The organism is Pseudomonas sp. VS40 (assembly GCF_018587885.1).
Taxonomy (GTDB): domain Bacteria; phylum Pseudomonadota; class Gammaproteobacteria; order Pseudomonadales; family Pseudomonadaceae; genus Aquipseudomonas; species Aquipseudomonas pergaminensis.
Genome location: NZ_JAGYWD010000014.1, coordinates 1 through 113,480 on the forward strand (window position 1 = coordinate 1; position 113,480 = coordinate 113,480).

A 113,480-nucleotide genomic window follows, 5' to 3' on the forward strand; every position below is an offset into this window, starting at 1 on the left:
TTGACGACCATAGAGCATTGGAACCACCTGATCCCATCCCGAACTCAGCAGTGAAACGATGCATCGCCGATGGTAGTGTGGGGTTTCCCCATGTGAGAGTAGGTCATCGTCAAGATTAAATTCCAGAACCCCATTTGCGAAAGCAGATGGGGTTTTGTTTTGGGCGGTCGAAAAGTACGTAGAAAATCATTGCCGTGCACTGCTGGTCAACATCGTCATCGATAACAGACCACTGAAGCGCCATTTCTCCTAAAATCCCTTCTTGTAGCATCCCGGCTAGCGCAAGCTCATCCCCTACAATTGTCCTCATAAAAGCGACTGTTGAATCTGCCGTTGGGCAAATGGATACAAAGTGTTTCCGTATTTTTGGTATGGTGCAGCACATTTTCACAGGGACTGATCTTTCATCCGCAGGACGCGTCGTCGACCTTCTTCAACGAGATGCTGTAGAAATGCCTGAACCTATACCGATCAAGGATCACGAAAAAGAAAACCGCCTTGTCAACAAGCGCCTGCTTGCCTGCGCGTTGTTGGTTATTGGCATCACCTGCGCCCTGGTAGGGCGCATGTACTTCCTGCAGGTCGTGCAGTTCGACTACCACTCCACAATTTCCGAGAACAACCGCGTCCACGTACTGCCTATTACGCCGACGCGTGGGTTGATCTATGACCGCAACGGCGTCGTACTGGCTGACAACCGCCCCAGCTACAACCTGACCATCACCCGTGAACGCACCACCGACCTCAAGGGCGAGTTGGACGCCATCGTCAGTTTGTTGCACTTGCCTGCCGAAGACCGTGCTGTATTCGACAAGGCGCTGAAGCAAGCTCGGCACCCCTTCGTTCCTGTGACATTGTTTTATGAGCTGACCGAAGAGCAGATCGCGCTGCTGGCCGTGAACGAGTTTCGCCTACCGGGTGTGGACGTAGAACCGCAATTCGTTCGTCACTACCCCCTAGGCGCTCACTTTGCCCATTCCATCGGTTATGTAGGGCGGATCAACGAGAAAGAATCCAAAGCCCTCGACTCGGTGGAGTACCGTGGCACCCAGTCCATCGGCAAGACCGGGATCGAGCGCTTCTACGAGTCCGAATTGCACGGTCACGTAGGCTATGAAGAGGTCGAGACCAATGCCCAGGGCCGCGTACTGCGCGTGCTCAAGCACACCGACCCGATTCCGGGAAAGAACATTGTCCTGAGCCTCGACGTTCACCTCCAGGAAGCTGCAGAGGAGGCCTTGGGTGATCGACGCGGTTCGGTGGTTGCTCTCGACCCGCAGACCGGTGAAGTGCTGGCCATGGTCAGCAAGCCAAGCTTCGATCCGAACCTGTTCGTCACCGGTATCAGCTTCAAGGAATACGCCGCTCTGCATGACTCCATCGACCGGCCGTTGTTCAACCGCGTCCTCCGGGGGCTCTACGCGCCAGGCTCGACCATCAAGCCAGAAGTCGCCATCGCGGGCCTGGACAGTGGCGTCGTCACCGCCCAGACCCGCGTGTTCGACCCGGGTTACTACCAACTGCCGGACTTCGATCACAAATACCGCAACTGGAACCACAGCGGCGACGGCTGGGTAGACATGGACGCCGCCATCATGCGCTCCAACGACACCTACTTTTACGACCTAGCCCACAAACTCGGCATCGATCGCCTGCACGACTACCTGGCTGAGTTCGGCCTGGGTCAGAAAGTGTCGCTGGATATGTTCGAAGAGTCAGCCGGCCTGATGCCCTCCCAGGCCTGGAAGCGCGCTACTCGCCGGCAACCCTGGTTCCCGGGTGAAACCGTGATCCTCGGCATCGGCCAGGGCTATATGCAGGTCACACCGCTGCAATTGGCCCAAGCCACAGCGCTGATCGCCAACAAGGGCGTGTGGAATCGGCCCCACTTGGCCAAGACCATCAATGGCGTGCCCCCCGTGGATGAAAACCCGATGCCCAACGTAGTCCTCAAGGACCCGCGTGATTGGGAGCAGGTCAACCACGGCATGCAGCTGGTGATGCACGACCCACGCGGCATTGCCCGCGCTGCCGCACAAGGCGCGCAATACCGCATCGCCGGCAAGAGTGGTACGGCACAAGTCGTTGCGATCAAGCAGGGCGAGCGTTACAACCGTGAAAAGACCCTGGAACGCCACCGCGACAACGCCTTGTTCGTCGGTTTCGCTCCGGCCGAACATCCGAAGATCGTGATTTCGGTGATGATCGAAAACGGCGAGGCCGGCGGTCGTGTTGCAGGACCGGTAGTGCGTCAGATCATGGACGCCTGGTTGCTCGACCAAGAAGGCCACCTGAAGCCGCAGTACGCGACGCCGGCTAAAGCACCCGGAGACCCGAAGGTCTAATCAGTTTTTCCACTCGTCCCACTGCTCTACGCCTTCATAGGCAAGCCAGGGCACCGCATGGGATGTCCAGATATGTGCGGTGGGCCTGACGGCTGGATCATCATCCAGCGTCGCCACCCGCACAATGACGTGAGGTTGGTGCCCACGCTCTGCCATCAGGTGCGAGCCGCAGCGCGAACAGAAATGCCTGAGCTTGCCTGGCGACGATTCGAATGACGCCAGCAGTGCTTCGCCCTGAGTCCAGCGAAAGTGCTCACGCATCACGCCCGCCGTCGCCACAAATGCTGCCGCATGCACTTTGCGACAGCTGTCGCAGTGGCAGTGGCTGATGGGCATGTCGAGGCAGTCCACTTGGTAGCGCACGCCTTTACAGAAGCAACTTCCATTCAACGGGTCAGTCATAACGTATAGCCGGTTCAAGGATGGGGTCATCATGATTGCTTACAACCCAAGGTTGCGCATTGTTTGATGTCGCCTACTGTCAATGGAGGAGGTGACTTATGCACGTATTAGATCGCATCGAACGAAAAGTCCTGCTCAACGCTTCACGTAAACAGGTGTGGGAAGCCCTCACCGATGCCGAGCAATTCGGCAGTTGGTTTGGTATTGCCCTCGGAGGCAAAACCTTCGTTGCCGGGCAAACCCTTGAGGCGCCGATCACTTATCCTGGTTACGAGCATGTGATCTGGAAGGCCAGAATCGAACGCATCCTGCCGCAAACACTGTTCTCGTTCTGGTGGCACCCTTTCGCGGTGGAGGAGGGCGTCGACTACGACCAGGAAACCCCGACACTGGTGGAATTCACCATCGAGGACCGGGCACCGGGCATTCTGCTGCGGGTGGTCGAGTCGGGGTTTGACGCAGTGCCTGAGGCGCGGCGGCAGAAAGCCTTCAAGATGAATTCCCGTGGCTGGGACGAGCAGATGGGCAACATCGAAACTTACCTGAGCCAAGCCCGTCAAGCTTGACCGCAACGGGCATCAAACCTGATGCCCGCCTCGCTCTACGAACTCAGCCTTCGTGAGCGGTGGTGATTTCCAGGGTGTCGGTGAACGTCACCAGTACACCTTGCCCGACCTTAAGGTCTTTGAGGCCGGCGCGAATCTCCGGTTTCTCCACATTCAGCACTTTCGTCGCACCGGCCGGATTCTCCAGGGTGACCTGGTTTTTCTTCAGGTCGATATGGGTGATCTTCAATTGCACCTGCACTTGGCGGAAGGCTGCACCGCCCGGGTTAGGGTTGTCGGCGGTGGCGCGGACTACACCGGTTTTTTTCGCTGGCGTCCGGTGCGCTTTTGTCGACGTCGGTGTCCAGCACGGCAGCAACCGAGTGGGTGGTCAGCACCACAGCGCGGCGCGTCGGCGTTCAAACCGATGGAGGGCGAGCAATACGAAGCGGGGGTGAAGTACCAGCCGAACGACAGTTCGTTGCTGACCCTGTCGGTGTACCAGATCAAGCAAAAGAACGTGCTGACCGGCGATATCGAGTACCCGGAATATCAGCTGCAGGAAGGCGAGGCGCGCTCACGCGGCGTCGAGTTTGAAGGCAAGACACGGATCGGCCAGTTCGAAGTGATTGGCGCGGTGGCTTACATAGACTCGTTCTACACCAAGAGCAATTACGGGGATAAGGGCAACCGCCACGAATCCCAGGCTCCCAGGACCGCCAGTGGCTGGGTCGATTACCACTTTGCCAGCTATGCCCTGGCAGGTCTGACCCTTGGCGGCGGCGCCCGTTACACCGGCAAGAAGTACGGCGACTCGGGCAACACCTTCAAAACACCATCGTTCGTGGTGTACGACACCACCCTCAGCTACGACCTGGGCCGTGTCAGCCCCACCCTCAATGGCGCGGAAGCGAACCTGAACGTGCAGAACCTGTTTGATCGCGAGTACGTGTCGTCCTGCAACTATGCCTTTGGTTGCTACTGCGGGCAGGAGCGTACGGCGTCGCTGTAAGTATCCTACGATTGGTGACGCCAAGCGGGTGGCGGCGAAGGCGGCCACCCGCGGGTGATCAGAAGTCCACAGTCGCCGACAGCTTGGCGACACGTGGATCGCCCTGGCTGAGGAAACCGCCCTGGGCCGATTCCCAGTACTTCTCGTTGGCGACGTTCTCCACGGTGGCACCGAGGGTGACATCACGCTGAGCCACCTTGAAGTTGTAGCGTGCGCCCACGTCGAAGCGGTTCCACGCGGGCAGGCTCAGGTTGTTGGCGGCGTCGGCGTACTGGCCACCGGTGCGCAGCATGCGGCCGTTGAGCGTCACGCCCTGCAGGCCGGGCACATCCCAATCCACGCCAGCATTGAACTGGAACGAAGGCACACCGATCGCGCGGTTGCCGTCGTTGGCACCGTTTTGCGTGTCTTTGAGCTCGGTCTTCATGACGGTCACACCGCCCAGCAAGCGCAGGCCGCTGACCGGCTCGCCGAAGACATTCAGCTCCACACCTTTATTGATCTGCAGGCCCTCCCGCACGTAGCGCGCTGTCGTAGCATCAATGACCTGAACGTAACCGGCTCCAGGCTGTTCGATGCGGTACACACCCAACGTCGCCCCATAGGTGCCCATGTCGACTTTTACGCCGGCTTCGATCTGCTTGGAGCGCGCAGGTGCAAACGCCTGGCCGCCACCGATGATCGTGCGGTTTCCCGAGTTGACGGGAGACGTCGGGCCTTGCGCGAGGCCTTCGATGCGGTTGGCGTAGAAGGACACATGTTCCCACGGCTTGAACACCAGGCCGTAGACGGGTGTGGTGATCGACTCGTCATAGTTGGAGGTGCGGGTGCCACTCATGTAGTTGTACCCCTGCACCACCATCTGCTGGCGGCGCGCGCCGAGCGTGATCAGCAGGCGGTCATCGAAGACGCCGAGGGTATCGGACACCGCCGCGCTGCGCACAAAAGTCTTGGCGGTAATCGTGGGGTCGCTGAAGTCAGTGCCCGGTGTATTGCGTGGGTTGTTCAAGGTGGGTGGCGCACCGGTCACCGGGTCGTAGATATTGGTTGGGGTCGCTGTCGACGAGGCGTTGAACACATAAGCGTTGCGTGCCTGGGTCCAGATACCGGCCAGGCCGAAATTGAGACGGTGGCTGACAGCGCCAGTCTGGAACTTGCCGTTCAGCCCGCCCATCAAGCTGCGGTTGTCTTCTTCGTGGGCAATGGTCGAGCGGCTCGCCAGGGCATTGCCAAGGTTATCGGTCAGCGTCACCGACGAGTACTGCCCCATTTCACGTGTGTGCTTGGCCCCGCCTGCCGCATAAACCGTCCAGTTGTCGTTCAAGTCGTACTCGGCGCGCAGCATGCCCAGGGTGTCTTCAAGGTTGGTGTTGCTCCAGCTCGGCGCATAGTTGGTGTCAGCCGACGGTGCATCCGGGACATGGGTGGCCGTGCCCAGGAACACCGAGTTGCGCCCGCCGTTGATGCGTTGCTTCTGATACACAAAGTCACTGGACAGACGCAACGCATCGCCGCGGTAGTCCAGGCCAACCGCAAACAGTTTAGAGCGCTGGTTTTCATCATCGATGCCGGTATCGCCTTCGCGCTGGGACAGGTTCACCCGCGCGCCAAAACGGTTGTCTTCACCGAATCGCTGGCCGATGTCCAAGTGCTCGCCCACTCGGCCATCGCTGCTGATATCGGTGCTGAAGCGACGCAGCGGGACATCGTCGGCGCGCTTGGGCTGCAGGTTCACGCCACCGCCGATCCCCGAACCGCCCGGTGTTACGCCGTTGATAAAGGCATTGGGCCCCTTGAACACTTCGACGCGCTCCAGGGCGTCAGTGGAGATGATCTGGCGTGGCAGGATGCCGTACAGGCCGTTGAAGGAAATGTCGTCACCATTGAGCGGCAGGCCACGGATCATGAAGGTCTGCGCCTGGTTGGCAAACCCTGACGCCTGGCGCACGGACGAATCATTGAGCAGCACATCACCGACAGTCTCGGCCTGCTGGTCGCGAATCAACTTCTCGGTGTAGGAGGCCATGCTGAACGGCACATCCATGATGTCCTGGTTACCCAGCACACCCAACTGACCGCCGCGTGCCACTTGGCCACCGGCGTATACCGGGGGCAGAGCGCTTGGAGCGGGCGCTTCGGCGTTGATACGGGTGGCGCCCAGTTCCAGTGTGTTGCCATCCTGACGGCTGTTCGCATCCTGCGGGGTGGCGGGTGTTGCGGCGTGGGCCGTGAGGCTCAGGGAGCAGCAAAGGGCGAGCAGGGTGGGGCGAAAAGGCACAGCGAAGGAGGCACGGATGGGCATGGTCGATCCTGACGGTGAACCGTCATGTGAGGAAAAGGGCAACAGCATTGCGCGTCCTCACTGCGCGGATACGACTCCGGCGCGAATGATAGTAATTATTATTAACGCCTTGCAACAAATTTATGAGATTCAGGTCTGCGCGCGCGGATGCCGAGTAGAATCACGCCCTGAAAGCGATTCCTGAGGTGCGGTACGGTGGATTTACAGCAGGGTTTTGTCCTGACCCGGCATTGGCGAGATACCCCGGCAGGTACGGAGGTCAGCTTCTGGCTGGCCACCGACCAGGGCCCGAGGTTTATCCGCCTACCCGTGCAGACTTCAGTGATGTTCATCCCCGAGGCCCATCGCAAGCCGTTGGATTGGCTGCTCAAGGGCGAGCGCGACATCGAATTGCGCCCGTTGCAGTTGTGCGATTTCCATCACCGTCCCGTGCTGGGCCTGTACACGCGCCAGCACCGCCAGGCGATGGACGTGGAAAAACGCCTGCGCGCTGCCGGGGTTGATGTCTACGAAGGCGACGTGCGCCCACCTGAGCGCTACATGATGGAGCGCTTCATCACCGCACCCGTGTGGTTTGGCGGCACGCCCGACGCCAGCGGCGTGCTCTGCGACGCGCAGATGAAGCCCGCGCCAGACTACCGCCCGCCGCTGAAACTGGTGTCCCTCGACATCGAGACCACCGCCCAGGGCGACCTCTATTCCATCGCCCTGGAAGGTTGCGGCGAGCGCCAGGTGTACATGCTCGGCCCGCCGAACAAAACCGACGCCGTGGATTTCAAGCTCGACTACTGCGACACCCGCGCCCAACTGCTCGAGCGCCTCAACGCGTGGCTCGCCCAGCACGACCCCGACGCGATCATCGGCTGGAACGTGGTGCAATTCGACCTGCGCGTCCTCCACGAACATGCCCAGCGCCTCAATGTGCCGCTCATGCTTGGCCGGGGCGAAGAACCCATGGCCTGGCGCGAACACGGCAGCCGCAACCATTACTTCGCCGCTGCGGCGGGGCGGCTGATCATCGACGGTATCGAAGCCCTGCGCTCGGCCACCTGGAGCTTCGAATCCTTCAGCCTGGAAAACGTCGCACAGACCTTGTTGGGCGAGGGCAAGGACATCTCCACGCCGTACCAGCGCATGGACGAAATCAACCGCATGTTCGCCGAGGACAAGCCCGCGCTGGCGCGCTACAACCTCAAGGACTGCGAGCTGGTCACGCGGATTTTCGCCAAGACCGAACTGCTCAAGTTCCTGCTGGAGCGGGCCAGCGTCACTGGCTTGCCGGCCGACCGCAACGGCGGCTCCGTCGCCGCGTTCACCCATTTGTACATGCCACTGATGCACCGCCAGGGCTTCGTCGCGCCGAACCTGGGTGACAAACCGCCCCAGGCCAGCCCCGGTGGCTTTGTCATGGACTCACGTCCCGGCCTCTACGAATCCGTGCTGGTGCTCGATTACAAAAGCCTTTACCCGTCGATCATCCGCAGCTTCCTGATCGACCCGGTGGGCCTGATCGAAGGCCTCAAGCACCCTGACGACAGCGAGTCGGTGGAAGGCTTTCGCGGCGCACGTTTCTCTCGCACACGGCATTGCCTGCCTTCTATCGTCGCGCGGGTTTCCGAAGGCCGCGAAGTGGCCAAGCGTGAGCACAACGCACCGCTGTCCCAGGCCCTGAAAATTATTATGAACGCCTTCTACGGCGTGCTCGGTTCGAGCGGCTGCCGCTTCTTCGATACGCGGTTGGCCTCGTCGATTACGATGCGCGGCCACCAGATCATGCGCCAGACCCGCGAACTGGTTGAAGCCCAAGGCTATGAGGTGATCTACGGTGACACCGACTCCACCTTTGTCTGGCTTGGCAGCGCACATTCCCAGGAGGACGCCAGCCGCATCGGCCGAGGGTTGGTGCAGCACGTCAATCACTGGTGGCGCGAGCATCTGCACACCGCGTTCGGGCTGCAAAGCGCCCTGGAGTTGCAGTACGAAACCCACTTCACCCGCTTTCTCATGCCGACCATCCGTGGTGCGGAAGAGGGCAGCAAGAAGCGCTACGCCGGCCTGGTGGTGCGCAGCGATGGCAGCGAGGAAATGGTCTACAAAGGCCTGGAAACCGTGCGCAGCGACTGGTCGCCCCTGGCTCGCCGGTTCCAGCAGGAACTCTACCAGCGCATCTTCCATCGCCAGCCCCACCAGGACTACATCCGCGACTACGTGCGCCGTACCCTCAGCGGCGAGTTCGATGAGTTGCTGATCTACCGCAAACGCCTGCGCCGCCGACTGGACGACTACGAACGCAACGTGCCGCCCCATGTGCGCGCCGCGCGCCTGGCCGATGAGTACAACGATCGCCTGAACCGCCCGCGCCAATACCAGCGCGGCGGCTGGATCAGCTACGTGATCAGCGTCAACGGCCCGGAACCCTTGGAAGTGCGGCAGGCGCCCATCGACTACGACCACTACGTCACCCGGCAATTGCAGCCGGTCGCCGATGCGATCCTGCCGTTCGTGAATGACGATTTCAGCACCCTGGTCGGTGGGCAAATGGGCCTGTTTTAAAACGCTTGATTCGTCAGGGCGCGAGCCTGCACTCTCTGTCTCTGATGACCACCCAGACGGCGCAGCCCCTCATGACCCAACTTACCCTGACCGGCACGACGGTCGAACTCCTGCCCCTGCAAAGGGAACACAAGGCCGCCTTGCTCGAGGCCGCGGCCGATGGCGAACTGTGGAACCTCAAGGTCACCAACGTACCGGGCCCGGACACTGTTGATAAATACATCGACACCGCCCTGGCGGGGCGCGACGCCGGCAGCGTGATCCCCTTCACCCTGGTGCGCCGCGATACCGGCCAAGTGGTCGGCAGCACGCGGTTCTGGAAGGTCGACCGGGTCAATCGCAAGCTGGAGATCGGCCATACCTGGCTGGCGCTGTCCACGCAGAAAAGCGGCATCAATACCGAAGCCAAGCTGCTGTTGCTGACCTACGCTTTCGAAGTGCTCGACTGCGTGCGCGTGCAATTCACCACCGACGAACTCAACGAAAAATCCCGCGCGGCGATCCTGCGGCTCGGCGCCGTGCAGGAAGGCATCGTGCGCCACGAACGCATCATGCCCGATGGCCGCAAGCGCAACTCGGTGCGCTTCAGCATCATCGATTCGGAATGGCCGCAAGTGAAGGCCACCTTGCAGGCCAAACTGCAACGCTAGGAGGAAAAGCCCATGTACACGCTCTATGGCATCGACGAATCCGGCTCCTGCATGATCGAAATTGCCCTGCAGCGCTGTGGGGTGCCGTGGCGACGGGTAGACGCAGCCTCCTGGGCGGAGGGCGAGGGCAGTGACGAATTGGCCCGCATCAACCCGCTCAAACAGGTGCCCACCCTAGTGACCCCGGACGGCCAGGTGCTGACGGAAAGCGCTGCGATCCTGATCCACCTGGGCCTGGAATTTCCCGCCTCCCAGCTCTTGGGCGGCAACCGCGCGCAGATCATTCGCGGGCTGGTGTACATCGCCGCCAATTGCTACTCGGCCATCGGCATCATCGACTACCCGCAACGCTGGCTCGGTAACGTCAACGAAACCGTGCAGGCGCAGCTTGTCACTGGCACCCGCCGCTACCTGCACCAGGCCTGGGTGGTGTTTGCCGATCAGTTTGCCGACCAGTTGTTTGCCGCCAACAATACGCCTAACGCGCTGGGCTTGATGGCGGCTGCAGTGTCGCGCTGGGACGAGGCACGGGAGGCGTTGAACGGCCTGGCGCCGGGCTTTTCCCAGTCACTGGCGCACGTGGATGCCGACCCCCTTGTGGCACCCGTATTTGCTCGGCATTGGCCGCAGTGGAAGGTCTCATGATGTTTCCGCAATCAGTGGAAACAATGACACTCGCGGCCACCAAACCCTTGCGTAGCGGGCGTCCTGACCTACGCTTTCTTAAAGTGGTGTAGGAATCATCCTTGAATTTGACTGTCGCAGACATGAAACTCAAGAACCCTGCATGGAATTCAAAGGAGGTGCGCATGCTCATCCGGTCGCTGACCCTGGCTACCTTGATGGCTTTTACGGGGCCGCTGTTGGCTGCTGATGATATCAACCCGCTCAAGCAGGACTTGGGCAAGGCCCGGCCGCTGGTGGTGGTGGAGCTTGATTCCGGCAACGACACCTTGGCGACTCTCAAGAAACAGTTGGACGAGCCTGCGACCAAGCAGTCCTTTGAAGAACGCAGCATGGTGTTCTACACCGTGAAGTTCGGCAGCATCGGTGCTGAAGGCGAGAAATTCGCCAAGGACCCCAAGGACAGCAGGAAACTCACCCCGCCGGAAACCAACGCGCTGATCCGTGCCCTCAAGCTGGGCGCCGGCAGCGGCACCAAAGTGATCCTGGTGGGCAAGGACGGCGAGAAAAAACTCGAGAAGACCGTACCGCCGGATACCCTCGACCTGAAGGCGTTTTTCAGCGCCATTGACCAGATGCCAATGGCCGAGAAAGAAGCCGCTGCACCGGCCGAGCCTGAACCCGCTGCCGCACCAGCGGAGAAGCAGGGTGCCAAGGCTGGCGCCAAACCTGGCAAGCCCGCCAAGCATGCAGCGCAGCCATTGGATGACTGACCCTGTACGGGAGCCGGGCAGCCGGCTCCCGTAGCAGAAACTTGCAGTAACAGCTCTGCGAAGAATATGATAACCGTTATCATTTACGCCTTATTCTTCGCGCGCGGCCTCCATGTCTTCGACTCCTGCGGTAAGCCCCACTGAACTGGCCACCTTGTACCGCCAGCAACACCGTTGGTTGCAGCAATGGCTGTGGCGTCGCTTGAACTGCCCGCAGAGCGCCGCCGACCTGGCCCAGGACACATTCCTGCGGCTGCTGGCGAAGAACCAGCCCCTTGAAATCCACGCGCCGCGCAGCTTCCTGGCGAAAGTGGCGCAAAGCGTGCTGTCCAACCACTTCCGTCGGCAGAAACTCGAAAAAGCCTACTTGCAGGCCTTGGCCCTGTTGCCGGAAGACGCCGCGCCCAACGCCGAAACCCAGTGGATCCTCCTCGAAACCCTGATGGCCCTCGATGAAGTGCTCAGCCGCCTGGCCTTGCCCGTGCGCCAGGCGTTCCTGTGGTCGCAGCTCGATGGCCTGAGCCACGGCGAGATCGCCGAGCGCCTCGGTACCAGCATCACCACGGTCAAACGCTACATCGTCAAGGCGGGTGCACAATGCATCTTGCTGGACAGCCAGCGGTCATGAATCCGGTGCCGTTATCGATCGAGGTCGCCGAGCAAGCGATGCACTGGCAACTGGAGCTGCAGGTGCCGAACGTCAGCGAGCAGACCCGCGCCGAATGGCAGCGCTGGCGTGAGCAGGACCCGGCCCATGAACAGGCCTGGCAACATTCCCAGCGATTTTTCCAGCGTTTGCAGGATGTGCGCACACCGACCCATCAAGCCTTGGCCCGCGCGACGCTGTTGCCGGCGTTGTCACGTCGCCAGGTCGTCAAGCACCTCGCCGTGTTGCTGGCGTCAGGCACCGCCGCTTGGAGCATCAAAGACGCGGCGCTGCTGCAACACTGGACCAGCGACTTCAGCACCACCGTCGGCGAGCAGTGGCGCATCGGTTTGGCGGACAACACCCAAGTGCAGCTCAATACCGACACCGCCATCGACGTCAAATACACCGCGGATGTACGCCAGATCCATGTGCTGCGTGGTGAAATCCTGGTGGACCCCAACCCCACGGATATCCGCCCGCTGTGGGTGAAAACCGCCGAAGGCCTGACCCGTGCGGTCAGTGGTCGCTTCAGTGTGCGCCAGCGCGATGGCTTTACCCAATTGGGCGCAGACCAGGGCGCGCTGTCGGCACAGATCCCGTCGCGCAGCCTGCTGCTGCAGGCGGGCGAACTCATCAGTTTTGATGCCCACACCTTGCTCGCCCGGCGCCCGCAACGGGACGGTGAACTGGCGTGGAGCCGTGGAATGATCGTCGCTCAGGGCATGCGCCTGGAGGACTTCCTCGAAGAGCTGAGCCGCTACCGTCGCGGGCGCCTGGCGTGTGATCCCGCGGTGCGCGGCTTGCGCGTATCCGGCACCTATCCGCTGTCCGACACCGACCGGATTATCGCGGCGCTGGCGCAAACCCTGAAGCTGGACGTGCAGCATTTCACCCGTTTCTGGGTCGCCCTCAAGCCGCGCCAGAAGCTTGTGTGAATTTATTTCGCGCTTGGGTGGTCCGTTTGCGAATCTCACGAGACTTATATCCCCAGACACTACCTTCACTGGGGAATAGGGCATGCAGCCGCACACACCGAAGAAAAACATACGCTTGAAGACATCATTGGCCCTTGCCGTAATGCAGGGCATTGCCAGCGTCACTGTGGTCACGCCGCTGTTGCTGGCGTCGGCCTGGGTGCACGCAGCACCGCAAGTGGAATTCGACATCCCGCCAGGTTCGCTGGCGGAGGCGCTCAACCAGTTCGGCCAGGCCAGCCAGATCCTGCTGTCCTATCCGGCCGCGCTCACCGACGGCCAGACCAGCCCAGGCCTGCGCGGGCGGCATGACCTGGATACCGGCCTGGCGATCCTGCTCAGTACCAGCAACTTGCAAGCCGTGCATGGCAGCGGCAACACTTACTCACTGGCGCGGCGCCCGAGCGATGGCGCATTGCAGCTGGGCACCGTGTCCATTTCGGGCAAGGCACCCGGCTCGACCACCGAGGGCACTGGCTCTTACACCACGCAGTCCTCCAGCAGTTCGACGCGCCTGAACCTGACGCCTCGGGAAACCCCGCAGTCGCTCACCGTAATGACCCGCCAGCGCCTGGATGACCAACGTCTCACCAATCTCAGTGACACCCTCGATGCCACTCCCGGCATCATCGTGTTGCGCGATGGCCTTGGGGCGGAGAGTGACGGTTATTTCTCGCGCGGCTTCCAGATCCAGAACTTCGAAATCGACGGCGTGCCCACCGCCACACGCATGGACAACTACACCCAGAGCATGGCCATGTATGACCGCGTTGAAATCGTACGCGGCGCCACCGGCCTTATCAGCGGCATGGGCAACCCGGCGGCGACCATCAACTTGATTCGCAAGCGCCCGACGACCGAGACGCGCGCCAGTGTCACGGCGGAAGGCGGCACCTGGGACCGCTATGGCACCGGCCTGGACGTCTCCGGCCCGCTGACCGAAACCGGCAATGTGCGCGGGCGCCTGGTCGCGGACTACAAGACCGAACACGCCTGGATCGATCGCTACAAGCAGGAAACGCAGCTGCTCTATGGCATCACCGAGTTCGACCTCAGCGAAGACACGCTGCTGACACTGGGCTTCAGCTACCTGCGCACCGACGTCGATTCGCCGGCGCGTTCCGGTTTGCCCACACGCTTTACCGACGATTCGCGCAGTAACCTTAGCCGCTCGCTAAACACCGCGCCGGCGTGGTCCTACAACGATCATGAGCAGACGAGCTTTTTCACCGCCATTGAGCAGACGTTCGACAGCGGCTGGAGCGCCAAGGCCGAATTCACCCACACTGAAAACCAGTTCGATGAAGTCTTCAACTACGTCAACGGTTCGCTCAACGCGAACGGCAGTGGTACCACTCAATTGCCGGTGCGTTTCTCCGGTACGCCGCGCCAGGACAACATCGACCTCTACGCCACCGGCCCCTTTGACCTGCTCGGGCGTGAGCACGAGCTGATCGCGGGCGTCACCTTGTCCAAATACAATGAAAGCGTGCCGAGTTACGGCGGCTGGCATTACGACTATTCCGGCTCGCCGGCCGGTGCCATCGACAACCTGTTCAATTGGGATGGCCAGTCGGTCAAGCCCGCGTTCAATGTCACCGGTAAATCCTCGGTGGATGAGAGCCAATATGCTGCTTACTTGAGCACGCGACTGCGAGTGACCGATGACTTGAGCGTGATCCTCGGCAGCCGGGTGATCGACTGGAAGCGCGAGACCGAAGATCGACCCTACGGCGGCACGGCGACCCGCACTGACGAATCGGAAACTGGCGTCTACATCCCTTACGCCGGCGTGGTATATGACCTCACCGACAACTGGTCGGCCTACGCCAGCTACACCAAGATCTTCAATCCCCAGGCCAGTTGGGTGCGCGACATCAATAACAAGGCGCTGCCGCCGATGGAGGGCAAAGGGTATGAGGTCGGCCTCAAAGGCAGCTTCTTCGACGAGCGGCTGAACACCAGCTTGGCGCTGTTCAAGCTGGAGCAGGACAACCTGGCCATCTGGATCGACACCCCGGGCGGCAACACCTATCGCAACGAGCAAGGCACCACCACCGAAGGCGTGGAGCTGGAGCTCAACGGCGAACTGGCTGACGGCTGGCAAGCCTCCGCTGGCTATGCCTATGCGGTGAGCACCGATGCCGACGACAAACGCATCGTCACGACGTTGCCGCGCCAGAGCCTGAAGACCTTCACTTCCTACCGTTTGCCCGGCGCGTTCAACAAGCTTACCGTGGGCGGCGGAGTGAACTGGCAGAGCAAGGTCGGCGAAGACCTGCACACCTTCAGCCAGGGCAGCTACGCCATCACCAACTTGCTGGTGCGCTATGACCTGACGTCCAAGCTGAGCGCCTCGGTCAACGTCAATAACCTGTTCGATCGCGAGTACTTCAGCTACGCCGGCAACCACGGCATGTACGGAGCGCCGCGCAACCTGATGACCAGTGTCAAATACGCTTTCTGACGCAATGATTGAACGGCGCCCTCAAGGCGCCGTTTTTGCGACAGGCGCCTTGCGCACCGGAAACGGAAAGTAGAAAAACCGCAGGAACGCCACCCGCTTGATCACTTCCCCGATCAACAACGGCACCACCACCGCCACCACAAACCCCACGCAGGCCGCGACAAACGCGGGCAGCCCCAGGCGCTCCAGCAGGTCGACCGTCTTGTGCTGGATCTCGCCGTGGAAGATCAGCAGGATCAAGGTGTTCTGACCGATATAGGTCATGGCCCGCGTGACCCAGGTCGACACCATCAATACGCGCGCCAGCGCCCAGCAGGCGTACACGCCGATCACGGCCGGCAGGGTGGTCCAGAACCAGTGGTCGTAGCGTCGCTGCGCCAGGTCCATGGTGTCCCAGGTGAAGGTGAATACCACAACGAACAATGCAATCGAAATCAACAGGGTCAGCCAGGAGCCCGCGTGGGTGCGCAGCCAATCACGCAGCAGGTAGCCGACAATGAAATAAGTGCTGCTGATCAAGGTGATATCCAGGCTGAACGGCAGGCCCGGCAGCACCCAGGTATGCCCGCCGAACGCGACTGGCAACTGCCAGAACCACGGCAGCATCCAGACGCCCACAATCAACTGCAGCGTTACCAGCGCGCAACTGAGCAACAGTGACAGCTTCAGGCGCTGGATCAGGCGCAGCATCACCCAACTGAACAGGATCGCCACCCAGAAATGCGGCAGGAACCACAGCGCCTGCCACGGAATGGTATCCACCGAGGCGTACAGCACACCGCCGATATCCGGCAACAGCGGCTGGCCACGCAGAATGCTGCGCACGATCACATAGGTGAGCATGGTGAAGAAAAACGGTTTGAGCAGGCCATCGGCCTTGCGTATCGCCATCTCCACGAACGGCTGCTCGGGCTTGAAGAACACGCCCGACAGAAAAAAGAACAGCGGCAAGATGAACGACGCCAGCACCGGGTACAGCAAGTCCGGCGAAGTGGCGACGAACCAACTGTGGGCAAACACGATCACCAGGATGCCGATGCCTTTGGCGATATCCATTTGAATCCAGCGATGTTTCATATGAGTTGTCCTGATCGATCATTCATGCCTTGCGCCACGGTCTCAGCCAGAGTGCCATGCCCAGCAATACCACCGCGCCAGCCAGGGTGCTTAGCCCCAGTTGCAGCCACATGCCTTCAATCCGAAACAGCGCCAACGCCGCCACGCCCATCAGCACCGCGCTGAGCAGCCAGCTCCGAGCCCAGGGCAGGGCGCCGAGCAAGGCCTGGCGTTGCATCAACAACAACGCGGTGCAGAGCACGCCGGCCAGCGCAGCCAGCGGAATCCCGGCCAGGCCGAACACAAACGGCAGCACGCCCAGCAACAGCACATTGGCCAGGCTACCGAGCAGTTCACAACGCAATGGCTGGCGCGTATCGCCTGCAGCGTAGGCGTAGCGCGCGAGCAGGGCGTTCCAGGCGCCGAACACCAGTGGTACGGCAAACCAGGCGAGCAGCAGCGGCAACGGCGAGTCCAGCGATTGCTTGGGCAGCAGCAACGCCACCAGGCTCGGCGCCGCCGCCACCAGGCCGACTCCGGCGGGCAGGGTCAGCACGCTGGCGGTTTCCAGACCGCGCTTGAGCAGGGCCAGGCGCTCATCGCCCTGGCGGCGGCTCATCATGCCCAGCAACACTTGGTTAAGGCTCATCAGCGCAATCAGGGGCAGGTTCATCAGCTTGCGCGCCAGGTTGACCCAGGTCACCGCGCCTTCACCCAGCAACGACGCCACCAACCGTTCAATCAAGGCCAGGCCCTGGCTGGCGCCATTGCTCAGCAACAGTGGGCCGATGCGTTGGCCCAGCTCCCGCAGTGGCGCCAACGACAGGTGCCACTGCCACGGCCGCCAGCCCTGGCACCACATCGACGGCAGCAGCGCCAACGGCATCAACAGGCTGCCGGCCAGGCAGGCCAGGGCCAACGCGTGAGGTTGGGTCGCGGTGCCGGCGAGGGCGAGGTAGGTCACCGGCGGCAGGTTGAACAGCAACGAGCCCAACCCCGCGAGCACAAAGCGTTCGCGGGCTTGCAGCGCAATACTGAACAGCGCATGCAGCATCAGCCCCGGCACGCACCAGGCGACAATCTGCAAGTTACTGCTGGCGAGCGCCGTGGCACTGGCTGCCAAGCCCGGCCCAAGCAGTTGCACCAGCCACGGCGCCAACAGTGTCAGCAGCAGGCTGGTGACCAGTGCGATCAGCAGCAACGCCGGAAACAGCACCGCCAACCAGCCCAATCGCTCGTCGTCCTTGCGCGCCAGGTACAGCGGCAACGCAGCGGCGCTCAGCACGCCGCCGGCCAAGGACATGCGCAACGCTTCGGGCAAAAACAGTGCGATCAGGAACGCATCGCTGCGCTCACCCGCGCCCCAGGCCGCCACCAACAGCCATTCACGGGCAAAACCCAGGCACAGGCCAAGCAGCGTCGCCAGCGTCAGCCAGACGGCAGAGCCCAGCATCAGGGTTGCGCGCCATCAAGCACGGGTTTGGACACGCTCAGGTTTTTCACCTGCGGCAGGCGTGCCGGAAACAGTCGCCGGGCTTCCAGCACATTGATGCCGACCATCAGCCAGAACAGCGCGACCATCACCACCGCAAAGCTGAAATAGTGGTCGAACAGGCCGCTGACCAGCGCCGAGAGAATCCCAGCGGTGGTGCCCAGCCACAGCGCATTGTCCTTGGTCAGGCGGATCGGGCCGCTGTCCGGGCGCGCTTCACGCCACCAGCGCACGGTCACCGCCACGAAGAACAGCATGCCAACGATGCCGGTCTTGTAGATGAAGTTCAGCCACAGGTTGGAGATGCCCAACAAATCGGTGCCCGGCACCGGCGGGTCGACCTTGAAGCCGATGCCGAACGGATACGACACCACCGCCTGCGGGAACATGCGGTATTCGTCGAAACGCACTTCGGTACTGGCGTTGCTTGAGGAAAATATCGTCGCCAGGCGTTCCTGCAACGGCGGATACGCGATCACCAGCGCCACCGTCAGTGCCGCGCCGATCATCAGCAGGCGCCCGGTGTACGGTACCCGGCGTGTGGCCATCCACAGCAGCACCAGCGCCAGGCTGACCATCGCGCCACGGCTACTGGCCAACAGCAACGCGGCTGCACCCAGGCAGGCCACGCCCAGGCCCAGTGCGCGTTTCCAGCCTTGCTCGGTCATGCCGAAGCAGAACGCCAGGGGCAACAGCAACGCCATGATCCCGCCGATGGCATTCGGGTGCATCCACGGTGAGCCCATGCGTGAAGACATGGCCTCCAGGCCGAATTTCAACATGTCGAAGTTGCCGTAGTTGAACAACGCCAGGATCGGCGCAATGCCGGCTCCGGAGCGTGTGCGCACGAACACTGCAATCGACAGTACCAGCATGGCCAGGCTGCCCAGCAGCAGGGCGATCACCAGGGATTCGCGGTGCTTGTGGTCCACCAGCAATTTGGCGCAGAGGAACACCGACGAAAGGCTCAGCAACCAGCGCAACCAGTTGGCCACGCCGCTGGTGTCGGCGTGGATGGTGACCTGGCCGACGATAAACGGGAACACGCTGAACAGCATCAGCCACAGCAGCATCTGGTCGGTGGGCCGGCGTGTGAGGCTGGGCGTATCGGGCAGGCGCGCCAGGAAGTTGTGCCACAGCACCGCGCCCCAGGTCAGCGCCAGGATTGCTTCGCTGACGGTGCTGCGAATGCCCAGGTTGACCGTGGAGTACGGCATGAACGTAGCAACCAGGGCAAACAGCAACAGGCCCCAGAACGGAAAGCGCAGAACAGTCACCGCCCCGGCCAGGCCGATCACGGCAAGGAACGCCTTGGCCGGTGACAGCAGCAGGGCGACGGCACCAAACAGCAGGCCGAAGAAAATCGCGAAGAGGCCGGGCAGGTTCACTTTCACTTCAGCTCCTCGATCAGTTCGGCCAGGCGCCGGCGATAGGCATGATGGTTGAAGCGTTCCGCCCATTGGCGGCGTTGCTCGGGCGATTCTTCATCGGCCCGCTCGCCAAGGTTGACCATCAATTGCGTGAGCGCCGGGCCATCGGTGGGCGAAAAACGCGGTGCCGACGGCGGGGTGATTTCATCCAGCGACGTGCCACTGGCCACCGCCACCGGGGTGCCGACGCTCAAGGCCTCGATCACCGGCAGGCCGAAACCCTCGGCATACGAAGGTTGCCATAGGCGTGAGGCCTGGCGGTACAGCGCGTGCAATTCGGCATCCGAGACGCCGCTCAGCGCGCGAATGCCCGGCAGCGTACGCTGGGCTTCGGGCAAATGATCGAGGCTGCCCACCAGTACCAATTCCGGCACGCCGGGGGACTGGCGTCGCGCCTGTTGCCACGCGTCCACCAGGAACGGCACGTTCTTGCGCAGCTCACGGGTGCCCACCAGCAGCCAATAGCGTGCGGGCAGTTGGCGCGCGCTGAGGTCCGCCGCCAGTTCGAAAAAACCATCGACCTGGTTGGGTAGCACGCGAATCTTGCCCGCGGCCTTGGGGAACAACCGCGCGGTTTCATCGGCGCTGTACTGCGATGGCGTCCACACCCGGTCGGCACTGTGCACCGCGTAGGCAATCGACAGGCGATCGCTGGTCTTATAGATCAACGCCTTCAAGCGGTTGGCGTGATAGTTGTCGAGGGTGATCTGGAACAGGTCGTGCAACAGCACCACGGTGCGCAGCCCCTTCGGTTTGGGCGGCAACGGCAGGCCCATGTTGAAGGTGCTGATGTACAGGTCGATACGCTGCTCGCGCAAGGCGCGCGGCAGAAAGCCCGCCTCGAAGCGCAGGCGATTCTGCGGTTGGTGCATGGCCGTCTTGGCGCAGCCCCAGGCGGGGCAGTGAGCTCGCAAGCGGGTCTCATCGCCCAGGGGCGCCACGGTAAAGCGCTCCAGCTCAATGCCCTGCAGGCTGTGCAGGGCGCTTTCCAGCGCGTACACCTGGCGGCTGATGCCCGATAGCGGCGAGGTGCCGACGGTGCGGTAATCCAGGCCTACGCGCATACCGGCTCCTTTTGATTCAACGGCGCAAGCGCGGCGTACACCTGTTCCAATTGGCTGGCGGCGACGCTCCAGTCATGGGCACGACGCACATAGGCGCGGCCGGCTTCACCCATGGGCGCGGCGGCATCGGGAAATTGCAGCAGGCGCACCACGGCGTCCGCCAGGCTCGCGGCGGTTTGCCCGCCGAGGTAGTCCAGGCCTTCCACCAGGTCCAACCCCGAGACGCCTTGCTCGGTGCTCGCCAGCGGCAAGCCCGCGGCCAGCGCTTCAAGCACCTTGAGCTTGGAACCGCCGCCATGGCGCAGCGGCGCCAGGAACACCGAGCAACTCGATTGCAGGTTCAGCAGGTTGGGCACAAAACCTTGCCACTCGATGCGCGGGTCCTGCCAGCGTTCACGCCAACTGTCGGGCATGCCAAAGCCACACACGCTCATGCGCGCGTCAGGGCAACGTTCCCAGACCTTCGGCAGGATTTCATCCAGCGCCCATTCGATGGCGTCCACGTTGGGCGCGTATTCATAGTTGCCGAGGAACAGCACGCGGCGTGTCGACGGGTCGGGGCGGGCGGCTGCGAAGTGATCGCAGTCCACGCCGTTGACCACCACCGACACCGGTTTGCCGGCGATTTTTTCCAGGGTTTGCGCGTCGCTGTCGGTCACTGCCACTACCCGCGTGGCCTGGCGCATCACGCGTCGTTCCCAGCGCGTGTAGCGCCATTGGTCATAACGAATGAACGGCAACGACCAGCCCGGCAGGCGGTCGTAAGTGGCCGCGCCCAGGGCCGATTCAACGTTGTGCTCGGTCAGCACAAACGGCTGGGATGTGCGCGCCAGCGCATCTTCGTAAGGCTGGAAGGTGTAGGTGTGCTCGATCTGCACCACATCCCAATGCTCGTTGAGCAGTTGGTTGAACCGGTCCTGCAAGGCGCCCGACAAACCGTTCACACTGGCCAGCAGCGGGTAGGGCGCGAACAGCCCGGCCACCAGGGTCTTCACGCTGCGCAAGGGGCGGCGCGGCAGGATGATCAGTTGTTCGAGAAACGCCTCCAGCACCTGGCGGTCAGTGAGTGACACGGGGTGCTTGTCATGCAGCAGCAGGGTGATCCGGTGCCCACGCGCGGCCAGGCTGCGCAACAGGTGGAACTGTCGCGTCTTGCCGCCGCTGGTGGCGGGCCAGGGTGAGTAGGGCAGGATCCATAAAATGCGCATCGCAGGCCTCAATCCCATAACAGAATTTGCAGGTTCGACTTGACCGGCAAGGTCAGGCCACTGGTGCCGCTCACCGGGGTTTGGGTACCGCGCAGCGGGTCGTACAGGGTGGCGCTGGCCAGGCCTGGCAAGTGGGCGTTGCCACCCTGGGCTGACCAGAAGAACCACAGCTTGCGGCCATCGGCGCGGGTCCAGCCGATGCTGAACAAGCCGTCGGGCAACTGGTCGGCAACCGGCGGATCGCCCGGCGTGAGTTTCGGCCCGCTGACGTCGAGGAAGTTCTTCAGTGCGGTGTAGACGGGCTTGGGGTTGGTGTCGATGTCCAGCAATCCGTACGACCGGTCGCGAACGCTGGCGCGCTGGTCGAGGTCGCTCAAGGTAAACAGGAAGATCTTGTCGAAGTCCATCGCGCTCATCAACGCCAAGCGGCGAACCACGTAGTCGGCCTGCGCCTGCAGGGTGATGATGTCCTGGGCGTCTTTTGGGCCCTTGTAGGTTGACCAACCCCACTCGGTGCTCCACAGGGTGTTCACGCCGCCATTGCGCAGGGCCTGGTTGAGCTGGGTGGTCTTGGCGATGAAGTCCAGGTTGGCCGGGTCATTGCCTTCGGGCAATTGGGTGTAGGGGTGATAGGACACCACCGTGTTCAGGCTGGCCACGCCCAGCGCACCCAGGGCGTCGAACATGGTCTGGCCATTGGGCATTTCGCTGAAGAACGCCATGCCGGCGGCCACCACCGGTTTGCTCGGGTTCACCGCCCGCAGTGCCTGGGCGGTGGCGGTGAGCAGGGTGGCGTAGCCTGCCGGGTCTGCCGCCGGGCGCCAGAAGCCCAGCAAGTTCGGCTCGTTCCAGACTTGCCAGGCATCCACGCTGGGGTAGCGCTGCGAAAGCAAGGCCATGCGGTTGGCGAACACGTCGGGGTCTTTCGGCGGGTACTGGTCCGGGTACATCGACAGCGGCGGGGCGCTGCTGATAAAGCGCGCCGAGCCCACCAGGTAGAACACCGACTTGATCTGGTTCTGCTGCAGCTTGCCCACCAGCTCATCGAGGGTGGCGAGCTTGTATTGGTTCTGGGCGGTTTCCAGCTGATCCCAATGCAGGTCCAGGCGCACCCACTCCAGGCCGAGGGCCTTGAGGCGGTCAATCTGCTTCTGGTAGCGCTCGGGGCTGAACCACAGAAACTGCGCATTCACTCCCAGGAAATCCTTCCAGACCACCTCCTTGCTGCCCTTGAGCACATGGCTTTCGGCATCCGCCTGGCGCCCCCACAGGAACGCCGTCAGCCCCAGGGCTGCGACCACGGCAAGGGTTGCGAAGAAGGTGGGTTTACGCGCCATAGGTCGACCCTGCAATAGCGTGCTCAAAGAGCTGCTTGAATTTTTGCGCCGTCAACGGCCACACACGTTCGCGGCCAATCTCCCCGGCGCGCTCGGCCCAATCCCGGGCCAGCAGCGGCGTGCGCGCAAGGCGCAAGAGCTGTTCACCCAGTGCTGCCACATCGCCCTCGGGGTAGATGGCACCGTTGCCGCTGGCGACTTCCTCGGCAAACGCACGCGCATCGGAAGTGATCGCGCCGCGCCCGCAGGCAGTGGCCCAGGACAACGCACCACTGGTGCCGCGCTGGCGCCCCAGCAGGCCGAGTTTTTTCGATTCGCGGTAGGGCAGCACCATCACATGGTGGGCCTGGATGGTCTGGGCGATGTCATCGGCCGGCAGGTTCAATCGCCAGTCGATGGCGTCGCTCAGGCCCAGCGCGGCGATCTGCGCGTTCAACTGCTCCAGGTAGTTACCGCCCGCGCCAAACGCCATTTCCGCAGCGGTGCCACCGGCCAGGGTCAGGCGCACGCGACCGCGCAATTCGGGGTCTTGCTTGAACACTTCCGCCAGGGCCTGCACCAGGTCTTCGATGCCTTTGCCCCGGTAGATAAAACCGAAATACAGCAGGTGCAGGGTGTCGAGCGGCGGCAACGGGGCCGGTGCGATGGCCAGGTTGGCGTGGTTGATCACCGCCACCTTGCCGGCGGGCAAGTGCATGCGCTGGCTCAGGCAGTCGGCGCCCAGGCGGGTGAGGGTCACCAGCCGGGTCAGTCCATTGGCGACCTGGCGTTCTTCACGCAAGGTCAGAGGGTCGGCCAGCACCACGGCTGCCTGGGGCAACGGGCTGGGCAGGCGCTCCAGCAGGTTCAGCGGAAACGGCAGGTGCTCGCGCCGCCACACGATGCGCTCCGGGTCGTGCACGGTGGCCGTCAATGGCAACTGGGGGTAAGCCTTGCGCAGTTCACGCAAGGCCAGGAATTCCCCCAGCCGCCCGCCGCCCAGCTCGGCGTGCACCAGGTCGACGGTTTGCCAATCGAAGCCGGCGATGGCTTGCTGGATCGCCTCGGAATTGCCCGCCACACCGGCCAACGGCGTCAGCACCGTCACACCCAGGTGTTCCAAGGCCGTGCGGAAATGGTTCGCGTAGTCGGCGATCCCGTTTTTCTCCGGCGGCAAGGGGGCGAGCAGGGCGATGCGCATCAGAACGCCCCCCGGTATTTGCCGATGGTCTGCAGCACTTTGCCCGGCACTTCGAATTTGCGCCGGTTGATGATGATGCCATCGACCTTGCCGAACGCGGTGTTGAGGATCGACAGCGCATGCTCGACCACCGGCACGGTACTTTTGCGCGCTTCCACCACCAGCCCGATCAGATCGGCGCGGCGCAGGGTGATAAAGGCTTCGCGGTTGTCCAGCAGGGCCGAGGCGTCCAGCAGCACCACCTCGCCCGGCGCAGCTTCTTCCAGCCCACCGACTCGCACATTGACGCCATTCTCATGCAGCAGTTGGCGCAGTTGCTCGACCACGAAGGTCACCCCTTCGCCGTGACGCGCCGACGTCAGCCCCAGCACCAGGCCCTGTTCGGCAATGCGGTTGGGCTGCAGCAGGCTGTACAGCCGGTAGATGCTCGCGTTGAACGCGTTGGTACTTTGCGCGGTGGTAGTGTCCAGCTCCGGCAGGGTGGTCCACAGCGGCAGGCCGAACTTGCGTTCCACCAGGCCGCCATCGTGAATGCGCTGGTCGAGCAAGTAGCACAGGTAGATCACCAGCAAGCCGACGACGATGGCAAACGGGATCGCCAGGATCAGCATCACCAGAGTTTTCGGGAAGATGCGGCCTGGGTTCAGGGTGGCTTCTTCGATCACGGCAATGTTGCTGATCTGGCTGTTGTCCAGCTCGCGGTCGATGCGCGATTTTTCCAGGTTGTCCACATACAGCGCGTAGTTGCGCTCGGTGGTGTTCAGCTCGCGGGAGAGGCGTGCCAGTTCCGGTTCGATCTCCAGGGCTTGCTTGCGTTGCGCCTCAAGGTTCAGCAGTTGTTTTTGCTGCTCAACCAGCTGGGTACGCAGGGCCTGGTTGTTGCTGGTTTCGTCCAGCAGCACGCGCTGCAAGTGGATTTCCAGGGTGTTTGGCGCACGGTTCTCCGAGGCTTGCACCGTATTGCTCTCGTTAGCGACCTGGGCCTGCATCGCACGGATCGAGGCATCCAGGGCTTTGACCGGCGGCGCGTTGTCGGTGTAGGTGCGCATCATGTCGGCCTTTTCCAGCAGCTTCTGGTTGAGCAGGCGACGCAAGTCCTGCTGCTGCGGGTTCAGTGCGATCTGGCGCACCGTGGTGACTTCCTTGGGCTGGCCTTTGAGCTGCGTGCGCGTGCTTTGGATGGCGCTGTCGGACGAGGCGATCAGGCGTGTGGTGTTGAAGGTCTCGCCGCGCAGCACGTTGATGCGCTCGGACAGGTCTTCCAAACGGTCGGTGATGCTCGCCGCACCGATCTCATTCAAGTGGGTGAGGATCTGCTGCTTGTAGCTCTTGATCTCGGTGGCGCTGTTGGCCGCCTGGCCTTCATAAAAGGCGTACAGGCTCTTGCGCCCCAGTGCCTGGGTGCGTTCGTTGATGTAAGTCTCGACCCAATCCTTGACCACCGCCTGGGCGATCTCCGGGTCGCCCCACTTGAAGCTGATGTCCATCACCGTCGAACCTGCGGCGTGGCTCACCTCAAAGTTCTTTTCCAGGCTGGCGGCCAGGCGTTCCACCGGGGTGGTTTTTTCCACCACGCCGACGGTTTCCAGCACCACGCGGATGCCGTCGAATATCGCACCCACGCCACTCTTGACGTAGTACTTGGTGCGCTTCCAGAAACCTTCCGGTGGCGGTGCGCTGTCGATCACTTCCAGGTAATGCTCGGCCACGGCGCGCACGATGGGGCGACCGGTGAGCAAACGCTCTTCGTCGACAATCGGGTCACGCTGGGTGCTGGGCATGACCAGCGCCTGGCGGTTGCTGATCTCGATGGGCAGGGTCGAATCACGCCCCGGCTTGACCAGCAGGCGCGCGGTGGACTCGTACTTGGCCGGCAGCAGGAACGCCCCCAGCAGGATGATCACCAGCGCGGCAATCGCCGCCAGTTTGAACTCGTGCCGGAAGATAAAGAACAAGCGCAGAAGATCACGAAAAGAACGGATCTCGATCATTGGGATGTCGCTCCTTTAGTTGTTGCCGCCGCTGGTTCGGGTGTAGTTGTAGCCAACCCCAATGGACTTGGTGAACGGAATCAGCTGGTTCATGTAGGTGTCCACCCCTTGGATCCGCTCGCCGACGTTGGACTTGGGCACGAACACCACATCGCCACGTTGCAGGTGCACGGGTTTGCGCCCATTCGGGCCGGTCTTGAGCAGTTGGCTGAAGTCCAGGAAATACGCGCGATACGCGCCCTGGGCGTCCTCGCGCAGCAGGGCGACCATGCTGGCGTTGCCCGCCGGGCTGACCCCGCCGGCACCGATAATCGCTTGTTCCAGGGTATTGGCCGTGGCGATCTGCACCGCCGTCGGGTTGTTCACCGCGCCGCCGACAATGATTGAACTGCCCGGCGCCTGGTTGATGTTCACCGTCACGCGGGGCTCGCGGTACACCGGGGCGAGCTTACTGGTCAGCTCGTTGGCCAATTCCGAAGGCTGGCGCCCGGCGACCTGGATCGGTCCCAGGAACGGGTAGTTGATCTTGCCGTCGGTTTGCACGGTGTACAGCGTCAGCTCGTAGATGGTGCTGACGTTGAACGCCGACAGCGTCGGCATCTCACCGGCATCGCGCACGATGCGCAACTGGTCGCCGATGCGGATGCGTTCCACCGCCGGCGGCAGTTGGGCAAGCTGGTCGAGGGCGCGCTTGCCGGCCTCGACGGTGTCGCTGTCCGGCGGCACGATGCGTGCCGGCGTGTTGCAGGCGGCCAGGGCCATCATGGCCACGACGAGCAGGGTTCGTTTCATCAAGGGGGACTTCCTGTAGGTCATGATGCTCACCTCCAATAACCGGGAAACATGCTGATGCGCCGCTTGAGGGCGAGGGGGAGGCGGCGCTCCAGATGGCCCAGCCGGTAGCCGAGCAGTTTGAACGCACTGCGCACCAGTACTTCGGGGACACGGTGCAAGGCACCGGCCTTGCGCAACGCAGCGAGCTCGGCCAGCACATAGCGCTTGCCTTCGCCCCCCGCGTCGCCAAAGGCCTGCCGGATCCACGGCTCGCGGCCATAGAACACGCCGATGTCGAAGTAGCGGTGAAACTCATCCATGAGTGTGTAATCGTGGGAGTGATGCACCAGCGCCGAGGCGGCGTAGCGCACCTTGTAGCCTTCGAGCAGCATGCGGGCGGCCACATAGGCGTCTTCGCTGCCGATCACGTCGGCCGGGAAACCGCCCACCGCCTCCAGCACGCTGCGCCGGTAGACGGAAAACGAGTCGGAGCTGAAACAGGTCTTGATCCCCAGTTCCGGTGCATCGGCCAGGCTCTTGCTGCGGCTCTGCTCCGGGTAATTGAAATGCCGCGACTGCGCACCCAGCACACCGGCGTCGGGGTGGGGCAACTGGCGCCCGTAGGCCACGCCGTTGAGCGGGTCCTGCTGCAGTTCGGCGAGCAGGTTGGCGAAGGTTTCCGGGGTGGCGGGGATCGCGTCCTGGGTCATCACGATCAATGCGTCGCCGCCCACTCGTTCGCTGGCCCAGCGCCGGGTGCCGCCGTGGTTGAAGTCGCGCGCGTCGATCACCTCCACCCGTGCACCGAATGCGCGAAAGCGCGCCACGGTGTCATCGCTGGAGGCGCTGTCCACCACCAGCGTTTCGTCGGGTTGCAGGGTTTGCATCTTCAGCGCCGGCAGCAGGCGTGCCAAGTGGCTGGATGCGTTACGGGTCGGGATGATCAGTGAGGTGCGCATGTTATTTTTTCACTTCTGCGGGGGCGCGCCCGTAGATGTCATCGAAGCGCACAATATCGTCCTCGCCCAGGTATTCGCCGCTCTGCACCTCGATCATCACCAGGTCGATGATGCCGGGGTTGGTCAGCCGGTGTTTGTGCCCGGCCGGGATGTAGGTGGACTCGTTGGCGTTGATCAGGAATTCGCGCTCGCCATTAGTAATTTGCGCCGCACCGCTGACCACCACCCAGTGTTCGCTGCGGTGGTGGTGCATCTGCAGTGACAGCGAGGCCTGGGGCTTGACCACGATGCGCTTGATCTTGAAGCGGCTGCTTTCTTCCAGCACGGTGTAGGTGCCCCACGGCCGGGTGACCGTGCGGTGCAGGCTGTACGCCGGGTGATTCTGGCGCTTGAGCTCGGCGACGATGTAGCGCACGTCCTGGCTGCGGTGGGCGTCGGCGATCAGCAGGGCGTCGGGTGTGTCGACGATGATCAGGTCGCGCACGCCCACGGCACCGAGGACGCGCTTGGGCGAGTCGATGTAGCAGTTGTGCACGTCATGCAAGATCGCTTCGCCGTTGACCTGGTTGCCATGGGCGTCACTCGGCGTGAGCTGGCGCAGGGCCTCCCACGAACCGATGTCGCTCCAGCCGATGTCGCACGGCACCACCGCGACTTGCTCGGACTTCTCCATCAGCGCCACATCGATGGACACATCCGGCGCGCTGCCGAACGCTTCGGCGTCCAGCTCGCGCTGGCGTGAGGTTTTGTTTTGCAGGCTCTGGCTGTGTTCCAGCGCGGCGCGGGCGGCTTCCAATACATCGGGCGCATGGGCGGCGAGTTCGTCCACCAGGGTGCTGGCCTTGAAGCAGAACATGCCGGCATTCCACAGGTGCTTGCCGCCATCCAGGTAACCCTGGGCCGTGGCCAGGTCGGGTTTTTCCACAAAGCGTTTGACCCGGTTGCCCGTGCCCAGCGGCTCGCCTTGTTCGATATAGCCAAAGCCGGTTTCCGGGTGGTCGGGCTGGATGCCAAAGGTCACCAGGTAGCCGGCTTCGGCCAGGTCGCGGGCCTGGGTCACGGCCTCGGCGAACGCCACTTCATTGAGGATCAAATGATCGGCAGGCATCACCAGCAACTGCGCCTCACCGCCGAAGTGTTCCTGCACATGCAGCGCCGCCACGGCAATCGCCGCCGCCGTGTTGCGCCCGAACGGTTCGAGCAGCAGGTCCAGGGGCAGATGGGCCTTGTTGACCAGGCGGTAGTCATCCAGGGTGCGGAACAACAGGTCGCGGTTGGTCACCGTCAGCACGCTTTCCACGCCAGGCAGTTTGGCGGCGCGCTGGAAGGTTTTCTGCAGCAGGCTCTGACCATCACGCATGCGCATGAACGGCTTGGGCATATTCTGCCGGGACACCGGCCACAGCCGCGTGCCCGACCCACCGGAAATGATGCAGGGAATTAATCCGTTGAGTGTGTTCATCAATAGACTTCCTTGGTGGAAAGGACGGCTGGGACCGTCATGAAGACGATGTACAAGTCAAACCACACCGACCACCTGGAGATGTACTCCAGGTCGTACTCGACACGTTTCTGGATCTTGAACAGGGTGTCGGTTTCACCCCGGTAACCATTGATCTGCGCCCAACCGGTGATGCCCGGTTTTACCCGGTGCCGCGAGCTGTATTCGCTTACCGCCACCTCGAAGGGAATGCCCGCCGCCTTGGTCGCGGTGGCATGCGGGCGTGGGCCGACCATGGACATGTTGCCCAGCAGTACGTTGAACAGTTGCGGCAGCTCGTCGATGCTGGTCTTGCGGATGATGCGGCCCACGCGAGTGATGCGCGGGTCTGCGCGGGTGGTCTGGCGTTCAGCGGTGAAATCGCTCTGGTCGGTGTACATGGAGCGGAACTTGAACACGCGGATTTCGTTGTCGTTGTAGCCATAACGGTTCTGGCGAAACAGCACCGGCCCCTTGGAGTCGAGCTTGATCGCGATCGCCGTCGCCACCATCACTGGCGACAGGCACACCAGCGCCAGGCTGGCGAGCAGGAAGTCCTCGCAGCGCTTGATCACCGGCGACCAGCCGCGCAGTGGCAATTGCGAGGTGTTGAACATCAGGATGCCGCCCACATCGGTGATCTTGCTGTGGCCGTAGCGCAGGGCCGCCATGTCTGGCACCAGCATGACGTTCACCGACAACTGCCGCAGGCGGTTGACCAGCCCATGGATACGCTGCTCGGCGGCCCAGGGCAGGCAGATCATCACCTGGTTGACCTGCTCGGCGCGGATCAGCTTTTCCAAGTCACGGGTGTTGCCCAGCAGGGGCAGGCTGCTCAGTTCCTTGGGAATGCGCTCGGTGCGGTCATCGATGAAGCCGATCAGGCCGGAGCGGATGTCACCGTTGCGTTGCAAGTGATCGGCGACGTGCACGGCAGTGTCGGTAAAGCCCAGGATCACGGTACGTTGCAGGTATTTGCCGGCGCGCATCAGCCGGCTGTACAGGCGCAGCATCACCAGGCGCTCCAGGCAAAACAGCCCCAGGCTTACGACGTACCACACCGCCAGGTTGCGCGGGGTCAATTGCGGGAAGAACTGCAGGATCTGGTACATGAACAGCAGGATGCAAAAAGCCGCCGTCCAGGCCTTGATCTTGGTTTTCAGGCGCAGGCGGTTGCTGAACAATTCCTCGGAATAGATACCCAGGGCCTGGAACAGAATGATGGTCAGGACCGCAAAAAAAACCAGCAGGCCCAGGAAGTGGGCGCGCAGTTCAGGGTCCATCGGGTCCAGGAAGAGCACCAGGACCAGTGGGGGCAAAATGGCGGTGAGGCCATGGATCAATTTGACGAAAACAACAAAGAACTCAACAAAACCGGCGCGCGTTAGAAACAGGCTGTCAACGGACGACTTTTCTCGCATACAAACATCCCTCATTGCACTCCAGGCATCAGTGTTCGAGTGTTTGTTCAATTAAGCAGAAGGCTGCTTAGAACACGGGTCGAACGACTACGCTGGGTAATACGCAACTTTCCGATCCAAATGCACAATCCAAATGCAGTTATCCATTTGAGTGGATTTCGCGGGTGTAGTGGCTTAAGGAGTGTTTCCTTTGGGTGTTCAGTCAACTAATTGACGGTGGTGCGGAGGCGGCATGCTAGACAGGTTAATCAGTCTTTTTTGCGGCATTTTATTGACATTCCTTGTCCGGACACTCGGTCATTGGCTGTGTTTTTGAGTGTAGGAACAAATGTGAGATTTTTCCTGCTTAAAGGAAAAACCTTTTTTGAGGCGAGGTAGGAAAGGGGGACAAAGAGGGTGTGGCAGGGCGCACTTAGTGCCCTGCCACCGGGGCTTTCGCCGGATCAGAAGTTGCCTTTCAAACTAACGGTGAAATTGCGTGGTTCACCGTAGAAGTTGCCCCAGGAGGCGGTGCCGACCGTGTTGTAATAGCTTTTGTCGAACAAATTGTTGCCGTTTAGCGCGACCGTCCAAGTGTCGTCGATGCGGTATGCCACGCGAGTGCTCCAGGTCGCGTAACCGGCCTGTTCCAGCTTGATGGTCTGCACGCGGTAGTTGCTGCTCTGGGCATTGACCCCGGCACCGACGCTCCATTTCGACAGCGCACCGTCAAGCTGGTAGTCACCCCACACGCGCAGCATATGCCGAGGCACGTAGGTGTTGGATGAGCCGCCTTCGACCTTGCTGTCGATGTTTTTCAGGGACTTGGTCTGGGTGTAAGTGTAGCCGCCGAAAAGCTGCAGGCGTTCGAGCAATTCGCCGCTGATTTCGGTCTCCACACCTTGGGCGCGCACCTTGCCCGTGTCGGTGTAGCAATAGCCATCGGCGGAGGTCGGGCACATCGTGGTGTAGTCGGATTCGGCGCCGTTTTTCTCGATGGCGCGGAACAATGCCAGGGAGCTGTTGAGGCGCCCGTCAAACCATTCACCCTTGATCCCCAGCTCGTAGTTGTCACCGATCTTGGGCTTGAGCGCCGCGCCATCGACGGTGGCGTAGGAGCTTTGCGGTTGGAAGATATCCGCGTAGCTGGCGTACACCGACAGGTGCTCGTCAAGGTCGTAGATCAGTGCGGCAAATGGTGTGACTTCGCCGGTTTCCTTGGTTCGTGCGTCCTGCACAGCCCATTCGCCCCAGGCCAGGTTGTTGGACTGGCGACGGTTTTCGTACCAGCTCACGCGGCTGCCGACGATAAACATCAAGGGCTCGGCCAGGCGCAGGCGCAAGGTGGCGTAGGTGCCGTATTGCGTGGCGGTTTCCTTGACCGTGCCACCGCGGTACATGTTCGGCCAGAAGGTGTTGTCGGCCGGTTCCGGGAAGTGGTGGTCGGGTTGGTAGATGCTCTGGCGCTTGGGCAGGTTCTGGATCGCGTATACGTCGTCCTGGGTGCCACGGCTGCCGTTGGCGCCGAGGATCAGTTCGTGTTGCAGGCCGAAGGCTTCGAACTTGCCGTCCACGTAGGCGTCGAGGCCGAAATCCTTGTGGTCGTAGTCCATCAACGCTGCATAGGAGTTGGCCGTGGGCGCCGGGTTGCCATAGTTGATGGTGCCTTCGCTGGCGGCATACTTGGTGTCTTGCAGGTTGCGGCTGTGGACCGCCGCGACCTTGAGTTTCCAGTCATCGTTGAAGTGGTGGGTGACGTCGGCGAAGAACGTGGTGCGCCGGCTCTGCCAGTCGTTCCAGGATTGGCCCAGGCAGGTCGAGCGGCTCAGGTTGGCGCTTTTGCCATCGGCATAGCGCGGCAGGCCGCCCCAGCACGGGGTGGCGTCGACATCTTCATAGCTGGCACCGACGCCCAGGGTGGTGTCCGGCGTGAGGTCGAAATCCAGCGCGCCATAGAAAGCCTGGTCCTGGCGCTTGGCGATGTCCATGTAGGAGCCGCGCGTCTGCTGGCTGACGGCCGCGCGTCCACGCAGGGTGCCGCTGTCATTCAGCGGGCCGCCGGTGTCGACGTCGGCGCGGTAGTTATCCCAGGTGCCGGCGGACAACGACAGGCTGGTGGTGGGCTTGGCCTGTGGCCGCTTGCGCACGAAGTTCACTGCGCCGCTGGCGGTGCCGGCCCCCTTGAGCATACCGGCGGCGCCCTTTAGCACTTCCACGCGGTCATAAATCGCCATGTTCGCGCTGAAACTGTCGGCTTGGACGTAGTCCTTGCCCATGTCCAGGGGTACGCCGTCGTACTGGTACTGGCCGAGCATCTTGAAACCACGGGAATAGAAATACTTGCCGCCCATGGGCGACTCGTAAGTGGTGATGCCGGGTGTGCGTTCCATCACGTCATCGATGGTGGTGACGTTCTGGTCGTCCATGAATTGGCGGGTCATCACGCTGACCGATTGCGGGGTTTCCCGCAGGCTGTGTTCGCCCTTGCCAATAGTGACCGCGCCGGTGGTATAGGAACCGGTGCCGTCGGTGGTGGCGCCCAGGCGTTCAGCGTTGATGAGGGTGGCGCCGAGGTTCAGCGAGCCGCTGTCGGCCACTTGCGGCAATAACAGCCATGTGCTGTTGCTCTGGCGCTGGGCTTGCAGGCCCTGGCCGCGCAGCAACTGTTCGAGTGCCTGCTGAGCATCGAAGCGGCCGCTCAAACCCGGGCTGGTCTTGCCGGCAACGCTGGTGGCATCGTACGACAGGCTGATGCCGGCCTGGCGCGCGAACTGGTCCAACGTACTGGCCAGGGGGCCCGACGCGATGGTCCAGTCGCGGGCCTGGGTGTCGCTGGCCGGTGTGTCGGCCATCACCGCCAGTGGCGCGGCGCCGCTCAGGCAGACGCCAAGCAAGGCGGCCTGTACCGCGCGCTTGAGGGGAGAACGGGGGGAGGGGAACGCTTGCATGACCGCGGAATGCTCCTGAAGAAAGTGGACAGATCCGGCCTGTTGATCGGCCTTTTCTTACAGGTCGAGCGGCAATCGGCATTCACCTCATTTATTTTTGAGAAATTACACGCGCGGTGAAACGGTCACCCAGTAGCGGCTGCGGTAGGTGACATCAAGCTTGAGCGATTGCGCCACCAGGCCCAGTACTTGATCGGTGTCCTCCAACTGATAAGTCCCCGATACGCGCAAGCCGGCCACGGCTTCGCTGCAGCGCAACAGGCCGTTGCGGTAGCGGCCCAGTTCGGCGAGGAAGTCGTCCAGGCGCATGTTGTGGGCGCTGATCACGCCGTCGCTCCAGGCCCATGGATCAAGGCCATTGGCGACTGCCGGGCGAATGCCGTTGCGGTTGAACACCACGTGCTCGCCGGGATTGAGTACCTGGCGGGCGTTGGTTTCATTGCCATTGGCAAACACCGCCACCGCGCCCTGTTGCACCGCCAACAGCGTGCCCTGGGCCTCCTCGCGTACCAGAAAACGCGTGCCAAGGGCGCGCAGGTGCCCGTCGCGGGTCTGCACCCAGAAAGGGCGTTTGTCGACCCCGGTATCCACGAGTATTTCACCCTGGCGCAACTGCACCAGGCGGCGTTCGGAGGTGAACGCCGTGTCGATCGCACTGGCGCTGTTGAGCTGGATCCGGCTGCCGTCGCTCAACCCCACCCAGCGTCGCTCGCCGGTGGCGGTGCGGTGCTCGGCCATCAGGGCGGGCAGGGGCGTGTAGTCGCGGCCAAGCCAGGTCAAACCGGCGGCCCCGGCAACCAGACCCAGCAGTTTCAGGCCTTCACGACGGCTGATGCGTTGACGCGCGCCGCGCAGAGCATGCCGGCCGACCTGCGCCGGCAGTTGATTGAAATCGTCATTCATGGTCGCCACCCGCTGCCACACCTGCTGGTGCTCGGCGCTGGTGTGCAGCCAGCGCTCAAACGCGGCGGTGCTGGCGTCGTCAGCCACATTGAAGCGCAGCGTGATCATCCACTGGATGGCCTGGTCCACCAGGCGTGGGTCAGCATTCGGCATAACGCAGCCGGTAACAGGCGTGCAGCGCTTTGGACAGGTCGCGCTCCACCGTGGCCTTGGACACCCCGAGGCGCAGGGCGATCTGCGCGCAGGTCAGGCCGTCCAGTTGCGCGAGCAGGAAGGCTTCGCGCACCCGAGGCTTGAGCTGGTCGAGCAGACGGTCGATGCGCTCCAGGCTATCGAGGATCAGCAGGCGGGTTTCTTCTGACGGCACCTCGACTTGCGGGAAATGCGCGAGGCTTTCCAGGTAGGCGCGTTCCAGCTCACGACGCCGGTATTGGTCGATCATCAAGCTGCGGGCGATGCTGCTCAGGTACGCGCGCGGTTGCTGCAAGCTCTGTTGCTTGCGCGCGTTGAGCAGGCGCACGAAAGTTTCCTGGGCCAGGTCGGCGGCATGTTCACGGCAACCGGTGCGCCGGCTCAGCCAGCCGCGCAGCCATGAATGATGGGCTTGGTAAAGCTGGCCGATGGCGGCATGGTCCAGTGGGTGATCGCTCGACATGGGCATCCTGGCGCAGCTGTCTTAATTGATAATGTTTCGCATTCTAGTCGTTGCTCGTGACCCTTCGCAATTGCCGCAGCGCAATGTATCCAGCACAATTTTCTGTCAGCACTGGATGCTCGGACTAATCTGCAGGCTTTTCCCGGTGGAAGGCTTGAGCATGATCGACTTGGCGACCCTGGCGGTTTTTTCCGGTGCTGTGCTGTTGTTGCTGATGTTCCCGGGGCCGAACATGGCCTTTGTGATCAGCCATGGCGTCACCAACGGTTGGCGACGGTGTTGACGGTGTTGGCGGTGCGCTTGGCGGTGATGTCTCGCCCGGCCTGATTTGATGAGCGTACGACTGATCAAAATGTAGGAGCTGGCTTGCCTGCGAAAGCGGCCTGACAGCCGCCCACAATCTAACTGTCACCCGCAATTCAAATGTGGGAGCTGGCTTGCCTGCGAAAGCGGCCTAACAGCCGACCACTCTCTAACTGCCACCCCGCGATCCAAAATGTGGGAGCTGGCTTGCCTGCGAAGACGGCCTGACAGCCGGCCGCTCTCTAACTGTCACCCCGCGATCCACAATGTGGGAGCTGGCTTGCCTGCGAAGGCGGCCTAACAGCCGACCACTCTCTGACTGTTGCCCCGCGATCCAAATGTGGGCGCTGGCTTGCCTGCGAAGACGGCCTGACAGCCGACCACTCTCTGACTGTCGCCCCGCGATCCAAAATGTGGGAGCTGGCTTGCCTGCGAAGGCGGCCTGACAGCCGACCTGGATGTTGGATCTGATCGAGTACATATCCGTTATTTGGGTAAAGGCCGCTTATGGTTCCGCCCTTACGGCGGCTCACTTTTGAAAAGCGCAAAAGTAAGCAAAACGCTCTTGCCCCAACACTCGGCACCTCGCCTAGGCTCGGTGTGCCCGTAATCCGCCAGGTATTTGGGGGGCCGCCGCCACGCGCCATCCATGGCGCGGGGCGGCTAAACCGGCATCCCTGCCGGTTTACCCCCCAAATCCCTGTCGAATTCCGGCCAGCGTGTTTGACGGGGCGCCTGAGATCAAAAGCAAGTCAAGATCAAGATCAAGATCAAGATCAAGATCAGGATCAAGATCAAGATCAAGAGCGGCTCGCTTCGCATCGTGGTTAGCTTGGGGGATGCGTGTCTAACGCCGGCAGGTGCTTTGCAGAATCAGCCCAACCGAGCAGCCGCGCGTGCGACGATCTCGCCGCGCACTCTGCGCGATTCGGCGGTGCGTTTGTTGGCTTCTTCCAGTACGTGCTGGGGCGCGGTGTCCGGGCGGCCGGAGTCGAAGGGGGGCGCGGGGGCGTATTCAATCTGCAACTGCACCAGTTGCGCTGCCGCTTCGCTGTACAACTCGGCCGCCAGGGTGAGGGCGAAGTCGATGCCGGCGGTGATGCCGCCGCCGGTCAGCAGGTTGCCGTCACGGACCACGCGTTCCTGGACGGGGATGGCGCCGAGCGGGGCGAGCAGGTCGTGGTAGGCCCAGTGTGTCGTCGCCTTGCGTCCACGTAGCAAACCAGCCGCACCCAGCACCAGCGAGCCGGTGCACACCGAGGTCACGTAGCGCGCGGTCTGTGCCTGGACCTTGAGGAAGTCCAGGGTCTGCGGGTCTTCCATCAGTGCGCCCACGCCGGAACCGCCGGGTACGCAGATCACATCCAGGCGCGGGCAGTCGTCGTAGGTCATGGTCGGGGTGAACACCAGGCCAGTGCTGGAAGTGACGGGTTCCAGGTCTTTCCACACCAGGTGCAGTTTCACCTCCGGCAGTGAACCCAGCACGTCGTAGGGGCCCGTGAGGTCCAGCTGCTGGATGCCGGGGAACAACAGAAAGCCGATCTGCAAGGTCATAAATGAAGCTCCGTGAAAGGGGTGGACGGCTTCACTCTAGAGGCCTAGGCTTTGGCGAATACGCCATTGAACCCACGAATCACGCCAATCATGCCTCGAATCGTTCACGTCCTCGCTTTCGATAACGCCCAGGTGCTTGATGTGACCGGGCCGCTGCAGGTGTTCGCCTCCACCAATGACCTGGCGCGCCAGCGCGGTGAACCCTTGCCTTACGCGGTCTCGGTGATCGCCGCCCAAGTGGAGCCGGTGAGGACCTCCGCCGGCCTGGCCCTGGTGGCCGAGCCGTTGCCCGCTGCGGACGCGCCGTGCGACACATTGGTGATTGCCGGCGGTTGGGGCGTGTACGGTGCTGCCGAAGACCCGGCCCTGGTGGACTGGGTGCGCGAGAAAGCCAGGCACACCCGGCGCATGACGTCAGTGTGCACCGGCGCGTTCCTGCTGGCCGCCAGCGGCATGCTCGACGGTTGTCGCGTGGCCACTCACTGGACCCGTTGCGAAGAGCTGGCGCGCAAATTTCCGTCGCTGACGGTGGAGTCCAACCCGATTTTCATCCAGCAGGGCGCCGTCTGGACGTCCGCCGGTGTCACCGCTGGTATCGACCTGTGCCTGGCGCTGGTGGAGGAAGACCTGGGTCGCGCCGTTGCCCTGGAAGTGGCGCGGCACCTGGTGGTGTTCCTCAAGCGCCCCGGCGGCCAATCGCAATTCAGCGTGACCTTGTCCCTGCAAAAAGACGACAGCCGCTTCGCCGAACTCCACGCCTGGATGGCCGAAAACCTGACCCTCGACCTGAACATCCCCACCCTGGCCGCCCAGGCCGGCATGAGCGAGCGCAGCTTCGTGCGCCACTACCGCGCCGAAACCGGCCAGACCCCGGCACGCGCCGTCGAGTTGATCCGGGTTGAAACCGCGCGCCGCCAACTGGCGGACAGCACGGCGTCGATCAAACGTATTGCTGTGCAATGCGGGTTTGGCTGTGAAGAGACCTTGCGACGCAGCTTTCTGCGCGCGCTGGACGTAACGCCCCAAGCCTACCGCGAGCGCTTTTCGCCAAGCAGTTCCAGCAGCGCATCAAGTGTGGCCTGCGGCGCTTCCTGAGGCATATTGTGGCCCACGCCCGGCAGCACTTGGCGCCGGTAAAACCCGCTGAAATGCTCGATGTCGTCATCCACGTCGGGCGGCGGACCCACGCCATCATCGGCGCCGCACAACGAAATGCTCGGCACTGAAATTGCCGGTTGCAGGGCCAGCGCGGCTTCAATGGATTCCAGCGCCGGGTCGCCGGGCGCGTACATGAAACGATGGCGATACGAGTGAATCACCACCTCGACAAAATCCGGGTTATCGAACGACGGCGCCGTCTGGTCATACAGGCTCGGCCCCTCGGCCCAGGACGGCGACCACAGTGCCCACAACAGCTTGCACAGTTCACGCCGGTTGGCGGTCAAGCCGTCCACACCGCGCTGTGTATGGAAGTAGAACTGGTACCACAAGCGATGCTCCGTGACAGGCGCCCGTGGCTTGAGGGATTTGGCAATGTCCTGGATGTTGTAGCCATCCGCGGTCACCAACCCGCGCACCCGCTCGGGCCACAGCGCTGCGACGATACACGCGGCACGCCCACCCCAGTCATAGCCCGCGAGGGTCGCCTGGGGAATGTGCAGCGCGTCCATGAAATCCAGCAAGTCCTTGGCCAACGCCGCCTGCTGTCCGGAACGCATCACCTGCGCATTGATAAAGCGCGTCGGGCCATAACCGCGCAGGTACGGCACCAATACCCGGCACCCGCGCGCGGCCAGTACCGGCGCGATCTCATCATAGCCGCGCGGGTCATAGGGGAAGCCATGCAGCAGGATCACAGGCGTACCGTCGACGGGGCCGTGGGCTTCATAAGCCACGTCGAGCATGGAGGTGCGCACGAAGTGCAGGGGGAAGGCGGTGGTCATGGTGGGCTCCTGTCAGGTGCTGGAACTCTAGTCGAAGTGCGTGACGGGATGGGGTGGGATTGAAGGCAGTGGGGTTACTTGTCCAGGCCGAGGTCGGCGCGGCTTGCCACGTGCTTGAAGTGATGCCGCCACAAATCCACCGCCAGTTGCCCCGACCGGTCCAGTGACGAGCCCACTGTCAGGTCGCTGATCAAGGTTGGCTGCAGCCCCGCATCAAACAACGCAAACCCTGCCGCCAGCACGCAGGTTTCGGTCTGGATGCCGCACACCAGTACGCGCTCTGGCCCGAGGCTTTTGAGGTAGGCAACGGTCTCGGGTGTCGGCGCGTAGCCGTGTTTGATGAAGATGCGGTCGGCTGCAATCAGGCTCTGGTCATTCGGCGCCGGCTGCCAGCCGAGTTGCCGGGCGAAGGGGGTGACGCTTTCGTCATGGCGCTCCACGGTGGCGACTGACGGCATGCGACCCAGCAGGGAGTTGATGCCGTCCACCAGCCACGCAGGCGGGTTGAAGGAGGGTTGCACGTCGATGATCAGCAGTACCTGGCGCATGGCGTTCCTGTCCGTGGTCGAGGGGCTGCCCATTGTGCACACGCCTCCTCAGGGTTGCCAGGTGGTTTTCTCGCCGCTGAGCTTGCGGTCCAGGAACGTCGCCGCGCTGATCAACGCCAGGTGGCTCAAGGCCTGGGGCGTGTTGCCCAAGTGGCGGGCCTGGCTGTCGAATTCCTCTGCGTACAAACCCAGGGGGTTGGCGTAGCGCAGCAGTTGTTCGAATTCCAGGTGAGCTTTTTCCACTTGGCCGGCGCGGGCCAGGCATTCGACATACCAGAAGGAGCAGGCCGCGAACGCGCCTTCGGTGCCTTGCAGGCCGTCGATCTGGCTGTCGTCGTTGCGATAGCGGTAGACCATGCCGTCGCGTACCAGGCTTTTCTGGATGGCTTCCAAGGTCGAGAGCCAGCGCGGATCGGTCGCCGCGACAAACCGCACCAACGGCATCAGTAACATCGAGCCGTCGAGCGCGGTGCTACCGGTGTGCTGGACGAAATGCCCGCGTTCCTCGTTCCAGAAGTTGCTCCAGATATCGGCGTAGATCGCTTGGCGGGTCTGGTCCCAGCGCGCGAATGGCGCCGGCAGCGACCGCTTGGACGCCAGGCGGATGGCACGGTCCAGCGCCACCCAGCACATCAGCCTCGAGTGCAGGAAGTGATGCTGCTCGCCGCGCATTTCCCAGATGCCCACATCTTGGGTATTCCAGATCTCGCAAACCTGGTCGGCGACTTCCACGGTGTGTTTCCAGCCTTCGTGGGAGATAGCTTCCCCGTACTTGTTAACCAGGTACACCGCGTCCATCAGCTCGCCGTAGATGTCCAACTGGATCTGGTCGAACGCCTCGTTGCCGATGCGTACCGGCTTGGCGCCGCCGTGGCCGCTGAAGTGATCGAGTTCGGCCTCCGGCAATTCCTGGCGGCCGTCGATGCCGTACAGGATATTGATCTTGGTCGGCTGGCTGCAGCAGTCGCTGACCCGGCCTTTGAGCCAGCGCATATAGGCGTTGGCTTCTTCGATAAAGCCCAGGCGCATGAAGGCGTAGACGGTGAACGATGCATCGCGGATCCAGGTGTAGCGGTAGTCCCAGTTGCGCTCGCCACCTGGCGTTTCGGGCAGGCCGAAGGTGGCGGCGGCGATGATTGCGCCGTGTTTGCGCGAGGTCAACAGCTTGAGGGCCAGCGCCGAGCGGTTGACCATTTCGCGCCAGCGTCCGCGGTAATTCGACTGCGCGATCCAGCCGCGCCAGAACTTCAAGGTATGGGCCAGCGCCAGGTCGGTGCAGCCGCAGTCCACGCGTTCATCCTCCTGGCCGCCGAGGACGAACTCGGCACCTTCTTCCTGGCCCAGGGCAAAACTGGCCACGGCGGCGTTGTCCTCGATTTGCAGCGCGTGGCTGCCGGACAGGCGCAGGCCGGGCTGGCCGTCGGCACTGAAGACAACGGAGCCGTTATCCATGTCGGCGTGCGTCGGCGTGCGGGCGTAGTCATGCCGCACCGCGCAGCGCAGATGAAGCGTGGCCTTGCCACTGACCACCCGCACGCGGCGGATCAGCAGGGGCAAGTCATCGATTTCTTCGCTGATGACCAGCAGGTCGGTGATCTCCACCACGGCGTCGTCGCTGAGCCAACGGGTCTGCAGCACGTTGGTGTCGGGCAGGTAAATCTGTTCGCGGCGCGCGTTGGGCAGGTCCGGGGTGAGCTGGAAGATCCCGGCGTCGGGGCTGTCCAGCAGTGCGCAGAAGATCGACGGGCTATCGAATTCCGGCCAGCAGAAAAAGTCGATACTGCCTTTGTCATTCACCAAGGCGGCACTGCGCATATCGCCAATAATGCCGTGGGCATCGATGGCGCTCTGTTGTTCGTTCTTCAAATCAACCATTGCCACGAAACTCCGGATATAGGCTCATGCCGCCGTCAATAAAAAGCGTGCTGCCGACGACATAGTCGGACGCATCACTGGCCAGCCATACAACAGCGTTGGCCACATCTTCCACATCGCCTACGCGACCGTAGGGGATCAGCTTGAGCAGTTCCTGTTCCGCCGAACCTTCGGTGGCCGCCCGGTTGATCGCCGTACGGATCGCCCCCGGCGCAATGCCGTTGATGCGGATGCGCTGTTCGCTGACTTCCTGGGCGAGGGTTCGCATCAACATTTCCACGCCGCCCTTGGATGCCGCGTAATTCACGTGCCCGGCCCAGGGAATCAACTGGTGCACCGAGCTCATATGAATGATTTTGCCGGCAGCCCGCGACACGCCTTCGCGCACGCCCTGGCGGTTGAAAATGCGCACGGCCGCACGGGCGCACAAGAACTGGCCAGTGAGGTTGACGCCAATCACGGTATTCCAGTCCTCGAGACTCATGTCCACCAGGTTGGCGTCCTTCTGCATACCGGAGTTGGCCACCAGGATGTCCAGGTGGCCGAAGGCATCCAGGGTCTGGGCAAACAGCCGTTCCACGTCTTCTTCTATTGATACGTTGGCGCCGATGGCAATCGCTCGGCCACCCTCGGCGTTGATCTGCTTGGCCAACGCCTCGGCCGGGGCGGCCTGGCTGTTGTAATTCAGCACCACGGCCGCTCCGGCTTGCGCCAGGGCCTTGGCCGCGCCGGCGCCGATTCCGGAACTGGCGCCTGTCACCAGGGCCACTTGTTGCTCCAACGAGATACGCATTGCTCACCGACCTTAAAATTCGTGAGTTCAAGTAGCTGACTGACGGCGCGCAAGGGAAGTTCATCCGTGTGAATTTAGCGACTACAACCATGGTGAAAAATGGAATAACAGAACTATAAAAAATAACCATAAGATACTAAAAAACCGCTCAAAAGCGTTTGACAGGCTTTTTCGTCGCGTGTCTTATAGGCACACCTCAGCCCGCTCCGTTGGTAGTTCGGAAGTCATCGCGGGGCCACCTATAAGAGATATCTATGTGCCATTCGGCCGATATAGGGGAACTACCAGGTCAGGTAAAAACAGCAGCCTTAGTTGGCGTGCCTAAGTTAGTCATCTTCGATTGCGACGGTGTACTCGTGCAAAGTGAAGAGATAACCCTGTCTGTGTTGATCGCCATGCTTAATGCGCTTGCTCAGCGCGAGACGATGCTTGATGTCACCCGTTTTATTGAGCACTTTCGTGGGCGCAAGATTGCCGATTGTTTGCGTGAGGCTGAACAGCTTTTAAATATCAGCCTGGAGGCTGAGTTTGAACAGCACTTTCGCCAGCAGGCATGGGAAGCGCTGACACTCAGTTTAAAAGCCACAGAGGGAATGATTGAAGTACTGGAAGGCCTGGCGGTTCCTTATTGCGTTGCGTCGAGTGCGCCGCGCAATAAGATCGAACACTGTTTGCGTATGACCGGGCTGCTTCCTTATTTCGAAGGGCGAATATTCAGTTGTTATGAGTTGGGCCGTTGGAAACCGGATCCCTTGGTGTTTCTGACCGCCTGTGACACCTACGGTGTTGATGTCAGTGATGCCGTGGTGGTTGAAGACAGTGTTACCGGCATTCAGGCGGCGGTTGCCGCCCATATAAGTGTCATCGGTTTTGGCCCGGCCCATCGGCATTCGCAGTTGGCCGCTGCCGGCGCAGTGCCCATTACCGATATACGTGAATTACTGGCCATTTTTAATTGATCTCATTACTCAGGGAGGAGGCGTCGTGAACACACTTGGTTACCCGGAGCGGCTTAAACGCAACGATCAAAGCTCGCAAGTTTGGTGGGATTCATCGCCTGCCGTGTACCTGCCCTATAAACAACACCTGCTGGAAAAGTACCCGGCGGCGGCCACTTATATAGAAGCCTTGATGCCGGATGAATTCTCAGCGCCTTGGGGCTTGTGCAGCGTGACCACCAACCCTCGGTTGGTGACGGCCGTAATCCTCGAAAAGCGCGAGTATTGGTCTTCACGCTTCAACCTGGCCAGCCTGTCTCCAGCTGAGTTGCGCAAGCAGTTGTACAACGAGGTCATCCTCGAAGGGGCTGCGACGCTCAAGCCGCGCTGGGTTCAATCGGCCCAAGCCGAAGGCTGGATTTCCGCGCAAGTCGACCCGGTGGACGTGCGCTGCACCGAGCGCATGACCGCCAGGGGCCTGGAGCTGCAGCGCCTGGCGCCGAACGTGATGGTCAAGGTGCCGGGCAGCCTGGAAGGCATGGCAACCGTTGAACAACTGGTGGCCCAGGGCGGGTCGGTGAATATCACGTTCTGCTTCACGGTCGCCCAGTTCCAGGCGGGTATCCAGGCCATCGAGCGCGGCAGGGCGACCGCGCGCAGCAACGGGATCGACACCAGCCACTGCAACTACGTCATTACCTTCATGATTGGGCGCTTCGCCTGCCAGCCTGAATTCACGCTGCAAGCGGCGGAACGCGGCCTGGCATTGAGCGCCGAGGAGCTGCGCTGGGCCGAACTGATGATCTACGAGCAGATCCAGGCGCTGGTGGCGGCCTCGACCGTGCCGGTCAAAACCCTGCTCTCGAGCATAAAGGTCGACGTGGACGAGCGGGGCAACAAGCACTGCTGGCACCTGGAAAAGACCGGGCAGACGGCGACCTGCTACACGCTGACCCCGGAGGTGGTGGAGTTTCTGATCGAGCGCGAAAGCCACGGCAAACCGGTGGCGCCCGCCGTGCAGCCGCAGAAGCCGCCGGCGGCAACCTTCGCCAAGCTGATTCGCATCCCGTATTTCTACGAAGCCTACTTTGTCGACAGCATCGAGCCGTATGACTTCGGCAACCACGAAGCCTTCATCAACGCCTGCAACGAGGCCAACAGTGCGCACCGACGCCTGGCCGACTACTGCGTTCGGCTTTGCCCGGTGACCAAACCCTTCAAGCGCGCACTCAATGCGTTGCTCGCCGCCGAATTCGGGGTGATCGCATGAACCGTATGATCGGGTTATGGGCCCATCCACGTTCGCGTTCCACCGTGCTGGAGCGTGTGTTTATCGAGCGGGGGGACTTCGAGGTCTTTCATGAACCCTTCGCGCACATGGCCTTTTCCGAGGACTCGGCGATTCCTTCGGATGAGTGGGATCACAGTTTGCCCACGACTTACGAGGGTATAAAAGAGCATCTTCTCAAAGCCCGCGAGCGCACTAACGTGTTTCACAAAGATATGTGCTACCACTGCCTGGATGACTTGAAAGTGGATGTCGACTTTCTTGCGCAACAGGACAATGTCTTTCTGATTCGCGAACCCGCCAGCAGTATTATTTCTCATCATCGGGTGCACCCCGATATGCCGTTGCAGGCCATTGGGCATAAAGCGCTGTATGACATATTTTGTGTGGTCACCAAACTAACCGGCAAAGTGCCTTATGTGATTAATGCCGATGATCTGGCGGCCGACCCGGAGCGAGTTATTCGCAAACTCTGCGATCACCTGGGTATTGAGTTTTTGCCACAGGCCATGACATGGAAACGTGAGTGTCCACAACAATGGAAAACCTGGCGCAGTTGGCACGTGGCGGCAGAAAACAGTGAGCGTATTGTGTCGCCGGATAATCAACCGGTTGATGTGCAGGCATTCGAACAGTTTCCGAAGTTAAAAGCGATGTATGAATACCATCGGACCTTTTACGCGCGCATGAATGAGTTTTGTCAATAAGGATTGTTGTATGAAGAAGCTGATTGTGACCGGGGCGGCCAACGGAATTGGTCGGGCAACTGTTGAAATGGCGATACAGCAGGGCTACTTCGTTATTGGTGCGGACAAGGATGCCGAGGGGCTTGAAGTGTTGCAGGGACTTTATGGCCCCGATGTATTCGACGCGCAGGTTGCCGACTTTTCCGATATGGCCGTTATCAAGGGTTTTATTCCGGCCCTGTATGAACGCCATGCGACTATTTATGGGTTAGTCAATAACGCCGGTATTTATCACGGCAAAAGTGTCTATGCCTATTCCGATGAGCAGATAGACGAGATCCTCACCGTCAACCTCAAGGCCCTGGTCTATCTCTCCAAGGACTTCGCCGAGCGGGAAATGCAGCACGAAGCCCCACGCAGCATCGTCAACATCGCTTCGGTGGCCGGTGAGGTGGGCAGCTGCGACGCCCTCTACGGTGCCACCAAGGCGGCGGTGATCGGCCTGACCAAGGCCAACGCCTGGAACTTCGCCCCGTTCGTGCGGGTGAACGTGGTGTCCCCGGCGCTGATCCACGAAACCGCCATCTACGGCACCATCCCCGAATACCGCCGCGCCGAGTACGCCCGCCAGGAGGTCCTCAAGGACCCGATCCTGCCCAGTGGGGTGGCCGAGGTCATCTTACTGCTGGTCGGCGATGCCATGCGTCACATCACCGGCCGGGTGATTCCGGTCGACAACGGAGCCTACCCACGGTGAGCCATTCCATGCGCAAGAAAAAGCTGCTGCTGGTGGGCGCCGGCAACCTGTGCCTGCAGATCCTCAAGATTCTGGGGCCAAAAAACGCCTTCGAGTTTGTAGTGCTGGGCCGCAATGAAGAGGCGACGCTGCGGTTGTGCAACCTGGTGGCGCTGTCGTGTGCGCAGCTGGGGCAATTCATCGCGATCAAGCCGGTGATTGCCGACCTCACGGACATCGGCAAGGTCGCGCAGCTGCTGCGCGAAGAGGCGCCGGACATGCTGGTGAACTGTGCGTCGCTGCAGTCATGGCGGGTCATCACCGGGTTGCCCAAGCTGTCATTCGAAAAGCTCGACCAGGCCCAGTTCGGCCCCTGGCTGCCCATGCACCTGACGTTGATGCACTGCCTGATGCAAGCGGTAAAAGCCTCCGGCATCACGACGAAGACCGTCAATGCAGCGTTCCCGGATGCGGTCAATCCGATCCTGGCGCGCATCGGCCTGGCGCCGGACATCGGCGTGGGCAACGTGGCCAATCTGGTCCCGGCGGTGCGTCTGTCCATTGCCCGTCTGATGGAATGTGCGCCCGCCGATGTGCAGGTGCAGCTTTATGCCCAGCATTACTTCAGCCACTACGTGCCGCGCGGTGGGCTACCTCCACGTGCCAGCTATCGCCTGTTGCACGAGGTGCGCGACCGACCGGACGTGGCGCGCCTGCCGGCCGAGGCGATTTTCTCAACGGTGAAGTCCGAGTACCGCCGCCTGGGCGGGGTGGACGGGCAGTTTCTCACCGCGTGTTCTGCGGTCACGGTCATCGAAGGGCTGTTCTCGCCCACGCCGGTGCTGGTGCATGCGCCGGGTCCACTCGGGCTGCCGGGCGGGTACCCGGTGCGGCTGCACGATGGACGGATCGAGGTGCAGTTCTCCGAGGCCTGCCCCCAGGACGATGCGGTGCGCCTCAATACCATCTGCCAGAGCCAGGACGGCATCGACGAAATCCACTGCGATGGTTCGGTCACCTACAACCCGCAGTGCATGGCCGTCATGCAATCGATGCTGGGCTATGCCAAGCACACCATGTCCATCGAGCAGTCCGCCGAGTTTGCCCGCGAGTTGGCGAGCAAATACTTGTCCTTCAAAAATTCAACCTGGTAGGTGTGTGATGAATCAGATGTCGGGGCGCAAGCACAACGAAGTTGCCAGTTATGCCACGCAGTATTCGGCGGATTTTGTCGAGCGTTGGGATGAGTTGATTGATTGGGAAAAACGCAAGATAGGGGAGGACGGCTTCTTTGAACACTTGCTGCGACGTCACGGCGTGCAGTCGGTGATCGACGTTTCGACGGGCAGTGGCTTTCATGCTGTGCAGCTCAAGCAGGCGGGGTTTGATGTGGTCGCCACCGATGGCAGCAGCACCATGTTGACCAAGGCGCGGGCGAACTTTCGCAAACATGGCCTGGACATCCAGTCCCATTATCGGGACTGGCACTCACTGGACGCCCAGGAGCTTGGCCAGTTCGATGCGGTGGTGTGCCTGGGCAGTTCGCTGTGCCATGTGTTCGCCGCGCACGACCGGCTGCAGGTGCTGGCGAAATTCAGGGCCTTGCTCAAGCCGGGCGGCCTGCTGATTGTGGACCAGCGCAATTTCTTCGCCATCCGTGCCGGCAAATTCAAAGCCAGCGGCCATTACTACTACTGCGGTACGAACGCTTCGGTGAGCCTGGGACAGGTCGATGAGCACCTGTGTGAGTTCATCTATTCCTTCGATAACCAGGAGCAGTACAGGCTGCAGGTTTATCCGCTGCTGCCGGGGGAGTTGAAGGGAGAAGTACTCAAGTCCGGATTTACCGACCATGAGAGCTACGGTGATTTCGAACGTGACTACGACATGATGGATTGTGATTTCGTCATCCACACTGCGCGCGCCGAATAAGGAGGCTAGATGAGCACACTCGTACAGAGCAATGCCCGCCCACTGGACAGCGTCGTGCTGGCGATCGTCCTCACCGGGTTCGTGGCCAGTACCTATGGCTTCGGGGTTTACCTGTTCGCCAACCTAGTGGTGGACATGCGCCGCGACATCGGCTTTGACTACACCACGGTGGGCCTGATCACCGGCGGCGCGCAGATCGGCTTCCTGCTGTTTTCATCGGTCACCAGTGTCATCAGCCGATATTTCGAGGGCTGGAAAATCAGCCTGGTCTCCACCGTGATGACCTCCCTGGCGTTGCTGGGCCTGAGCATCAGTCACAGTATCTGGTTGTCGGGCGCCTTGTTGATCCTGCTCGGCGGCTGCTCCGCGTCGGTGTATATCCCATTGGCGGAGATCGTCACCAAGGGTTTCAGCCCGGGCAATCGCTCGCGGGTCATGGGGCTGATCTCCAGCGGCACCAGCTATGGCGTGTTCATCAATGGCTTGCTGGTGTCGTTCCTGACCTTGAATGGAGGCTGGCGCTCGATCTGGCTCACCGCCGGGCTGATCTCGGTAGCCCTGTGCGTGGTGGCCTGGTTTCTGTTGCGCAACCTGTCGGCAAGCCAGGACACCGGGTTCGCCGGGGAGCGCGCCAGCGCGTCGGACAGCCACCAACCGTGGCTCAGTCGCTCGTTGTACCTGACCTGGGTCATCGCTTTTCTCAATGGCATGGCGCTGCTGCCGTTCCAGACTTACCTGGCGCCGTTCCTTCGCGATGAATTGGGCGTGTCGGTACGGGATGCCGGCTTTGTGTGGACCACTATCGGCGCCGTGGGCATGGCGTCGGGGTTCCTGGTGGGATGGATTGCCGACAAGGTGGGCGTGCGGGCGTCGCTGGCGATGTGTTTCCTGAGCGCGGGGCTGGCCGCCACGCTGGTGTTCAGTTTCAACAGCCTTGCGCTGTTCTACCTGGCCGCGTTTTTGTTTGCGTTGGCGTTCTACCCCATCTTCGGGCTGGTCCCCAGTTACATCGGGCAGATCGTGCCGGTCAGCCGGCTGACCCAGGCCTTCGGCATTGCCAACGTGTTGATCGGCCTGGGTGGCGTGTGCGGCAACTTCCTGGGCGGTTTTTCCAAGGACCTGACCGGGTCGTTCTCGACGGTCTACTGGGTGGTTGCGCTGTTGCTGTTCGTGCAATGCGTGATGGTGTTCATGTTGGGTAAACAGCCTGTTCCAGTGAGGGAGGGTGAGCGGCCATGAGTTATTTTCCTGAGCGTCCAAACCAGAATCTGCACGCGTTTGCGTTCAGCCACCGGCGTGGCGAACACGCGCGGATACAGCACAAGCCGGCGGTGATCTGGATGACCGGCATCTCCGCGTCCGGCAAGTCGACCATCGCCGATGCGCTGGACCTCGCCCTGCAGGAACAGGGGCGGATCACCGCGATTATTGATGGCGACTCGGTGCGTGGCGGGCTGTGCCGGGACCTGGGTTTTACCGACAGCGACCGTGACGAGAATATCCGGCGGGTCGCCGAGGTCGCGCGATTGATGCTGGAGGCGGGGCTGATCGTGATCGTGGCGCTGATCTCACCGTCGTCGGCCAGCCGCCACTACGCGCGCTCGATCATCGGCAATGAGTTTTTTGTCGAAGTGCACGTGGACGCACCCTTGGCAACCGCCGAACAACGCGACCCCAAGGGCCTGTATAAAAAAGCCCGCGCGGGGTTGATCAAGAACTTCACTGGTATCGACTCCCACTATGACGTGCCGGTGTTTCCGGAAGTGCACCTGAATACCCAGGCGCTTTCAGTGGAAGAGTCGGTCGCAACGATTCTTGACTGGGTGGCGCATAACGACGATCGCAACTAGCCGTCTGTCTTTGCGTCGTGGGGGCAGTGTTTGCAACGCGAAAAAACAAGGTAATCTGCGCCATCGCACGGAGAACGCGTTTTTTCAGGAGCAGGCATGACACATTTTACGGGCACTGCAAAATCGATCCGTCTGATTGGTGGGGCCCGGGTATTGGACTTTATCAATACCACCAACGGCCGTCGTCCCGGTACGGCGCTCATGGTCAAGGAAGAACGGCTCACCAGTTTTCAGTTCTTCTTTGAATGGGCGTTGCATGCCGCGCTGATCTCCCCCCGGGAGTTTGAAGACTATAAGCCGATGGTGTTTGAGCCATCGATGGCGTACCAGCCGAACCTTGACGCGATCATCGCGTTCAGGGAATGCCTGTACGCCGTTTTCTACCCGTTGTCGTTGCAAGGTGCTGCGCCCGATGGCGCCTTGCAACAAGTCAACGAGACTTTCCAGCAGGGCGTTGCCCGTCGGGTGCTGCGTTCTGTCGAAGGCAAGCCTGCCTGGGGGTGGATGCCCTGCACCACTACGCAAGAGCTGACGGCCATGGTACTGGGGCGCCTGGCGATAGAGGCCACGCAATTACTGGTATCCGGTGATCTGCACGCGTTGCGCAGTTGTGGCGCCACGGACTGCGATTGGGTGTTCCTCGACATCTCCAAGAATAAACAGCGCAAGTGGTGCCAGATGAGCGTGTGTGGCAGCCGGGAGAAGCTCAGCCGTCTCAAGCAGGTGGCGAGCCCGCAATAGATTCAACGCGGTGCCGCGTACGACGGGTAGCAATTGCTCCACTTAATAGGAAGCATTACTATTCACGCCCCGCCTCCCCAGTGCTCCCGCGATGATCCCTCAGCCGCCCCGCAGAACAGGCTTTTTCGAACACTACGAAGAGTTGATCGGGACCTGGACGCGCCGCCTGAGAAACCGTCAGCAGGCCGAAGACCTGGCCCACGACACCTTTGTGCGAGTGCTGGAGTCAACCTCCTCTGAAGTAGAGCAACCGCGTGCCTATCTGCATCAAACGGCGCGCAATATCGCAGTGGACGCTTATCGACGCGAAGACCGTCGGGAAGCGATCACGCTGGAAGCCTTTGATCAGCGTTCGCCCCACAGTGGCGACCCGGAGCACTTCATGCACGCGATCCAGTTGGCGGACTCTATCGAGCGGGCCCTGGCCGAACTGCCACTCAACTGCCGCAAGATTTTCATCTGGCAGAAAATCGAGGGCCTGACCCAGCAGGAAATCGCCGCACGCCTGGGGCTGTCTAAAAACATGGTGGAAAAGTATATGATCCGCACCCTGCGGCATCTGCGCGACCGCCTGGACGCGATGGCGCCATGACCGCCCGCCATGAAACAGGACCTTCCATGATGGATAACCGTGCCCGAGACGAAGCCGCGCAATGGTTTGTGCGCCTGCAAGACGCCGAGTTGAGCGTTGCCGAGCGCCAGCGCTTCGACGCATGGCGCCTTGAGCATGCCGACCACCAATATGAGTTCGACGTGCTGCAAGGCCTGTGGAGTGCCACCGACCTGCTGCCCAAGGCGCGCCTGCAGGCACTGTGTGAAGCGCCGGTAGAGCGCCCCAGACGTCGGGCTGTGTTGCGTTATGCAGTGGCTGCCAGCGTGGTGGCTATTGCCCTGGGGCTGGGCCTGTTCAGCGGGCTTGATCATCCCAAGCCCTACAGCGCCGAGTTCAGCACGCGCCTGGGCGAGCATCGCCAGGTGGCATTGCCCGATGGCTCGGTGATGGACCTCAACAGCCGCAGCATTGTCGCGGTGCACTTTGAAAAAGGCCGGCGTGGCGTGGAGCTCAAGCAGGGCGAAGCGATGTTCAGTGTCGAGCACGACACCAGCCGGCCTTTTGTCGTGGCCGCCGGGGCAGGGCAGGTGACAGTCACCGGCACGCGGTTCGATGTGCGTCGTGATGACGACCAGACCCGCGTCATGGTCGAGGCCGGTACCGTGAAGGTGCAAGGCCGTTCCCCGGACAAAGTGGTGACGCTCACCGCAGGCCTTGGGACCCATGTCGACAACAAGGGCCTGGTGGCGGCGGCCTACGGTGTGAACACCGAAGAGTTGACCGCCTGGCGCGGGGGCAAGCTGGTCTTCAACAACGCATCGTTGGGCGAAGTGGCCCGGGAAGTCTCGCGGTATCGCGAGCAACCGCTGCGGGTCAGCACGCCGGCGGTGGGCAACCTGCGCCTGACCAGCGTGTTCAAGGCCAACGATACCGATGCCTTGCTCAAGGCGTTGCCGCACATCCTGCCGGTCGCCGTGCGCACCTTGCCGGACGGCAGCCAGGAAATAATTTCACGCTGACATTCAGGTTTTTTTCGAGTTCTTCGTCTTCTCCTGCAACTGCAACTGGTTTGCATTAACAGCCGCACACTTTTGCGATCACAGGACTAGGTTCGACGTGAAAAAACTTGCCGTTAATAACAATAAAATTTCCCGCTGGGCGCCGCTCGCCCTGGCGCTTGCGGTGAGTGCCGCGCTGCCCGTGGCCTACGCCGCCGAGGCCATTCACATCCAGGCCCAGCCTTTGGGCGCGGCCCTCAGTCAATTGGGCCAGCAGACTTCCCTGCAAGTGTTCTTCAGCCCTGACATGGTCGCCGGCAAGCAAGCCCCTGCGGTAGACGGCAACCTTTCGCCAGAACAAGCCCTGCGCCAGTTGCTGCAAGGCAGTGGCCTGGACTACCAGATCGATGCCGGTTCCGTGACCCTGCGCCCGCTGAGCGGCGGCACCGGTGAAGCCGGCTCGCCCCTGGAACTGGGCGCCACCGACATCAAGGTGGTCGGCGACTGGCTCGGCGATGCCAACGCTGAAGTGGTGCAGAACCACCCCGGCGCGCGCACGGTGATCCGTCGCGAAGCCATGGTGGAGCAGGGCGCAATGAACGTCGGTGATGTGCTCCGGCGTGTGCCGGGTGTGCAAGTGCAGGAATCCAACGGTACGGGCGGCAGCGATATTTCCCTCAACGTCGGCGTACGTGGCCTGACGTCGCGCTTGTCGCCACGCTCCACCGTGCTGATCGATGGCGTACCGGCGGCGTTTGCGCCCTATGGCCAACCACAATTGTCGATGGCACCGATTTCCGCCGGTAACCTGGACAGCATCGACGTGGTACGCGGTGCCGGTTCCGTGCGTTATGGGCCACAAAACGTCGGTGGTGTGATCAACTTCGTGACCCGCGCCATCCCCGAGAAATTCTCCGGTGAAGTCGGCACGACCCTGCAAACCTCCGCCCACGGTGGCTGGAAGCACGTCGATAACGCCTTTATCGGCGGCACCGCCGACAACGGCATCGGCGCTGCCTTGCTGTACTCCGGCGTCAACGGCAACGGTTACCGCAACAGCAACAACTCCAACGACATCGACGACGTGATCTTCAAGACCCACTGGGCACCGACCGACCAAGATGACTTCTCGCTGAACTTCCACTACTACGACGCCAGCGCCGACATGCCCGGTGGCCTGACCCAGAAGCAGTTCGACGCCAACCCGTACCAATCGGTGCGTGACTGGGACAACTTCAGCGGGCGCCGCAAGGACGTGTCCTTCAAGTACATCCGCCAGATCGACGACCGCACACAGGCCGAAGTGCTGACCTACTACTCCGACAGTTTCCGTGGCAGTAACATCGCCAACCGTGACCTCAAGACGATCGGCTCTTACCCGCGCACCTACTACACCTTTGGCATCGAGCCGCGGGTGTCCCATGTGTTCGACGTGGGCCCGAGTACCCAGGAAGTCAGCCTGGGCTATCGCTACCTCAAGGAAGGCATGCATGAGCAGGCCACCAGCCTGAACCTGGTCAACAATGTGCCGACCCCGGGTGGGCAGAGCGATGGTCACGTCTACCAGGACCGCACCGGGGGGACCGAGGCCAACGCGTTCTATATCGATAACAAAGTCGATATCGGCAAGTGGACCATTACGCCTGGTATCCGCTTCGAGGACATTCGTACAGAATGGCACGACCGCCCGGTGGTTGCCTTGAACGGCACGCGCACCCAGGAAAAACGCCGCGAAATCCACAACAACGAACCGCTGCCGGCCCTGAGCGTGATGTATCACGTTTCTGATGCCTGGAAACTGTTCGCCAATTACGAAACCTCGTTTGGCAGCCTGCAATACTTCCAGTTGGGCCAGGGCGGCACAGGCGACCAGACCGCCAATGGCCTGAACCCGGAAAAAGCCAAGACCTACGAGGTGGGGACGCGCTACAACGACAATGTCTGGGGCGGTGAGCTGACGTTCTTCTACATCGACTTCTCGGATGAACTGCAATACGTCAGCAATGACGTGGGCTGGACCAACCTCGGCGCGACCAAGCACACCGGTATCGAAGCCTCGGCCCACTACGACCTGTCGAACCTGGACCCACGCCTGGATGGCCTGACCGCCAACGCCGGCTTCACCTACACCAAGGCCACCTCCGAAGGCGACGTGCCGTTCAAGGGCCGCGACCTGCCGCTGTATTCCCGTGAAGTCGCCACCCTCGGGCTGCGTTACGACGTTAACCGCTGGACCCATAACCTGGATGTGTACGCCCAGTCCGGCCAGCGTGCGCCCGGCACCACGAGTACCTACATCACCCAAGGCACCGCCGATGGCCAATTTGGCGATATCCCTGGCTACGTCTCGGTCAACGTGCGCAGCGGCTATGACTTTGGCGAGCAGTTGTCCAACCTGAAACTGGGTGTCGGCGTGAAAAACGTTTTCGATCAACAGCACTACACCCGTTCCAGCGACAACAATGCCGGGCTGTACCTCGGCGAGCCACGTACGTTCTTCGTGCAGGCCAGCGTCGGGTTCTGATCCACGCCACGGTGTCAGGAAAAGTCGCAGCCCCCTTCAGGGCTGCGATTTTTTTTGCCCGTTTCCTACACCTCTACAGCGCGTTCGGCGGTCTGCTCCGGAACTGATTCCGACGCAAGCCCCACACAGGAGCATACCTGATGGGCTTCGACGCTACGTTGGCGCCTCAGTCTGAAGGTCACGCTCACTGTATTGGAGAAACTCATGTCGATATCGACCCACGATGCATCCGTACCTGCTTCAACCACGCCCAACCGAGCGTTGGCAGACGACAAGCCTTTGGTCAAACCCGACGGCCCCGCGCCTGCTGGGCTTTCCTTCAAGGACCATGCCACCGTAACTGTCAGTTTTCACTCCCATGAGAAAAAGTCCGGGCCCGTGTTTAGTGATCCTCATGCACCCGTGGAACGTCAAATGCCGGGTCAGAACAAGGTGTCCATGCTGCACAGTTTCCTGAATGGTCTCAAAGACTGGATAACCAGTTTGTTTAGTGGTTTCCGGCCACCGATGCACCCAGGGTGTGGTAGTAAACCGCCACCCAGGCCGAATCCTAGTGAGAGCAGCCCACCGCCGCGACCTACTCCCACGGTCGGCAGGCCGTTCCCGACCCCGCCAGGCGGCGTTGACACCCAGTACTCCTTGAAGAGCAACGAACAGTTGGCGCAGCAGTTGCTGGACAACTTCAGGGCCTTTCGGGACCCCAAGAACCCAGGTTATATCAGCGCTGACAGTATTCATGAGATGGCGAATAAAAAGTGCTCCAGTGATCCCGTCATGAACGAGAACATTCGCCTGGCCAAGGAAATGCTGCGACGTCCGGAGCTGATGAATGCCATCGACCGTCACAGCTCCACCGGTGCACTGGATGGTTTGATCGACCGAGAAAATCTGCGCCTGGTCATCAACGGGGACAACTATTTCAAATACCACAGCGACAAAGACGTGGTCCAAGAGCTGCTCGAGCATTTCAAAGAATTGCGGGGCAGCCAGTGGGACCTGTCCCTGCAGGTCAACGACCTCAAACAGTTGGCTGCCAGCACGCTGACGGGGGATTCTGGGAAGGACCATCTGATCCAGTTGGCGCAGGAAATGCTCAAGCGCAGCGATTTAGTAACGAAATTGGACAACCTCGCGAGTCAAGACCGTGATGGCCGAATCAGTCTCCTGGCGCTTTTACTGGCGTCTCGCTGATCACTGTTCAGGCGCCGTAACCTGCTATGGCGCCACCTCCATTGCATGCAAACGGTGTGCGTCAATGTGCCACTTTCCTCCCAGCCAGCAGCTTTGATCACAACGGTCACTCTTCAGACAAAGCGTGAGAGCTAACCAATGACTTCAACCTCCTTCAAGTGCCCGCACCTTGGCGGCCAGGCGTTCAAAAGCAATAGCCATGAGCCGGCTCCTCCGGCAGCAGGGCGGGGCGTCGCTATGCAGGATTCGCAGGAGAATCCGTATACACATGACGTCGAAACCCGCCGAATGAAGGCCTTCGCTGGCCAGAGCACATTCCAGACACCGGTCGCCGATGACTTTTCCCGTAGCTTGGTCGAGTCTGGACTGTACCCGGTGGATGATTCCAAAGCGCTAGGGCGCGCCGGGGTCTTCGACGGCTTGAAGACCTGGTTGCGTCGACAGCGGTGGAATTGATTCCGGATGGCGGCATCGATTTACATGCTGTCATGGGTAATTACCGATCTGACGGAACTGCCCTATTTATCCAGCCACACATCAGGTACCCGTTTGCCTGGAATTCATTCGATGATTTCGGCAATTGCGGTGGCGTTCACCGGACCGGTGTGTTTTGAAAAAGTTGGAGAAAATGAATGACTATCGAGGGTGTATCAAGACTCGGCCCGCCGGCCCTGGATTTCGCAACTGAGCGATCAACTACGCCACAACCGACCGCCCAGCCTAACACCTGGAATGAGGTCTATGCTGCGCAGGCAGACGTGACGCACAGGCCACGGATGTCGCGAATGGCGCAACCCGGGCTGAGTCACTTGAAGCTGCAGAATGCGCCCACGGCACGCCCGAGCATTAGCGAACCCGATGCAACATGGTCCGATGGTGAGTTGGTGGATGCGTTGAAAAGAGACTACGGTTCGCTGCATGCGTATCTGAAAGAGGGGCGATTGACGTACTCGGTATTGCGTCGGGTGGCCGCTGAATGATGGGGAAAAGCGAAGAGCTGAATAGAGTCGTCAGCGTCGTCCGCGAAATGCTCAAGCGTCCAGCACTGATTGACGCGATCATGAACCGCGACGGTGATATCACGCGAGACAGCCTCAGGGCCGCCGCCGCTGCGTTAACGGGCAACAGCTCGCCAAGCGAATTCAGCCAGGACCCCTTCCATGCCCAAGACAACGACTGTGTCGTCCAAGCTTTGCAAAAGCTGTTTGAGCAACTGAGGGATCCGACCAAGGACCGCACATTCCTTTTCGAACCGTACCAGTACCTCGCCATTGAAACGCTCATGAAGGTCATGCAGGACCCCTACGAGGTTGATCGCAAAGGCGCACCTGTACTGGAACTGTCTACCGGCATGCCCAAGCCCAAGTACAGCGAACTCTGCGTCTACACAGCGAAGAACATCATTGAGCGGCCGGGACTGCTGACCTCATTGGAGCGTGTCAACAGCCCGCGATTGTTCGGTCCGCCTCATTACGAAGGCTACCTCAGTAACAAGAGCCTTGAACTCTGGCGGGAGCGGTACAGGGCTCGCAAAGCACGCTGACGTTCACACCTTGAGGATTTTGCCGCTGATGGCCACCGCCGCCAGCAGCACAGCGATCAGCACAAAGGCGGTGCTCAGGCTGCTGCCATGGGCGATAAAGCCAATCAAGGCGGGGCCAGCAAGAATGCCGGCGTAACCCAAGGTGGTGATGGCTGGCACCGCGATGTGTTCCGGCATGACAGTTTGCTTGCCGACGGCGGTGTACAGCACCGGTACGATATTCGAACAGCCTGCGCCGACCAGCGCATAGCCGAGCAGCGCGGTTTCCCACGCAGGAAACAAGGTTGCCAGCAACATGCCTGCGGTGGCCAACGCACCACCTATCACGATGACGCGCGTGGCACCCAGGCGCCGCACAATGGCATCGCCGGTCAAGCGTCCCGCGGTCATGGTCAGGGCGAATGCTGCATAACCCAGGCCTGCATAAGCTTCATCCAGGCCGCGCTCGGCACTGAGGAACACGGCGCTCCAGTCGAGCACCGCCCCTTCGGCCAGAAACACGATAAAGCACAGGCAACCGATAAACAGCACCACACCGTGGGGCACGGCAAACGCCGGGCCAGAGCTTTCACTGCCATACGGCAACAGGTGCGGTGCAGCCTTGAGCAGCGCCGCCAGCGTGATGACGATCACCACCAGGGTCGCCTGCAGCGGCGACAAGCCCAGGCCCAGTAAGCCCGAGACGCCCGCCGCCCCGACAATCCCCCCGAGGCTGAACAGCCCGTGAAATCCCGACATCATGGTTTTACCGCTGGCGCGTTCAACGATTACTGCCTGCAGGTTGACTGTGGAATCCACCGTTCCCAGGCCGGCGCCAAACAGGAACAAGCCGGCCATCAGTAAGGGAATCGAACTGACCGTCGCCAGTATCGGCAATGCCAGGCAGATCATGATTGTCCCGGCGCTCAATACGCGTCGGCAGCCGAAACGCGAGGCCAATGCACCTGCTGCGGGCATGGCGATGATCGAACCGACGCCAAGGCACAGCAGCAACAGGCCCAGCGTGCCTTCACTCAGCCCGGCACGGGCCTTGGCATAGGGCACCAACGGCGCCCAAGCCGCGATGCCGAACCCGGCAATGAAAAAAGCGATACGGGTCGACATTTGCTCCAGCCGCCCGGGAACCACGGGCGCTGAGGTGGGGATGGCAGTCATGAAGAATCCTTGGTTTTGCGTTCAACGAACGATGTCCGGCGCGACATCCTTGCACATCAGGCCTTGGTGTGCGAGCCGGGTTCCCTTGGGATTCCGGCTGCCCTTAATTTTATTTTTACAACGTGGAACGCCAGGGCGGTTTGCGGCCACATAGGCAGTACCAAGTTGTAGGAGGCGGTCTGGAAGGTGTGTAATCCCAGCGGGAGCGTTTGAACCCCAGGGTTCTCGCGGTGGATTACCACCTTCCAGGCCGCTTCTGAAACCGCGTCAGTCAGGCATCGGTCTATAGGCGGTGACCTCAACGACTTGGATGTTTGCCACCCGTACCAGCAGCATCTCTCGGGGATTGGTTTCTGTGCCCTTGTTACTCTCCAGTTGTTCACCTCCACCGGGTACCAGCCCGATGAATGTCTTGCGCCCTCTTCGTACAGCACTTCAACAGGCGCTTTTTGAAACGAGAGTCTTCATGGTTGCATCCTCCAACGGGAGAGGACGGCGTTTGCTCGACTGCACACGGACTTCGGCCTGATGAAAACGTCCATCCAGGGGAACTGAGAGTGTAGTGTTGCGTAGGATGTGTGGTGCCGAAATCCCATACAGTCGAAGACCCTTTTTTGATTTCGATCATCAACGCATTGTCAGGTGGATGACTCATGACCCTCTTCTACGACGCCCGCGGCAATATCTATGGCGTGGTCAGCCCGACCTCTTTGAGAGACAAGGGCATTGATATACCCGAGCGCGCTGACTTGGCGGCGGGCACTCGCAACCATTGGACAGCATCGGCCATTGCCTCTGAATGTGAGTGGGACTCTGCATCACGCCCGGCCGGTGGCAAGGCTCACCGCTGTGATGGCCTGCTGGTCGGGCCGTTCCAGGCCGAGCCACCGTTCGACCTGCTGATCGTCAACACCGACGGCTCCCTGGCCGAGCGCAGTGGCAATGGCTTGACGATTTTCGCCCAAGCCCTCACCGATCAGGGCCTGATGGACGCGGCCTGTGAGTTGCGGGTCCATCACGACCAAACGGATACGCTATCGCCAGTCGCCACGCGGGTGGAGCCCGCCGTTCGTGAACGGGTCGCGGGGTTCTGGCTGGAGCTGGGTGCGCCGGCGTTTGGTCCGACGGCGGTGGGTGCGCAGGCGGTTGGCCAGGTGTTTCTGGACCGGGCCGAACTGAGCCATGTCAGTGCGCTGGCGGCGATCAACCCTCAGTGGGCGACCAGTCAATTTGTTCGGGTAGGTAATCCGCATTGTGTGACGTTGGTCCAGCAACTATCAGCGTTGCCAGACAACGCCCAGATGCTGCAGCCAGCGCTGTTCGACCCCTTGAAGGCGATCGCCTATGCGCCCCCGGTCGGTGGCGGCCAGCCATGCGGCGCGGGAGTCAACTTGCAATGGGCGGCGCGCCAGCCCGGCAACCGCGTGATTGCACGGGTGTTCGAGCGCGGAGAGGGGCCCACGGCGTCTTCCGGAACCAGCGCCAGTGCGGTGGCATGCGCGGCCTGGCGTGCGGGCTGGGTCGAGAGCGGTGAAGTCGCGGTGGTGATGCCGGGTGGCATTGCGCCGGTACGCTTGCACACTCAGGGCGATACGGTGCTGAGCGTCAGCCTGTTCGGTACTGCACGGTTGCAAGCATAAGCCTGTTGAACAGTTGGCGCCGTGATTGGGTGTCAGCTGTTTCTCTTTTAGTTAGTTGCTCTTGCGAACGTTAATGTAGGGCATTTCTTATTATTAAGAAGTGGCACATTGACTCGTTTTATTATTTTGTAAAAGACACTTCCAGTTTCGCTGTACGAAACTTCTTTTTTATTTTAAAGCGGTCGATTTCCGCCCGTAATCGCTAAGCTTTGAAGCGTTGAGGCGCTTTTTCTCGGTGACGTGTTCTTTAACGAGAAAGAGTATTCCAGGGTGATCATTCATTAGCGGCGGGTAACAAAGGATGGTTAACGCGTTTGTTTCGTCACGTTTCAAACTGACACTTACAAGTATCAACATTGACTTCCAAGTGCTGGCATTCAAAGGCAGCGAGTTCCTTGACCAGCCGTTTTCCATGCGGGTGCAGGTGGTGAGTGAAGACCCTGCCCTTGACCTGCAAGCGTTGCTCCACCAACCCGCGTACCTGGACTTCGGTGAGGCGAATGGCGGCCTGCATGGGCAGGTTTACGCCATCGGCCGCGATGGCCCCGGCCGGCGTGTCACGCGCTATCACCTGACCTTGGCGCCCCGCCTGGCTTGCCTTGCACACCGACGCGACCAGCGAATCTTCCAGCAGCGCAGCGTGCCCCAGATCATCGCGGCAGTCCTTGAGCAACACGGCATCCTGGCAGACGCCTACGTGTTCGAGTTGGGCCCCGTGGTTTACCCGCCGCGCACATTCTGTGTGCAGTACGCGGAAAGCGACCTGCACTTTATCCAGCGGCTGTGTGAAGAGGAGGGCATTCACTACCATTTTCGTCACAGCGCGAACGCCCACTTGTTGGTATTCGGTGACGACCAGACGGTGTTTCACCGCTTGCCCGTGCAGCGCTATTGCACTGCGGGCGGGCCACCGGCCGATACCCAGGTTATCCAGCGTTTCGATGTGCGACTGGGCACACGCAGCCAGATGACGGTGCGCCGCGACCATGACTTCGAACACCCTTCGTTGCGCCTGCAGGACGCCGCCGGCTCTGATGCTGCGCAAGTGCTTGAGGACTATCGCTACCCTGCAGGCTTCACCACTCATTCACGGGGCAAGCGATTGGCGCGGCGGGGGTTGGAACGTCACCAGCGCGACCGTCTTCGGGCATTGGGCAGGAGTGATCAACCCGCGCTGCGCAGTGGGCATTTCATTGAATTGCGCGATCACCCCGATCCGTCCTGCAACGACTTGTGGCTCATCACGTCGGTGCGTCACGAGGGCTATCAGCCGCAAGTGCTGGAAGAGGCAACACCGGCGACCGATGCACGCCTTAAGTACCGCAATCGCTTTACCGCGACGCCTTGGCAAGCGGTGCATCGACCGCCCCTCAAGCACCCCAAGCCGACTATCAATGGCACTCAGACTGCAACCGTCACCGGGCCGCCGGGTGAGGACGTGCATTGTGATGCCTATGGCCGGGTGAAGGTGCGTTTCCACTGGGACCGCCTGGACAAGGCGGATGATAAAAGCAGTTGCTGGGTTCGGGTTGCATCCGGATGGGCCGGCGATGGGTTCGGCGCAATGATGATCCCGAGAGTCGGCATGGAAGTGCTGGTGACCTTCCTGGAAGGCGACCCGGACCGGCCGTTGATCAACGGCTGCCTGCCGAATGCGTCGCACAGGCCCGCCTATGCCTTGCCACAACACAAGACCCGCAGTGTCCTGCGCAGCCGCAGCCCCCTCGGCGGCGCAGGGGGCAACGAGCTGTACCTGGAAGACCGCCGTGGCGAGGAGCTGATTCACCTGCGTGCGCAACGGGACCTGGAGCAGCAGGTTGGTCATGACAGCCGCTTGGAAGTGGCGGGTGAGCGGCGGGAAGTCATCCAGGGGATGAGCACGACGCACCTGGGCAGCGAAGAACATCGCGAGGTCGGCGGTAATCGTCGCGTCGTACTCAAAGCGAGCGACCACCTCGACGTACAAGACGACAGCCGGACGCGCGTTGGCGGGACCCTGTTCGTCGAGGCGGGGCAGCAGCTTCACCTCAAGTCCGGTGCCAGCCTGGTGATCGACGCCGGGGCGCAACTAAGCCTCAAGGCGGGTGGCGAGCACCTCGTCATCCAGGCGGGCGGCATTTTCAGCAGTCGACTCATTACCCTGGGTGGTTCGCCGGCCATCGCCCAAATGGCGAACGCCTCCGTGCCGGCTGACTGGCCAAAGATCTCCACGGTGCAGGTCACCATCATGAACCTGGCCAGGCGGCTGGGCGCCGATTACTGCGCGGTATGCGAGCGCTGCCGCGAAGGCCTGTGTGACCTGCCAGGGAGGGCCGCGTGATGCCGAACATGCCAGGCCAATGGATGGACCAACAGCAACAGGCAGGGCAGCGACTGTGCCTGATCCTTGAGGGGCAAAATGTTGCGCGTCAGTCGCTGCTGGCGGTTCGCGACTTGCCAGCGTATTGCAGCCTTTATGCCGAGACAGCCGTGGCGGAGTTACAAGCACAAGGCCCGGTGATCCTGTTGCTGGAACAGATCAATGAGCCCGAATTACTCGGCCTTCTGCAACAGCCAGAGACGAATTGGGGATGGCTGGGCAGTCTGCCCAACGAGGACCTGGCGGCCGTGACTCGACACTGGCGTGACAGGCTGCTGGTGGGCTCGGAAGGCGCCCAGTCGATGTACCGTTTTCACGACAACCGCACCCTGGCGCGTGCGCTGGCCCACCTGGATCCGGAGCACTGGCCGGCCTTTCTCGGACCATTGATCAGCGTGTGCTACTGGCACGAGGGCCGCTGGCGCACGGCTGACAATCCAGCTCCCGGCGAGTACCCGGTGCCGGCCCCCGCGCCCTGGCTGGACACGCCCAACCCCAACGCAGCGGCCATTCTGCACGCCAATATCCTGCGTTACCTGTTGACCGAGCATAGCGAAGACCTGGTCGCGCTGGCGGAGTTTCAGGATCCAAGGATCTGGCTGGTGCAGGTACTTGATCAGGCCCGCGCCTGGCAATGGCGGGGGCCGGAACAGCTCGAGTTTCTGGTGGTTAGACGGTTGGAAGAGGCCACGCGCAGCACTGTCATTCGGTGGCAGCCATTGGTGGGGGAAGCACCAGGCGACCACTATGAACGGGTGGTAGCGCAGTGGACATCAATGAGGGGAAAGGATGAGTAGGCGAAGGTGGGGTGCGTGGATTGCATTGGGGTTGGTGGGGCTGACGGGGTGCGCGAGGACGCCAGTTGAGCGGTTTACATTGGAGGTGGATTTGCCGGCGGAATTTCGCTTCATCGGTGGCGCCAACTATGGGCCCGCGACGGGGGAAACCTGCACGTTGCCTAGGCGTCGAGGTAAGCGACCCGAGAGGAAGATCTTTATTGCGCGTTACAAACCGGTGGCTGAGCGCGTGAGTTTTGAGCTACCGCTGAGTGAGGTCATTGAAGGGTGCCCTACGGTTTTGCGCAGTGTGGATTTTGATATTTATGCGAAGTGGGGAAAGAGAGATACGGATGTCGGTGGGTACATTGCTGGCTTCTCAATTAGAGATCCCTCGAATGCAGATATACCAGGGATGCCCGAAAGCGGTGTTCAGGAATTGCATAAGCAATGTCAGTGGTTGTTTCGGACGGTGGGGAAACAACACGCGATCGTCAAGGTTCTTACATGCAAGGCCTTTGAGGTAATCCGCCAGCCATCTGGACAGCGGTCAGGCTTAGTGGTGCAAAGGGATCAGTTGCCGGGAAAAACACTCAGGTTGGCGCTGACTTTAATTGACGAGGAAGAACCGTATTTTGACGGTAGCTGGGTGGAGGTTCCCGGCGGATGGAAGCGTTGTAAAGGTCAAAGTTTCGAGGATCTAGACGCCTTTTGCAACGGAAATACCAACGACTTCAAGCCTATAAAAATGCCGGATGGCCGTATTTGTGACGTCTACCCATCTTGCCGTTAACAAGGAGCACGCGCATGCAACTGGATGCAAGGAAGCAGTCTTTTTTCAGTGAAAATAAGCCGGCCTGTCCGTTAAGGGGCCATTGGGTGAGCTTTCGCCTGGTTGATGAACTAGGTAGTGGCACGGCATATGGTGGTCTGCCTTACACCGTCTACGATAGTGCAGGCCAACAGTACAAAAGCAGGCTGAATGGTGATGGCTTTGCCGAGCTTAGCGATATTTACTGCGGACCAGTGGTCCTTGTTTTTGACGACCTCTACTCGGGAACGGAGCAGCCGTATCAGCGGCTGATGTTGCGCCACGCTTATAAGCTTCCTATCACCGAGCTTCAAATTCGCGCTGAGAGGACTCGATTTACTCGCCCCGACGGTCTGCGCACCGGAGGTAATCCGGCACAACAAAAGGCCAAACGGTTCTATCAGGTTGAAGTGCGCGACTTGGTTTGCCATGTTGCCCACTTACCGCCTGTGGAGCCGCGAACTCATCAACCCCGACGCCATGCATTGAAAATGTTGGCCGACCTTGGATTCGGACCGCCCCAACAGACCTTGGCGGGGATCGTATTGTTTCCAAACGACCATACCGTTTTGGAGGTTCGGCCACTGCGAGCGTTTCGTCCGATGCTTTCAATTGGAGACAGCTTCTGTGCCTTGAACCTGTATCAGCTGGCTTTGATGGCCACGCTGAGCTACTGCAATTTCGGCCAGGAGCCACCTCAACGGCCTCAAGACCAAGTTCGATTTTCCCTCGACCCCAGCGTCGGTCATTTTTTTGCTGAAAAACTCTCGGGTTATCACGAGGCCTGGCGAGTCGATGCAGAGCAGCAGCACTGTTTCTACCCCCTCTACGAAGAAGTCCCGTACTCCAGGCGCTTCGAGATACTGCCCTTCGATCCTGCGTTGTACCCGCAAAACCGACCGGAGTTGGGGGATAAGCAGGAGCACCCGGCGCGTTTGCACTTTTTCGATGATGAGGAGTTCGGTACGGATACCCAGGCATTTATCAGCCACCATGACGAGGTAATCCTGATTGCAGTACGTGGTACCGCCAGCGCAACGGATGGGTTACGGGATGCCAATGCCCATCAGGTGGCTTTCGCCGAAGGCGTCGGCAAGGCACACGAAGGCTTTTATCAGGCTTACAGAGCCATGCGCGATTTTGTGCTGCGTTACCTAAGCCAATTTCACTCAGGCCAACGACTAATCATTTGCGGCCACAGCCTGGGCGGCGCAATTGCTTTGCTCCTTGCAGAAGGCCTGCGCCGAGCACCGGAGGGGGACTACAACATCCTCCTCTACACCTACGGCGCCCCCCGCGCCGCCGACGCCGAATTCACCCTCGGTGCCTCAACCCTGGTCCACCACCGCATCGTCAACCACAACGACCCCGTCCCCAGCGTGCCCGCCCCGTGGATGAACACCACCGCCAAACTCTGGGTCCCAGGCGCCGTCACACTGTTCAGCGCCCCCGCGCCGGGTGGACTGCTGTTTGCCGCCGGCCTGGTACGTTTCGGCGGCAACCCTTACCAGCACCATGGCGAACAGCAACACTTCATGCCGATCGTGCTCGCCGATGGCACGCATTCCTCGGTGTTGTGGAAGCCGGGTTGTGAATCCATCCAGGAAGCCGGCTGCAACCGAGCGTTGCAACTCCACGGCGACATGCCCAATCGTGACAACCTGCTCCGGCAGCTATTCCAGGCCAACCAGCACTTTATGACCGCCAGCTACATCCCGGCCGCTTGGGCGACCCTCCGGCGTTGGCAACAAACCCTGGAAAGCAGCGGGCCCCTGATAACGCCGAGGGAGTTCGAACTGGTCGACGGTGCCCTCGAGACCATGCGCCAGCAACTGCGCAACAAGCGCCGTGAACTGTCCCGCCTGAGGCCGGCCAACGACCGTGGCTATGAGCACAACGAAGCCTTGAACGCCGAGATCGATCGCTTGCACACCAGTCGCGAACGCCTTGCAAGCCTGCGTTGGCGCCGTCTGGAAGCCCGAGACGTCTATGGCAGTCACGCCCACAATGCCAACTTGCAATCGAGCCTCAAGCGTTGGTTCAGCCACCGTGAAAACCGTGAGCCGGCCCAGGTCGCCAGCATCCCTCCCGACCTGCCACACGAATGGGGGAGGGCGCAGACGCTGGATATCGACGCGATCGTCTGAACCAGGCCTCTAAACGAACTCAACCTGGGCTGGCTGGCGCTTCATCAATACCTTGCCGTCACGGATCGAATACAGCGGCAGGCCCTGGCTGCGGATCACCTCGTAGTCGCTGTCCGCCGAGAGGATCAACAGGTTGGCAGGTCGTCCAGGCTCCAGGCCGTAGCGGTCACCCAGGGCCATGGCCTTGGCGCTGTTGTCGGTGACCAGGTCGAGGGCATTCTGCAGGTTGCGGTAGCCGAGCATGTGGCAGATGTGCAAACCGGCTTCGAGCACCCGTAGGATGTTGCCGTTGCCCAGGGGGTACCAGGGATCGACGATGGAGTCCTGGCCGAAGCACACGTTCATGCCGGCCTCCAGCAGTTCGTTGACCCGGGTGACGCCACGGCGTTTTGGGAAGGTGTCGAAGCGGCCTTGCAGGTGAATGCTCTCGGTGGGGCAGGAGACGAAGCTGATACCGGAGTGCCCCAGCAGGCGAAAGAGTTTGGCGCAGTAGGCATTGTCATAAGAGCCCATGGCGGTGGTGTGGCTGGCGGTGACGCGTGCGCCCATGCCACGGCTGCGAGCCTCTTCGGCCAAGACTTCGAGGAAGCGCGAATGCGGGTCGTCGGTTTCGTCGCAGTGCACGTCCACCAGGCAGCCGGTGCGTTCGGCCAGGTCCATCAGGAACTTCACCGAACTCACGCCCTGGTCGCGGGTGTATTCAAAGTGAGGAATGCCACCGATCACGTCGGCGCCTAGGCGAATGGCCTCTTCCATCAGTTCGCGGCCGTTGCGGTAGGACTCGATGCCTTCCTGGGGGAACGCAACGATTTGCAGGTCGATCAGGTGCGTACTTTCCTGGCGGACCTCCAGCATGGCCTTGAGCGCCGTGAGGTCCGGGTCGGTGACGTCGACATGGGTGCGCACATGCTGGATTCCGTGGGCGGCGAGGGCCTGGATCGTCTTCTTGGCGCGGGTCTTGGTGTCTTCCTGGGTGATGGTGGCCTTGCGTTCGCCCCAGCACTCGATGCCTTCGAACAGGGTGCCGCTCATGTTCCAGCGCGGCTCGCCGGCGGTCAACGTGGCGTCGAGATGGATATGGGGTTCGACGAAGGGCGCAATTACCAGGTTGCCGGCGGCGTCCAGATCGTCGGCCGCCGCAATCGGTGACCCCGTTTGCGTAGTGATGCTGGCGATCCGGCCATGTTCCAGGTGCAGATCATGCAGGCCTTCACGGTTGCGCAGGCGGGCGTTGATGATGTGCATGGGCAAGTTCCTCTTGGCTAAAAACAATCAGGCAGACAGTCGCCAGGTCATCAGCGCGATACCGATGTCCAGGCGATCATAAGCGTTATCCAGCGTCAGGCCACACAGGGCTTCGATGCGCTGGACACGGTGCGTCAGGGTGTTGCGGTGCACGGCCAACCGCTGTGCGGCGGCCACAAGGTTACCATTCTCGTGAAACCAGGCTTCCAGGGTGGGCATCAGGCTGGGGCCGTGGTGCGCGTCGTGGCGCAGCAACGGGCCGAGGCGTTCGTTAAGGAAGTGATCGAGCAAGGCGCGATCGCGCACGCCGCTGAGCAATTTGAGCACGCCCAGTTCGTCGTACACGCACAGCCCGGCACGCTCGCTGAACCGCCGCGCAGCCGCCAGTGCCTGGCGCGCTTCATCCTGCGCCTGGGCCAGGCGGGCCGGTGGGTGCGCAGCGGCGCTGAGGCCGATAAACAATTTGAGTGGCGCCAGGCGCAGGTTCAGCGGGTTGAGCCAACCGGCCAATTGCTGGCGATTGGCCAAGGCGGCGACAGCATCCGGCGCCGGCAGCAGCAGCGTCCATTGCCCGGCCCGCCCAAGTACCGGCAGCCCCGCCGACAACTGGCGCAAACGCCGGCTGATAGCGTCATGCTGTCGGGCCAGTTGCGCCTCGACATACGCGGCATCGCCCTGGGCAAACAGCAACTCGCTGCCTTCCAATTGCAGCTGCACAACCTGCCAGTGGCCGGCCAGCATCAGGCCCAATTGCACGCCACGGTGCAGCAACAAATCCAGGGATTGGTAATCGCCAGTCAGCAAACGCTCCAGCACATCGTGCCGCGAGCGCCCCAATTGCTCGGACTGGATCAGCGCCGAGCCAATGGCCTGGGTCACCAGCACCATCTTCAGCGAATAAGGCTGCTCGATCAGCGGCATGCCAGCGGCCTCGGCGGCCTGGAGCAAGCGCTGGGGGATCGCCTGGATATACGCCGGCCCCGTGAGAATCACCAACCCGGCCACCTGGCGCTGACAGGCCTCGTCCAGCAGTTGCAACAAGTTGGCCTCATCCCGCGGGTGATTGATCCCGGTGACGAACACCAGTTCGCCGCCCAGCACCCACTCGGCAATCCCGCTGTTTTCCGCCACGTAGGGCCAGCGCACGCCATTCTCCAGGCCTGCCGCACCGGCGCGCAGGCACATGGACTCCAGGCCCGGCAGGGCCAGCACCTCGGCAATGGTCAGGTTCATGCCTGGGCGTCAGCCAAGGGCACACGCACCCGCAGTACAGCGGTGAGCACGATGTAGGTCAGCGATGCGGCAACAATGCCCACCAACGGCGCGACCCAGGGCGAGTTGAACGCCAGCACGGTGCCCACCGCATAGGCCACCAGCCCTGTCCAGTTGAACGCTGGCAGGCGTGCATCGGCCAGGCGTGGATAGTGGCCGCGATAGCGGTAGAAGAAGTCAGCCATGATCACCCCGCCAATCGGTGGGATCACCGTGCCCAGCAGAATCAGGTACGGCACCAGCATGTCGTACATGCCGAGTAACGCCAGCAGAGTGCCGATCACCGCACCGGCCAGGGTCACGGTCTTGCGCCGCTTGGTGCGCAGCAGGTTGCAGCCGGCCACCGCGAAGTTGTAGATGGTGTTGTCCTGGGTGCTCCAGATGTTGAGCAGCAACATGGCCATCGCCGCCATGGCAAAGCCTTGCAGCAGCAACACTTCGACCACGTCCGGTTGTTGATAGACGATGGCACCGTAAGCGCCGATCAGCACCATCAAGCCGTTGCCGATAAAGAAACCGATCAGGCTGGCCAGCACCGCGACCTTGGCCGAGCGCGAAAAGCGCGTCCAGTTGGTGGCCTGGGTCGCGCCACTGACAAAGGTGCCGAACACCAGGGTGATCGCCGTCGACACGTCCAACTCACCGGTCGGCACCACGGCGAGCAATCCTTCCAGCCCGCCGACCTTAACCGTGGCGACCCACATCGACAGAAACAACAGGATGCCCATTGCTGGCACCGCGATATAGGACAAAATCTCCAACCCACGATAGCCGATGTAGGCCGTGGCGCAGAACACCAGGCCGAACAGCACCATCAACGCCAGCACGCTGCCCTGGCCCAGCTCGAAGTACTTGCCCAAGACCACGGCGGCCGTGGCGGTACCCCAGGCGTACCAGCCGATCTGGGTAAAGCCAAGGATCAAGTCGCTGAGCTTGCTGCCCACTTCACCGAAGCAGAATCGGCCCATCAGCACCGAATTCAGCCCGCTCTTGAACGCGATGTAACCCAGGCCTGCGGCGTAGATACCCAGCAGCAGGTTGCCCAAGGCCACGACACCGAGCATGTCGGTGAAACTGAACGCCACCCCCAGCTTGCCGCCGGCAAACATGGTCGCGGTGAAAAACGTAAAGCCCAGCAGCACCATGGCGGTCGACGCCAGGCCCTTGCGCGCATGCATCGGGACTTCGCTGAGGGGGTAATCGTTGCCCGGTTCTTGCTGCGTCATGTGCCTTGCTCCCTGAATGAGTGACGCAGGCCTATTGCACCGCGCGTGCCAAGCCGACAGCAGTGACGCGCGCACGGTCAGCGCTGTGCACCGTGCACAGTATTCATGGCCAAACAGAGGGGAAATGGCGGCAGGGATGTTCGCAGTGCCCAATCGGGCACGAAAGCGGTGCAGCGGTGATACAAAATGGATCAGTCGAACAGCGTGGAGGTCGTCTCGCCACGATGGAAGGCGAATGCAGCCTCCAGATCACTTTCGATGGTGCGCCCACGGGATAGCGGCGGCAGCTCATCGAGGCGGAAAAAGCCCACTTCAGTGGTCTCGAAACCCGCCATCGGCGCCGACTGATCCACCGGTTCACACAGGAAGTACAGCTTGTAGAAGTCCCGCACGTCCGGCCGATACAAGCCCTTGGCCTTGTGCGTGACGCTGTACAACGCCCGCGCTGTCACCGTCAGCCCGGCTTCCTCGCGAATCTCCTTGACGATATTTTCCGCCGCAGACAATCCGATGTCGGCATACCCGCCCGGCAACGCCCAGCAGCCATCGGTCAATTCGCGCACCAGCAGAATCCGGTCGCCCTCAATGACCGCACCGCGCACGTCGATCATCGGCGTCGAATAGCGCTGGGCAAAGTCGGTGACCAACCCGGTGATACGCTCCAAGGGCACATTGCCCAATTGCGCGAGCATGCTGTGGGCAATCTCGGCAATTTCTTCCAGGCGCTCGCGTTCGAAATCATCGGTGCAAAAGTGCAAGCCCGTGGAGGCCAATGCCTGCAAGCGTTTGGCCTGGGCCAGCCAGGTGTTTTCCATGATTACTCCTACAGGTACTTGGTCATATACACCCGACGCAGGCCGTGTTCTTCGGCGCGGTGGGTCTCGACATAGCCACGCCGGGTGTACAGCGTGATGTTCTCGGTCATGGCTTCGTTGGTGTAAAGGCGGATGGCGGCGAAGCCAGCGCCGAGCGCCCGTTGTTCGGCGAAATCCATCAGCAACCGACCGAAGCCCAGGCCCTGGGCGTCCGGGGCGACGGCGAGGTTATCCAGCAACAGCGCGCCGTCTATGTCCCGCAGGACAATAAACCCCCGGACCCGCCCGGCATGCTCCAGCACATGCACGCCACCGGCTTCCACTTGCTGGTGATAATCCTCCAGCATCGGCCCGGGCTTGCGGCCGATCCGTTCGATGTATGGCGCGTAGGCTGCCTGGACGATAGCCTCGATAGCAGCAACATCATGGCTCGTGGCGGGGCGCATCATTGCAGCGGGCTCCTTGTGGGTAGGGAGCCATGACTGTAAGGGAGCCAGGCACAAAAAAACCACCGCAAGGGTGGTTTTTTCATCGCGCCGGCTTATTCGCCGCGATAGATGCAGCCGCTGGTGCAGGTCTCGTGGATGCGGATCGCACTGAGCTCGGGCAGCAGGGGTTTCAATTCATTCCAGATCCACTTGGCCAGCACTTCGCTGGTGGGGTTTTCCAGGCCTGGAATGTCATTGAGGTAGTTGTGGTCGAGACGTTCATAGAGCGGCTTGAAAATCGCCTTGATCTCCGAGAAGTCGCGAATCCAGCCGGTATGGGGATCCAGGTCGCCGCTCAGGTGGATTGCCACCTTGAACGAATGCCCGTGCAGGCGCCCGCATTTGTGGCCTTCCGGTACGTGGGGCAGGCGGTGGGCGGATTCGAATGTAAATTCTTTGAAGATTTCCACAGTGTTTTCAGCTCGGTCGATGTCTGGCAGGCGGCGAGTTTAACAGCTTGATTCGTTGCTGCGCATACCGTCCCTCTGTAGGGGGCGGCTTGCGGGCGAAATGTAGATGGCAGGTGGCGAGGGGGCTTGCTGCCGCTGGCGGTTTGACAGCCGATCACACTCTAACTGTCACTCCGCGATCCGAAAATGTGGGAGCTGGCTTGCCTGCGAAAGCGGCCTGACATTCGACCACTCTCCAACTGTCCCCCCGCGACCCAAAAATGTGGGAGCTGGCTTGCCTGCAAAGGCGGCCTGACAGCCGACCACAATCTAACTGTCCCCCCGCGATCCAAAAATGTGGGAGCTGGCTTGCCTGCAAAGGCGGCCTGACAGCCGACCACTCTCCAACTGTCCCCCCTCGATCTAAAAATGTGGGAGCTGGCTTGCCTGCAAAGGCGGCCTGACAGCCGACCACTCTCCAACTGTCCCCCCGCGACCCAAAAATGTGGGAGCTGGCTTGCCTGCAAAGGCGGCCTGACAGCCGACCACTCTCCAACTGTCCCCCCGCGATCTAAAAATGTGGGAGCTGGCTTGCCTGCGAAAGCGGCCTGACAGCCGACCACTCTCCAACTGTCCCCCCGCGATCCAAAAATGTGGGAGCTGGCTTGCCTGCGAAGGCGGCCTGACAGCCGACCTGGATGTGGGATCTGGCGGGGTACATATCCGTTGCTGCGGTAACGGCCGCTTATGGTTCCGCTCTTACAGCGGCTCACTTTTGGAAAGGCCCAAAAGTAAGCAAAAGGCCTTCGCCCCAACACTCGGCACCTCGCCTAGGCTCGGTGTGCCCGTAATCCGACAGGTATTTGGGGGGCCGCCGCCACGCGCCATCCATGGCGCGGGGCGGCTAAACCGGCATCCCTGCCGGTTTACCCCCCAAATCCCTGTCGAATTCCGGCCAGCGTGTTTGACGGGGCGCCTAAGATCAAGATCAAGATCAAGATCAAGATCAAGATCAAGATCAAGAGCAAGATCAAGAGCAAGAGCAAGAGCAAGAGCAAGAGCAAGAGCGGCTCGCTTCGCATCGTGGTTAGTGGGGAGGTGGCGGCTACAGGGGCTGTAGGCGCTCGCCCAAGCGGCCGTTATCGGCCAATGCCAGGAATTCGTCTCCCAGCCGTTGGCTTTCGCTCATCGCGGTCTGCCAGTATTTGTTGCGGCTGGGGTCGTCGCCCATGAAGCGCTTGAAGTCGCTGCGGTCTGGGAGTTTGCCGTGAGGCAGGCGGGCCAGGTAGTCCTTGGACGGCGCCAGCAGTAACACGTCCTGCAGGCCCTGTTGGTTGCTGCGCCGCCACGGCAGGCCTTTGTCGAACCAGCCGGGGATGACTCGGTCGGTGAAGTGGGGGTACAGCACGATGTCATCGCCGTGGTAGGGCAGGTCGAGGTGGTAATCCAGCAGGCCGCCATCGCGGTAGGTACCGGCGCCGGCGCCCGGCAGGTCGCGCACGCCTTGCATGACCATGGGGATCGAGCCCGACGCCAGCAGTGCCTGGCGCAGGTTGCCCAGTGCCAGGGGCAGGAAGCGTGAAGGGAAGTCCTTTAACGGATGCACGGGCGGCGCCTGGCGCGGGTCGTGGATGATCAGGCGTTCGAAATGCCGCGACAGCCGCGCGCGGCCTCGCAGGTTGTCGGCGATCACCGACGACAGGCCCAGCCCGAGGCGTCCACGGTGGTCATCGGCAAGCAGGCCATGACTCTTGACCACCATGATATTGAGGCGGTAGTCCGGGTTGTCCAGCACCCGTGCATCGCGGCCGGCCAGCAGGTCGTCGAGCATGCGCTGGCAACTCTGGCTGACCTCGGCCATGGTCACGCCTTTGGCAAAGCGTTGTTCGTTGTACAAGCGGCCGAGGTCCAGCAGGCCTTGCACCGGGTCGGGCAGGCAGGCACTCGCAAACCGCCAGGAGCCGATGGACGCGCCGATCAGCGCCCGTTCCCGTGGCGCGCGGGGCAGCCAGTCGCCGAACAGTGCCAAGTCCAGGCCCTGGATGCCCAGCGCCTTGGGGCCACCGGCCGCGCCGGGCAGGATGCCGACATCGGCAGGCTTGAGGCCTTGCTCACGAATGCGCGCAAAGGCGCGTCTGCCGGCCTTGAGGGTAAGGGCGGGAAACTTGATGTGGATGGCTGTCATACCGGTCTCTGGTCGAGCGAGCGGGGCATTATAGAAAATCTCGTGGGCAGTGGGGAAAAGGCCTTGGCGGAAATTGCCATGGTGGCAATTCAGTTTCAGTTAAGTTGCAGGGCGTACGGTGGCTGGCGTAGGAAAACATCCTGTAACGGAGACATATCATGAAGCGCCTCACTGCTCTGGTCGCCACCGGTATCATCGCCCTCACGGCGACCCAGGCCCGAGCCGTGGACCCCGACAAACCACTGATAGTGCCGGCCACTGTTACTATTGTCGCCTTTGACCAACTGGAAGCTGCGGCCCTGGCCCTGCACCCCGGTTCGACACTGCTGGATACCGACCTGGACGAGGCCTACGGCAAGTACGTCTACGAGGTCGAATTGGAAGATGCCCACGGCATCGAATGGGATGTTGAATTGGACGCGCTCACCGGGCAGGTTCTCAAGAATCATCAGGATACGTAATGAAGGTAAATTTACGCGCCGGCAGTCGCGTGGCGCTGGTGCTCATGGCATTTTGCTCCAGCCTGGCGGCCCGCGACCTCAACCAGGATGAAGCCTTGGCGCTGCGCCAGCAGGGGGTGATCCTGCCGCTGGAGCAACTGCTGCAGCAGGCCATGGCGCGCTATCCCGGCTCGCGCCTGCTGGAGGCCGAGTTGGAAAAGAAGCACGGCCAATATGCCTATGAAGTGGAACTGGTGACCACCGAAGGCGTGGTGCGCGAGATCAAGCTGGACGCGACCACCGGTGTGTTGATCAAAGATGAGGAAGACTGATGCGCCTGCTTTTGGTGGAAGACAACGTACCCCTGGTCGATGAACTGCTGGCCGGTCTGCAGCGCCAGGGCTATGCCGTCGATTGGCTGGCCGACGGGCGAGACGCCGTGTACCAGGGCCGAAGCGAGCCCTACGACCTGATCATCCTCGACCTCGGCCTGCCGGGCCTGCCTGGGCTTGAGGTGCTGGCGCAATGGCGCGCCGCTGCACTGACCACGCCGGTCCTGGTGCTCACCGCCCGCGATTCCTGGGCCGAGCGCATCGAAGGGCTCAAGGCCGGCGCCGACGATTACCTGGCCAAACCCTTTCACCCCGAGGAGCTGCACCTGCGCATCCAGGCGCTGTTGCGCCGTTCCCACGGCCAGGCAAACCAGCCCACGTTGCAAGCCGCCGGCCTGCACCTGGATGAGGGTCGCCAGTGCGTGCTGCGCGACGGCGCGGAGATCCAGCTGACCGCCGCCGAATTCCGCCTGTTGCGCTATTTCATGCTGCACCCCGAACAAATCCTGTCAAAAAGCCACTTGGCCGAGCACCTGTACGACGGCGAGACCGAGCGCGACTCCAATGTGCTGGAAGTCCACGTCAACCACCTGCGTCGCAAGTTGGGCCGCAGCGTGATCGAGACCCGGCGCGGCCAGGGTTACCGGTTTGGCGCCAGCCCTGCATGAGGTCGATCCAGCGACGCCTGAGCCTGGGGCTGATCAGCGTGATGGTGATCGTCGGCGTGGTGTTGGCACAAACCAGCCTGTGGCTGTTCGAAGCCGGTCTGCAGCGCTACCTGGAAGCCGGCTTGCGCAATGACGCCGAAAACCTGCTGGTGGCGCTGGTGCGCGGGCCCAACGGCGTGCAGCTGGATGAGCAGCGCCTGTCGCCGGCTTACCAGCGGCCATTTTCCGGGCACTACTTCCGCATCGATTTTGCCGACACCCACTGGCGCTCGCGCTCGTTGTGGGACCAGGAGCTGCCGCGCCTGCCCGAGGTCGGCCTGAAGGGCAACCTGCAATTGGGGCCAGAAGGCCAGCAACTGCTGGTGCTGCGGTCGGACTACAAGCGTTTCGGCCAGCCGATTTCCATCAGCGTGGCCCAGGATTACACCCCGGTGCGCGAAAGCTTCCGCCTGATGCGCCAGATCGGCCTGGTGCTGGGGCTGGCGGCGCTGTTGCTGGTGCTGGTCCTGCAACGTGTCACCGTGCGCCGCGCCCTGCGCCCGCTGGAAACTGCGCGCAACCAGATCGCCCAGTTGCAACAGGGCCAGCGTTCGCAACTGGACACCCAGGTGCCCCTGGAGCTGGAGCCGCTGGTGGCGCAGATCAACCACCTGCTGGCCCACACCGAAGACAGCCTCAAGCGTTCGCGCAATGCCCTGGGCAACCTCGGCCATGCGCTCAAGACCCCATTGGCGGTGCTGTTGAGTGCGGCGTCGAGCGAAGCACTCAAGGATCGCCCCGAGCTCAGCACACTGCTGCGCGATCAACTGGAGCAAGTGCAGCAACGCCTCAACCGCGAGCTCAACCGCGCCCGTCTGGCCGGGGAAACCTTGCCGGGCGCATTGTTCGACTGCGAAAAAGAACTGCCCGGCCTGCTCGCTACCCTGAACATGATCCACGGTGAACACCTGGACCTGAGCTACCACGTCGCTCCCGGCCTGCAACTGCCTTGGGACCGAGAGGATTTGCTGGAACTGCTCGGTAATCTTTTGGATAACGCCTGTAAATGGGCGGATGCCGATGTGCGCCTGACCGTCACCGAGACTGAGCGCAGCTACCTGTTGGCGGTGGAAGACGATGGCCCTGGCATTCCTGAAAGTCTGCGCGACCAGGTATTCAGCCGTGGCGCGCGCCTGGATGAGCAGATTGACGGGCATGGTCTGGGGTTAGGGATCGTGCGGGATATTGTCGAGGTATGGGGCGGGGTGTTGCAGTTGCAAGAAAGTGAGTTGGGTGGCCTCAACGTGCTGATTGAATTGCCCAAGCGATGATGCAAAACCTGTGGGGGGCGGCTCGACGGCGATGGCGGCCTGACAGCCGACCGCTATCTCACTGTCACCCCGCGATCCAAAAATGTGGGAGCTGGCTTGCCTGCGAAAGCAGCCTGACAGCCGACCACAAACTAACTGTCCCCCCACGACTCAAAAATGTGGGAGCTGGCTTGCCTGCGAAAGCGGCCTAACAGCCGACCACAAACTAACTGTCCCCCCCACGACTCAAAAATGTGGGAGCTGGCTTGCCTGCGAAAGCGGCCTGACAGCCGACCACAATCTAACTGTCACCCCGCGATCCAAATGTGGGAGCTGGCTTGCCTGCGAAGGCGGCCTGACAGCCGACCTGGATGTTGGATCTGATCGAGTACATATCCGTTATTTGGGTAACGACTGCTATGGGTTCCGCCCTTACGGCGGCTCACTTTTGAAAAGCCCAAAAGTAAGCAAAAGGCTCTTGCCCCAACACTCGGCACCTCGCCTAGGCTCGGTGTGCCCGTAATCCGACAGGTATTTGGGGGGCCGCCGCCACGCGCCATCCATGGCGCGGGGCGGCTAAACCGGCATCCCTGCCGGTTTACCCCCCAAATCCCTGTCGAATTCCGGCCAGCGTGTTTGACGGGGCGCCTAAGGTCAAAAGCTAGATCAAGAGCCAGATCAAGATCACGATCAACAGCGGCTCGCTTCGCATCGTGGTTAGCGATGGAGGGACAGCGTTGTGTAGGCCCCATCACCAGCAAGCCGGCTCCGACAGGTGTGCGTTTTTACACGCGGAACTGGTCCATCAATCCCTGCTGCTGATTCGCCAGGCTATTCAACGCCTGGCTCACCCGCGCTGATTCATTCGCTTGCTCGGACAGCGACTCGGTCACGTCGCGAATGGTCGCTACGTTGCTGTTGATCTCCTCGGCCACTGCGCTTTGCTCTTCGGCGGCGCTGGCGATTTGCAGGTTCATGTCGCTGATGACTGTCACCGCGTCGCCGATCTGGCGCAGGGCGGTCACGGCCTGGCCAACCTGTTCGACGCTGCCCTGGGCCTGGCGATAGCTGTTGCCCATGGCGCCGACCACTTCTTCGGTGCCGCTCTGCAATTGCTCGATCACCAGGCGGGTTTCTTCCACCGACTCCTGGGTGCGCCGCGCCAGGTTGCGCACTTCATCGGCTACCACCGCAAAGCCACGGCCCGCCTCACCGGCGCGGGCGGCTTCGATGGCGGCGTTGAGCGCCAACAGGTTGGTTTGCTCGGCGATGCCGCGAATCACTTCCAGCACCGAGCCGATTTTCTCGCTGTTGGCAGCCAACCCTTCCACCTGGGTCATGGCCGTGCTCATGTCCGCTGCCAGCTCGCCGATGTTGCGGGTAGTGCGGTCGATCACTGTGAGGCCGTCGCGGGTGGCCTGGTCGGCATCCCGTGCGGCTTGCGCCGCCTGTGCGGCACTGCGGGCCACGTCTTGGGCGGTGGCGCTCATTTCATGGGAGGCGGTGGCCACCTGATCGACCTGGCGATATTGCCGTTCCATGCCCGCGCTGGTTTCAGTCGCAATGGCGGCAGATTGGTCGGCAGTGCCACGGGCGTCCTGCACCGAGCGTTTCACCTCGGCGATGATCGGTTGCAGCTTGTCGAGGAAGCGGTTGAACCAGCCGGCCAACTGGCCCAGCTCGTCTTTTTTGTCGTAGGCAAGGCGGCGGGTCAGGTCGCCTTCACCGCTGGCGATGTCTTCGAGCATGTCCGCCACGCCGAGGATCGGCCGCGTCACGCTGCGCGCCATCAGCCACACCAGGATCAGGCCGACCACGGCGGCAATCAGGCCCAGGCTCAGTTCCAGCAGGGTGCCCTTGGCATTGTCGGCATCCAGTTGGGTTTTCAGTGCTTCGGCGGGGGCGACCAGGACGCTCTCTGGTACATCCAGCAACACGCCCCAGGGCTTGCCCTCCGGGATTGGCGCGAACGGCGCCAGTACCTTGAGCTGATGGTCGGTGCGCAGGCTGCGGATCTGTGTACTGCCGGCCAGGGCGCTGATCAACTGCGCGCCGTTGGCGGTGTCGACCTGGTCCAGGCGCTGGCTCAGCTTGCTGGCGTCCGCGCTGTAGCCGGCGAGAAGGCCCGTGGGGCTGAGGATGCTGACCTGGGTCTGGCCGTCATACAGTTTGTGGCTGGCCTGTTGGCTCACCGCCTGCAGGCTGTTGAGGTTGATGTCCACCGACAGCGAGGCAATGACTTTGCCGTTGACCATCAGCGGGAAGACGATGCTGGTCATCAGCACGTTTTGCCCGTTGATTGTGTAAAAGTAGGGCTCAATCACACACGGCTTGAAGGTGCTGCGCGGGCAGGTGAACCAGGCGTTGGCCTTTTCGCCACTGGGGCTGAGGCTGGTGTCGGACATGTCGCTTTCGGGCAGCGCCATCGAGGTCAGCGTGCCCGGCGTCGGTTGCGACCAGTACAGGGCGAAGCGACCTTTGTCGTTACTGCCCAGCTCCGCCTGGCCCGCGAACAGCTCGTCCTTGCCATCCAGGGCATTGGCTTCGAACACCAGGGACAGGCCGAGCAAATCCGGGTTGGCCTGTAACGCGGCCTTGACCTGGCGGGTCAGGTCTTCGCGGGTGTCGAAGGCGTCGAGAAAGCGCTTCTCGGCCTGCTCGCGCAAGAACAGCACCTGGCGCGAAAAGCCATGGCCGTACTGATAGGCGTCCATGAACTGGCGGCGGATGCCCAGCGCCTGCACTTCACCCTGGGCCTCGATCCGCGCCTGGGCGGCTTCATCCAGCATCTGCATGCTGGAGGCCTTGACCTGCTGTGAACTCTGCTCCATGCGATACAACGACAGACCCACCAGCAGGGTCACGATTCCCAGCAGGCACAGGCCGGCGAGCAGGGTGATTTTCCATTGAATGGAGAGCTGCCTAAGCGACATCGGTACATCCTTACCTGAAAACACATAGAGGCTCTGTTATCGGCGGTTTTGGGGTTTTCTTTATTCAAACGATCAATTTAAACCTGCTTTTGTGGTGAGCGAGCTGACTCGCGCTGGAGTGCGCAGCGCTCTCATTGATTTTGGGGCCGCTGCGCAGCCCAGCGCGAGCAAGCTCGCTCACTACAAGGTTCGTTTTTTGACATGTGAACCTGCGTCCGGCAAAGTGCCCGCCCTCTAATAAGACCTCCTTCAAGCCTGCACGCTGGTTGCCACTCGATGGCCGCCTGGGCGCGGGCATGCCTGTTTTTTATGTTTCTGCTTGAGGTAACCATGATTAACGCAGTCATTGCCGCGGTCGGCACCATGCTGGTGCTGAGCCTGTCCCGCGTGCATGTGGTCATCGCCATCATCGTCGGCGCCCTGGTGGGCGGCCTTAGCGGTGGCCTGGGTATCGAGGCCACGCTCAAAGCCTTCAACGGCGGCTTGGGCGGGGGGGCGACGGTGGCGTTGTCCTACGCCTTGCTCGGCGCGTTCGCCGTGGCGATTGCCAAGTCCGGCCTGGCCCACGCGCTGGCCGACAAGGCCCTGCTGCTGGTGGACCGCCAGGAAGCCACTGGCGGCAGCCACGTCAAATGGCTGCTGATCGGCCTGCTGTGGGTGGTCGCGATTGCTTCGCAGAACATCCTGCCGATCCATATCGCGTTCATTCCGTTGCTGGTGCCGCCGCTGCTGTACGTGCTGACCAAGCTGCAACTGGACCGCCGCCTGATCGCCTGCGTGATGACCTTCGGCCTGATCACGCCGTACATGTTCCTGCCGGTGGGCTTCGGCAATATCTTCCTCAACCAGATCCTGTTGGCCAACGTGGCCAAGAGCGGCGTGGACATCAGCCAGGTCAACGTCACCCACGCCATGAGCCTGCCGGCGCTGGGCATGGTGGTCGGCCTGCTGGTGGCGGTCTTTATCAGCTACCGCAAGAAACGCGTGTACGACTTGGAGAAAATCGAGCGGGTCGAACAGGTGGCCGTGCAGTACAACCCGCTGACCCTGCTGGTGGCCGGCCTGGCGATTGCCTCCGCGTTCATCATTCAGTTGTGGTTGGACTCGATGATCATCGGCGCCCTGGCCGGGTTCCTGATCTTCTCGGTGTCGGGCATCGTGCGCTGGCGCGACACCGACGACCTGTTCACAGAAGGCATGAAGATGATGGCGATGATCGGCTTCATCATGATCGCCTCGTCAGGGTTTGCCGAAGTGCTCAAGGCCACCGGCGACGTGCGCTCGCTGGTGGAAACCTCGGCGGCCTTTATCGGCCATAGCCGTGGGGTAGGGGCGCTGCTGATGCTGTTGGTGGGGCTGCTGGTGACCATGGGCATCGGCTCGTCGTTTTCCACGGTGCCGATCCTGGCCGCGATCTTTGTGCCGCTGTGTGTGCAACTGGGCTTCAGCCCGCTGGCCATCGTGTGCATCGTCGGCACGGCCGGTGCCTTGGGCGACGCCGGCTCGCCCGCCTCGGACTCGACCCTTGGTCCAACCTCCGGCCTGAATATCGACGGCCAGCACCACCATATCTGGGACACCGTGGTACCGACGTTCCTGCATTACAACCTCCCGCTGCTGGCATTCGGCTGGCTGGCCGCCATGACCCTCTGACACCCCGCGCACTGTAGGAGCCGACTTGCCGGCGATGGCGTCCGTGAGACCGCTATCGCCGGCAAGCCGGCTCCTACAGGTATTTGGCAACTGGCCGATAAACTCTCAGGTCGCCACTAATAAGAGAGAGAAAAGCCATGCGTCTGAGCCTCAAGGCCAAAGTCCTGTCCCTCGCCGTAGTGCCGGTGCTGCTGTTTGCCGTGGTCATCAGCCTGACCACCGTGTGGATCCTGCAGGGCCAGGCCCGCAATGAGGTGGAAGAAACCCGCCAGCGCCTGCTCAATGACGCCAAGGCCACCTTGCAAAGCTACGTCGAAGTGGCGATGACCACTATCAAGCCGCTCTACGACGCGGCCGCACCCGGTGACACCGCCGCGCGCGCCCAGGTGGTCAAACTGCTGTCCAACACCAGCTACGGCAAGGACGGCTACTTCTTCGGCTACGACTCCGAGACCATCCGCCTGTTCAAGGGCAACAGCCCCGATGGCGTCGGCAAGAGCTTCAAGGACAACCGCGACCCCAACGGCGTGTACGTCAACCGTGACCTGGTCAAGGTCGGCAAGGACGGCACCCACTACCTGCAATACAGCTCGACCCAGCCGGGCCAGACCGAATTGGTGCCCAAGATGGGCTACACCGAATACCTGCCGAAGTGGGACATGGTCATCGGTACCTCGGTGAACCTGGATGGCATCGAAGCCCAGGTGGCGGTGGTCGAAGCCAAGGTGCAAAAACGTATGGAAGGCGTGCTGCTGAGCATCCTCGGGGTGGCCGTGGTGGTGCTGTTGGTGATCGCCGCCGTCGGCATGCTGCTGGCCAATACCATTTTGCGTCCGTTGCACCTGATGAAAGCCAACCTCGACGACATCGCCGCCGGCGAAGGCGACTTGACCCGCCGCCTGGCCATCACCAGCCAGGACGAACTCGGCGACCTTGCCGGCGCGTTCAACCGTTTTGTCGACAAGATCCACGGGCTGGTGCGCCAGATCACCGAAATGACCACCCAACTCACCGGCCTGGTCAGCCAGGTCTCCGACCAGGCCCAGCGCTCCGAGCAGGCCATGGAGCGTCAGCGCCACGAAACCGACCAGGTCGCCACCGCGATCAACCAGATGTCCTCCGCCGCTCAGGAAGTGGCGCGCAGTGCCCAAGGCGCGTCGGTGGCGGCCCAGCAAACCGACGCCGAAGGCCAGGCCGCCAAGCGCGTGGTGGACGGCAGCATCGCGCAAATCCATGCGCTGGTGAACGACATCCGCAGCAGTGGCGTGTCCCTCGACAGCTTGCAGCAGGACGTGTCCTCCATCGTCAGTGTGCTCAGCGTGATCCGCTCCATTGCCGAACAGACCAACCTGCTGGCGCTCAACGCCGCCATCGAAGCCGCGCGGGCAGGGGAGGCCGGACGTGGTTTCGCGGTAGTGGCGGATGAAGTGCGCGCCCTGGCCAGCCGCACCCAAACCAGCACCCAGGAAATCCAGGGCATGATCGACCGCCTGCAAAAAGGCACCGAAGCCGCCGTGGATGCCATGCGCCGCTCCAGCGATGCCGGCGACGGCACCTCGGCCCAGGCCAACGAAGCCGGGGCGTCCCTGGACACCATGGCGCAGTTGATCGGCACCATCAATTCGATGAACGCCCAGATCGCCAGCGCCGCCGAAGAGCAGACGGCCGTGGCCGAAGAGATCAACCGCAGCGTGCACCAGATTGCCGTGGCGGTGGACAGCGTCGCCGATGAGACCCAATTGGGTGCCCAGACCTCCCGCAGCCTGGCGGACCTGGGGCAGCGCCTGGGACAGTTGGTCGGCCAGTTCCGGATCTGATCAACCATAGCTTGGGCGTATGTTGGCCTAACGTTAATACGAATATACCGATCACAGCCCCTTGTCGAACCGCCCCTGGCGCCTCGGGTATTGACGATGAACGGTGGTCCGAGGCCCACGCCCTGCTCGACGAGGCCAATGTGGCCGTGGTGCACGGCAGCGCGTTCGGGCTGGCGCCTTACCTGCGGATCGCCTACGCCCTGGATGAGGCGTCGTTGCGCCAGGCTTGCGCGGCGATCCACAGGTCCTGCGCGGCGACCCGTTAGACGTCGCGCATCAGCAGGCCAAAGCGCAGGTCCAGCTCGGCCGGGAGCGGCACATACACGGTGTGCCCGTCCCCCGGCGCCACGTCTATGGCCTCGCCCTTGGCGTTGTGCAAGGTGGCCAGATCAAAGTGAAAGTTGCCGGCGGGGGTCATCAATTCCAGGTGATTGCCCACGGCGAAACGGTTCTTCACCTTGACCTCGGCCAGTTCGCCCCGGCGCTCGCCGGTCAGCTCGCCGACGAATTGCTGGCGTTCCGACACCGAACTGCCGTTCTGGTAGTTCTGGTATTCATCGTGCACATGCCGGCGCAGGAAACCCTCGGTGTAGCCGCGCTGGGCCAGGGATTCGAGGTCGGTCATCAGGGTGCGGTCGAAGGCGCGGCCGGCCACCGCATCGTCGATGGCTTGGCGATACACCTGGGTGGTGCGCGCGCAATAGAAGTGTGATTTGGTGCGGCCTTCGATCTTCAGCGAATGCACGCCCATGTGGGTCAGGCGCTCCACGTGCTGCACCGCGCGCAGGTCCTTGGCGTTCATGATGTAGGTGCCGTGCTCGTCTTCGAAGGCGGGCATCTGTTCATCGGGGCGGTTGGCTTCTTGCAGCAGGAACACCTGGTCGGTGGGCGCACCGATGCCCAGGGTCGGTTCCGGCTGGAACGCTTGGACGATATCCCCCGTGGCGTTTTCCACCGCCGGCGTCGCCTGGTACTTCCAGCGACAGGCGTTGGTGCAGGCGCCCTGGTTCGCATCGCGCTTGTTCATATAGCCCGAGAGCAGGCAGCGCCCGGAATAGGCCATGCACAAGGCGCCGTGTACAAACACTTCCAGTTCCATGGCGGGCACTTGCTGGCGGATCTCATCGATTTCTTCCAGGGACAACTCCCGCGACAGGATCACCCGGCATATCCCTTGCTGCTGCCAGAACTCCACGCTGGCCCAGTTCACCGTATTGGCCTGTACCGAGAGGTGGATAGGCATCTGCGGGAAGTGCCTTCGTACCAGCATGATCAGCCCCGGGTCGGACATGATCAGCGCGTCCGGGCCCATGGCGATCACCGGGGCCAGGTCCTTGAGGAAGGTCTTCAACTTGGCGTTGTGCGGCGCGATGTTGACCACCACGTAGAAACGCTTGCCCAAGGCGTGGGCCTCCTGGATACCCAGGGCCAGGTTGGCATGGTCGAACGCGTTGTTGCGCACCCGCAGGCTGTAGCGCGGCTGGCCGGCGTACACCGCATCGGCGCCGTAGGCAAAGGCGTAGCGCATGTTTTTCAGGGTGCCGGCGGGGGCGAGCAGTTCGGGGGCGAGGATGGGAGGCATGGGCACGGGTCGCAAAAGGTCGCGAAGGTAGCCGAGCGGCGAGGGCGGTTTATTGATCCAGGTCGTCCTTTGGGCTTTTTGTATCGCTGTGTATCGGCCGGGGCTGTGGATACGTATCGATTTATCCGCGCGGTTTTCCGACACAGGCGCGATACCTCAGGGGCTTTTAATTGATTCCAACGAGGCACACCGCCTCCAACCCTGAGAACCTGGAGTCAACCACCATGAACACCAAAGCCATCTACGCCGCCTGCCTGTTTGCCGCCCTGAACATCTGCACCTTGTCGGCCCGCGCCGAAGCCGCCGTTACCGCTCAGACCTACAACTACGGCACGCACCTGGACATCAAGCAAGTGGTATCGATGAGCCAGGACTCCAAGTCCACCTGCGGCGTGGTGAATGCGCGCATGACCTACCTGGACTCCCACGACAAGACCCAGGTGCTGGATTACCTCAAGTTCGGCGACGGTTGCGTCGGCGATAACTGAGTCCCGCTGTCCCCTCCCATTGTTTGCCACAGGAAGACCGCCATGAACCCGCTGACCCGCTTTTTGACCGCCACCGCCTTTGCCCTTGCCGGCACTGCCGTGCACGCCAACGCCGCCGTGGAGAAAAGCAGCTGCGCCGCCAGCACCTGCTTCCAACTGACGCCGGTGCAACACGCCGCCGGCCATGACCTGCTGGTAGAGGACGGCAGCCGCCGCACACCGCTCGGCCAGGCGCTGGACCACCAGACAGCGTGACGCCGTCTCCCCACTCGATAAGGTGAACACCATGCTACTCATCGCATTCCTGGGCGGCATCCTGACCGTCCTCAGCCCCTGTATCCTGCCGGTGGCGCCGTTTCTGTTCGCCGGCGTCGACCGCACCCGCCGTTCGATCCTGTTGACCCTCGGCGGCATGGTCCTGACCTTCGCGCTGGTGTCCAGCCTGGCGGTGGTCAGCACGGAGTGGGTGATACAGGCCAATAACACCGGCCGCCACGTGGCGCTGATCGTGATGGGGCTGTTTGCGCTGTCGCTGATCTCGGCGCGGGTCGGTGGCTGGCTGGCGCGCCCCTTCGTGTTGTTGGGCAACCGTATCGATCCTGACAGCCGCACGCTGTCCGGTCCGCTGAAGTCAGTGATGATCGGCGTCGCCACAGGCCTGCTGTGGGCGCCCTGCGCCGGGCCGATCCTGGGTGTGATCCTGACCAGCGCAATGCTGCAAGGCGCCAATGCGCAGACCAGCCTGTTGCTGGTGGCCTACGGCCTGGGCAGCGCCTTGTCCCTGGGTGCGCTGATTTTTGCCGGGCGTGGCCTGGTCAATCGACTCAAGGCCTCTATTCCAGTGACCGGTTGGCTGCGCCGTGGTGCCGGGGTGGCGGTACTGGCGGCGGCGGTGGTGATTTCCACCGGAGCGGACAAGACCCTGCTCGCCGGCACATCGTCCGAAGGGGTCAGCAGCCTGGAAAAAGGCGTGCTGGAAAACGTGCCCAAAGTGGTGGATTACGTGGTGAGCAAGGTCAAGGCCGACCCGGCGCGGGACAATACCAAGGGCGCCATGCCATCGCTGGCCGGTGCGGTCGAGTGGCTCAACTCACCCGAACTCACCCGCGAATCCTTGAAAGGTAAAGTGGTGCTGGTGGATTTTTGGACCTACGACTGCATCAACTGTCAGCACACCCTGCCGTATGTGAAGCAATGGGCGAAGAAATACGAGAAGGACGGTTTGGTGGTGATCGGCGTCCACACCCCGGAATACGGTTATGAGCGCATCATCGGCAACGTCAAGGACCAGGTGCGCAAGCTGGGTATCACCTACCCGGTGGCCATCGACAACAACTATGCGATCTGGCGCAATTTCGACAACCAGTACTGGCCCGCCCATTACTTGATCGACGCCAAGGGGCAGGTGCGCTACACCCACTTTGGCGAAGGACGGTACGAGGCGCAGGAGCAGATGATCCAGACGCTGTTGAACGAGGCCAAGGCCCCTCAGTGACTCAATGCAGCGGCTTTGCCAGCAAAGCCGCCATCTTGACCAGGTCCGCCAACGAGCGGGCCTTCATTTTGCGCATTGCCTTGCCCCGATGGGCCTTGACCGTGATCTCGCTGATCGCCAGGTCGCAGGCAATGACTTTGTTCATATGCCCCGCGACGACCCTTGTCATCACTTCCTGCTCCCGTGGCGTCAGGGTGGCGTAGGCCGCCCGCAGGACGCGCAATTGATCCTGTTGGTCCAGCAGGGTGCGGCTCTTTTCGAGGGCACCGGCAATCGCGGTCAACAGCACGTCATCATTGAACGGCTTGGTCAGGAACTCCACCGCCCCCGCCTTCATGGCGCGCACCGTCAGAGGGATGTCGCCGTAGCCGGTGATGAAAATGATCGGCGTGTCCGGGCGTTCGTTGGCGATGGCGGCTTGCAGGTCCAGGCCGTTGAGGTCGGGCAGGTTGATGTCCAGCACCAGGCAGGTGGGCACGTCTGCACGCGGCTGGCTCAGAAACGCCTGGGCCGATTCGAACAGCCGGGGCTGCCACTGGGCGAACCGGATCAACAGCTCCAGGGATTCGCGCACAGAAACATCGTCATCGACAACGAATACGATCGGCTGGGTGTCGGTCATCGGCGCGGCTCTGCGTGCATGGGCGATGGGGTGAGTCGAATACATCATGATAGCTCCTTCAAGATAGCTCCCTGCTGGAGCGGTTCAGACGACTGGAAAGGCCGCGCTCAGCGCTTTGAGCAATTGCGCTTCGCTGAACGGCTTCATCAGGCAGTCCACCACGCCGGTGCGCATCAGTTTGAGCCGGTCGCCGGCATCGCCATGGGCAGTGATAAAGATCACCGGAATGCCATGGCCGCGCAGTTGGAGGGTGGCGTGCAGTTCCGGGCCGGACATGCCTGGCATCGCCACATCCAGGATCAGGCAGCGCGTGCCCGTCACATGGGGCGATGCCAGGAACGCTGGCGCCGAGGAAAACGCTTCGACCGCAAAACCGAACTCCCGGAGCAGGTCCGGCAGGGATTCGCGCACCGATTCGTCATCATCGACAACCGCTATAAGAACAGGCTGTTCCATCAGATTCCCTCCTTGGTCAAGTCGGCGTCCTGGTCGGTCATGCGCGGCAGGGCAAATCGGAAAGTGGCCCCGGGGCCGTCATGGGCGGTGGCCCACAACACGCCATCATGGCGCTCGATAATGGAGCGACTGATGGACAGCCCAATGCCCATGCCGGTGGCCTTGGTGGTGTAGAACGCCTGGAACAGGCGCTCGGCATCCTGCGGGTCGAAACCATTGCCGTTGTCCTTCACGGCAAGGTAGACGCTCTGTTGTTCATCCAGCCCGGTGGTGACATGTAGGTGCCGCGAACGACCCGTCATGGTGTTCATCGCCTCAGTGGCATTGAGGATCAGGTTGAGGATCACTTGTTGCAGTTGCACGCGGTCGGCGTTGACGGTGGGCAGCGCGTCGGCAAATTCCGGGATCAGCTTCACGTCATTGCGCTGCAATTCGCCCAGCAGCATGGCGATGACCTCCTGTGCCGCCTCGTTCAAATCGACTGGTTCGAGGGTGATGCATTTCTTCGAAAAGAGCGCACGCAGGCGGTTGATCACCTCGGCGGCGCGGTTGCCATCGCGAATGGTACGCCGCGCGGTCTCCAGGGCACCGGTGACATTCGGCGGGTCGGCGCCCAACATGCGCAGGCAGGTGCTGGCATTGGTGATGATGCCGGCCAGCGGCTGATTGACTTCGTGGGCAATCGAGGCGGTGACGGTGCTCAGGCTCGCCACACGTGCCAGGTGCGCCAGCTCCGCGCGCACCTTGCTCAGGGTTTCTTCCGATAACCGGCGTTCGATGGCGATGCTCGCCGCGAGCATTTCGGCGCGCTTGCGGTCTTCGATATCGGTGTTCTCGCCGTACCAGCGCAGCACCACGCCCCACGCATCACGTTGCGGTACCGCGCGCACCAGGAACCAGCGGTAGTCGCCGTCGAAGCGGCGCAACCGCGCCTCGTACTCTCCGGCTTCGCCCGACTGCAGCAGGGCACCCCAATACTGTGCCAGTTGCTCGGCGTCGTCGGGGTGGACCGAGCGCGCCCAGCCATCGCCGCGCGCTTCGTCCAGGCTCATGCCGGTGTAGTCGCACCAGCGCTGGTTGACGAAGCCGACACTGCCGTCGGGCGCCGCACTCCAGACAAATCCGGGAATGGCGTTGATGATGTTGCTGAGGCGGTCTTCCGAGGCGCTGGCTTCGGCCAGTGCGTGGGCGATTAAGGCTTTGTCGCGCTTTTGCTCGTTGATGTCCACGCTGATCACCCACCAGCGGAGGATCCGGCCCTGGCTGTCGCGCATCGGCTTGCCGTCACTGACAAACCAGCGGTAGGTACCGTCTGCCTGGCGCAGGCGCAGTTCCTTGCGATAGGGCTCGCCACTGCGTACCGCCTCGCGCCAGGCGTTGAGCGTGGTCTGCAGGTCGTCCGGGTGCACGGCCGCCTGCCAGCCGCAGCCGATGGCTGCGCTGGCACTGTGTCCGGTGTAGGCGCACCAGCCTTGGTTGACGTAGTCGACGCTGCCGTCCGCCACGGCGGTGAAGGCCACCCCAGGCAGTGCATCGACGACGCGATCGAATTCATTCGACATACCGGTTCTCTAGTGACAGGCGCCGTGCGCAGAGAATGCCCTGTGGGCGGCTGTTCGCCCATCATACTTAGGTGTCGCATGCCCACGCTGGCGGGCAGGCAAACGATACCATCGTGTTATCGATGGCGGGCACGAATGCTGTTTTGATTGAGTCGCGCATCCCGAGTGCGCTTTCCTCAATTTCCCGGAGCTCTGCCATGACCGCCAAACAAGTACTCTACACCGCCAAAGTCCACACCACCGGTGCCCGCGACGGGGGTACCTCGCGCAGCGACGACGGGCGTCTGGACATCCTCCATTCCCCGCCGGGCTCCAAAGGCAGCGGTACCAACCCCGAGCAACTGTTCGCGGCCGGCTGGTCGGCCTGTTTCAACGGCGCCCTGGGGTTGGCGGCGCGCAAGTTGAAGGTCGAGTTGCCGGCTGACGTGGCCATCGATGCTGAAGTCGACCTGTGCATGGAGGGCGACGCTTACTTCTTGCGGGCACGCTTGAACGTCAGCCTGCCGGGCTTGGAGCGGAATGTGGCGCTGGCGCTGATTGAAGGTGCCCACCAGACATGCCCGTACTCTAAGGCGGTGCGTGGCAACATCGATGTGGTGCTCAACCTGGTGTGAACGTAAGCCACTGTATCCAGCGTGACTGACGTTACACAGTCATTCAAACCTGCTGCTTTGCCGACATGCCGCAGATACACGTGCTGCACAGCATGGCGGCAGGTTTGGCGTCATCCGACGCTGACGGATGTTGAAGGCTGTGAACACGATGAAAGCAGTGATGATCAACGCATTTGGCGGCCCCGAAGTCTTGGCCGTGCAAGAGGTTTCACTGGCCCGGCCAGGGCCTGGGCAGGCACTGGTTCAGGTCATGGCCGCCGGGGTGAATTTCATGGATACCGGCGCGCGCCGAGGTCTCGGCGCCGCCAGCCCGTTGCCGCTGACGCTGGGCGCAGAGGGCGCAGGCGTGGTGCTGGCCGTCGGGCCGGAGGTGACTGAGGTAACACCCGGTGATCGGGTGGCCTGGTATTACGTCCCTGGCAGCTATGCGCAACAGGTCATCGCCCCGGTCAGCCAATTGGTGCCGTTGCCCGATGACATCGGCTTCGAAACCGCCGCCGGCCTGATGATGCAAGGCCTCACCGCGAGCAACCTGGTGTTTGACGTGCACGCGATCCAGAAGGGTGACGTGGCATTCATCCACGCTGCGGCGGGGGGAGTAGGGCTTATGCTGACGCAGATGGTCAAGCTGCTCGGCGGCCAGGCGATTGGCCGGGTTTCCCATGCCGACAAGGTTGACAGCGTATTGGCGGCTGGCGCCGATTACGTGGTGATCGGGCACGCCGGGCATATCGCCGGTCAGGTCGAACGCCTGGTGGGCAAGCACGCGGTAAATGTGGTGTATGACGGCACCGGCAATGAAGGTTTCAACGAGTCACTCAATCTGCTGGATTACTTCGGCACCTTGGCCCTGTTCGGCCCGTTCATGGACCCGATTGCGCCGATCGATATCTTTTCCATCCCGCGCAGCGTCAAGCTGACCTACCCGGTGGTGATGCATCATGTGCGTAACCGCGAGACCCTGCTGGCCCGCGCGCAGCAGTTGTTCGCCTGGGTAAGTACTGGAAGGCTCAAGGTGAACATCGGCCAGCATTATTCATTGGCGCAGGCGCACCAGGCACATCGGGATATCGAGTCACGCCGCAGCACAGGCAAGCTGATTATCCTGCCTCAAGCCTAGGCCGGCGCCTGCGCCAGATCAGCAGGGCAGCCAGCAATTGGCTGCCCGCATAGAAGGTAAACAGATCCTGGGGACGCCACTGGGCGTCGAGCAGTACACCGGCGAACGTGGGCGACACAATGGCCCCCAGCCTTCCCGCGGCCAGCACCAGGCCCACGCCGCGCGTACGTTCGGAGCTGTCGAACGCCTGGGGCGCGAGCACAAACAGCGCTGCAATGGCGGCATAGAGCAACAGGCCGGCCGTGAACCCCGTGGCAATCGCCAGCAGCGGTATGCGCGTGGCCGTCACCATCAGCAGCATCAGCACGGCATTGAGCAGCAGGCACATGCACAGCAACCGGTTGCAGCCCCAGCGAATTGCACCCAAGCCCAACAGCAGTGCACCGAACATGCCGCCAACCGTGAGCAACATGCCGCCGGTGATGCCGTGGCGTGCGGAAAAACCGCTATGGGTCAGCAGCATGGGGGTCCAGTTCATCACAAAATAAAACCCGAACATCAGCAAAAAGCATACGCAGGCCAAGGTGCAGGTCGATGCCCAGCGTCCGTGGCTGAACAGACCGCGATAACCTTGGCCTGGCCGCTCGGCCGCCAGCGCTACCTGCGACGCAGACTCGCGCAACCACAGCACGCCGGCCACGCCGACCAACAGCGTCAGGCTGCCCCCTGCCAGGAACACATAACGCCAACCGAGGCCGTCACTAAGCAGATGGGCCAGCACCCCACCCAAGGTGGCGCCCAGCGCAAAGGCCACCGATTGCAAGGCAATTGCCAGGCTGCGACGGGTGGGCGGTGCATGGTCGTGGGTCAGGACATTGGCGCCCACCAACACCGCGCCCACGCCGATACCCGTGAGCAAGCGCAGGCACAGCAAAGTGCAATAACCCTGGCTCCAGAAACACAGCACCATGGTCATGCCGCTGAGCATCAGGCTCGCCAGCAACACCCGGCGGCGTCCATGCCGGTTGGCCATCGGCGCAGCCCCCAACGAGCCGCAGGCCATGCCCACCAGGCTGGCGCTGAGCAGCAGGCCGATTTGCGCCGCGCTCAATGACCACTGCGCGGCCACGCGGCTGGCCGTGAACGCCATGGCCATGGCGTCCAGGCCGTCGATCACATTGAACAGCAAGCACAGCCCCACCACGATCCACGCAGCGCGCCACGTCGGAGTGCCCGGTGTAGCCGCACTGATTGCCTGCCCACTCATTGGTTTTGGGTCCTTTATTTATCGAGGGTGGATGGCAGCATCGGGCGCTTCTGCTGGCAAGTCATACAAAGGTATCGACCGACACCTACGTGCAATCGTCCGCGGCAAACGCCGATGGTCTGATCGGTCTTGCACGGGCCACGAGGGCGCAGTGCCACGACAGGAGATTCATCATGCTTGCAGCTTCGTCCCATTACCTGCGGCTTCGCTGCCGGGCCTCGTTGCTCGGCCTGGCGCTGCTCGCCGGCAGCCAGGCCGCGTGGGCGGCCACCGACGCCATCCGTCCTTACCGCATTCACGTTGATGAAACCCAACTGACCGACCTGCATAAACGCATCGCCGCCGCCCGCTGGCCCGATAAGGAAACCGTCAACGACACCTCCCAGGGCGTGCAATTGGCGCAGGTACAGGCACTGGTCAAGTACTGGGGCAATGGTTACGACTGGCGCAAGGCCGAGGCCAAGCTCAATGCGCTGCCTGAGTTCATGACCACCATTGACGGGGTCGACATCCAATTCATTCATGTGCGCTCGCGCAATCCGAACGCGCTGCCGTTGATTCTTACCCACGGGTGGCCGGGTTCTCAATTTGAATTCCTCAAAACCATCGGCCCGCTGACCGACCCGGTCGCCTACGGTGGCCGCATCGAAGATTCGTTCGACGTGGTGATCCCATCGATCCCAGGCCACGGTTTTTCCGGCAAGCCCACCGAACTGGGATGGGGCCCGGACCGGGTCGCCAAGGCCTGGGATGTGCTGATGAAACGCCTGGGCTACCAGCATTACGTGTCCCAGGGGGGCGACCATGGCTCGGTGATCTCCGACGCGCTGGGCCGCCTGGCGCCCCCCGGTTTGCTCGGCATTCACCTGAACATGCCGGCCACCGTGCCGCCTGAACTGGTCAAGCCGATCAACAGTGGCGAACCGGCGCCCGCCAACCTCACCGAACCTGAGCGCACGGCCTACAACGCGCTGAGTACCTTCTTTGGGCGCAACGCGGCGTACGGCGCGATGATGGTCACTCGCCCGCAAACCATCGGCTATCTGCTGGCCGACTCGCCGGCCGGTACGGCCGCCTGGATGTACGAGAAATTCGCCGCCTGGACCGACAGTGATGGCAAGCCCGAGCGTGTGCTCAGTCGTGACGAAATGCTCGACGACATCAGCCTGTATTGGCTGACCAACAGCGGTGCGGCGTCTTCGCGTTTCTACTGGGAGAACAACAACAATAACTTCAGCGCCGCAGCGCAGAAGACCGACACCATCAAGGTTCCGGTTGCCATTACCGCGTTCCCCCGCGAGATCTACCAGGCCCCGAAAACCTGGGCCCAGCGCGCCTATCCCTCGTTGTCCTACTACAGCCAGGTCAGCAAGGGCGGGCATTTCGCCGCCTGGGAACAGCCGCAACTGTTCAGCGAGGAACTGCGCGAGGCCTTCCGCCCATTGCGCCCTTTGGCCAAGCCCTGAGGCTTTTTCAGGTACGTTGAGCATCGTCCAGGCGCGCCTGTAGCAGGCGCAGGTCCTGGGTATCAAAGCCTTCCGAAAACTGCTCGCGGTGTTGGCCCAGCAAACGCTGGGCCTCACTGCCACGACCTTGCGCCTGCCACAGCGCGGCCAGGTCGATGGCACTGCGCAACGCCCAGCTGCGTGAGCCTTGCTGCTGACTCAGGCTCAAGGATTCTTCCAGCAGTGTCTCAGGCCGTTTGTTGTCGCCGGGCACTTGTGCCTTATGAATGCTGGCCTGGAGGCGCAGCAGTTCCGGCAGGGGGAAGGCATCGCCGCTGTGTCGACAGTGTTCGATGGTCGCCTTCACTTGTACCAGGGCCTTTTCAAATTGCCCTTCCAGGATCAAGCCCTCGGCCAGGGCGATCTCGAAGGAGGTTGTCAGCAATTCGTAGCGCATGCCGTGCAGGCGGGCCAGGGTTTCCTCAAGGACGGCGACGGCATTGCCGGGCTGGCCTGCGCGGATGGCGACCGCCGCGCCAAAGCCCATGGCTGCGGCGATATAGGGGCCGAAGGCGTTGGCTTCGGCAATGGACTTGAAGGTGTGCAGGCGCTCGGCGGCGGTGTGCAGGTCACCGGTCCAGATGTAAATCTGCAGGGTCCAGACCAGCGCGATGCAATAGGTGGTTGCATGGTCCAGCGCGGCGGCTTCGGTTTCGACCTGCTGGGCGCCTCGCCTGGCCTGGTCGGGAAAGCCCATCAGCCACAGGGTGCGCGCCAGGGCCAGGCCGGTGCGGTTGCGATGGTCGAAGCCGTAGTGAATGGTCAGACTGCGCTGCGACGGCACACTGTTGCGCAGGGAGTGTTCCAACGCGTGGCGCGCCAACGCCTGGTCCCCCAGCAAGTGATAACAGATGCCCGCAAGGGAGGCGGCCACCGCGATGGCTTCCGGCTTGGCGATCACTGCGCTGATCTCCACGGCGCGTTCGGCCCAGGCCAGGGACGCCTTAAAGTCACCAATGCGTTCGTAGAAAATCTGTAAACGCCCCAGCAGGCGCAGTTGCGAGCGGTGCTCGCCAAGGCTCACGGCAATGTCCAGGGCGCGTAACAGGGCTTTTTCTGCGGCGGCGCTGTTGCCCTTGGTGAACATCAGCACCAGGCCCAGGGCGGCTTGCAGTTCCATTTCGGTGGGCGTGCCGAAGTAGCCGAGTTCCAGCAACTCAGTGGCGCGGGTGCACCAGGTGCGGCATTCCACCAACAGGGAAAAATGCAGGAACAGTTGTGCACTCGCCGCCGCCAGCGGCAGTGCCAGGCCGGGGTCGCCCTGAGGGCCGAAGCTCCACTCCAGCGCGCTGCGGATATTGCCCAACTGGCAACCCAGCCGCGTGGCGCTGGCGAAGATCGCGTGAGGGGTGTCGCCCAGGTGCTTGAGCTGCTCCATATGGTACGCCGCATGCCTGAAGGCCAGGGCGTGCACCTCGGATGGGCCCCGCACCTGGAGTTTTTCCCGCGCATAGGCGCGGGTCATTTCCAGCAAGCGGTAAGAGGCCGTGGCGTTGCTGCGGTTCACGGTGACCAGGCCCTTGGCGGCCAGCTCATCCAGGGTCGCGGCCACGCTGACGGGGTCGATCCAGTCGTCGGCGGCAATGTGCGAGGCCGCCTCCAGGGCAAACGGTCCGACAAATGCCGCCAGCCGCTCGAACACCAAGCGTTCATTGGCCGAGAGCAGGTCGTAACTCCAGTCCAGCATTGCGCGCAGCGTCTGATGCCGTGGCAGCGCGGTCCGGCGACCGGCCCATCCCAGGGAAAAGCGCTCGCCGAGCAGGGCATGAGTGGCGTGTACGCCATGCACCGCCACGCGCACTGCCGCCAATTCGATGGGCAGCGCCATGCCTTCCAGGCGTTGGCACATGTCGGCAATCAGACGTGCATCGCCGGGTGCCAGGGCCAGTGCGGCATTGCTGGCGTACACGCGCTCGACAAACAGTTGCACGGCGGGAAATCCCAGCAGTTGTTCAACGCTCAAGTCCTGCAACTCGCTGGGAAAGGCCAGCGGGTCGAGCCGATACACGTGCTCGCCGCGCGCCCGCAGCGGTTCGCGACTGGTGGCGAGAAGGGCCACGCCCGGGGCCGCATCCTGGATCTGTTCAACGAGGGCGCAGACCGCATCGATCAGGTGTTCGCAATTGTCGATGATCAGCAGCAACCGTTGCACACGCAGGTGGGCGAGCAACACCTGCATCGGTTCTTCGGCCTGCACCGCAATGCCCAGTGCGCTGGCGAGGGCGATGGGCACCAAGTCCGGATCCTCGACCTGGGCCAGGTCGACGAAGTGCACGGCGTCTTCCTCTGCGCGGCAGTGGCCGGTTTCCACGGCCAGGCTGGTCTTGCCCACGCCGCCTGGGCCGACGATGGTGAACAGCTTGGGTTGTCGCAGCCGCTCCATCACCAGCGCCACATCGGCGTGGCGCCCGATCAGGCTGGGGCGCGGCGGCAGGCGGCCGACGCCATTGGCCATTCGAGGGTGGCTGTACGGGGCGGGCAAAGGGCGCGCCGCGCGCTCCATCGGCGCGACGAACGCGTAGCCAACGCCGACTTGGGTGTTGATATAGCGTGCACCGTCTTCGCCATCGCCCAGAATGCGGCGCAGCCCGGTCATGTGAAAACGCAGGCTGCCTTCTTCGACGATGATGTCGGGCCACACCAGGCTGATCAGTTCACGTTTGGACACCACGCGTCCTGGGCGTTCGAGCAGGGCGATCAGCAGGTCGAGGGCACGACCGCCGATTTCCAATGCCGCGCCATCTTTCGTGAGCAAGCGTTTGCCCGGAACCACGCGAAAAGGGCCGAAGGCAAAGTCCAGGCTCGCGGCCTCATGCAGGTCGTCAGGGGCGGACTCCACGGTTATCGCGCTCTCGAAAAGAGGAAGGTGTATTCAAGGGGATTGGAACCCTGTTTCGGTCTGAGCATGATAGGAGATCCCAACGTTGGTTCAAGTCCGTACAACCTCGGCCGCGTGTGGCGCGAGGGCGTTGGTCTGGGCCGGTTTGAGCATCGGCGTCAGGCACAGCATGAAGACCAGCACGGCAAACAGCATGGCGTAGGCTAGGCTGTAGTTGCCGCTGTGGTCGCGCAATGCACCGAAACACAGCGGGCCCAAGGCGGCCACCAGATAGCCGATAAACAGCATGAATACCGTCCAGGCACCGGCTTGTGCAGGGCTGCTGGCATTGTCCAGTGGCAGCGTCATGCCCACGGTGAACGCCATGCCCAGGCCGATCGCCACCAGCAACACGTACAGGGTTGGCCACGCCGTCGGCGCAAACGCCATGCCTGCGGTGCCCAACAGCGCGATCAATGTGCAGACGGCCAGCAGGCCGCGACGGTCATGGGCCTTGCCGGGGATCAGGCCGGCGCCGACGCTGGCAACCGCGAATACAGCGGTGAACAGCCCCAGCAAGGTGCCGGCGGACAGGTGGGTGACGGCCGTTTCCGTGGAGGACGGTGCCAGCCAGGCGAACAGGGCATAGACCACAAACTGGCTGGCACCGAAGTACAGCGCCACCAGCCACGCCTGGGGATTGCGCCACGGCAGTCGGATCGACCGGGCCGGTGCTGGGGCCAGCCGAGGCGCACCGGCCGCGAAACGCCGGGCCATCCACACCCAGCTGATCACCGCCGTGACGCTCAACAGGCTCCATGCACCGGCGCCTACACGCCAGCTGTGGGCGAGTTCGGTGAGGGGCGCGGTGAACAGCGCAGAAAGGGTGGCCCCGACACTCAAGCCTGCGGCATAGATACCCATAAAAAACGCCGGACGGTGGGCAAAGTGGGTTTTGATCCAGCCCCCCATCAACGCGCCGGCGATGGCGATGCCGACACTGATCACAAAGGTGTTCAGCAGCAGCAGCGCGGCATTCGGCGAGACCGCCCGCAGCAGACACGCGGCACCGATCAGCACCAGGGCCGCAATCATGCAGCGGTCCGACCCAAAGCGTCGGCTCAAGCCTGGCGCAAGCAGGGCGAGCACACCCATGCACACGTCCGGGATCGACGTCAGCAGCGCCGCCTGGGTAAAGCTCAACCCATACTGGTCCTGGATCAACAGCAGGATCGGCCCGATGGACACGATGGCGGGGCGCAGGGCGATGGACAGCACCAACAGGCCGAGGACGGCTGCCAGGCTGTGCTTGTCAGTGGAGGTCATGTCGACGGGCTCTTCGGGTCGTGGAAGTCGAACCGATCGTAGCAATGTGCAAGAATCGACAAATGCCAGCTTATATCGACAAAGTGACAATGCGATGAGCCCACCATGAAGCAAGATGCCCGCGCCGTCGGTAAACCCGTCGAAATGAACGGACGCAGCGAGGACTACCTGGATTACCAGGACGTGCCCCGTGTGCTCATGGCCCTTGTGCGCAACCAGGCGGCCGGTGCCTATAACGCGCCGCACACCCATCGCCACGGCCAGTTGCTGTATGCGGTCAGTGGGGTGATGCGCGCCGTTGCCCAAGGCAGCCTGTGGTTCTTGCCACCCAAACGGGCACTGTGGATTCCCGCCGAAGAAGAACACGATCAACTGATGCTGACGCCGGTGCAGATGCGCTCGATCTATATCCAGGCCGACGCGGCCGCCGGTTTCGGTGACCGGTGCCGGATCGTCGATGTATCGCTGCTGTTGCGTGAGCTGATTCTGGTGCTGGCCAATGAGCCGATCGAGTACGAACTTGAAGGCCGCAATAGTCACGTGGTGGCGCTGATCCTCAGCGAGCTGGCCGCCGCGCGCACCTTGCCGTTGCAGATCCCGTGGCCGCTCGACCGCCGACTGCTGATGGTGTGCCGCGCGATACTTGAAACACCTGGGCAAACCCACACGGTGGCGTATTGGGCTGACCAGGTCGGCGCCAGTTCACGCACGCTGATCCGCTTGTTTCTCAAGGAAACCGGCCTGACCTACCGCCAGTGGGTGCAGCAGGTGCGCCTGGCCTGTGCCCTGGAACGGCTGGAGAATGGCGAGCCCATCGGCCGGATCGCCCAGGACCTGGGGTATGTGAGCGCCAGTGCCTTCAGTGCGATGTTTCGCCGCGCGATCGGCGTTTCACCGCGCGACTTTCTGGTCCGCGACTGACGGCATGGGTGACTGGCAGCGAGGCAGCAGCAACTGCGCGCACAACCCGCCGCCCTCGCGGTTGTACAGGGTCAGGCCGCCTTGCAGGGTGTGCGCCAGCTGCTGCGCAATGGCCAGGCCTAGCCCGGTGCCGCCGGTGGTGCGGTTGCGTGAGCTTTCGACGCGATAGAACGGCTTGACCACGTCGAGCAGTTGCGCCTCGGGAATGCCGGGGCCACGGTCAAGGATCTGGATCGACAGATGCGCATCGGCGTGGTGCTCGACGTTGACCGTGACGTCGCTGCCGAACTTCAACGCGTTGTCCACCAGGTTCACCAGCACCCGACGCAGTGCGTGGGGGCGGGTGTCGATCACGGTGCTGGTGGGCGCGGTGAGCACCACCTGTTTGCCGACGTCCTGATAGTCGAACACCAGGCTGTCGAGAAACGAATGCAGGTCGACCCGGCGACTGGCCTCGATGGTGCCGTCCATGCTGCGTGCATAGGCCAGGCCTTCCTGGACCAGGTGCTGCATTTCACTGAGGTCATTCCAGAGTTTTTCCCGCTCCACCGACTCCTCCATGAGCTCGGCACGCAGTTTCATACGCGTGATCGGGGTTTGCAGGTCGTGGGAAATAGCCGCGAGCAGTTGCATGCGTTCCTTGATGTGGGTGGCGATGCGTTCCTGCAGGGTATTGAAGGCCACGGCCGCGTAGGCCACCTCGGTGGGGCCGTTCTCATCCAGGCGCGCGCCGCCGCCGTTGGGGTCCAGGCGGTCGACCGCATTGGCCAGGCGTGTCAGCGGCTCAATCGCGGTGCGCACGGCCAGCAGGGTGCAGCCGAGCAGCAGCAACAGCTGCACCCCCAGTAACAGCGGCAGCCAGGGCGACAGCGGTGAGACTTGTGGGCGCACATCAATGGTCAGCGGCGTGCCATCGCGCAGGCGCAAGTGCGCCTGATAATGCGGGCGTTTGTCGGGGATGGTATTGAAGGTCAGGCTGTAGTCCTGGCCCAGGGTGGCCACCATCGAGTGCACCGAGGCGGGCGCGGTGGTCATGTCCATCGGCTGGCCAGGCTGGCCTTCATCCAGTTGGTAGCGATAGGTGGCATGTTCGAAGCGAGGCAGCCAGGCTTGACGCTCTTCTGCGGGCAGGCGTTCGAGCATGGCCACAGAGGTGCTGATGTCCTGTTCGAAATTGCCCAGCATCAGCGACATGGCGCTTTGGTAACGCTCATAAAACTGCAGCCCGAAGGAAAGCCCGTGGGCGATCACCAGGCTGGTCAGAAAGATCAGCGTCAGGCGCGAGGCCAGGGAGCGCGGCCAGCGCAGCCGTTTCACGAGGCTTCTCCCAGGATTTCCACCGGGTAGGTGAACACATAGCCTTCGCTGCGCACTGTCTTGACGTAGGCCGGGTCGCGCGCGTCATCCAGCAGGCGCTGGCGCAGGCGGCTGACCAGCAAGTCGATGGAGCGGTCGAACAGGTCGGCATCGCGGCCCTGGGTGAGATTGAGCAATTGATCGCGGCTCAGTACACGCTGGGGGTGGTCGACAAAGACCCGCAACAGGCGGTATTCGCCGCCGCTCAGGTTGACGATGGTGCCCTGGGCGTCCATCAGGTGGCGTGCGGTGGTGTCCAGCCGCCATTTGCCGAAGGCCACCAGGCGGCTGGCTTCGCTGACGATCAGGTTGGGCGGCAGTGAGCGAGTGCGGCGCAATATGGCGTTGATGCGCGCCAGCAGCTCGCGGGCGGCGAAGGGTTTGACCAAGTAATCATCGGCGCCCATTTCCAGGCCGATGATGCGGTCGGTTTCGTCGTTGCGTGCGGTCAGCATCAGGATCGGCGTGGCTTTGTGTTTGCCCGCACGCAGCTCGCGGCACAGCACCAGCCCATCGTCGCCCGGCATCATGATGTCGAGCACGATCAGGTCCACCGCCGTGGCATCGAGCAAGGCGCGCATTTGCCGACCGTCCGAGGCCACCGTGGTGCGCAAGCCGTTTTTCTTCAGGTAATTGCCGACGAGTTCGCGGATCTCACGATCGTCGTCGACAATCATAATGTGATCGATATGGTCCATCTGGCTCACCCTAAGAGTTCGATGGCGCGGGCAACACCCGCGCCATAGGTAGGATCGGCTTGCGTGCAGTGCTGGATATGGCGCGCTTTGGCTTGGGGGCTGGCGCCCTGGATGGAACGCGCGGTGTTGTCGAACAAGGCCTGTTGCTGGGTGGCGCTCATCAAGCGGAACAGTGCGCCGGGTTGGGAAAAATAGTCCGTGTCTTCCCGGTGGTTCCAGTGCGCAGCGCTGCCTTCCAGGGCCAGCGGTGGTTCGCGAAAGTCGGGTTGCTCCACCCATTGCGCGTGGCTGTTGGGTTCGTAGCCGAGGGTGCTGCCGGCATTGCCGTCGGTGCGCATCTGCCCGTCGCGGTGGTAGCTGTTGACCGGGCAACGCGGGGCGTTCACCGGGATCTGATGATGGTTCACGCCGACGCGGTAGCGCTGCGCGTCGCCATAGGCGAACAGGCGCGCCTGCAGCATCTTATCCGGCGAAAAGCTGATGCCCGGCACCACGTTGGCGGGGTTGAAAGCGGCTTGTTCGACGTCGGCGAAGTAGTTGTCGGGGTTGCGATTGAGCTCCAGGACACCCACTTCGATCAGCGGATAGTCCTGATGCGGCCAGACTTTGGTCAGGTCGAACGGGTTGATCGCATAAGTGCCGGCATCCGCCTCCGGCATGATTTGCACGTGGAGCGTCCATTGCGGGAAGCGGCCCTCTTCGATGCTGGTGTACAGGTCGCGCTGGGCGCTTTCACGGTCGTCGCCGACCACTTGGCTGGCCTGCTCGTCGGTGAGGTTGTGGATGCCTTGCGCGGTTTTCCAGGTGAATTTCACCCAGAAACGCTCGTTGGCCGGGCTGATAAAGCTGAAGGTGTGGCTGCCAAAACCATGCATGTGTCGATAGGACTGCGGCAACCCTCGGTCGCTCATCACAATCGTGACCTGGTGCAGGGCTTCGGGCAGCAGGGTCCAGAAATCCCAGTTGTTGCGCGCGCTACGCATGTGGGTGCGAGGGTCACGTTTGACGGCGTGGTTGAGGTCGGGAAATTTCAACGGGTCGCGCAGGAAAAACACCGGGGTGTTGTTGCCCACCAGGTCCCAGTTGCCTTGCTCGGTGTAGAACTTGATGGCGAAACCACGGATGTCCCGCTCGGCATCGGCAGCGCCGCGCTCGCCGGCCACGGTGGAAAAACGCACGAAGATATCCGTGGTCTTACCCACGTGGGAAAACAGGTCGGCCTTGGTGAACCGGGTGATGTCTTGGGTGACGGTAAACCGGCCGAACGCGCCGGAGCCCTTGGCGTGCATGCGGCGCTCGGGGATGACTTCACGGTCGAAGTGCGCCAGTTTTTCCAGCAGCCAGACGTCCTGCAACAACACGGGGCCGCGGGGGCCGGCGGTCTGCGAATGGTTGTTGTCGACCACGGGTGCGCCGGCGGCTGTCGTCAGTTTTTTCATGCTCAAGTCCCCTTGTTTCTGATTGTTGTGTCAGGGAGCATCAAACCAGACCCCTCAGGGCACCGCGATTGCACGTAGGTATCGAGTCACTGAACCTCAGTTCAGGGTGAAGCTGACGTCGATGTTGCGGCGTGTGGCTTTCGAATAGGGGCAGTTCTGGTGGGCCGCTTCAATCAATTGCCTGGCTACCTCGGGTTCTATCTCGGGCAACGAAACGCTGAGGTGCGCCTGCAAGAAAAAACCCTGTGCGCCGTGCAGCAGGTCGACTTGGGCATCAATCGCCGCCGTGGCCGGAAACAGGATTTTCCGGGCATTGCAGGCATGGCGCAGCGCGGCCAGGAGCGACGCCGACCAGCACACCGCAAACAGTTGCTCGGGGTTGGTGCCGCTCCCCGGAGCACCGGGCGGGGAGAGCTTGATATCCAGCCGGCCATCCACGCTACGCCCTGCGCCCTCTCGACCGCCTGTGGTAGAGGTGTGGCCGGAATACAGAATTTTTTCGATGCTCAGCATGGGCATTTCCTGGGAAGAATCGACGGCAGTGGGAGAGTCAAATTGCCCACTGGATAGATGGCGAATTCAGCAGAGGGGGGACGCTGGTGGACGGCAGATATCCCAACAGCGTCGTACGGGCGATCTCCAGCAACCAGGCCCGGAACGGCGTGGCAGCGTCGTAGCCTGCGGCATTTTCCAGCACGGCCAGGAAGGCTTCACGTACCAGGTATTGGATGTTTTCATGGCGAATGCGCCCGGCCTGTGCCTGGCCCTCATAAAAAGCCACCAACAACGGTGTGACGTTGTCCCACAGTCGCCACACGGCGCCTCGGTCACCGTTGAGCACATGCTCCATCAATGTGCACAGCCTTTCATTGCCGAGACGGCCCACCTTGCACAGGCAATTGCCGCGATAACCTTCGGTCATGGTTGCATCCCTCTTGAATGCTGACGGTGATGAGATTCAAGAGTGATGCCTGGCCGCGTTGGCCACCAGTTAGGCGGTGTTAGCAGTTGTTAGTCGAGGCGCTGACCGGGCCGAGCGGAGTTGATTCGTGGCTGAATGCCTCCAGCTCGCGTACCAGGCTTTCGGCCGCCAGCCTGACTAGCTCACCGCCTTTTTTCGGCGTCGCTTGGCCCGGGTCCGAGCCCATGCGGCCGTCCGGGAAGCGTGCGCGGAAGTCATGGGCCTCGCGAATCGGCCCGGAATTGGCGATTTGCGGCGAATAGGTCGCCGACTTGATCGCGTCCGGGTAGGCCCATTGAGTCACCGCAATCTCCGACGGCGTGGCGTGGATCCCGTGGCCGGTGGGGAACTGTCGGTTGGCCAGTGCGCCAACGCCTTCCAGGTCCCACCAGTTGCTCAGTTTCAAGGCGAACCCGGCGGATTGCCTGGCAAAACTGGCGCGGGCATACAGTTGCGAAAATGCCGCTTCGATCGAGGCAATGTTGCCGCCATGGCCATTGAGGAAGAGGATCTTCTCGAAGCCGTGGGCAACCAGGGAAAGCACCCAGTCCTCAATGGCCGCGATAAACGTCGACGGGCGTAACGTGATGGTGCCGGCAAAGCCCAGGTGATGCTGGGCCATACCGATATTGAAGGTGGGGGCGATCAGGATATCCGACGTTTCTTGTGCCTGGTGGGCAATGATCTGCGGACACATCCAGTCGGTGCCTAGCAGGCCAATGGGCCCGTGCTGCTCGTTGGAGCCGATGGGAATCACAATGGTGCGGCTGCGTTCAAGAAATTGCTCGATTTCAGCCCAGGTGGACATGTGTAAAAGCATGATGGCCTCTCTGTTTGACAGAGCCCCGGTGGGAGCGTGATGGAGTATTGCAAGTGCACGCCAATCTCATCACGGGGCAGGGGCAGCGAACATTGCACGATGGTGTCGATCCACGCGCTGTGGGCGGGTCTATGCTTGTTCAATAACCGAGGGCACTCCCAGGTTTCGCTGCGGACTAAGCAACAGGGCCTACATGGGCCCTCTGCTTTTCTGACATGGACCGGACATGAATCAAACCAACCTGCAATTCAAAACCCTGCTGTTGCTGCTGGGCCTGGTGACCGTCGCCTTTATCTGGATACTGCTGCCGTTCTATGGCGCGGTGTTCTGGGCGGTGATCCTCGGCATCATCTTTGCTCCGATGCAGCGTCGCCTGCAGCTGCGCTTTGGCTGGAACCGCAACTTCACCTCCCTGGCCACCTTGAGCGCCTGCCTGGTCATTGCGATCCTGCCGGTGATCATCACCAGCGCCTTGCTGGTGCAAGAGGGCGCGACGCTTTATAAGAACGTGGAAAGCGGCAAGCTGGACGTGGCGGGGTACATCGAGCAATTCAAGAATGTGTTGCCGCCGTACTTCCAGCACCTGCTGGACCGCTTTGGCATGGGCAACCTGGAAGGTTTGCGCGAGAAGATCGTCAAGAGCGCGATGCAGGGCAGCCAGTTCTTTGCAACCCAGGCGTTCAGCTTCGGGCAGGGCACGTTTGATTTCCTGGTGAGCTTTTTCATCATGCTGTATTTGCTGTTCTTCTTGCTGCGCGATGGCCCTGAACTGGTGCGCAAGGTGCGCACGGCGGTGCCGTTGGCCGAGCCGCAGAAGCGCCGGTTGCAGCTCAAGTTCAACCGGGTGGTGCGTGCCACGGTCAAGGGCAATGTGCTGGTGGCCGTGACCCAGGGCGCGCTGGGCGGATTGATCTTCTGGTTCCTGGATATCCCCAGTGCGTTGCTCTGGGCGGTGCTGATGGCATTTCTGTCATTGCTGCCGGCGGTGGGCGCGGGGATCGTGTGGGGGCCAGTGGCCGCCTACTTCCTGTTGAGCGGTTCGATCTGGCAGGGCGTGGTGCTGGCGCTGTTTGGTGTGTTTGTGATCGGCCTGGTGGACAACGTGCTGCGCCCGATTTTGGTGGGCAAGGACACCAAGATGCCCGACTACCTGATCCTGATCTCGACCCTGGGCGGTCTGTCGGTGTTTGGCTTGAACGGTTTCGTGATCGGGCCACTGGTGGCGGCGTTGTTCATGTCCAGCTGGGCGCTGTTCGTGGAGAGCAAGCCGCGAGTCAAGTTGCCATTACCCTGAACCTCAGGCATGCAGCCTGAAGTTCGAGGCCTGTTGCAGTTGTTTTTCAGCGGCCGACAAGGACGTGAGCGGGCCGCTGATGGGTTCGCCATCGCGCACCAGGTACCAGCAGGCGAGTAAACCCGACTCCCGAAGGCGGGCGGGGACGGCGCTGCCGATGACGGACATGATCTGAACAGTGGGCATAAGGACCTCCAATTGCTATGGGGGTCACCTTACGGGTTGGGCCTGCGTAGGAAAAATCACCTGTCTTGATAGTCGACATCGACGCGAGGCGTCAGTCCACCACCTGATCGAGCATGTTCACCACTTCCTGCTCGCTGACCAAACCCTTGCGCACCAGGTTTTCTGCCAGCAGCGCGAGGAACTTGGCGCTGCGGTGGCCTTCCAGGTGCTTGAGCTCGGTGAGGGCGTTGTAGACCTTGCTGGACGTACAAAGGCCGGCGGTGCGGTGCGGGTTTTGCGTGGGCATGGTCAGTCGTCCTTGTTGTTATTGGGTGGACAGAATCGATAGTGGAAGTATGTCGTGACACAAACATGACAGCGCGAGGCCTGTTCGGGCAAGTAGACATTGGTGTTGATGATGTGCGATTTCAGCTCTATCAGTGTCCTCAAAGCGACCTTGGCGCTGTAAATCCGGACTTTTCAGGCAAAAAAAGGCCCCGCAACCTGCGGGGCCTGTTTCCAGATGAGTCGTTACCAGCCGCGACGGTAGTAGCCGTGGGGAGGGCCGTAGTAGCCACGGGGTGGGCCGTAATAGACCGGCGCCGGGCGATAATAAACCTGCTGTTGCACATACACCGGTGGCGGCGGTGCGTAGTAGACCGGCGGCGGCGCGGCATACACCGGCTGCGGTTGCACATACACCGGCTGCTGCACATAGACCTCACGCGGCTGGCTGGCAACCACGGAGCCCACGACTGCGGCGCCGACTAAAGCACCCAATACGGCCGGGCCACCCCAACCACCACCGTGGGCTGAGGCTTGGCCTGCCATAGCGAGTGCGCCAACAAGCAAGGCGATCTTGGGGATTGTACGAATCATGGTCATTCCTCGGTTAGCCCCAGCGCTTGTGGTCTGTCATCAATAGACTCAAGTAATGTCGCGGGGATACTTTTAAGACAACGTATTTCTAAAAAACAGCACAGCCGCTAGGTAAAGGTTGTGTAAGGTCTGTACCGATTTGCTTACTCAAAGGAGCTACCCATGCAGATGCATCCCAACAAAGACACCCAACTGTGCATGTCTCTGTCGGCGCGCCCGGGGAATTTTGGCCTGCGTTTTCATAACCACCTGTACGAACAGCTGGGTCTGAACTTCTACTATAAAGCCTTCAGCAGCCAGGATTTGCCCGGCGCGATCGGTGGTATCCGCGCGCTGGGCGTACGCGGTTGCGGAGTTTCCATGCCATTCAAGGAGGCTGCCATTGCCTTGGTGGACGAACTCGACGATTCAGTCCAGGCCATCGACTCCCTGAACACCATCGTCAACACCGACGGGCACCTCAAGGCCTACAACACCGACTATATCGCCATTGAACAACTGCTGAAAAAGCACGCGGTGCCGAAAGACTCGACCTTCGCCCTGCGGGGCAGCGGCGGCATGGCCAAGGCCGTGGCCAGTGCCTTGCGGGATGGCGGCTACGCCAATGGCGTTATAGTGGCGCGCAACGCGGCGGCAGGCCGGGCCCTGGCGCAAAACCTGGGCTATGCGTGGCAGGCCGAACTGGGCGACCTGCGCCCACAGATGCTGATCAACGTCACCCCCATTGGCATGACCGGTGGCGCCGAGGCGGATGCGCTCGCGTTTGATGCCGATGCGGTGGATTCTGCCGAGACTGTGTTCGATGTGGTAGCGATCCCCAGCGAAACACCGCTGATCGTGCGTGGCCGTGCCAAAGGCAAGCGGGTGATCACGGGCCTGGAGGTGATCGCCATCCAGGCCCTGGAACAGTTCGTGCTCTATACCGGCGTGCGTCCGACTCCCGAGCAGTTCGAGAAAGCCGTGGCTTTTGCCCGAGCCTGAGGAGTAGGGGTTTCATCCCAACGCATCCCCGACCCAGTACCCAAGTAGCATAGGTCTCCCTCCTGGCCCTTCGTACACTGGTGCCTCAGAGGGGGGAGCCAACGATGCACAACAGTGAAGGCGTGGTCAGTGCCATGTCCCAGGCCACGGATGCCGGGCAGGCCGCCGAAGAGCTGGCGCGGCAACTGCTGCACCCATACTTGGGGTTTGTGCTGTTTTTCTGCTCGGCGTCCTATGACCTGCAGGCCCTGGGTCAAGCGCTGCAACAGTGCTTTGGCAGCGTACGCGTGGTCGGCTGCACCAGCGCCGGCGAAATCACCCCTCAAGGCTATGGCCGTAACTGCATCACGGCGGTGGGCTTCAACCATGCGCACTTTTCCATCGCCACTGAACTCATCGACCAGGTGGAGCATTTCAGCCTGATCAACGCCCAGGACATGGTCGAGCGCCTGGTCGGCGGCTGCCGCAGCAATACCCTGGCGCCGATCAAGGGCAACACCTTTGCGCTGACATTGCTCGATGGCCTGTCCAGCCGTGAGGAAATGGTGCTGGCGGCCCTCAGCGCGGCCCTGGGGGATATTCCCCACTTCGGCGGTTCGGCGGGTGATGACAACTTCCTCACCCACACCCACGTGTACTTCAATGGCGTGTTCCACAGTGGCGCGGCGGTGGTGGTGCTGGTCAATACCTGGCTGGATTTCGAGGTGTTCACCACCCACCACATCCTGCCGCGCACGGAAAAACTGGTGGTCACCGGCGCTGACAGTCCCTCGCGCCGGGTCTTCGAACTCAACGCCGAGCCCGCCGCCGAAGAGTACGCACGGCACATCGGCGTGGCCGTGGCCGATCTCGACCACCGCACCTTCGCCGCCCACCCACTGGCCGTGCGCATTCACGACCAGTACTACCTGCGCTCGATCCAGCAGGTGCACGACGACCTGAGCCTGAGTTTCTACTGCGCGGTGGAAAACGGCATCGTGCTGACGGTCATGAAGCCCGGGCCCATCCTGCCCAACCTGCGAACCCTGTTCGGCGGCCTTCAAGCGCGCCTCGGCGACCTGTTGCTGACCATCGGCTGCGATTGCTTTTTGCGCCGCCTGGAACTGGAAGACGCCGGCGACCTGGAACAGATCGGCGGTTATTTGCGCGATCAGCGGGTGATGGGCTTCAACACCTACGGAGAACAGTTCAATGGCATGCACATCAACCAGACCTTCACCGGGGTCGCCATTGCCCGAGGCCGACGCTGAACTGCTCGCCCAACTGGCCCGGCTGCAACAGGACAACCACAAGCTGGCCCGGATCAACGCGGCGCTGATCGAGCGCATCGAGTCCGGCATGACCCAGGGCAACAACCCCTACACCACCTTCCAGCATTCGGTGGTGCTGGCCGAGCAAGTGCGCGAACGCACCGACGCTTTGAACCAGGCGATGGCCGAACTCAAGGCCAGCAACCACCTGCTGATCAACGCGCGGCTGCGGGCCGAAGCCTTGCGCGGCGAGCAGGTGGCGGCGCAGAAAGCCCAGGAGAGCGAACGCTGGATCCGCCTGATCACCGACAACGTGCCGGCGCTGATCGGCTACCTGAATGCCGACCTGGTCTACGAATTCACCAACAAAGTCTATGAAGAATGGTACTGCTGGCCGCGCGGCATGATGCTCGGCCAGAGCCTGCGCCAAGTGCACAGCGAGCAACATTGCCAGCGCCTGGACGCCTACGTCGCCCGCGCGCTGGCCGGCGAGAGCGTGACTTTCGAGTTCGCCGAAACCAACATCAACAACCAGGAGCGCTACATGCTGCGCTCCTATGTGCCGAATATGCTCGCCAGTGGCGAAGTGGTGGGGATCTTCGTGTTGATCCGCGACATCACTGAACGGCGCCGCACCGCCGAGGCCCTGCACCAGGCCTATCAGCACCTGGAGCAACGCGTGGCCCAGCGCACCTCGGAACTCACGTCGCTGAACGACCAGTTGCTCAAGGAAATCGACGAGCGCCGGCGCATGGAAACCCGTCTGCGCGAAGCCAAGCTGGAAGCGGAGCAGGCCAACCTGTCGAAGACCAAATTCCTTGCGGCGGTCAGCCACGACCTGTTGCAACCGCTGAATGCCGCGCGTCTGTTCACCAGCGCATTGCTGGAGCGCCCCAGCGAAACCCTGGTGCGCAATGTGAGCAACTCCCTGGAAGACGTGGAAAACCTGCTGGGCACGCTGGTGGATATTTCCAAGCTGGATGCCGGGGTGATCAAGGCTGATATCGCCCCGTTTGCCCTGAGCGAATTGCTCGACAACCTGGCTGCCGAATACACCGAACTGGCACGCAGCGAAGGGCTTGAGTTGCACTTTGTCGGTTGTTCGGCATTGGTGCGCAGCGATATCCAGTTGCTCGCGCGGATCCTGCGCAACCTGTTGAGCAATGCCATTCGCTACACCTACTCAGGGCGCGTGGTGCTGGGTTGCCGACGCCAGCAGCAGCGCTTGCTGATCCAAGTGTGGGACAGCGGCATGGGCATTGCCGAGGACCGGCTTGAAGAGATTTTCCAGGAGTTCAAACGCGGCGATATCCAGCGTCCGGACCAGGACCGTGGGCTCGGGTTGGGCCTGGCGATCGTGGAGAAAATCGCCGGCATACTGGGCCATCGCATCAGCGTCAGGTCCTGGCCGGGCAAGGGCTCGATGTTTTCGGTGGAAGTGCCGCTGAGTGCCACTGCGCCAAAGTCATTGCCAACGCTGTGCATGAGCGAGCCGATGCTGGAGCGCTTGCAAGGCGCGCGCGTGTGGGTGTTGGATAACGACGCCGCGATTTGCGCCGGTATGCGCACCTTGCTCGAAGGCTGGGGCTGCCGGGTGATCACCGCGCTGTCGGAGCAGGACCTGGCGCGGCAGGTAGACAACTACCATGCCGAGGCGGACTTGCTGATTGCCGACTACCACCTGGACGACGACCAGAACGGCGTGGACGCCGTGGCCCGCATCAACGCCCGGCGCGGCAGTGCGGTGCCGGCACTGATGATCACCGCCAACTACAGCAATGAGTTGAAGCTGCAGATACGCGAATTGGGGCACACGTTGATGCACAAGCCGGTGCGGCCGATGAAGCTCAAGACCGCCATGAGTCATCTGCTTGGAAAATAAACACTGAAACACCTGCGCACGCAGATCAAATGTGAGAGCTGGCTTGCTTGCGAAAGCGGTGTATCAGTTACGGCTGTGCAAACTGACCCAGCGCTTTCGCAGGCAAGCCAGCTCGCACCTCGACCTCGTCGTCCTGACGTTTCAGCGGCGCAGGTACGAGCCGAAATCGATATCCCCAGCGCTGAGAATCGCCTGCACCCGATTGTGCACATTCAGTTTGCGCAGAATCGCCGACACATGCGCCTTCACCGTGGTCTCGGCAATCTCCAGCGTGTAGGCGATCTGCTTGTTCGACTCGCCCTTGGTCATCCGTTCCAGTACCAGCAACTGCTTGCGCGTCAGCGCTTGCAGCAGTTCTGGCGCAAACCCGGGGCTGTCGTTCATGCGGCGCTGCCCGCTGTTGCGCTGGGTGCGGATGATGTCCGGCGGCAGGTACACGTTGCCGTTGAGAATCTGCTGGATCGCTTCGGTCATTTGCAGGCGGGGTGACGACTTGGTGATAAAACCCACGGCGCCGTAGGTGATGGCTTGCAGCACGATCTGCTTGTCTTGCTCGGCCGAGACGATCACCACCGGGATGGTCGGTGACTCGTTGCGCAGGTTGATCAAGCCGTTGAGGCCATGCATGCCGGGCATGTTCAAGTCCAGCAGGATCAGGTCGAGGTCGTCGTGTTCCTGGGTCAAGGCGAGGGCGCTGTCCAGGTCGGCGGTTTCCATCACGTCGCTGCCGGGGAAACCGTCGCTGATGACGTTATGGATCGCCTCGCGAAACAGCGGGTGATCGTCGGCAATCAGAATTTTGTACATGGCCGTTCACCTTCTTGTTGTGGTTTTTTATTCAAAGGGTTCGGGTGTCGCAGCCATCACTGGCAGGTTTGCCGCTTCCCATGCGTCCAAGCCATCGCGGTACCAATACACAGAGGTATAGCCCAGGTTGGCGGCTCGTTTTACCGCGTTCCAACTCAGCCAGCAATCGGCGCGGCAGTAGAACACCAGCGGGCGTGCGAGGTTGCCGCCGGTAAAGGTGTACAGGTGTCGCGCGAAATAGCCTTGCCATTCGGGCGTGAGGTCGCCGTCGCCGGTATTGGCCAGCCAGTGGCTGCCGGGCAGGTTGGCATGGGGCTGGTCCTCGATGAAGCGGCCTTGCAGCCATTGGCGACGGTACACATCGACCAGCACGGGCGCGGGTGTCTGGGTCAGCAGGGCTTGCAGGGCAGGGGTGTCGACGATGGTCGCACCGGGCAGTTGAGCGGGCGTAGGGCTGCGGTACAGGCTGACGCGGTAGCCATCGGGGGAAAACAGTGGGGTGTCGGCCTGTACGGGCGTGAAGAACAGGCACAACAGTGCCGCAAGTGGCAGTCGAGCGGGCAGCATGGCGGGTCCGATCCTTATCGTTATGCACCCATTACACGTGAGTCCCGCTGCCTTGGGAATGCGACGATAGACAGGAAAACCAGTACCAAAGTAGTAGGTCGTGGTGGGTGCAGGGGCTCTAGCATGGGGTGATGCGCAGCCATTGGAGGCACTATGAATATCCTGCTGGTCGATGATCACGCCGTGGTCCGCCTGGGTTATGCCGGGCTGTTGCGCGACGGACTGCCGGGCGTGGTAGTGCGCGAAGCGGCGAGTGGCGAGGAAGCCCTGGCGCGGGTGCACGAAGCGGTGCCCAACCTGGTGATCATCGGCTTCGGCTTGCCGGGCATCAGCGGCCTGGAAACCACACGACGCCTGCGCCAGCGCCTGCCACAATTGCGCGTGCTGTTTTTCAGCCAGCATGCCGAATTGCCCCTGGTGCGCCAGGCTTTGGACGCGGGCGCTTCGGGATATCTCACCAAGAGCGCTTCGCCTGCGGTGATGCTTGAAGCGGTTGAGCGCATTCTTGACGGCCACACCTATATCGAACAGGACCTGGCCACGCAGCTGGCCTATCACCCCACGGACCGGCGCTTGCAGAGCATGACCCAGCGTGAGCTGGAGATTTTTCTGATGCTCGCCAAGGGCACCCCGGCTCGTTCGATTGCGGCGCAGCTGAGTATCAGCAGCAAGACCGTGTCCAACCACCTGACCTTGCTCAAAAGCAAGTTGCAGGTGAGTTCCCATGCCGAACTGGTGCACCTGGGCATCGACATGGGCGTGGTGCGGGTGGCGGGTTAACGGTCCCAGGTGGTGGGGCAGTCCCTGCAGCCTTCCATATTCGCGTCCTGAAAGTTCGCATAGTGCTGGCGGCTGCCGCTGAGAGTGGCTTTTTCCAGGTTGCTTTCGCTGAACTTGGCTTCTTGCAGGTTGGCATCGCTGAGGTCGGCGCCTTGCAGATCGGCCTTGCTCAGCCAGGTCATTTCCAGGTCGGCCGCCCTTAGGTTGACCTTGTGCATCTTCGCGCCGGACAGCCTTGCAAATTGGAGGTAGGCGGCGCTCAGGTTGGCGTTTTCAAATTGCGCGCCCTGGGCAAACATCCCCCAGCCTTGCACGGCCATCAGCGTGGCGCCGGTAAAGTCGGCCAGACGCAGGTTGGCCTGTTGCAGGCTGGCGCGGGTGAGGTTGGCGCCTTGCAGCTGGGCTTTCTCCAGGTTGGCCAGGTCGAGGTTGGCGTGGCGCAAATCCGCATCGCGCAGGTCGGCGCCGGCCAGGTTCATTTTGCTCAGGTTCTGGTTACTCAGGTTGGCGCCCTTGAGGTTGGCGCCGGGGCATTGGCTATGTTCGGCGAGGGTGCAGCCGTTGATGACGAGGGGGGCGTCGTCGCCATCGTCGGCGTGGGCCAGGGGCAGGCTCAGCAGGAGCAGTAAAGGCAAGAGTTTCATGGCGGGGCCTCTAAAGAAGGAAGGCCGGGAGAGCCTATGGATTCCCCCGGCCGAAGGTTACTGCTGAGCGGTTTTCTGATCCCAGCTCGGGATCTTGAACACCCAGAACGACCCACCCTGTGCCACTGGCTTGGTCAGCTCAGCCATGTCGCCGCCCCACAGCGGCACCGCACCGCCGTAGCCGACGGTGACGCCGATGTACTGCTCGCCATCCTGCTCCCAAGTGATCGGCGGCGAGACGATGCCGCTGCCGGTCTGGAACTTCCACAGCTCCTTGCCGGTTTTCGCATCGAAGGCCTTGAAGAAGCCATCGCCAGTGCCGGTGAACACCAGATTGCCCTTGGTCGCCAGCACGCCGGCCCACAAGGGCAGGTGTTCCTTGTGTTCCCACACCACCTTCCCAGTGGTCGGGTTCATCGCACGCAGGGTGCC

100 protein-coding genes, 1 rRNA gene and 4 pseudogenes (1 of these 105 running past the window's edge) are annotated in these 113,480 nt (G+C 61.9%); 53 read left to right on the plus strand and 52 right to left on the minus strand.

Annotation, left to right across the window (positions count from 1 at the left end):
• Positions 1-115: ribosomal RNA gene (gene rrf / locus KHP07_RS27820) — 5S ribosomal RNA — on the plus strand.
• Between the two features lie 337 nt (positions 116-452).
• The gene (gene mrdA / locus KHP07_RS27825; protein WP_016974809.1) at positions 453-2,345 is read left to right on the plus strand and encodes a penicillin-binding protein 2; all 1,893 of its coding nucleotides are present in this window, start codon (positions 453-455) and stop codon (positions 2,343-2,345) included.
• Here the strand turns inward: mrdA and KHP07_RS27830 are convergent, their stop codons facing one another.
• On the minus strand, positions 2,346-2,747 hold the full coding sequence (locus tag KHP07_RS27830) for a GFA family protein (protein ID WP_078047727.1): 402 nt from the start codon (positions 2,745-2,747) through the stop codon (positions 2,346-2,348).
• 98 nt (positions 2,748-2,845) lie between these two features.
• Here KHP07_RS27830 and KHP07_RS27835 point away from each other — a divergent pair, with 98 nt between their 5' ends.
• Positions 2,846-3,313, plus strand: a complete 468-nt coding sequence (locus tag KHP07_RS27835; protein ID WP_099493863.1) for an SRPBCC family protein — start codon at positions 2,846-2,848, stop codon at positions 3,311-3,313.
• Between the two features lie 43 nt (positions 3,314-3,356).
• On the opposite strand, the pseudogene KHP07_RS27840 reads toward KHP07_RS27835, so the two are convergent.
• Positions 3,357-3,690: pseudogene (locus tag KHP07_RS27840) on the minus strand (hypothetical protein); the annotation flags it as partial.
• On the opposite strand from KHP07_RS27840, the pseudogene KHP07_RS27845 reads away from it, so the two are divergent.
• A pseudogene (locus KHP07_RS27845) lies at positions 3,678-4,304 on the plus strand (TonB-dependent siderophore receptor); the annotation flags it as partial. The pseudogenes KHP07_RS27840 and KHP07_RS27845 sit on opposite strands and share 13 nt — an antisense overlap.
• Before the next feature lie 58 nt (positions 4,305-4,362).
• On the opposite strand, the gene KHP07_RS27850 reads toward KHP07_RS27845, so the two are convergent.
• On the minus strand, positions 4,363-6,606 hold the full coding sequence (locus KHP07_RS27850; protein ID WP_214498404.1) for a TonB-dependent receptor: 2,244 nt from the start codon (positions 6,604-6,606) through the stop codon (positions 4,363-4,365).
• 195 nt (positions 6,607-6,801) lie between these two features.
• Between KHP07_RS27850 and KHP07_RS27855 the strand changes: the two genes are divergently transcribed.
• From KHP07_RS27855 to KHP07_RS27885, 7 genes are all read left to right on the plus strand, one after another.
• The gene (locus KHP07_RS27855) at positions 6,802-9,159 is read left to right on the plus strand and encodes a DNA polymerase II (protein WP_099493861.1); all 2,358 of its coding nucleotides are present in this window, start codon (positions 6,802-6,804) and stop codon (positions 9,157-9,159) included.
• Positions 9,160-9,230: 71 nt separating this feature from the next.
• Positions 9,231-9,809: a GNAT family N-acetyltransferase gene (locus KHP07_RS27860; RefSeq protein ID WP_028619514.1), complete on the plus strand. Its 579-nt coding sequence runs from the start codon at positions 9,231-9,233 to the stop codon at positions 9,807-9,809.
• Positions 9,810-9,821: 12 nt separating this feature from the next.
• Positions 9,822-10,454, plus strand: a complete 633-nt coding sequence (locus KHP07_RS27865) for a glutathione S-transferase N-terminal domain-containing protein (protein WP_028619515.1) — start codon at positions 9,822-9,824, stop codon at positions 10,452-10,454.
• A 164-nt stretch (positions 10,455-10,618) separates the two neighbouring features.
• Positions 10,619-11,206, plus strand: coding sequence for a DUF4174 domain-containing protein (locus tag KHP07_RS27870; RefSeq protein WP_078047731.1), 588 nt, complete (start codon positions 10,619-10,621; stop codon positions 11,204-11,206).
• 112 nt (positions 11,207-11,318) lie between these two features.
• Complete coding sequence (locus KHP07_RS27875) at positions 11,319-11,834, plus strand: sigma-70 family RNA polymerase sigma factor (protein WP_028619517.1); 516 nt, start codon at positions 11,319-11,321, stop codon at positions 11,832-11,834.
• On the plus strand, positions 11,831-12,790 hold the full coding sequence (locus KHP07_RS27880; RefSeq protein WP_028619518.1) for a FecR domain-containing protein: 960 nt from the start codon (positions 11,831-11,833) through the stop codon (positions 12,788-12,790). Before KHP07_RS27875 ends, KHP07_RS27880 begins: the two co-directional genes overlap by 4 nt.
• A 142-nt stretch (positions 12,791-12,932) precedes the next feature.
• Entirely contained in the window at positions 12,933-15,296 is a 2,364-nt protein-coding gene (locus KHP07_RS27885) for a TonB-dependent siderophore receptor (protein ID WP_071489752.1), read from the plus strand.
• A gap of 21 nt (positions 15,297-15,317) precedes the next feature.
• On the opposite strand, the gene KHP07_RS27890 is transcribed toward KHP07_RS27885, so the two are convergent.
• The 15 genes from KHP07_RS27890 to KHP07_RS27960 form a co-directional block, all read right to left on the minus strand.
• The gene (locus tag KHP07_RS27890) at positions 15,318-16,373 is read right to left on the minus strand and encodes an acyltransferase family protein (protein WP_028619520.1); all 1,056 of its coding nucleotides are present in this window, start codon (positions 16,371-16,373) and stop codon (positions 15,318-15,320) included.
• A 22-nt stretch (positions 16,374-16,395) separates the two neighbouring features.
• Positions 16,396-17,805, minus strand: a complete 1,410-nt coding sequence (gene murJ, locus KHP07_RS27895) for a murein biosynthesis integral membrane protein MurJ (RefSeq protein WP_214498405.1) — start codon at positions 17,803-17,805, stop codon at positions 16,396-16,398.
• Positions 17,805-19,232 (minus strand): O-antigen ligase family protein, encoded by a 1,428-nt coding sequence (locus KHP07_RS27900; protein WP_099493864.1) that lies wholly within the window; start codon positions 19,230-19,232, stop codon positions 17,805-17,807. The genes murJ and KHP07_RS27900 overlap by 1 nt, the downstream gene beginning before the upstream one ends.
• Positions 19,233-19,234: 2 nt before the next feature.
• The gene (locus KHP07_RS27905) at positions 19,235-20,338 is read right to left on the minus strand and encodes a glycosyltransferase family 4 protein (RefSeq protein WP_214498406.1); all 1,104 of its coding nucleotides are present in this window, start codon (positions 20,336-20,338) and stop codon (positions 19,235-19,237) included.
• A complete protein-coding gene (locus tag KHP07_RS27910; protein ID WP_078047736.1) occupies positions 20,329-21,546 on the minus strand; it encodes a glycosyltransferase family 4 protein in 1,218 nt (405 codons plus the stop codon). The genes KHP07_RS27905 and KHP07_RS27910 overlap by 10 nt, the downstream gene beginning before the upstream one ends.
• An 8-nt stretch (positions 21,547-21,554) precedes the next feature.
• Positions 21,555-22,883 carry a GH39 family glycosyl hydrolase gene (locus KHP07_RS27915; protein WP_100491134.1) on the minus strand — a complete coding sequence of 443 codons (1,329 nt, stop codon included), beginning with the start codon at positions 22,881-22,883 and terminating at the stop codon, positions 21,555-21,557.
• Positions 22,873-24,063 (minus strand): glycosyltransferase, encoded by a 1,191-nt coding sequence (locus tag KHP07_RS27920; protein ID WP_214498407.1) that lies wholly within the window; start codon positions 24,061-24,063, stop codon positions 22,873-22,875. Before KHP07_RS27920 ends, KHP07_RS27915 begins: the two co-directional genes overlap by 11 nt.
• Positions 24,063-26,054, minus strand: a complete 1,992-nt coding sequence (locus KHP07_RS27925) for a GumC family protein (RefSeq protein ID WP_078047739.1) — start codon at positions 26,052-26,054, stop codon at positions 24,063-24,065. The genes KHP07_RS27920 and KHP07_RS27925 overlap by 1 nt, the downstream gene beginning before the upstream one ends.
• A 15-nt stretch (positions 26,055-26,069) precedes the next feature.
• On the minus strand, positions 26,070-26,846 hold the full coding sequence (locus tag KHP07_RS27930; protein WP_078047740.1) for a polysaccharide biosynthesis/export family protein: 777 nt from the start codon (positions 26,844-26,846) through the stop codon (positions 26,070-26,072).
• Positions 26,847-26,875: 29 nt separating this feature from the next.
• Positions 26,876-27,787 carry a glycosyltransferase family 2 protein gene (locus tag KHP07_RS27935; protein WP_214498408.1) on the minus strand — a complete coding sequence of 304 codons (912 nt, stop codon included), beginning with the start codon at positions 27,785-27,787 and terminating at the stop codon, positions 26,876-26,878.
• 1 nt (position 27,788) lies between these two features.
• Positions 27,789-29,249, minus strand: coding sequence for a mannose-1-phosphate guanylyltransferase/mannose-6-phosphate isomerase (locus KHP07_RS27940; RefSeq protein WP_214498409.1), 1,461 nt, complete (start codon positions 29,247-29,249; stop codon positions 27,789-27,791).
• Positions 29,249-30,688, minus strand: a complete 1,440-nt coding sequence (locus KHP07_RS27945; protein WP_078047743.1) for an undecaprenyl-phosphate glucose phosphotransferase — start codon at positions 30,686-30,688, stop codon at positions 29,249-29,251. The genes KHP07_RS27940 and KHP07_RS27945 overlap by 1 nt, the downstream gene beginning before the upstream one ends.
• Positions 30,689-31,131: 443 nt before the next feature.
• Positions 31,132-33,615, minus strand: coding sequence for a TonB-dependent siderophore receptor (locus tag KHP07_RS27950; RefSeq protein WP_214498410.1), 2,484 nt, complete (start codon positions 33,613-33,615; stop codon positions 31,132-31,134).
• Positions 33,616-33,720: 105 nt separating this feature from the next.
• The gene (locus KHP07_RS27955) at positions 33,721-34,671 is read right to left on the minus strand and encodes a FecR domain-containing protein (protein ID WP_214498411.1); all 951 of its coding nucleotides are present in this window, start codon (positions 34,669-34,671) and stop codon (positions 33,721-33,723) included.
• Positions 34,658-35,173: a sigma-70 family RNA polymerase sigma factor gene (locus KHP07_RS27960; RefSeq protein ID WP_078047746.1), complete on the minus strand. Its 516-nt coding sequence runs from the start codon at positions 35,171-35,173 to the stop codon at positions 34,658-34,660. The genes KHP07_RS27955 and KHP07_RS27960 overlap by 14 nt, the downstream gene beginning before the upstream one ends.
• A 160-nt stretch (positions 35,174-35,333) precedes the next feature.
• Here KHP07_RS27960 and KHP07_RS27965 point away from each other — a divergent pair.
• Positions 35,334-35,447 (plus strand): annotated as a pseudogene (locus KHP07_RS27965) (LysE family translocator); the annotation flags it as partial.
• A 902-nt stretch (positions 35,448-36,349) separates the two neighbouring features.
• Here KHP07_RS27965 and inhA read toward each other — a convergent pair.
• Positions 36,350-37,030, minus strand: a complete 681-nt coding sequence (gene inhA, locus KHP07_RS27970; RefSeq protein WP_214498412.1) for an isonitrile hydratase — start codon at positions 37,028-37,030, stop codon at positions 36,350-36,352.
• 90 nt (positions 37,031-37,120) lie between these two features.
• Here inhA and KHP07_RS27975 point away from each other — a divergent pair, with 90 nt between their 5' ends.
• Positions 37,121-38,125, plus strand: a complete 1,005-nt coding sequence (locus KHP07_RS27975; protein ID WP_214498413.1) for a GlxA family transcriptional regulator — start codon at positions 37,121-37,123, stop codon at positions 38,123-38,125.
• Here KHP07_RS27975 and KHP07_RS27980 read toward each other — a convergent pair.
• The 4 genes from KHP07_RS27980 to KHP07_RS27995 form a co-directional block, all read right to left on the minus strand.
• The gene (locus KHP07_RS27980; protein WP_078047749.1) at positions 38,059-38,973 is read right to left on the minus strand and encodes an alpha/beta fold hydrolase; all 915 of its coding nucleotides are present in this window, start codon (positions 38,971-38,973) and stop codon (positions 38,059-38,061) included. The two genes, KHP07_RS27975 and KHP07_RS27980, sit on opposite strands and share 67 nt — an antisense overlap.
• 74 nt (positions 38,974-39,047) lie before the next feature.
• Positions 39,048-39,521, minus strand: coding sequence for a cysteine hydrolase family protein (locus KHP07_RS27985; protein ID WP_214498414.1), 474 nt, complete (start codon positions 39,519-39,521; stop codon positions 39,048-39,050).
• Between the two features lie 48 nt (positions 39,522-39,569).
• Positions 39,570-41,396 carry a glycoside hydrolase family 15 protein gene (locus KHP07_RS27990; RefSeq protein WP_099493425.1) on the minus strand — a complete coding sequence of 609 codons (1,827 nt, stop codon included), beginning with the start codon at positions 41,394-41,396 and terminating at the stop codon, positions 39,570-39,572.
• On the minus strand, positions 41,389-42,189 hold the full coding sequence (locus KHP07_RS27995; protein WP_214498415.1) for a glucose 1-dehydrogenase: 801 nt from the start codon (positions 42,187-42,189) through the stop codon (positions 41,389-41,391). The genes KHP07_RS27990 and KHP07_RS27995 overlap by 8 nt, the downstream gene beginning before the upstream one ends.
• Positions 42,190-42,443: 254 nt before the next feature.
• On the opposite strand from KHP07_RS27995, the gene KHP07_RS28000 reads away from it, so the two are divergent.
• The 16 genes from KHP07_RS28000 (at position 42,444) to KHP07_RS28075 (ending at position 57,169) form a co-directional block, all read left to right on the plus strand.
• The gene (locus tag KHP07_RS28000; protein ID WP_078047753.1) at positions 42,444-43,148 is read left to right on the plus strand and encodes an HAD family hydrolase; all 705 of its coding nucleotides are present in this window, start codon (positions 42,444-42,446) and stop codon (positions 43,146-43,148) included.
• 25 nt (positions 43,149-43,173) lie between these two features.
• Entirely contained in the window at positions 43,174-44,397 is a 1,224-nt protein-coding gene (locus tag KHP07_RS28005; protein WP_099493423.1) for a transaldolase family protein, read from the plus strand.
• Positions 44,394-45,122, plus strand: coding sequence for a sulfotransferase-like domain-containing protein (locus KHP07_RS28010; protein ID WP_099493422.1), 729 nt, complete (start codon positions 44,394-44,396; stop codon positions 45,120-45,122). Before KHP07_RS28005 ends, KHP07_RS28010 begins: the two co-directional genes overlap by 4 nt.
• Before the next feature lie 10 nt (positions 45,123-45,132).
• Positions 45,133-45,858, plus strand: a complete 726-nt coding sequence (locus KHP07_RS28015; RefSeq protein WP_078047756.1) for an SDR family NAD(P)-dependent oxidoreductase — start codon at positions 45,133-45,135, stop codon at positions 45,856-45,858.
• A complete protein-coding gene (locus KHP07_RS28020) occupies positions 45,855-46,991 on the plus strand; it encodes a Rossmann-fold NAD(P)-binding domain-containing protein (protein ID WP_214498416.1) in 1,137 nt (378 codons plus the stop codon). The genes KHP07_RS28015 and KHP07_RS28020 overlap by 4 nt, the downstream gene beginning before the upstream one ends.
• A 7-nt stretch (positions 46,992-46,998) precedes the next feature.
• Positions 46,999-47,769, plus strand: a complete 771-nt coding sequence (locus KHP07_RS28025; RefSeq protein WP_078047758.1) for a class I SAM-dependent methyltransferase — start codon at positions 46,999-47,001, stop codon at positions 47,767-47,769.
• Positions 47,770-47,778: 9 nt separating this feature from the next.
• Complete coding sequence (locus tag KHP07_RS28030) at positions 47,779-49,008, plus strand: MFS transporter (protein ID WP_100491125.1); 1,230 nt, start codon at positions 47,779-47,781, stop codon at positions 49,006-49,008.
• Positions 49,005-49,619 carry an adenylyl-sulfate kinase gene (cysC, locus tag KHP07_RS28035; RefSeq protein WP_214498417.1) on the plus strand — a complete coding sequence of 205 codons (615 nt, stop codon included), beginning with the start codon at positions 49,005-49,007 and terminating at the stop codon, positions 49,617-49,619. The genes KHP07_RS28030 and cysC overlap by 4 nt, the downstream gene beginning before the upstream one ends.
• Positions 49,620-49,715: 96 nt before the next feature.
• Entirely contained in the window at positions 49,716-50,360 is a 645-nt protein-coding gene (locus KHP07_RS28040; protein ID WP_214498418.1) for a CGNR zinc finger domain-containing protein, read from the plus strand.
• 91 nt (positions 50,361-50,451) lie between these two features.
• A complete protein-coding gene (locus KHP07_RS28045) occupies positions 50,452-50,952 on the plus strand; it encodes a sigma-70 family RNA polymerase sigma factor (protein WP_099493417.1) in 501 nt (166 codons plus the stop codon).
• Between the two features lie 26 nt (positions 50,953-50,978).
• The gene (locus KHP07_RS28050; RefSeq protein WP_214498419.1) at positions 50,979-51,932 is read left to right on the plus strand and encodes a FecR family protein; all 954 of its coding nucleotides are present in this window, start codon (positions 50,979-50,981) and stop codon (positions 51,930-51,932) included.
• 97 nt (positions 51,933-52,029) lie between these two features.
• Complete coding sequence (locus KHP07_RS28055; protein WP_078047764.1) at positions 52,030-54,435, plus strand: TonB-dependent siderophore receptor; 2,406 nt, start codon at positions 52,030-52,032, stop codon at positions 54,433-54,435.
• Positions 54,436-54,639: 204 nt separating this feature from the next.
• Positions 54,640-55,626 carry a type III secretion effector protein gene (locus tag KHP07_RS28060; RefSeq protein WP_214498420.1) on the plus strand — a complete coding sequence of 329 codons (987 nt, stop codon included), beginning with the start codon at positions 54,640-54,642 and terminating at the stop codon, positions 55,624-55,626.
• Between the two features lie 462 nt (positions 55,627-56,088).
• Positions 56,089-56,262, plus strand: a complete 174-nt coding sequence (locus tag KHP07_RS28065) for a hypothetical protein (protein WP_157806791.1) — start codon at positions 56,089-56,091, stop codon at positions 56,260-56,262.
• Entirely contained in the window at positions 56,259-56,606 is a 348-nt protein-coding gene (locus KHP07_RS28070) for a hypothetical protein (RefSeq protein WP_078047766.1), read from the plus strand. Before KHP07_RS28065 ends, KHP07_RS28070 begins: the two co-directional genes overlap by 4 nt.
• Positions 56,603-57,169: a type III secretion effector protein gene (locus KHP07_RS28075; RefSeq protein WP_250883761.1), complete on the plus strand. Its 567-nt coding sequence runs from the start codon at positions 56,603-56,605 to the stop codon at positions 57,167-57,169. The genes KHP07_RS28070 and KHP07_RS28075 overlap by 4 nt, the downstream gene beginning before the upstream one ends.
• A 3-nt stretch (positions 57,170-57,172) precedes the next feature.
• Here KHP07_RS28075 and KHP07_RS28080 read toward each other — a convergent pair whose 3' ends face one another.
• On the minus strand, positions 57,173-58,324 hold the full coding sequence (locus tag KHP07_RS28080; protein WP_214498421.1) for an MFS transporter: 1,152 nt from the start codon (positions 58,322-58,324) through the stop codon (positions 57,173-57,175).
• A gap of 653 nt (positions 58,325-58,977) precedes the next feature.
• Here KHP07_RS28080 and KHP07_RS28085 point away from each other — a divergent pair.
• From KHP07_RS28085 to KHP07_RS28105, 5 genes are all read left to right on the plus strand, one after another.
• Positions 58,978-59,964 carry a diaminopimelate epimerase gene (locus KHP07_RS28085; RefSeq protein ID WP_214498422.1) on the plus strand — a complete coding sequence of 329 codons (987 nt, stop codon included), beginning with the start codon at positions 58,978-58,980 and terminating at the stop codon, positions 59,962-59,964.
• A gap of 301 nt (positions 59,965-60,265) precedes the next feature.
• A complete protein-coding gene (locus KHP07_RS28090; protein ID WP_214498423.1) occupies positions 60,266-62,284 on the plus strand; it encodes a type VI secretion system Vgr family protein in 2,019 nt (672 codons plus the stop codon).
• On the plus strand, positions 62,284-63,120 hold the full coding sequence (locus tag KHP07_RS28095; protein ID WP_078047770.1) for a DUF4123 domain-containing protein: 837 nt from the start codon (positions 62,284-62,286) through the stop codon (positions 63,118-63,120). Before KHP07_RS28090 ends, KHP07_RS28095 begins: the two co-directional genes overlap by 1 nt.
• Positions 63,113-63,892, plus strand: coding sequence for a hypothetical protein (locus KHP07_RS28100; protein WP_214498424.1), 780 nt, complete (start codon positions 63,113-63,115; stop codon positions 63,890-63,892). Before KHP07_RS28095 ends, KHP07_RS28100 begins: the two co-directional genes overlap by 8 nt.
• A gap of 14 nt (positions 63,893-63,906) precedes the next feature.
• Entirely contained in the window at positions 63,907-66,057 is a 2,151-nt protein-coding gene (locus KHP07_RS28105; protein WP_214498425.1) for a lipase family protein, read from the plus strand.
• A 9-nt stretch (positions 66,058-66,066) separates the two neighbouring features.
• Here KHP07_RS28105 and codA read toward each other — a convergent pair whose 3' ends face one another.
• The 7 genes from codA to KHP07_RS28140 form a co-directional block, all read right to left on the minus strand.
• A complete protein-coding gene (codA, locus tag KHP07_RS28110; protein ID WP_100491115.1) occupies positions 66,067-67,302 on the minus strand; it encodes a cytosine deaminase in 1,236 nt (411 codons plus the stop codon).
• 27 nt (positions 67,303-67,329) lie between these two features.
• A complete protein-coding gene (locus tag KHP07_RS28115) occupies positions 67,330-68,535 on the minus strand; it encodes a PucR family transcriptional regulator (protein ID WP_214498426.1) in 1,206 nt (401 codons plus the stop codon).
• Positions 68,532-69,800 carry a cytosine permease gene (gene codB / locus KHP07_RS28120; protein ID WP_100491113.1) on the minus strand — a complete coding sequence of 423 codons (1,269 nt, stop codon included), beginning with the start codon at positions 69,798-69,800 and terminating at the stop codon, positions 68,532-68,534. Before codB ends, KHP07_RS28115 begins: the two co-directional genes overlap by 4 nt.
• 191 nt (positions 69,801-69,991) lie before the next feature.
• Positions 69,992-70,615: an NUDIX hydrolase gene (locus tag KHP07_RS28125; protein WP_078047776.1), complete on the minus strand. Its 624-nt coding sequence runs from the start codon at positions 70,613-70,615 to the stop codon at positions 69,992-69,994.
• An 8-nt stretch (positions 70,616-70,623) separates the two neighbouring features.
• On the minus strand, positions 70,624-71,064 hold the full coding sequence (locus KHP07_RS28130) for a GNAT family N-acetyltransferase (protein ID WP_214498427.1): 441 nt from the start codon (positions 71,062-71,064) through the stop codon (positions 70,624-70,626).
• A 92-nt stretch (positions 71,065-71,156) separates the two neighbouring features.
• Positions 71,157-71,513: a 6-carboxytetrahydropterin synthase QueD gene (gene queD / locus KHP07_RS28135; RefSeq protein WP_003190259.1), complete on the minus strand. Its 357-nt coding sequence runs from the start codon at positions 71,511-71,513 to the stop codon at positions 71,157-71,159.
• A gap of 1,084 nt (positions 71,514-72,597) precedes the next feature.
• Positions 72,598-73,677, minus strand: a complete 1,080-nt coding sequence (locus KHP07_RS28140) for a patatin-like phospholipase family protein (RefSeq protein WP_078047778.1) — start codon at positions 73,675-73,677, stop codon at positions 72,598-72,600.
• 158 nt (positions 73,678-73,835) lie between these two features.
• On the opposite strand from KHP07_RS28140, the gene KHP07_RS28145 reads away from it, so the two are divergent.
• Genes KHP07_RS28145 through KHP07_RS28160 form a run of 4 tightly spaced genes read left to right on the plus strand, consistent with a single transcriptional unit; the run spans position 73,836 to position 76,427 of the window.
• Positions 73,836-74,138, plus strand: a complete 303-nt coding sequence (locus KHP07_RS28145) for a PepSY domain-containing protein (protein WP_078047779.1) — start codon at positions 73,836-73,838, stop codon at positions 74,136-74,138.
• Positions 74,138-74,449 carry a PepSY domain-containing protein gene (locus KHP07_RS28150; RefSeq protein ID WP_078047780.1) on the plus strand — a complete coding sequence of 104 codons (312 nt, stop codon included), beginning with the start codon at positions 74,138-74,140 and terminating at the stop codon, positions 74,447-74,449. Before KHP07_RS28145 ends, KHP07_RS28150 begins: the two co-directional genes overlap by 1 nt.
• On the plus strand, positions 74,449-75,117 hold the full coding sequence (locus KHP07_RS28155) for a response regulator transcription factor (protein ID WP_078047781.1): 669 nt from the start codon (positions 74,449-74,451) through the stop codon (positions 75,115-75,117). The genes KHP07_RS28150 and KHP07_RS28155 overlap by 1 nt, the downstream gene beginning before the upstream one ends.
• Complete coding sequence (locus KHP07_RS28160; RefSeq protein WP_214498428.1) at positions 75,114-76,427, plus strand: sensor histidine kinase; 1,314 nt, start codon at positions 75,114-75,116, stop codon at positions 76,425-76,427. Before KHP07_RS28155 ends, KHP07_RS28160 begins: the two co-directional genes overlap by 4 nt.
• Before the next feature lie 764 nt (positions 76,428-77,191).
• Here KHP07_RS28160 and KHP07_RS28165 read toward each other — a convergent pair.
• Entirely contained in the window at positions 77,192-79,339 is a 2,148-nt protein-coding gene (locus KHP07_RS28165; protein ID WP_214498429.1) for a methyl-accepting chemotaxis protein, read from the minus strand.
• Between the two features lie 333 nt (positions 79,340-79,672).
• Between KHP07_RS28165 and KHP07_RS28170 the strand changes: the two genes are divergently transcribed.
• The 3 genes and pseudogenes from KHP07_RS28170 to KHP07_RS28180 form a co-directional block, all read left to right on the plus strand.
• Positions 79,673-80,992 (plus strand): Na+/H+ antiporter family protein, encoded by a 1,320-nt coding sequence (locus KHP07_RS28170; RefSeq protein WP_178076901.1) that lies wholly within the window; start codon positions 79,673-79,675, stop codon positions 80,990-80,992.
• A gap of 137 nt (positions 80,993-81,129) precedes the next feature.
• Positions 81,130-82,809 carry a methyl-accepting chemotaxis protein CtpM gene (gene ctpM, locus KHP07_RS28175; RefSeq protein ID WP_099494514.1) on the plus strand — a complete coding sequence of 560 codons (1,680 nt, stop codon included), beginning with the start codon at positions 81,130-81,132 and terminating at the stop codon, positions 82,807-82,809.
• Between the two features lie 113 nt (positions 82,810-82,922).
• A pseudogene (locus KHP07_RS28180) lies at positions 82,923-83,075 on the plus strand (aminotransferase class I/II-fold pyridoxal phosphate-dependent enzyme); the annotation flags it as partial.
• On the opposite strand, the gene trhP reads toward KHP07_RS28180, so the two are convergent.
• The gene (gene trhP / locus KHP07_RS28185) at positions 83,072-84,391 is read right to left on the minus strand and encodes a prephenate-dependent tRNA uridine(34) hydroxylase TrhP (RefSeq protein WP_214498430.1); all 1,320 of its coding nucleotides are present in this window, start codon (positions 84,389-84,391) and stop codon (positions 83,072-83,074) included. The pseudogene KHP07_RS28180 and the gene trhP overlap by 4 nt on opposite strands.
• Positions 84,392-84,615: 224 nt before the next feature.
• Here trhP and KHP07_RS28190 point away from each other — a divergent pair, with 224 nt between their 5' ends.
• From KHP07_RS28190 to KHP07_RS28200, 3 genes are read left to right on the plus strand one after another with little or no spacing between them, the layout of a single operon-like run.
• Positions 84,616-84,879 carry a DUF2790 domain-containing protein gene (locus KHP07_RS28190; RefSeq protein WP_038845122.1) on the plus strand — a complete coding sequence of 88 codons (264 nt, stop codon included), beginning with the start codon at positions 84,616-84,618 and terminating at the stop codon, positions 84,877-84,879.
• Positions 84,880-84,921: 42 nt separating this feature from the next.
• Positions 84,922-85,134, plus strand: coding sequence for a hypothetical protein (locus KHP07_RS28195; protein ID WP_078047787.1), 213 nt, complete (start codon positions 84,922-84,924; stop codon positions 85,132-85,134).
• 31 nt (positions 85,135-85,165) lie between these two features.
• Complete coding sequence (locus KHP07_RS28200; protein WP_214498431.1) at positions 85,166-86,374, plus strand: cytochrome c biogenesis protein DipZ; 1,209 nt, start codon at positions 85,166-85,168, stop codon at positions 86,372-86,374.
• A gap of 1 nt (position 86,375) precedes the next feature.
• On the opposite strand, the gene KHP07_RS28205 is transcribed toward KHP07_RS28200, so the two are convergent.
• The 3 genes from KHP07_RS28205 to KHP07_RS28215 are packed head-to-tail and all read right to left on the minus strand — an operon-like array spanning position 86,376 to position 89,014.
• Entirely contained in the window at positions 86,376-87,041 is a 666-nt protein-coding gene (locus tag KHP07_RS28205; RefSeq protein WP_099494517.1) for a response regulator transcription factor, read from the minus strand.
• Positions 87,042-87,080: 39 nt separating this feature from the next.
• Positions 87,081-87,452 carry a response regulator transcription factor gene (locus KHP07_RS28210; RefSeq protein WP_100491106.1) on the minus strand — a complete coding sequence of 124 codons (372 nt, stop codon included), beginning with the start codon at positions 87,450-87,452 and terminating at the stop codon, positions 87,081-87,083.
• Entirely contained in the window at positions 87,452-89,014 is a 1,563-nt protein-coding gene (locus KHP07_RS28215) for a PAS domain-containing sensor histidine kinase (RefSeq protein ID WP_214498432.1), read from the minus strand. The genes KHP07_RS28210 and KHP07_RS28215 overlap by 1 nt, the downstream gene beginning before the upstream one ends.
• A 197-nt stretch (positions 89,015-89,211) precedes the next feature.
• Between KHP07_RS28215 and KHP07_RS28220 the strand changes: the two genes are divergently transcribed.
• Positions 89,212-89,628, plus strand: coding sequence for an organic hydroperoxide resistance protein (locus KHP07_RS28220; RefSeq protein WP_099494521.1), 417 nt, complete (start codon positions 89,212-89,214; stop codon positions 89,626-89,628).
• A gap of 160 nt (positions 89,629-89,788) precedes the next feature.
• Entirely contained in the window at positions 89,789-90,748 is a 960-nt protein-coding gene (locus KHP07_RS28225; RefSeq protein ID WP_250883766.1) for a quinone oxidoreductase family protein, read from the plus strand.
• Here KHP07_RS28225 and KHP07_RS28230 read toward each other — a convergent pair.
• Complete coding sequence (locus KHP07_RS28230) at positions 90,729-91,955, minus strand: MFS transporter (RefSeq protein ID WP_214498433.1); 1,227 nt, start codon at positions 91,953-91,955, stop codon at positions 90,729-90,731. The genes KHP07_RS28225 and KHP07_RS28230 overlap by 20 nt on opposite strands.
• A 173-nt stretch (positions 91,956-92,128) precedes the next feature.
• Here KHP07_RS28230 and KHP07_RS28235 point away from each other — a divergent pair, with 173 nt between their 5' ends.
• On the plus strand, positions 92,129-93,421 hold the full coding sequence (locus tag KHP07_RS28235; protein ID WP_099494525.1) for an epoxide hydrolase family protein: 1,293 nt from the start codon (positions 92,129-92,131) through the stop codon (positions 93,419-93,421).
• 7 nt (positions 93,422-93,428) lie between these two features.
• Here the strand turns inward: KHP07_RS28235 and KHP07_RS28240 are convergent, their stop codons facing one another.
• Together KHP07_RS28240 and KHP07_RS28245 are read right to left on the minus strand one after the other, a co-directional pair.
• On the minus strand, positions 93,429-96,299 hold the full coding sequence (locus tag KHP07_RS28240; protein WP_214498434.1) for an ATP-binding protein: 2,871 nt from the start codon (positions 96,297-96,299) through the stop codon (positions 93,429-93,431).
• Positions 96,300-96,389: 90 nt separating this feature from the next.
• Positions 96,390-97,604: an MFS transporter gene (locus KHP07_RS28245; RefSeq protein WP_214498435.1), complete on the minus strand. Its 1,215-nt coding sequence runs from the start codon at positions 97,602-97,604 to the stop codon at positions 96,390-96,392.
• Positions 97,605-97,709: 105 nt separating this feature from the next.
• Here KHP07_RS28245 and KHP07_RS28250 point away from each other — a divergent pair, with 105 nt between their 5' ends.
• A complete protein-coding gene (locus tag KHP07_RS28250; protein WP_100491101.1) occupies positions 97,710-98,525 on the plus strand; it encodes an AraC family transcriptional regulator in 816 nt (271 codons plus the stop codon).
• Here the strand turns inward: KHP07_RS28250 and KHP07_RS28255 are convergent.
• The 6 genes from KHP07_RS28255 to KHP07_RS28280 form a co-directional block, all read right to left on the minus strand.
• Positions 98,496-99,842, minus strand: coding sequence for a sensor histidine kinase (locus KHP07_RS28255; protein WP_100491100.1), 1,347 nt, complete (start codon positions 99,840-99,842; stop codon positions 98,496-98,498). The genes KHP07_RS28250 and KHP07_RS28255 overlap by 30 nt on opposite strands.
• Positions 99,839-100,579, minus strand: a complete 741-nt coding sequence (locus tag KHP07_RS28260; RefSeq protein ID WP_099494558.1) for a response regulator — start codon at positions 100,577-100,579, stop codon at positions 99,839-99,841. Before KHP07_RS28260 ends, KHP07_RS28255 begins: the two co-directional genes overlap by 4 nt.
• A 5-nt stretch (positions 100,580-100,584) precedes the next feature.
• On the minus strand, positions 100,585-102,018 hold the full coding sequence (locus KHP07_RS28265) for a catalase (RefSeq protein ID WP_214498436.1): 1,434 nt from the start codon (positions 102,016-102,018) through the stop codon (positions 100,585-100,587).
• A 96-nt stretch (positions 102,019-102,114) separates the two neighbouring features.
• Positions 102,115-102,531 carry an Ohr family peroxiredoxin gene (locus tag KHP07_RS28270; protein ID WP_099494536.1) on the minus strand — a complete coding sequence of 139 codons (417 nt, stop codon included), beginning with the start codon at positions 102,529-102,531 and terminating at the stop codon, positions 102,115-102,117.
• 37 nt (positions 102,532-102,568) lie between these two features.
• Positions 102,569-102,940 carry an RNA polymerase sigma factor gene (locus KHP07_RS28275; protein ID WP_214498437.1) on the minus strand — a complete coding sequence of 124 codons (372 nt, stop codon included), beginning with the start codon at positions 102,938-102,940 and terminating at the stop codon, positions 102,569-102,571.
• A gap of 79 nt (positions 102,941-103,019) precedes the next feature.
• On the minus strand, positions 103,020-103,799 hold the full coding sequence (locus KHP07_RS28280; protein ID WP_099494540.1) for a creatininase family protein: 780 nt from the start codon (positions 103,797-103,799) through the stop codon (positions 103,020-103,022).
• Between the two features lie 226 nt (positions 103,800-104,025).
• On the opposite strand from KHP07_RS28280, the gene KHP07_RS28285 reads away from it, so the two are divergent.
• Positions 104,026-105,093, plus strand: coding sequence for an AI-2E family transporter (locus KHP07_RS28285; RefSeq protein ID WP_078047789.1), 1,068 nt, complete (start codon positions 104,026-104,028; stop codon positions 105,091-105,093).
• 3 nt (positions 105,094-105,096) lie between these two features.
• Here the strand turns inward: KHP07_RS28285 and KHP07_RS28290 are convergent, their stop codons facing one another.
• The 3 genes from KHP07_RS28290 to KHP07_RS28300 all read right to left on the minus strand — a co-directional run bounded on the left by KHP07_RS28290 (position 105,097) and on the right by KHP07_RS28300 (position 106,143).
• On the minus strand, positions 105,097-105,279 hold the full coding sequence (locus KHP07_RS28290) for a hypothetical protein (RefSeq protein WP_068931761.1): 183 nt from the start codon (positions 105,277-105,279) through the stop codon (positions 105,097-105,099).
• A gap of 91 nt (positions 105,280-105,370) precedes the next feature.
• On the minus strand, positions 105,371-105,565 hold the full coding sequence (locus tag KHP07_RS28295; protein WP_068931762.1) for a hypothetical protein: 195 nt from the start codon (positions 105,563-105,565) through the stop codon (positions 105,371-105,373).
• 224 nt (positions 105,566-105,789) lie between these two features.
• Complete coding sequence (locus KHP07_RS28300; protein WP_068931763.1) at positions 105,790-106,143, minus strand: hypothetical protein; 354 nt, start codon at positions 106,141-106,143, stop codon at positions 105,790-105,792.
• Positions 106,144-106,299: 156 nt separating this feature from the next.
• On the opposite strand from KHP07_RS28300, the gene KHP07_RS28305 reads away from it, so the two are divergent.
• The 3 genes from KHP07_RS28305 to KHP07_RS28315 all read left to right on the plus strand — a co-directional run bounded on the left by KHP07_RS28305 (position 106,300) and on the right by KHP07_RS28315 (position 110,250).
• Positions 106,300-107,118 carry a shikimate 5-dehydrogenase gene (locus KHP07_RS28305; protein WP_078047791.1) on the plus strand — a complete coding sequence of 273 codons (819 nt, stop codon included), beginning with the start codon at positions 106,300-106,302 and terminating at the stop codon, positions 107,116-107,118.
• A gap of 104 nt (positions 107,119-107,222) precedes the next feature.
• Positions 107,223-108,368 carry a nitric oxide-sensing protein NosP gene (gene nosP / locus KHP07_RS28310; protein ID WP_214498438.1) on the plus strand — a complete coding sequence of 382 codons (1,146 nt, stop codon included), beginning with the start codon at positions 107,223-107,225 and terminating at the stop codon, positions 108,366-108,368.
• The gene (locus tag KHP07_RS28315) at positions 108,310-110,250 is read left to right on the plus strand and encodes a PAS domain-containing hybrid sensor histidine kinase/response regulator (protein ID WP_078047793.1); all 1,941 of its coding nucleotides are present in this window, start codon (positions 108,310-108,312) and stop codon (positions 110,248-110,250) included. Before nosP ends, KHP07_RS28315 begins: the two co-directional genes overlap by 59 nt.
• Before the next feature lie 141 nt (positions 110,251-110,391).
• On the opposite strand, the gene KHP07_RS28320 is transcribed toward KHP07_RS28315, so the two are convergent.
• Both KHP07_RS28320 and KHP07_RS28325 read right to left on the minus strand, forming a co-directional pair.
• A complete protein-coding gene (locus KHP07_RS28320) occupies positions 110,392-111,057 on the minus strand; it encodes a response regulator transcription factor (RefSeq protein WP_078047794.1) in 666 nt (221 codons plus the stop codon).
• A 27-nt stretch (positions 111,058-111,084) separates the two neighbouring features.
• Positions 111,085-111,624: a PQQ-dependent catabolism-associated CXXCW motif protein gene (locus KHP07_RS28325; protein ID WP_214498439.1), complete on the minus strand. Its 540-nt coding sequence runs from the start codon at positions 111,622-111,624 to the stop codon at positions 111,085-111,087.
• A gap of 153 nt (positions 111,625-111,777) precedes the next feature.
• On the opposite strand from KHP07_RS28325, the gene KHP07_RS28330 reads away from it, so the two are divergent.
• A complete protein-coding gene (locus tag KHP07_RS28330) occupies positions 111,778-112,404 on the plus strand; it encodes a response regulator (RefSeq protein ID WP_099494544.1) in 627 nt (208 codons plus the stop codon).
• On the opposite strand, the gene KHP07_RS28335 is transcribed toward KHP07_RS28330, so the two are convergent.
• Positions 112,401-113,048 (minus strand): pentapeptide repeat-containing protein, encoded by a 648-nt coding sequence (locus KHP07_RS28335; protein ID WP_214498440.1) that lies wholly within the window; start codon positions 113,046-113,048, stop codon positions 112,401-112,403. The two genes, KHP07_RS28330 and KHP07_RS28335, sit on opposite strands and share 4 nt — an antisense overlap.
• Before the next feature lie 57 nt (positions 113,049-113,105).
• Positions 113,106-113,480, minus strand: the end of a protein-coding gene (exaA, locus tag KHP07_RS28340) for a PQQ-dependent methanol/ethanol family dehydrogenase (protein ID WP_214498441.1). 1,521 nt of this gene lie beyond the right edge of the window; only the last 375 of its 1,896 coding nucleotides appear in the window; its start codon lies beyond the right edge, outside the window — the gene reads right to left on this strand; it ends in the stop codon at positions 113,106-113,108.

What these genes read in the sequence shown, in the direction of transcription:
- inhA (WP_214498412.1), bottom strand. Translation starts at nt 37,030, where the DNA reads ATGACCTTGCAGATCGGCTTTCTGTTGTTCCCCGGCATCCAGCAGCTG.
- KHP07_RS28190 (WP_038845122.1), top strand. Translation starts at nt 84,616, where the DNA reads ATGAACACCAAAGCCATCTACGCCGCCTGCCTGTTTGCCGCCCTGAAC.
- KHP07_RS28225 (WP_250883766.1), top strand. Translation starts at nt 89,789, where the DNA reads ATGATCAACGCATTTGGCGGCCCCGAAGTCTTGGCCGTGCAAGAGGTT.
- KHP07_RS28260 (WP_099494558.1), bottom strand. Translation starts at nt 100,579, where the DNA reads ATGGACCATATCGATCACATTATGATTGTCGACGACGATCGTGAGATC.
- KHP07_RS28000 (WP_078047753.1), top strand. Translation starts at nt 42,444, where the DNA reads ATGTGCCATTCGGCCGATATAGGGGAACTACCAGGTCAGGTAAAAACA.
- KHP07_RS27955 (WP_214498411.1), bottom strand. Translation starts at nt 34,671, where the DNA reads ATGCCGAATGCTGACCCACGCCTGGTGGACCAGGCCATCCAGTGGATG.
- KHP07_RS27930 (WP_078047740.1), bottom strand. Translation starts at nt 26,846, where the DNA reads ATGAAACGAACCCTGCTCGTCGTGGCCATGATGGCCCTGGCCGCCTGC.
- KHP07_RS27990 (WP_099493425.1), bottom strand. Translation starts at nt 41,396, where the DNA reads ATGGTTGATTTGAAGAACGAACAACAGAGCGCCATCGATGCCCACGGC.
- KHP07_RS28140 (WP_078047778.1), bottom strand. Translation starts at nt 73,677, where the DNA reads ATGACAGCCATCCACATCAAGTTTCCCGCCCTTACCCTCAAGGCCGGC.
- KHP07_RS28115 (WP_214498426.1), bottom strand. Translation starts at nt 68,535, where the DNA reads ATGAACCTGACCATTGCCGAGGTGCTGGCCCTGCCGGGCCTGGAGTCC.
- KHP07_RS27885 (WP_071489752.1), top strand. Translation starts at nt 12,933, where the DNA reads ATGCAGGGCATTGCCAGCGTCACTGTGGTCACGCCGCTGTTGCTGGCG.
- KHP07_RS28095 (WP_078047770.1), top strand. Translation starts at nt 62,284, where the DNA reads ATGCCGAACATGCCAGGCCAATGGATGGACCAACAGCAACAGGCAGGG.
- KHP07_RS28060 (WP_214498420.1), top strand. Translation starts at nt 54,640, where the DNA reads ATGTCGATATCGACCCACGATGCATCCGTACCTGCTTCAACCACGCCC.
- KHP07_RS28030 (WP_100491125.1), top strand. Translation starts at nt 47,779, where the DNA reads ATGAGCACACTCGTACAGAGCAATGCCCGCCCACTGGACAGCGTCGTG.
- KHP07_RS28015 (WP_078047756.1), top strand. Translation starts at nt 45,133, where the DNA reads ATGAAGAAGCTGATTGTGACCGGGGCGGCCAACGGAATTGGTCGGGCA.
- KHP07_RS28250 (WP_100491101.1), top strand. Translation starts at nt 97,710, where the DNA reads ATGAAGCAAGATGCCCGCGCCGTCGGTAAACCCGTCGAAATGAACGGA.
- murJ (WP_214498405.1), bottom strand. Translation starts at nt 17,805, where the DNA reads ATGCTGGGCTCTGCCGTCTGGCTGACGCTGGCGACGCTGCTTGGCCTG.
- KHP07_RS27910 (WP_078047736.1), bottom strand. Translation starts at nt 21,546, where the DNA reads ATGCGCATTTTATGGATCCTGCCCTACTCACCCTGGCCCGCCACCAGC.
- KHP07_RS28335 (WP_214498440.1), bottom strand. Translation starts at nt 113,048, where the DNA reads ATGAAACTCTTGCCTTTACTGCTCCTGCTGAGCCTGCCCCTGGCCCAC.
- KHP07_RS27995 (WP_214498415.1), bottom strand. Translation starts at nt 42,189, where the DNA reads ATGCGTATCTCGTTGGAGCAACAAGTGGCCCTGGTGACAGGCGCCAGT.
- KHP07_RS28010 (WP_099493422.1), top strand. Translation starts at nt 44,394, where the DNA reads ATGAACCGTATGATCGGGTTATGGGCCCATCCACGTTCGCGTTCCACC.
- KHP07_RS28075 (WP_250883761.1), top strand. Translation starts at nt 56,603, where the DNA reads ATGATGGGGAAAAGCGAAGAGCTGAATAGAGTCGTCAGCGTCGTCCGC.
- KHP07_RS28220 (WP_099494521.1), top strand. Translation starts at nt 89,212, where the DNA reads ATGACCGCCAAACAAGTACTCTACACCGCCAAAGTCCACACCACCGGT.
- KHP07_RS27980 (WP_078047749.1), bottom strand. Translation starts at nt 38,973, where the DNA reads ATGACCACCGCCTTCCCCCTGCACTTCGTGCGCACCTCCATGCTCGAC.
- KHP07_RS28125 (WP_078047776.1), bottom strand. Translation starts at nt 70,615, where the DNA reads ATGGAAAACACCTGGCTGGCCCAGGCCAAACGCTTGCAGGCATTGGCC.
- KHP07_RS27865 (WP_028619515.1), top strand. Translation starts at nt 9,822, where the DNA reads ATGTACACGCTCTATGGCATCGACGAATCCGGCTCCTGCATGATCGAA.
- KHP07_RS28065 (WP_157806791.1), top strand. Translation starts at nt 56,089, where the DNA reads ATGGCGGCATCGATTTACATGCTGTCATGGGTAATTACCGATCTGACG.
- KHP07_RS27830 (WP_078047727.1), bottom strand. Translation starts at nt 2,747, where the DNA reads ATGACTGACCCGTTGAATGGAAGTTGCTTCTGTAAAGGCGTGCGCTAC.
- KHP07_RS27950 (WP_214498410.1), bottom strand. Translation starts at nt 33,615, where the DNA reads ATGCAAGCGTTCCCCTCCCCCCGTTCTCCCCTCAAGCGCGCGGTACAG.
- KHP07_RS28285 (WP_078047789.1), top strand. Translation starts at nt 104,026, where the DNA reads ATGAATCAAACCAACCTGCAATTCAAAACCCTGCTGTTGCTGCTGGGC.
- KHP07_RS28270 (WP_099494536.1), bottom strand. Translation starts at nt 102,531, where the DNA reads ATGCTGAGCATCGAAAAAATTCTGTATTCCGGCCACACCTCTACCACA.
- KHP07_RS27880 (WP_028619518.1), top strand. Translation starts at nt 11,831, where the DNA reads ATGAATCCGGTGCCGTTATCGATCGAGGTCGCCGAGCAAGCGATGCAC.
- KHP07_RS27975 (WP_214498413.1), top strand. Translation starts at nt 37,121, where the DNA reads ATGCCTCGAATCGTTCACGTCCTCGCTTTCGATAACGCCCAGGTGCTT.
- KHP07_RS28155 (WP_078047781.1), top strand. Translation starts at nt 74,449, where the DNA reads ATGCGCCTGCTTTTGGTGGAAGACAACGTACCCCTGGTCGATGAACTG.
- KHP07_RS27935 (WP_214498408.1), bottom strand. Translation starts at nt 27,787, where the DNA reads ATGCGCACCTCACTGATCATCCCGACCCGTAACGCATCCAGCCACTTG.
- KHP07_RS27960 (WP_078047746.1), bottom strand. Translation starts at nt 35,173, where the DNA reads ATGTCGAGCGATCACCCACTGGACCATGCCGCCATCGGCCAGCTTTAC.
- KHP07_RS28290 (WP_068931761.1), bottom strand. Translation starts at nt 105,279, where the DNA reads ATGCCCACTGTTCAGATCATGTCCGTCATCGGCAGCGCCGTCCCCGCC.
- KHP07_RS28215 (WP_214498432.1), bottom strand. Translation starts at nt 89,014, where the DNA reads ATGTCGAATGAATTCGATCGCGTCGTCGATGCACTGCCTGGGGTGGCC.
- KHP07_RS28275 (WP_214498437.1), bottom strand. Translation starts at nt 102,940, where the DNA reads ATGACCGAAGGTTATCGCGGCAATTGCCTGTGCAAGGTGGGCCGTCTC.
- KHP07_RS28330 (WP_099494544.1), top strand. Translation starts at nt 111,778, where the DNA reads ATGAATATCCTGCTGGTCGATGATCACGCCGTGGTCCGCCTGGGTTAT.
- KHP07_RS28040 (WP_214498418.1), top strand. Translation starts at nt 49,716, where the DNA reads ATGACACATTTTACGGGCACTGCAAAATCGATCCGTCTGATTGGTGGG.
- KHP07_RS28210 (WP_100491106.1), bottom strand. Translation starts at nt 87,452, where the DNA reads ATGGAACAGCCTGTTCTTATAGCGGTTGTCGATGATGACGAATCGGTG.
- KHP07_RS27870 (WP_078047731.1), top strand. Translation starts at nt 10,619, where the DNA reads ATGCTCATCCGGTCGCTGACCCTGGCTACCTTGATGGCTTTTACGGGG.
- KHP07_RS28145 (WP_078047779.1), top strand. Translation starts at nt 73,836, where the DNA reads ATGAAGCGCCTCACTGCTCTGGTCGCCACCGGTATCATCGCCCTCACG.
- KHP07_RS28265 (WP_214498436.1), bottom strand. Translation starts at nt 102,018, where the DNA reads ATGAAAAAACTGACGACAGCCGCCGGCGCACCCGTGGTCGACAACAAC.
- KHP07_RS27890 (WP_028619520.1), bottom strand. Translation starts at nt 16,373, where the DNA reads ATGAAACATCGCTGGATTCAAATGGATATCGCCAAAGGCATCGGCATC.
- KHP07_RS28205 (WP_099494517.1), bottom strand. Translation starts at nt 87,041, where the DNA reads ATGTATTCGACTCACCCCATCGCCCATGCACGCAGAGCCGCGCCGATG.
- KHP07_RS27905 (WP_214498406.1), bottom strand. Translation starts at nt 20,338, where the DNA reads ATGCGCGTAGGCCTGGATTACCGCACCGTCGGCACCTCGCCGCTATCG.
- KHP07_RS28100 (WP_214498424.1), top strand. Translation starts at nt 63,113, where the DNA reads ATGAGTAGGCGAAGGTGGGGTGCGTGGATTGCATTGGGGTTGGTGGGG.
- KHP07_RS28195 (WP_078047787.1), top strand. Translation starts at nt 84,922, where the DNA reads ATGAACCCGCTGACCCGCTTTTTGACCGCCACCGCCTTTGCCCTTGCC.
- KHP07_RS28200 (WP_214498431.1), top strand. Translation starts at nt 85,166, where the DNA reads ATGCTACTCATCGCATTCCTGGGCGGCATCCTGACCGTCCTCAGCCCC.
- KHP07_RS28325 (WP_214498439.1), bottom strand. Translation starts at nt 111,624, where the DNA reads ATGCTGCCCGCTCGACTGCCACTTGCGGCACTGTTGTGCCTGTTCTTC.
- KHP07_RS27860 (WP_028619514.1), top strand. Translation starts at nt 9,231, where the DNA reads ATGACCCAACTTACCCTGACCGGCACGACGGTCGAACTCCTGCCCCTG.
- KHP07_RS28230 (WP_214498433.1), bottom strand. Translation starts at nt 91,955, where the DNA reads ATGAGTGGGCAGGCAATCAGTGCGGCTACACCGGGCACTCCGACGTGG.
- KHP07_RS27925 (WP_078047739.1), bottom strand. Translation starts at nt 26,054, where the DNA reads ATGATCGAGATCCGTTCTTTTCGTGATCTTCTGCGCTTGTTCTTTATC.
- KHP07_RS28050 (WP_214498419.1), top strand. Translation starts at nt 50,979, where the DNA reads ATGATGGATAACCGTGCCCGAGACGAAGCCGCGCAATGGTTTGTGCGC.
- mrdA (WP_016974809.1), top strand. Translation starts at nt 453, where the DNA reads ATGCCTGAACCTATACCGATCAAGGATCACGAAAAAGAAAACCGCCTT.
- cysC (WP_214498417.1), top strand. Translation starts at nt 49,005, where the DNA reads ATGAGTTATTTTCCTGAGCGTCCAAACCAGAATCTGCACGCGTTTGCG.
- codA (WP_100491115.1), bottom strand. Translation starts at nt 67,302, where the DNA reads ATGCACATCATCAACGCCCGCCTGCGCAACCGTGAAGGCCTGCATGAT.
- trhP (WP_214498430.1), bottom strand. Translation starts at nt 84,391, where the DNA reads ATGCCTCCCATCCTCGCCCCCGAACTGCTCGCCCCCGCCGGCACCCTG.
- KHP07_RS27915 (WP_100491134.1), bottom strand. Translation starts at nt 22,883, where the DNA reads ATGGCGCGTAAACCCACCTTCTTCGCAACCCTTGCCGTGGTCGCAGCC.
- KHP07_RS28070 (WP_078047766.1), top strand. Translation starts at nt 56,259, where the DNA reads ATGACTATCGAGGGTGTATCAAGACTCGGCCCGCCGGCCCTGGATTTC.
- KHP07_RS28300 (WP_068931763.1), bottom strand. Translation starts at nt 106,143, where the DNA reads ATGACCATGATTCGTACAATCCCCAAGATCGCCTTGCTTGTTGGCGCA.
- KHP07_RS27875 (WP_028619517.1), top strand. Translation starts at nt 11,319, where the DNA reads ATGTCTTCGACTCCTGCGGTAAGCCCCACTGAACTGGCCACCTTGTAC.
- KHP07_RS28160 (WP_214498428.1), top strand. Translation starts at nt 75,114, where the DNA reads ATGAGGTCGATCCAGCGACGCCTGAGCCTGGGGCTGATCAGCGTGATG.
- KHP07_RS28080 (WP_214498421.1), bottom strand. Translation starts at nt 58,324, where the DNA reads ATGACTGCCATCCCCACCTCAGCGCCCGTGGTTCCCGGGCGGCTGGAG.
- KHP07_RS28315 (WP_078047793.1), top strand. Translation starts at nt 108,310, where the DNA reads ATGGCATGCACATCAACCAGACCTTCACCGGGGTCGCCATTGCCCGAG.
- KHP07_RS28105 (WP_214498425.1), top strand. Translation starts at nt 63,907, where the DNA reads ATGCAACTGGATGCAAGGAAGCAGTCTTTTTTCAGTGAAAATAAGCCG.
- KHP07_RS27850 (WP_214498404.1), bottom strand. Translation starts at nt 6,606, where the DNA reads ATGCCCATCCGTGCCTCCTTCGCTGTGCCTTTTCGCCCCACCCTGCTC.
- KHP07_RS28025 (WP_078047758.1), top strand. Translation starts at nt 46,999, where the DNA reads ATGAATCAGATGTCGGGGCGCAAGCACAACGAAGTTGCCAGTTATGCC.
- KHP07_RS28165 (WP_214498429.1), bottom strand. Translation starts at nt 79,339, where the DNA reads ATGTCGCTTAGGCAGCTCTCCATTCAATGGAAAATCACCCTGCTCGCC.
- KHP07_RS28280 (WP_099494540.1), bottom strand. Translation starts at nt 103,799, where the DNA reads ATGCTTTTACACATGTCCACCTGGGCTGAAATCGAGCAATTTCTTGAA.
- KHP07_RS27985 (WP_214498414.1), bottom strand. Translation starts at nt 39,521, where the DNA reads ATGCGCCAGGTACTGCTGATCATCGACGTGCAACCCTCCTTCAACCCG.
- KHP07_RS28150 (WP_078047780.1), top strand. Translation starts at nt 74,138, where the DNA reads ATGAAGGTAAATTTACGCGCCGGCAGTCGCGTGGCGCTGGTGCTCATG.
- KHP07_RS28130 (WP_214498427.1), bottom strand. Translation starts at nt 71,064, where the DNA reads ATGATGCGCCCCGCCACGAGCCATGATGTTGCTGCTATCGAGGCTATC.
- KHP07_RS28090 (WP_214498423.1), top strand. Translation starts at nt 60,266, where the DNA reads ATGGTTAACGCGTTTGTTTCGTCACGTTTCAAACTGACACTTACAAGT.
- codB (WP_100491113.1), bottom strand. Translation starts at nt 69,800, where the DNA reads ATGACGCAGCAAGAACCGGGCAACGATTACCCCCTCAGCGAAGTCCCG.
- KHP07_RS28320 (WP_078047794.1), bottom strand. Translation starts at nt 111,057, where the DNA reads ATGTACAAAATTCTGATTGCCGACGATCACCCGCTGTTTCGCGAGGCG.
- KHP07_RS28235 (WP_099494525.1), top strand. Translation starts at nt 92,129, where the DNA reads ATGCTTGCAGCTTCGTCCCATTACCTGCGGCTTCGCTGCCGGGCCTCG.
- KHP07_RS28045 (WP_099493417.1), top strand. Translation starts at nt 50,452, where the DNA reads ATGATCCCTCAGCCGCCCCGCAGAACAGGCTTTTTCGAACACTACGAA.
- KHP07_RS27920 (WP_214498407.1), bottom strand. Translation starts at nt 24,063, where the DNA reads ATGCGCATCGCCCTGCTCGCCCCCTTGCCGCCGGAGAAAAACGGGATC.
- ctpM (WP_099494514.1), top strand. Translation starts at nt 81,130, where the DNA reads ATGCGTCTGAGCCTCAAGGCCAAAGTCCTGTCCCTCGCCGTAGTGCCG.
- KHP07_RS28295 (WP_068931762.1), bottom strand. Translation starts at nt 105,565, where the DNA reads ATGCCCACGCAAAACCCGCACCGCACCGCCGGCCTTTGTACGTCCAGC.
- KHP07_RS27945 (WP_078047743.1), bottom strand. Translation starts at nt 30,688, where the DNA reads ATGCGAGAAAAGTCGTCCGTTGACAGCCTGTTTCTAACGCGCGCCGGT.
- nosP (WP_214498438.1), top strand. Translation starts at nt 107,223, where the DNA reads ATGCACAACAGTGAAGGCGTGGTCAGTGCCATGTCCCAGGCCACGGAT.
- KHP07_RS27940 (WP_214498409.1), bottom strand. Translation starts at nt 29,249, where the DNA reads ATGAACACACTCAACGGATTAATTCCCTGCATCATTTCCGGTGGGTCG.
- KHP07_RS28085 (WP_214498422.1), top strand. Translation starts at nt 58,978, where the DNA reads ATGACCCTCTTCTACGACGCCCGCGGCAATATCTATGGCGTGGTCAGC.
- KHP07_RS27835 (WP_099493863.1), top strand. Translation starts at nt 2,846, where the DNA reads ATGCACGTATTAGATCGCATCGAACGAAAAGTCCTGCTCAACGCTTCA.
- KHP07_RS28245 (WP_214498435.1), bottom strand. Translation starts at nt 97,604, where the DNA reads ATGACCTCCACTGACAAGCACAGCCTGGCAGCCGTCCTCGGCCTGTTG.
- KHP07_RS28305 (WP_078047791.1), top strand. Translation starts at nt 106,300, where the DNA reads ATGCAGATGCATCCCAACAAAGACACCCAACTGTGCATGTCTCTGTCG.